Source organism: Bifidobacterium sp. UTCIF-38 (assembly GCF_006454495.1).
Lineage (GTDB): Bacteria > Actinomycetota > Actinomycetes > Actinomycetales > Bifidobacteriaceae > Bifidobacterium > Bifidobacterium callitrichos.
Genome location: NZ_JFAL01000023.1, coordinates 57,672 through 173,014, shown reverse-complemented (window position 1 = coordinate 173,014; position 115,343 = coordinate 57,672). Strand labels below are relative to the sequence as shown.

Sequence of the window (115,343 nt, the reverse complement as noted above, 5' to 3'; positions counted from 1 at the left end):
GCGACGTTGTCCGGGTGGCCTTCGATGACCGCGGCCATGTCGAAGATGGCCGGACGGTTGAGCTCGCCGGGCTGCGCGAACGCGGCCGCCGCCGCGATGCCGGCGACGATCGCCTCGGCGGACGAGCCCATGCCGCGCGCCTGCGGGATGTTGTTCGTCGCCTCGAGCGTGAAGCCGAGACGGCCGAGGCCGAGCGTGGCGCACGCACGGCGGAACGTGGAGACGACCAGATGCGTCTCGTCGCGCGGGAGCGTGTCCTCGCCCTCGCCGTGGATGGTCACGTGGGCGACGCCGTCGGACGGATCGTCGTTGAGGGTGAAGGTGAGCTCGTCGTGGTAGTCGAGCGCGAGGCCGACCGTGTCGAAGCCGGAGCCGAGGTTCGCGCTCGTCGCGGGAACGCGTACGTGGACGCTGTTGCAGATGGGGTTCATCGCGCGCCGTGCCTCAGTCCAGCACGCGCAGGATGGACGGCTGACCGGTGACGAAGTCGAGGGCCTGCACGGCCTTGACCGTCTCACGCAGCGTGACCTCGTCGGTCAGGTGCGTGACGAGGCGCAGCTGCTGGACCTCGCCGTCGTAGCCAGGAGCCTTGAGCGAGGGCTTCAGGTCCTGGTTGACGCCGTTGATCGACACGCCGTTCTTCGCGAACTCGGCGGCGATCGCCGCGAGCACGCCCGGCTTGTCGTGGATGAGGAATCGCACGGCGAACGCGGCCTTGGAGGCGTTGATCGGGGCCTTCTTCAGGTCCTTGTACAGCGGGATGGACGGGCCGGTGCAGCCCGCAGCGATGTGGCGGGCGACCGTCACGACGTCGCCGACGACGGCGGAGGCGGTCGGAGCGCCGCCGGCGCCGCGGCCGTAGAACATGAGGTCATCGGCGGCCTCGGCCTTGACGAAGATCGCATTGAAGGAGCCGTGCACGCTGGCGAGCGGATGGCTTTCGGAGATGAGCGCCGGGTAGACGCGGGCGGAGACACCGGCCTCGCCGTTCTCGACGACGGCGAGCAGCTTGATGACCTTGTGCTCGGCGGTGGCGGCGGCGATGTCGTCGGCGGTGATCGCGGTGATGCCCTCGACCGACACGTCGTCGATGGTGACGGGCGTGTGGAAGCCGAGCGTGGCCATGATCGCGGCCTTGTTCGCCGCGTCGTAGCCCTCGATGTCGCCGGTCGGGTCGGCCTCGGCGTAGCCCTTGGCCTGCGCGTCCTTCAGGACGTCGTCGAACTGGAGGCCCTTGACGGTCATCTCGTCGAGGATGTAGTTGGTGGTGCCGTTGACGATGCCGAGCATGCTCGTCACCTTGTCGCCGACGAGGGATTCGCGAAGCGGGCGCAGGAACGGGATCGCGCCGCCCACGGCCGCCTCGAAGTAGATGTCGACGCCCTTGGCCTCGGCCGCGGCATAGATCTCCGGACCGTACTTGGCCAGCAGGGCCTTGTTCGCAGTGACGACGGAGGCACCGGACTCGATCGCGGCGAGCACGAACGTGCGGGCCACGGTGGTGCCGCCGATCAGCTCGATGACGATGTCGGAGCTTGTGGCCACACCCATCGTGTCCGTGGTGACGATCGACTGGTCGATCCACGGGAACTTCTCGGTCTCCTTCGGATCGAGGCAGGCCACGCCCGTCAGCTCGATCGGGCGGCCGATGCGGGCGGCGAGCTCGTCCTTCTGCTCGACGATGAGACGGGCGGTCTGGGAGCCCACGGTGCCGGCGCCCAGCAGGCCGACGCGGATGGGGGTTGCGTTATCGAAAGCCACTGTACGAATCCTCCTGAAAAATCTGCAATTGGCCCCATGGAACATGGGACCAACACCAGTATCGCATTCACATCACGGCGATGTCGGATGACTCCATCCTACGGAATCTTTCCGACACGCCGATTGACAACTTCCTTAACGAATATAGCCGTCGGCCGCGTCCGAACAAGCGCGAAGCGGAATCGAGACGGCCGTAGCCGTGCGGGATTTCAGGCATACGTATGCATCGCGGATTTCGGGCAGATTAACGCATAGTCTCTTAACGAAATAGTTGCGACGTATGTTGCGCATAGCGTACGATGGTCGCTGAAGCGATGCTGCGGTAACTTAACGCGGCGCCGGACCAACGACGGTACGTGCGCGGCGAGCGATGACGCAGAAGGAAGTACCACATCGCTCGAAACCCTCAAGAGGGAGGTATAAGGAAAAATGAAGGCATACGTTCAGCGGCTCGGCCGCGCGCTTATGCTGCCCGTCGCGTGTCTGCCTGCGGCAGCGCTCTTCCTGGGCATCGGATACTGGATCGACCCAAGCGGATGGGGCGGCAACAACGTCGTCTCCGCGTACCTGTGCAAGACCGGCTCGGCGATCCTCGACAACCTCGGTCTGCTCTTCGCGGTCGGCGTGGCCGTCGGCATGGCCCGCGAGCGCGACGGCGCCTCGGCCCTCTCCGGTCTCGTCGGCTTCATGACCGTCACGACGATCATGGGATCGGCCTCGATGTTCCTCGGCTTCGACGGCGAGAACCCGCCGGCGGCCTTCGCCGCGGGCGCCATCGGCAACAAGAACGTGTTCTTCGGCATCATGGTCGGCTGCGTGGCCGGCTCGCTGTACAACAAGTTCCACAAGACCAAGCTGCCCGACTTCCTAGCGTTCTTCTCCGGCCGCCGCTGCGTGCCGATCCTGACCGCAGCCCTGATGTCGGTCATCTCGCTGCTGCTGCTGTTCATCTGGCCGCTCATCTACAACGGCCTGGTCGCCTTCGGTGAGGCCATCATGGGCATGGGCGCGGTCGGCGCCGGCATCTACGCGTTCTTCAACCGTCTGCTCATCCCGACCGGTCTGCATCACGCGCTCAACAACGTGTTCTGGTTCAACCTCGCGGGCATCGACGACATCACCAAGTTCTGGAGCGGCACCGGTGGCCTCGACGGCAAGACCGCCGCGGTTCTGGCGACCGGCGGCTTCCACCCGTGGGGTCAGTACGTCACCGGCATGTACCAGGCCGGCTTCTTCCCGATCATGATGTTCGGTCTGCCGGCCGGCGCGTTCGCGATCTACCGCAACGCCAAGCCGCAGAACAGGAAGGCCGTGGGCTCCCTGATGCTCGCCGGAGGTCTCGCCGCGTTCCTCACCGGCGTGACCGAGCCGCTCGAGTTCTCCTTCATGTTCGCCGCGTTCCCGCTGTACGTGGTGCACGCGCTGCTGACCGCCCTGTCGGTGTTCATCGCGGCGGCGTTCCAGTGGATCGCCGGCTTCAACTTCTCCGCCGGCTTCATCGACTGGTTCCTCTCGCTCAACGTGCCGAGGGCCCATATGCCGTTCATGCTGATCGTGCAGGGTCTCGTGTTCGCGGTCATCTACTACTTCGTGTTCGACTTCATGATCAAGAAGTTCAACCTGAAGACCCCGGGCCGTGGCGATGACGACGAGTCCATCTCCTCCGCCGCGTTCGACGATGCGCCGGGTGCCGGTGCCGCCGCTGCCGCCGTGAAGGGCGACAAGGACTCCGTGCTCGCCGCGAAGCTCTACGAGCTGCTCGGCGGCAAGGCCAACGTGGTCGACATCGAGAACTGCACCACCCGTCTGCGCATGGGCGTCAACGACACCTCCAAGGTGGACGTGGACGCGATCCGCAAGCTGGTGCCGGGCGTCAAGGTGCTCGACAAGAAGAACATCCAGGTCATCGTCGGCACGCAGGTGCAGGCCGTGTGCGATGCTATGACCGATATCCACCGGAAGGCGTGACGCCGCCGCGAGGCATCACGCACCCATATCAAGGAGGATCACCATGGGATTGTTCTCTGGACTGTTCCACAAGGACGAAGCCGAATCCAAGCCCGCCGAGTCGAAGACGCTCGCCATCGTCTCGCCGGCCGACGGCACCTACAAGCCGGTCGAGGAGGTGCCGGACGACACGTTCGCCGCGAAGATCCTCGGCGACGGCTTCGCCGTGGCGCCCACGTCGGGCACGATCGTCGCGCCGGTCTCCGGCACGGTGACGACCGTCGCCAACGCGAAGCACGCGGTCGGCATCACCACGCCGGGCGGCGTCGAGGTGCTCGTGCACATCGGCGTCGACACGGTCCAGCTCAACGGCGAGCCGTTCGACATGCTCGTCGCCGCAGGCCAGACCATCACCGCCGGCAAGCCGATCGAGCGCGTGGACCTCCAGGCCGTCAAGGACGCGGGCAAGCCCACCGACGTGATCGTCGTGTTCACCAACCCGGCCGCGATCGCCTCGCTCGACCTCGACGCCCCCGAAACCGTAGCCGCCGGCCAGCCCGTCGGCTCGATGACGGTGAAGTAGGGGCCGCCGCAAGGACGGAATCGCTCGGAGACGAGAGGTTTCCGGCCTGATATGACGAATCCGTCTCGCTGGGAGGCTTCCCGGCGAGACGGATTCGTCATATCGCGGCGTGGTTGGCTCGCTCAGACATCACTCGCTCACGTCGAGGGCGAGGAGGTCGTCGACGCTCTGGCGGCGCAGCATCAGATGCGCGCCGTCCTCGCATACGGCCACGACCGCGGGGATCAGCGCCTGATTGTAGTTGCTGGCCATCGTGCGGCCGTACGCGCCGGTGACGGGCACGGCGAGGATGTCGCCGCGATGCGTGTCGGCGGGCAGTCGCACCTCGTGCACGACGATGTCGCCGGACTCACAGTGCATGCCGACCACGCGGGCGAGCATCGTCTCGTCCGATCCGCGGCGGTTCGCGAGTCGGGCGGTGTAGTCGGCGCCGTACAGGGCCGGGCGGATGTTGTCGCTCATGCCGCCGTCGACGGAGACGTACACGCGCTCCGAGATCGGATTGCCGTCCCTGTCGGTCGGCTGCTTGCCGTCGTGCGCGCCCAGCGTGACGGGCTTGACCGTACCGACGCGGTACAGGGTGACGCCGGCTGGGGCGACGATCCAGCGGCCCGGCTCGAAGCTGATCGCGGGCGCGGGCATGCCGAGCGCACGGTTGACGGCCGCGACCGCATCGGCGAGACGCTTGAGCTCGACGCGCACGTCCATCGAATCCTCGCCGTCGGTGTACGCGACGGAGTAGCCACCGCCCAGATCGACCTCGGGCAGCGTGTAGGCGTCGGTCGCGTAGAAGGTCTTGCGCAGGAGCATCATGCGCTTGGCGGCCTGGATGAACGCGTCGGCGTCATGGATGTTCGAGCCGATGTGCGAGTGGATGCCGACCAGTTCGAGCGTGTCGTCATGGGCGAGGATGTCCTTGAGGACCGCGAGCGCGGGGCCGTCGGCCACGATGCTCATCGCGGCGGCGAGCGCCCGGTCCTTCTCGGAGACCTCCTCGTGGCTCAGGTCGTACGGGTACTTGACGTCGTAGCGCAGCTGGCGCTCGTGGCCGGCAGGGGACGTCTCCTCGGTCTCGGCGAGTCGCGCGTTGGTGGCGGCGGGAGTCACGTCGTCCAGATCGTCGAGCACGGCGAGCGCGGACGTGTCCGCACCGGCGGGCAGGAACGGGACGCCGAACTTCTGGTCCTCGTGCGCGGTGGAGATGTACTCGTGGCCGCCCGCGTGGATGCCGGAGGTGACGCGCAGCATCACCTTGGCGCGTTTGCCGAGTCGCTTGGCGATCGCGGCGATGCGTTCCGGCTCGTCGGGCGAGTCGATGACGATCTTCGCGAAGCCCTGCTCGATGGCGAGTTCGATCTCCTCGTCGGACTTGTTGTTGCCGTGCAGCACGAGACGGCGGCCGGGGGCGCCGGCGGCGAGGGCGATGCGCATCTCCCCCATCGAGCAGGTGTCGACGAGCATGCCGGCGGAGGTGACGATGCGCACGATCTCCTTGGAGAGGAACGCCTTGCCGGCGAAGCTCACATGCGTGGTGGACGTGGTGAACGCGTCGGCGGCGGCCTTGACGAAGGTCTTCGCGCGGTTCTCGACCTCGTCGGTGTCGATCAGGTAGAGCGGCGAGCCGAATTCGTCGAGCAGCGATTCGGCGGTGCGCCCGTGGAACAGGGCGGCGCCGGTCACGGGGTCGACGCTCGAGGCGGCCGGCCAGATGGGGGTGATGGGCATGATGCGATTCTCCTTACCCTTACATCTTCTCCGGCGCGGTGACGCCGAGCAGGTCGAGTCCGGAGGCGATCACGTCGCGCACGGCGTCGTTGAGCTTCAGGCGGGCGGCAGCGCGTGCCGGTTCCGGCGCCTTGGCGATGCGCAGGGCCTCACGGGTGGCCTCGTCGCCGCGCGATTCGAGGTCGGTCAGCTCCATCGGCACGACGCGTTCGACGTTGTACCACTTGTGGTATGCGGCGGCGAGGTCCTCGAGGTAGCGGGCGATGCGGTGCGGGGCGCGCTTGTCGCCGGCCTCCCTGATGACGGCCGGCCACTGGGCGAGCGCGGCGAGCACCTCGCCGTCGGCCTCGGTGTCGAGCAGGCCGAGATCGGCGCCCTCGAAGGTGACGCCCGCGGCCTCGGCGTTGCGGTCCACGTTGCAGGAGCGCGCATGCGCGTACTGCACGTAGTACACCGGGTTGTCGTTGGAGTGGGAGGCGAGCAGGTTCAGGTCGATGTCGACCGGCGAGTTGTAGTCGGTGCGAGCCAGCGAGTAGCGGGAGGCGTCCACGCCGATCGCCTCGACGAGGTCGTCGATGGTGACGACGTTGCCGGCGCGCTTGGACATGCGCACGGCCTTGCCGTCCTTCATCACGTTGACGAGCTGGCCGATGAGAATCTGCATGTTCTCGCCCGGCTTGTCGCCGAACGCCTCGCACATCGCCATCATGCGGCCGATGTAGCCGTGGTGGTCGGCGCCGAGCATGTAGATCGCGACGTCGGCCGGGTTCTCCGGACGGTGGCGCTTGTTCCAGTAGTACGCGATGTCGGCGGCGAAGTACGCGAACTCGCCGTTCGACTTGATGATCACGCGGTCCTTGTCGTCGCCGTGGTTCGTGGACGCGAACCAGGTGGCGCCGTCCTTCTCGTAGATGTCGCCGCGATCGCGCAGCACGGCGATGGCCTTGTCGACCTCGCCGTCCTGGTAGAGGCTGTTCTCGTGGAACCACACGTCGAAGTGGACGCGGAAGTCCTTCATCGACTTCCTGATCTCGTCGAACATCATCGGCACGGCGCGCTTGCGGAACTCCTCGCGCAGCGCGGAATCGGACTCGCCGATCGGCTCACCGTCGGCGTTGAGGCCCTGATCCTCGTGGTCGAGGGCGGTCAGGTCGACGCCGTCCTCCCTGGCCTCGGCCTCGACGCGGCGGGCGATCTCGTCGATGTACGCGCCCTTGTAGCCGTCGAACGGAGTCTCGGTCTGGTAGCCCTTGTCACCGAGGTCGTTGTCGTGCGCCCACGCGGCGACGAGGGACTTGGCGAAGCGGTTGATCTGCTCGCCGTGATCGTTGAAGTAGTATTCGCGCACGACCTTGGCGCCGTTGGCCTCGAGCACGCGGGCCATCGCGTCGCCGGTGGCGGCCCAGCGGGTGCCGCCGATGTGAATCGGGCCGGTCGGGTTGGCGGAGACGAACTCGAGGTTCAGGGTCTCGCCGCCGAGGTGGGTGTTACGGCCGAACGAGGAGACGGCCTCGCCGACCGTGGAATCGACCTTCGAGGCTTCGAGGATCTGGTCGACGACGGCCGCGGCGGATGCGGAGTCGAGGGTGATGTTGATGAAGCCGGGGCCGGCGACCTCGACCTTGGCGATGCCGTCGGCGGCGGTCAGTTCAGCGGCGAACAGCTCGGCGAAGTCGCGCGGCTTCATGCCGGCCTTCTTGGCCAGCTGCATCGCGGCGTTCGACGCCCAATCGCCGTGGGCGCGGTCCTTCGGACGCATCACGGCGAATTTGGCGACCGGGGGGATGAGATCTTCGGTGAGCTGTCCGGCCTTTCCGGCAACGACAAGCTCGTGGGCAATACGCGAAATGAGTTCGCTCAACGCTTCAGGATTCATTCTTACCATGGTACCGGGCGCGCTGACAGCCCCGGAGACACCCAAAATCCCCCGGAGCCACCATGGGGAACCGGAGACACCATGGGTGGCACCAGGGACCCCATGGAGACACCGGAGACACCCAGTTCCCCACAGTTCTCCCTAATTCTCCCCGAGTCCCCTTATGCGAACGTCACAAATTACCGAAATAACCCTTGATCTCGGGAATATGTGACGCTCCCTCTGGCTCAGCGTCACTTATTACCGGGTACTGGAGAAATCTCGGGAAAATGTGACGCTTTCACTGTCAGCGTCTGGTGTCAGCGTCACTGATTGCCGAGATCGGAGCGACGATGGCGGTTGAGGAGGTGGTATCCGAGATAGCACAGGGCGGTGAAGGGGATCATATAGTACAGCGTCGTGCGCTGGGTGTCGTCGAGGGCGACGAGGACCAGCGCGCCGATGCACATCGCGATCGCGAGCCACGGCAGCACCGGGAATCCGGGGGCGCGATAGCCCAGTTCGTCGGGCGTATGACCGGAGAGTCGCCATTCACGGCGGAAACGGATGTGGCACACGCACACCGAGAACCACACGACCAGAGTCGCCAGTCCAGAAACGGCGACCAATACCAGATAGACGGTCGATGCGGCGACGACCGACGACAGAAGCGCGAGCAATGATCCCGCCATCGAGAAGAGGACGGCCCACACGGGCACACCGTGGAAGTTGGTTCTGGCGAATCGGGCCGGGATCAGCCGCTCCTTGGCGAGCGACCACACCATGCGCGAGCACACGTACAGGCCGGAGTTCGCGGCGGAGAGCACCGCGGTCAGGACCACGAAGTTCATCACGTCGCCGGCGAACGGCATGCCGATCGACTGGAAGACGAGCACGAACGGACTGGTGTCGACGCCCGACTTGTGCCACGGGATCAGGGCGGCCATCACGGCGATCGAACCGATGAAGAAGATCGCGAGGCGCAATACGGTCGTATGGACGGCCTTCGGGATCGCCTTGGACGGATCGCGCGTCTCGCCGGCCGCGACGCCGACGACCTCGGTGCCGGAGAACGCGAACACGACCGTCAGCAGGGTGGAGAAGACCGGCGCGAAGCCGTTCGGGAACCAGCCGTCGGCCACGAAGTTGCCGAACAACGGCGCCGAATCGTAACCGGCGATCGGGATCGCGCCGAAGATCGCCAACAGGCCGATGACGATGAACGCGACGATCGCGAACACCTTGATCGACGCGAACCAGAACTCCGCCTCGCCGTAGAGTCGCACGGACAGGATGTTCAACACGAACACGACGGCGATAAACACGGCCGACCACACCCATGTGGGCGAACCGGGGAACCATCGCTGCATCAGAAGTCCCGCGGCGGTGAACTCGCTGGCGAGCGCGACCGCCCAGTTGAGCCAGTAGAGGACCGCGATCACGAACGCGGTGCCGGGGCCGATGAACCGCTTCGCGTACATGTGGAAGCTGCCGGCATACGGCATCGCGACGGACAGCTCGCCGAGCGAGACCATCACGCAGTAGACGAGCAGCGAGCCGACCGCGTAGGCGAGGATCGCGCCGAGCGGGCCGGCCTGGTGGATCGTGTAGCCGGAGGAGACGAACAGTCCTGTGCCGATGACGCCGCCCAGGGAGATCATCGTCAGGTGGCGAGACTCCATCCGTCGCTCGAGTCCGGTGGGGGCGGCGTCGCTCCCGTTTGCGTCCCTGCCTGTGCCGGCGTCGGTCATGGTGCTCCTTCCGTACGTCATCCGTGCGATGACGTACGTCATGATAGCAACGGGGCGACGCCGGCTCGAGTCAGTCCGGGATCAGTCCGGGATCAGTCCGGGAGATTCACAGGACGGCGATCGCGTCGATCTCGACGAGCGCGCCCTTGGGGATGTCGTTGCCGCCGATCGCGACGCGGGCCGGCTTGACGGAGCCGATGAACACCTCGGCGTAGCGGGCGTCGACCTCCTTGAAGTCCGCGACGTTCTTCAGGTAGATCGTGGCGCGGCAGACGTGCTCGATGCCGGTGCCGGCGGTGTCGAGGATGCACTTGATGTTCTTCAGGGCCTGCGCGGCCTGCTCGCCGGCGGTGTCTCCGGCCAGTTCGCCGGTGGCCGGGTCGATGCCGAGCTGGCCGGAGACGAACACGAATCCGTTGGCCTTGACCGCCTGGCTGTAGGCACCCAGTGCGGCCGGCGCCTCGGAGGTCGCGACCGCTTCCATCTTCTCGCTCATATGCGCTCCTTCATATCATTGGTCGACCATGGCGTCCTATCGTCCATGGCGGCGTACGCTCCCCGGGACTATCCACGGTCGGACCACACGAACCGTACGCTACCCGTCAGCGTAGCGTACGTTCGTTGCGGCGGATGGGTCGATGACCACGTTTTGCGTACGCCGATCATCGACCGCACCGCCATCCGGCGTACGTTCCCGGGGACTATCCGGCCGGAGACCACGGACACCGTACGCCCAGCCGTTGTAGGCGTACGCTCTCGGGGGCTATCCGGTCGATACCCCAAGAAAACGTATGCTGAGCCGCGGTCAGCGTACGTTTTTATGGGATCATCGGGATATTCCCCCGTTCCACGTATGCTGACCGCGGTTCAGCGTACGTTCCACGAGGTCAGGGCTTCCGTAGTCCCCGAAGACGTACTCCCCGATCATGGGCGGATGGGGAACGAAGGTCGTCAGAATGGAGGATGGGTGTTCAAACCGAAGAATGGACGTTAGTTGCTTGATACCAGGCCGGTAAGGTGCTTCAGGCCCTCATCGTCGACGCGGATCTCGTGGCGGGCCACGGTGTTGACGACCTTGCGGGCGTTGCCTCCAAGGATGCCGTCGGCGCCGAGGCTCAGGGTCGTATTGCCCTGACGGTAGTCGTCGCTCACTCCGGCGAACACCGGGATGTTGTCCCTGCGGGCGCGGGCGAGGACCCCAAGGGTGATGCGATCGCCGCGCATGACGACGAAGCTCGAGTCCTTGGGCCATTCGATCGTCGAACCTGGCACCGGGCTCACGCATTTGCCGACGGACCAGTCGGGGTGACGCTTGTGGATCAGGGAGATCGCACGGTCGGAGGTGGACATGAGCATCGTGCGATCGGCGAACTCCGACTCCTCGACTTGCGCCATCACGGCGTCGGTCAAGGCGGGCGCGTGACGGTCGTCGGTCTTCAGATCCAGGAGGAGACCGGTGTGGTCGTTGGCGTGCCGCGCGGCGCCAATGGCCTGCGCGAGGGTCGGAACATGGTAGTCCTCGCCGTGCTGGCGCATCGGCATATGCTGCAGTTCGCGCGTGGTCAGGTCCTTGACCCGCACATCGACATGGTCGGCGGACAGTCGCCCGGTCTTCCTGTCGTGGAAGACGACCGGCGTGCCGTCGGCGTCGAGTCGCACGTCGATCTCGGAGTAGTCGGCGCCGCGCGCGCCCGCGTTGGCGATGGCGCGCAACGAGTTCTCGGGCGCGGAGTCGTCGCCGCGGTGCACGATCGCGAGCGGGCGCACGAACCAGTCGAAGGACGACGGTGAGACGACGCTCCCATCGCGCTCGCGTCGGCGCAGGTTCGCCGCCAACGCGATGCCGGCGACGAGCGACAGGCAGATCAGCAGCACGATGAGCTGGATGAGGCAGTTGCGGCGAGTTCGGGAGCGATCATCCTTTTCGCGCGATGCCGCCGTGACGGCCGTTCCGTCAGACGAGAGAGCCGACGGGACAACCGACGGGCTCTTCACCACGGCGTCGTCTCCGGTACGGGTGTCCACCCCGTCTCCGCGCGTCACTCCATTCGTCATCACACACCTCCTGATGAACCCCGCCGAACGATGACGTCCATGATTCCCGGCTGGTAATCCGCTGGGACTCGTCCCCGCAGATTCACCACTCGTTCAGCTGTCGGTAGCTTTGCTGTAGCTCATTATGGGATGTGTCACTGGTGATCGCCACGGTTTTCAAGGCATGTTCATGGGGTAATCAGGGTATTTTCAGGGTCGGCCCGGAAACCCCCTACACCCCCTACTCAGGAGAATCATCCTCGTGGACGATGGCGGATGATGGCAGGACGATGACGGGACGACAAAGGCCCCGGACGGAGAACCAAACGGATCCGTCCGGGGCCTCGCGCCGGCGTCACATCCAGCGCCGCATCATGCGACGATCACACAGGTGAGGACGTCACGCGCCGAGCACCGCGTCGCGGCGAGCGGTGAATTCGTCGATCGCCGCATCGCCCTCGATGACGGTGAACGTGATGGTCTTGCGCTCGCTCGCCTGCGGGGCGAGGGTGTGCAGGTCGCCGCGCCGCTCGTGCCAGCCGCGGCCGAGCACGCTGGAGTTCGACGGTTCGAGGCCGACCACGTAATCGCCCGAACCCATCGACTTCCATTCCATGAAGTACGGGAAGTCGGCGGCGTCGAATTCGATCTTCAAGCCGAGGCCGAGTCTGCGGTTGACGACGCCGGCGAAGCTGCGGCCGTCCGCATCGGCGGCCAGATCGTGCAGATACACGCTTTCGGGCTTGTTCGCGACGGGCTCGCCGATCCGGCTCCACGGGGTGTCGTCGGCGGCGGTCGTCTCGTCGCGCGGCGTGGCCTTGCGGCTCGGGATGATGACCTCGGCGCCGTCGTCGAGCAGCGGCCAGCCGACGTTGCAGTGGTACATCCACATCAGCGGCTCCTCGCGGAAGCTCTCGTTGGTCACCTCATCCTCGACGGTGATCGTGGAGGTGCCGTACACGGAGGTGATCGTGCGGCGCAGGACCATGTTCTCGCCGAACAGCTCGGCCTCGCGCATCTCGCCGGAGACCTTGAGCACGTAGCGGCCGTCGGCGTCCCAGTAGGCGTCGGAGCTGACGTGTTCGGCGGGCGTGGTGCGAATGCGGCCGTGCATCGGGAAGCTGCCGGCCGGATACTTCGAGCCCGCCGGGGTGACGTAGGGGGCGCAGATGTTCTCGAAGCCGCAGGTGAAGAACAGGCCGCCCATGATCGAGCGCTGCGCCTCGAGACCGTTCGTGTCGAACTGGTTGCGGCCGTTGAGGCCCGGCTTGGACAGGAACGTCAGGTTCTCGCCGCGGTATTCGATCTGCGCGATGTCAAGCGCGCGATCGGCCATCGACATGAAGCGCAGCGGGCCGTTCTTCACCTCGATCGCCTTGAGGCCGTGGGAGCGGCCCTCCTGGTATTCGATCGGACGCGTGTAGGCCGCCTGCTGGATGCTGCCCATGTGGGCGAGCATGTCGGCGCGGGTCGGATTGTCGTGATGGATCAGCATGATTCGTACCTCCTTGTGATCAGCCTGATCGCCGTTTGTCTGCCGGTATGTGCCGGCATGTGCCGGACGCCATTGTACCTGATGCGAAACACGCGCGGTAAGCGCTTTCCGAAAGTTGGGGAACCTCACCGCAAACCACCCATCAGCTCCGCCTTGAGAACCCCTTGACAGGGAGCCGCCCGCTACGGGAGTCATAATACAAAAGAACCCCGGGACTCGCCCGGGGTTCTGATGGCTCCTGCGGCTGGGCTTGAACCAGCGACCGTCCGATTAACAGTCGGATGCTCTGCCAACTGAGCTACGCAGGAATATGTTTCCTGTGAACAAGATTGCTCTTGCGCACAAGTCACATAGCATATACGAACTTTCGCAGAATGCAAATCGCGTGTCGCGATCGCCGTGTCGCAACCGTCATCCACGCCATTCGACCACGTCATTCGACCAAACCATTCGACAAGGCGGTCAGGCAACCGCCTCACCCATCCGCACGCAGTCGCCTACCTGTCACCATCGTCATAGCCACCGTTGTAACCATCGTCATAGCCGCCCTCGTACGAACCGTCGCCCATATACTCGCGAGCGCTGACGCGATTCACGTTGCGCGATTCGTCCACGGCACGCTGGATGACGCGGCGCACATCGAACCCCCGGACGACGTTCTTGAGAACCAGCTGGCCGCCGGACGACTGGTCTCGCGTCTCCAGCGTGATCGTCGACAGGCCGAACAGACGCTGCAGCAGCGTGCGGGTAAGCGTCAGATCCACGACACGGAACAGCTTCGTCACATCGTAGGTCTCGCGAAGGATTCCCGACTTGACCGCGATCTCATCGTTGGTCAACGTGTACGTGGTGAAGGTGAATGGCGTACGACACCAGTTGCGTTTGCGCTGCGCCCAGATGATATCGCCATCGGCCATGCTGTTGGACATCGCAGGCTCCTTTCGTTGCGAACCGGTACACCTCCATCGTACCGGCCGCCATTGCCAGCATTCGCCATCGTATGCAGACATGCCACCCTCGACCTCTTCCGGAAACAGGGACGACGAAGCACCTCTCTGGCCCACTTGCCGCGCAGAGGGCGCAGCCGATACATCGAAAGAGCGAGTGCAACCCACGTCCACCGTGATGGGTTGATTTCGCTATATAATCAATATATAAACACCATACTTTCAACTACTAGCTGATGAGAGGAAACACCATGGCAACCACGCTGGTGAACGTCAGACTCGATGAGGCCACAAAGAAGGAGATGGCAGATCTGTGCGCTGAACTCGGGCTGTCCATGAGCACCGCATTCAACCTGTTCGCCAAGACCATGGTCCGAGAACGGCGCATCCCATTCGAGATCACCGCCGACCCGTTCTACTCGTCAGAGAACATGCGTCATCTAGAACGGGCCGCGGCACGCATGGATGCCGGTCTCGACGCATAGACGGAACAAACCGTCTCGTCTACCGCATCCGCGGTAGCGAAGAGCAACGATTGGAGATCATCGCCTGTCGCACCCACTACGGAGACAGGTGATTCGGAGAGTCATCGTGTCTGTATCGTGTCCGGACGGCGATACAGCGAAACATACGTCACTGCAGGCAGACGCAAGACAGACGCAAAAAGGGCTTCATATCAATGATATGAAGCCCCTACATGGTGGGCCCAAAGGGGATCGAACCCTCGACCTTCTGTTCCGGAGACAGACGCTCTATCCACTGAGCTACGGACCCATGCACCGCACGAAACATACGCCTCGCACAACGCAACTCCCCTACTGTACACCACTTGCGCGCCCGGCGCACCTCACTTCGGACCTTTCTGCGTTACATGGGGTACATTTCGCCCGTTGCGGACATCTATCTCGCTTACGAGGGGTATCTGTCTGAAGTAATAGGGCATGAAAACGGCTGAGCTTCGTGGCAACCAAGCCGTTTCGGGGCGTTTGTACTTGCACCAAGTGCCCCCTCATAAGCGAGATAGATGTCCGCAAACCACGAAAAGTACCCCTTGCAACGCAGAAAGCTCGCGGAAAAGCTCGACAAAGCCACTCGAACCGCCCGTTCGTCTCTGCCGTCAGGAACGTCTGACGCTACACTTGAGGTATGTCCGAGCCTGTGAACGATTTCGAGTACGAGCGCCGGTTCTTCTGCCGCGAGATGCCCGCCGAATATGACGACGGCGACACCCCCACGCTGATCCTGCAAAGCTATTACGTGCACGCCGACAACTACGCGCTGCGCGTCAGGCTCAAATCGCACGACATTCGCGTCGAGATGACCCCGGACCTCGACCCCATAGAGATACTCGACCGCTACCGCGACCACTTCTCGTCGGCCTACGTGACGGTCAAGGGCCCATCGGTGGGCGGAACCCGCTATGAGATGGAGCATGCGATCGACACCCGCATCGCCACGGAACTGGTGCAACGCGGCGGCGCACTCATCATCAAGAACCGCTATTCGGTGTGGATCGCGGAGGACGGCTGGAGCGTCGACGTGTTCGGAGGAACGAACGCGCCGCTGGTCGTAGCCGAGGCGGAACGCGCCACCCCGGTCACGAACCTGACGATCCCGAGGTTCTGCATCACCGAGATCACCGACCAGCCGCGATTCAACAACGACGGACTGGCCGGAAGGCCGTTCAGCCAGTGGCGGGACGAGTTCGAACGGGAGCTCGCCGCCAACGGACCGCATTTCCAGCCGTATTTCGGGACGAACCGGAGGATGGAGTAGGTACGGCCTCCTGACGAGAGATCTAGTACATGAGGGTGGCGAGGCGGCGGCGGGCGGCGCGAAGACGCGCATCGGCCGCATCGGGGATCGCGAAGTACTCGAGCAGACGCTTGCGCACCGGTTCGATGTCGGCCTTGTGGCCGGCGGCCACGAAGTCGAGCAGACGGTCGAAGGCGTCCTGGATCTGGCCGCCGATCATGTCCACGTCGGCCACGGCGAGCTGCGCCTCGACATCATCCGGAGAGGCGGCCGCGGCGGCACGCACCTCACGCACGTCCGCGTTGGCGGAGCGGGCCAGCAGCAGCGCCTTGGCGCGTTCGCGCGCGGCGACCACATCGCCCGGATCGGATTCCAGCACCTGCGCGTAGGCCGCGGCGGCACCCGCGTAGTCGCCGGCCTGGGCCAGCTGATACGCCTCCTGATGCTCCGGCGGCACGACGTTCGAGCCGGCGCCCGCAGCGGAACCATCGCCCGCAGCCGCCCCATCGGCGCCGTCGGCGGACGGATCGCCCGAATACGGCGCGGTGCCGGTCACGCCGGACTGCTGCGCCATCGCGACGATCTTGGGCAGCACCTGATCCTTGATCTGCGCGAGCTCGTCATCCGTGGCGACGCCCTGCAGCAGCGGCATCGGACGGCCGGCGATCAGCGCGAACAGCGCCGGAGCGCCCTGCACCTGCAGCGCCTGTGCGATCGAGGGATAGGAGGCGATGTCGATACGCGACATCTGCACCTGGCCCTTGAGCGCGTTGACCGCATCGGCGAGCGCGCGGGCCATCGGGAAGAGGCGATCGTCGGTCGGCACCCACAGGAACAGCAGGATCGGGAACGTGGCGGAGGTCTGCACCATCGCCTGGAACGTGTTCTCGGTGGTGTCGATGACATAGCCGCCGGCCGCGGGCGCACCGCCGGCCTGACCGGGCTCCGCCTTCACCTGATGCGCCAGAGCCTCCAGATCGACGGCCCCCGCCAGAGAAACCCCGGGATTGAACTTCGGCTGATCAGCCATACCACGCCTCCACTGTGACTTACGAAATCTCAATAACGCCGTCACTCATCTTAGTGACGCAGCGCAACTTCCGCACCGATATCGCCGACCACGAAACGCAGAAAAGCACGCTACAGCGCTTCGACCTTGACGGCGTAGCGTTCGGCTCCGACCGCGGTGATCTTGGCCGCGTCTCCGGAGCCGCCCGCCGGCGGGATGTACAGCGCGATCACGTTCACGTAGGTGACCTTCATCGTGCTGGTGGCCTTGCCGTTGCCGAACAGCGCCTTCTCGTTGTTGTTGGCGGGCAGCGATTCGCGTCCCTCTCCGGCCTGGCGCGTCCAGACCGAGTCGATGCGCGCGACGACGAGGTCGCCGCCGTCGGTGGAGCGCATGACCTTGAGCTGGTCCTTGGGCACGGTGAACGTCTGCTGCTGCGTGCCCTTGTTCGCCTCCATGCCCTGCTGGACGGTCTGGTCGAGCGTGCGCAGCTCCTGGCGCAGCAGATCGTCCTTGAACTTGGCGTTGTATTCGCTCTGCGCGTCCTTGTTGAGCAGGTCCGCGTACATCTCGACCGCCTTGGCCGGGGTGGCGACGAGCTTGGCGTCGTTCGCGGTGCCCATTTCGGTGCCGAGTTTGGGGACTTCGAACTTCGGCAGCTCGGCGCCCTGGAAGAGTCGGGCGAGTCCCCACAGCTTGTAGTTCTGGCGCGGGGAGTCCTGCGTGAAGACGAGCAGTCGCTTGGACTGCTGGTCTTCGGTGGTGGTGGTGATCGTGTACACGGTGCGCGGCCAGCCGTCGTCGGTCGGGATGACGGTCTGCGTCATGCCGCGCGGAATGGTGGCGAGCTTGTCGAGCGATCCGGTGGCCTTGGCGACGGCGAGCTGGCTGGTGCGGATCTCCAGCTCCGGTCCGGTGACGCGTGCGGCCAGTCCGTCGGCGCTCACCGCCTTGTCGGAGGCGGCGAGCGTGTCGAGGATCTTGGTGCGGATCCGCTCCTCCTGCTTGACGGTCAGGTCGGGCGCGTGGGTGGACGAGTCGGGCGAGGCGACCTTCGGCACCTGTCCCTCGCAGGCGGCGAGCGAGACCAGCAGTCCCGCAGAGAGCGCGATCGCAAGCGCCTTCGTGGCGGTGCGGCCGAAGCGTGTCATCATGTTCCTCGTGTTCCTCATCGGCGATCTCACTCCTTTCCCTTGCCGTCGTTGCCGTTATCGTTGCCGCCATTGCCGCTGTTGCCGTCGCCGGAGGCAGATTCCTCGCTGGCCTCCCGCGCGAGTCGGGCGAAGTACGCCTGCAATTCGTCCTGCGAGATGACGGACGTGGCGCTGTCGTCGACCGGCTCCGGCTGCGGCTCGGACGCCGTCGGCGCGGGCGTCGCGTTCGCACCGGCGTCGGCGACGAGGTTGCGCGACGACGGGTCGACGACCACCGGCTGCGTTCCGGTTCCGCTCTCCCCCTCGATCCGGATGACCGGAATCGACGACGAGGTGTCCGATCCGACCGCGTGGCGACGGCGCGGTCGTCCGCTGCTCTTCGGCGTGAAGCTCGGCTTGATCGCGTTGAGGCTTCCGGTGAACGCCTCGGCGATGGAGACCTCCTCCTCGCGTGCCGGAATGGGGTCGCTTTCGACGACGCGCTTGCGGCGCTTGTGCGGCGGCATCGCGAAGACCGATGCGGTCAGGATCGCGAGCACGACCAGCAGTCCGCCGAGGAAGTACATCGGCGTGGAGTAGTCGGGCAGGGTCTTGCGCGTCCACGTGAACGAGACGTCGGCCGAGTCGCCCCCTTCGCCGAGGTCGACGAGCGCCACGTCGGTGACGGCCGAGGAGGTCGCCTTGATTTCGGTCGAGCCGTCGCCGCACTGCACGGACCGCCACATGTCGGAGTCGGCGAAGGCGACGTCCGCATCGCCCGAATCGCCCGAATCGGACTGGGTGTCGGACTGGCCGCTGCCGGCGGAGGCGCGTTCGGTCGACAGCGTGGTCCAGTCGGCTAGGCCGGTCAGTCGGGTGTAGGGGTGTCCGGCGAGCCAGCCGGTGGCGTCCTTGGACGAGGCGATCGCGACGCACACGGTGCCGGAACCGCCACCGTCGGCCGTGATCGTCACGCGGTCGTCGACCAGTCCCAGCACGTCGGGATCGGTGACGATGTATCGCGTACCCGTCACCTTGGCATCGGCGGTGATCGTACGGCTGGGCTGCCAGACGGTGGCGTTGAGCAGTCCCAACGCGATCGCCGCGACGGCGAGCAGACCGAAAATCGGGGTGACGACGCCGCGCATGATCATGGCGTGGCGCTTCGCCCGAAGCGCCTCCTCCTGCGCGTTTTCGGGTGTTCTGTTGCGTTTGGTAAGTCTCATAATAGGGCCATTCTACAATCCTTTGCCGAGCGCGGGGAGGCCCAACGTGCAGGACGCGTGGAGGACCGGCTGCGCGCACGGGCGGAAAATCAGGGTTTTCGGCTAGGGTGATAGCCATGCGTAAAGCCATGATTCACCCCACTCTTCGTTCCGTGCTGGCGGCCGTGTGCTCGCTGGCCATGTGCGCGACGCTGGCGGCCTGCGGAGGTTCGTCGTCGTCCGACTCGTCCGCCAAGAAGTCGTCCTCCGACTCGTCCAAGTCGTCCTCGTCCGACTCGTCTTCGTCGTCCTCGACGAAGATGGACCAGATCGCGGGCATCACCGCCACCGGCGAGCTCGGCAAGAAGCCGTCGATCAAGTTCAAGACGCCGATGACCGTGCAGAACAACACGTACGCCGTGCTGCAGGAGGGCAACGGCGAGACGATCGAGAAGGGCGACCGCGTGTGTTATCAGGGTGTCGTGTTGAATGCTAAGGATGGCTCCGAGCTGTTGAGCACGTGGGAGAAGAACACCCCGGACTGCTCGATCTCCCTGACCGACAGCAATCTGGAGCAGATCCCGCAGTACACGAAGATCGTGGGACAGAAGCTCAATTCGACGATCGCGTTCGGCTCCAACGATTCGAACAGTGCCGGCACATCGTATATTTTTGCCTACACGCTGATCTCCAAGTCGAAGGACCTGACGAAGGCCGAGGGCACGCCGGTCGCGGACGTGCCGGCGAACCTGCCGAAGGTGACGCGCGCGAAGGACGGCAAGCCGTCGATCGACATGAACGGTCAGGGCTCGGTGAGCCAGATGGTCACGCAGACGCTCATCAAGGGCAACGGCCAGGAGCTGACCGATTCAAGCCACGCGGTGGTCAAGTACACCGGTTGGCTCACCAACGGCACGCAGTTCGACTCCTCGTGGGACAAGAACACGACGTTCGACGCCGACCTGTCCGAGTCCGGCCAGATCATCACCGGCTGGAAGGAGGGCCTCAATGGCCAGACGGTCGGCTCGCAGGTGCTCCTCATCATCCCGCCGGACAAGGGCTATGGCGATCAGGCGAGCGGTTCGATCCCGGCGAACTCGACGCTGGTGTTCGTCATCGACATCCTCGCCGCGTACTGATCCCGTAACCGAATCGAACCGCTCTCCGGCGGCTGCTGGCGGTGTTCCGCTCAGTAGCCGCCGGTGAACTGCTGGAGGTAGTTGCTGGCATGCGAGGCGACGATCGATCCGAGAACCGTACCGGTGATCGTCAATAGGATGAACAGCAGGATGCCGATCAGCACGCCCTGCAGCAGCACGCACAGGAATCGGACCCAGTGCGGATCGAGACCGCGATGCACCTCGCCGTTCCATACGAGCGAGGTCATCCATGCGATGCGTGTGGACGTCGCAAGCATCCAGATGAGCATCGCGAGCGGATCAAGCTGCACGAGCGCGAGCAGGAACGCGGCGATGTTCAGCACCGCCCAGGGGCCGAGGGCATGCGCCACACGGTCGTGGAAGGAGCCGAACGTCGTGGGATCACCTTCGATGCGCAGCATCAGCCACGCGACGGCGATCGAACCGTAGTCGTACAGGGCGAACACGATCCATAGCAGCATGAACACCGGCAGGGCCGCGCTTTGCGCCTCGTTTCCGATCGACGAGGAGATCGAGGACATCGGGATCGCATTGAGTATCGACGAGCCTCCGTGGGTCAGAACCAGCAGGCAGCTCCATGCCGAGATCAGCGCGACGGCGAGGATCACGACGATCGCATACCACGGCTGCCCCTTCCCCACATCGGTGGGCTTGGAGAAGAAGGTCTTCAGCCACGTGCCAAAGGTGCGTGCCTCGGCTTGGAATCGCGAAGACTGCGCCGCCGGAGCCGGACCTGAGCCCGGCTGCTGCTGGTAGTTCGACTGCTGGTAGCCGGGCTGCTGCGTGAAACCGGGCTGAGGCTGATAGGCGGTCTGGCCGTAGGGATTCTGCTGAGCGGGGCCGTACTGCGATCCATAATGCGGACCGGGCTGAGGCTGGGCATTCGACTGGACGAACGGCTGCGGACCGGGCTGCGAGCCGTACTGCTGCTCATACTGCTGTTCAGCGGTCTGCTGATAGGCCGGCTGCTGGAATCCGGACTGCTGATAGTCAGACTGGCCGTAGGGTTGCTGCTGAGCGGGGCCGAACTGGGGATTGGGCTGCTGATACGGCTCTCCCACCATCGGCTGAACCGACGCGGCCTGTGTCTTCGCCTCCGGCGGATTCTCCTCGGCGTCAGTCACCGGCTCATCGTGAGATTTCGTCGCATCGGATGCCGCAGACTCGTCGAACGTCCTGGTTTGCGCGGACTCCACCGGCTCGGTGATATGCGCCGGCTCGGGTGCGATGGCCTCCGCCTCGGATCCGGCGGATGCCTCAGGCTCGGCGGCATCCGTACCCGTTGCATCCTCCGCGGAGGCGACCGGCTTCGGCGTGGCCGAAGTTTCCGCGTCCATCGAATGGTTGACCAGTGCGGCCAGCTCGGACAGATCCGAGGACGGCTGCTCGAACAGGTCATTCGGACGTGCGATCGGCTGCGTGGCCATCGTGCCGATGCCGGCATCAGGCATATGCGGCAGCACCGTCGTCTTCTCCGCGGGCGAGGCCGGAGGCGGAACCGGCGCGGCGGGCTGCACGCTGAACTGATGACCGCATTGTCTGCAGAATCGCGCCGTCTGGGGATTCTGCGCTCCACACTGTGAACAGTATTTCATCTTGACTCCTTTACTTTCTGTGAACCGATTTGCTATGGCTCGACCACAACTGCACCGTCGTCGCATCTCCTTCGATCATTGCAGATCGACCGGGATGCAATCGTCCTTGGACATGCCCTGCGCCGCGCACCACGAGCTCGCCGAACCGGTGTCCGGGAAGCTCTCGCCCGACAGCAGCACGTACCATCCGGTCGTGCCGGTGTTGCGGTAGGTGGGCCAGTCGGAGGAATCGACGAGCAGCGTGTTCGGATACTTGGCCTTCATGGTCAGATATTGTTCGTAGATGTCCTGATAATGCCATGTCTTGCCTTCGGCATCGAGGCCGTCGCGCTTGCTGGATAGCTGCGTGGTGATCGTCGTCATGAAGCCGTTCGCCGCGTTGCGATCGTTGGCGATCTGCCATTGGATCGCCGTCTGCGCCGCACCGTTCGCATCGGCGTCGGGCACCGAGGCGGCCGCAAGAGCAGATCCGACGCCGGACGTGGAGTCGGATGCGGGCGTCGCGCCGGTCGCGACCTTCACATCGATGCCGCTCGTTGCCGACGTCAGGTGATCCGCCGAACGCCAGTAGCTGCCGAACGGATAGGACAGTTCGATGGTCCTGCCCGACCTGCCGCTCGTGATCGGTTCCTTCGTGAAGTCGAAGATCGCGTCGGCGACCGTCGCGCCGTCCTCGGTGAGGGTGACGCGCACGTCCTTGGACGAGAACGTGCCCGCGTCGCATCCCGACGTGAACCTCACGGAGGCGATCACACCGTCACCGATCGACTTGATGGAGTCCACCTTGCCCTCGGGCGCGCTCGTGCACGTCTTCGCCGCATTGGACTTGTCTCCTGCGTCGTCCGGCTTCGGGGCGCTCTGCGAGCTGGCCGCGCCGTTCGACGCGCCCGGTGCCGTCGCGTCCGCGTCGCGCGAGCCGACGAACCGGATGATGAGGAACGCGGCTATCGCAACCACGACCACCACTGCCGCCACGATCGCGGCGATCACGGGCGTGGACAGGGATCTTCCGGCGGTCCGCCCCACATCGGCGGCGACGGGGGTGACGTGCGGCGTGGTCACCGGCGTTGAAGTGGTCACCGAAGTGGGGACCGGCTGGGAATGCGTATTGTTCTCGACAGGAGCGCCGCACTGCTCGCAGAACCGGTTGCCCGGGGTGATGACGGCACCGCAGCTCAGGCAGAACACCCGGGACGGTTTCGTCGTCTGCGGGACCGTCGGCACCGGTTCGGACAGCAAATGGCCGCACTTATTGCAGAATCGATCACCGTCATCACATGCAGCACCGCAATTCGGACAGTTCATAGGGACCTTCTCTCTCCCAAAACCCGGTTGATACCATCGTATGCCCGGAAGGTTCGATTGTCACGCATGCGCTAGAGTGTGGCCTTATGCGAATCCTTGTTGCCGATTGCTCCGCGATCTACTCCGGGCGGCTCAACGCCTCCCTTCCTCCCGCCAAACGCGTCCTGCTCATCAAGGCGGACAACAGCCTGCTCATCTTCTCCGAACTGGGCTCGTACAAGCCGCTCAACTGGATGGCCGCCCCCTGCACGATCAGGGAGATCGAGCCTGACGAGAAGCCTGACGAGACCCCGGAGGGAACTCCGGAGGTGACTCCGGACGACAGTCCGATCGAGAAGATCCTGCGCGTGAGCGCCGCGAAGAGCTCCGACATCCTCGAAGTGACGCTGTACCACGTCTACTCCGACCAGTCCTTCGATCTCGGCCAGGATCCGGGTCTCGTCAAGGACGGCGTCGAGGACCATCTCCAGCAGTATCTCGCCGCGCAGATCGAACGCATCGGCGAAGGCGCGAAACTCGTGCGACGCGAATATCCGACCGCGATCGGGCCGGTCGACATCATGGCGGTCAACGCGGACGGCGAGCACGTGGCGATCGAAATCAAACGCCACGGCGGTATCGACGGCGTTGAGCAGCTCACCCGCTACTGCGAGCTGCTCAACCGCGACCCGCTGCTCACCCCGGTCCACGGCATCTTCGCCGCGCAGACCATCACCCCGCAGGCGCGCGTTCTGGCCGAGGACCGCGGCTTCCGCTGCCTGATCCTCGACTACGAGGACATGAAGGGCACCGAGGACGGGTCGCTGCGGCTGTTCTGACGTATGACAAAGCGCCTCGGCGCGTTCTTCCCTTTCGGTACGGAACGCGCCGAGGCGCTTGTCGTTGTTCGCGATGCGAGGCGATCAGTCAGCCGATCGCCACCGGGTCACTGCTCCTCCGTAGTGGAGTACTGCACGTCGCGGCCGCGCTCGACGGCCACGGTGAGCTTGTTCGAATCGAAGGAGATGAATCCGTCGGTCACTTCGAACATGTGGCGATCCTCGTCGGGTTCAACCACGGTGACCGTGCCCTGCTTGATGATCGTGAGCACCGGCTCATGATCCGGCAGGATGCCCATGCCGCCCTCGGCGGCCGGGATGGTCACGCTCCTCGCCTCGCCGTGCCACACGGGGTGGTCGGCCGCGACGATGTTGACCTGCATCGTGGTCTTGTCCGATCCAGCCATCACGCACCCAGTTCCTTCTGCATGTCGTGCCACTTCTTCTCGAGGTCGTCGATACCGCCGATGCCGGAGAACGCCTGCTCCGGGACGTCGTCGTACACGCCGTCGCAGATGCGGGTGAAGGCCTCGATGGTCTCGTCGGCCGGCACGTAGGAGCCCGGACGACCGGTGAACTTCTCGGCAACGTAGAAGTTCTGGCCGAGGAACTGCTCGATGCGGCGAGCGCGGTTGACGGTGGTCTTGTCCTCTTCGGACAGCTCGTCGATACCGATCAGGGCGATGATGTCCTGCAGCTCCTTGTTACGCTGCAGAATCGCCTTGACGCGGTTCGCGCACTCGTAGTGGGCCTGGCCGACGTAACGCGGATCGAGGATTCGCGAGGTCGAGCTCAGCGGGTCCACGGCCGGGTAGATGCCCTTGGACGCGATGTCACGGGAAAGCTCGGTCGTCGCGTCGAGGTGGGCGAAGGTCGTGGCCGGAGCCGGGTCGGTGTAATCATCGGCCGGCACGTAGATGGCCTGCAGCGAGGTGATGGAGTGGCCACGCGTCGAGGTGATGCGCTCCTGCAGAGCACCCATCTCATCGGCCAGGTTCGGCTGGTAGCCCACGGCGGAAGGCATACGGCCCAGCAGCGTGGACACCTCGGAACCGGCCTGCGTGAAGCGGAAGATGTTGTCGATGAACAGCAGCACGTCCTGGTTCTGCACGTCGCGGAAGTACTCGGCCATCGTCAGAGCGGTCAGCGGGACGCGCAGACGGGTGCCCGGCTGCTCATCCATCTGGCCGAAGACCAGGGCGGTCTTCTCGAGAACGCCGGCCTCGTCCATCTCGCCGATCAGATCGTTGCCCTCACGGGTGCGCTCGCCGACGCCGGCGAACACGGAGACGCCGCCGTGGTTCTGGGCCACGCGCTGGATCATCTCCTGGATGAGGACCGTCTTGCCGACGCCTGCACCACCGAACAGACCGATCTTGCCGCCCTGCACGTACGGGGTCAGCAGGTCGATGACCTTGATGCCGGTCTCGAACATCTGGGTCTTGGACTCCAGCTGATCGAATGCCGGCGGGTTGCGGTGGATAGGCCAGCGCTCGGTGACGGTGACCTGCTCTTCCGGCTTCTTGTTGAGGATGTTGCCGGAGACGTCGAAGACGTGGCCCAAGGTCACGTTGCCGACCGGCACGGAGATCGAGGCGCCGGTGTCGTACACGGCGGCGCCGCGCACGAGGCCGTCGGTCGGCTTCAGGGCGACGCAGCGCACGGTCGAGTCGCCGAGGTGCTGCTCCACCTCAAGGGTGATCTCGGTAGCCTTGGCTTCGCCTTCCTCCTTGGCGCCCGTGTTGACGATGGTCACGTGCAGGGCGTTGTAGATGTCAGGCATGTGGCCCGCCGGGAATTCAACGTCGATAACCGAACCCTGGACTCGGGTGACGCGTCCGTGGATCGGTTCGCCGTTGGTCTCGGAAGGCGCAGTGGTCTGCTTTACAGCCATAGTGCGTTCCTACTCTTCCTTTGTATTCAGAGCATCGGCGCTGCCGATGATCTCGGTAAGTTCCTGGGTGATCGATGCCTGACGCGAGGCGTTGAGCTTGCGGGTCAGGGAGTCAATCAGATTGCGTGCGTTGTCGGTCGCCGTGTGCATGGCGTTCTGACGGCTGGCGGTCTCCGAAGCGGCCGCGGTCAGCAGACACTCGTGGATACGCGACTGGATGTACTTCGGCAGAATCGCGTCGAGCACCTTCTCAAGGCTGGGCTCGAAGACGTACAGCGGAGCCATCTTGTCCTTGTTCGGCTCCTCGCCGACCTCGGGCGCGGTCGCGGGGGCCTCCACGATCTCGACCGGCAGCATGCGCAGCACGCGGACCTTCTGGACCACCATGTTGATGAACTCGGTGTAGACGATGTAGAGTTCCGAGACTCCGCCCTGATCCGCCGGCTTCATGTAGGCGTCCAGCAGCGTGTTGGAGATCGTCTCGGCGATTTCCACGCCGGGCTGGTCGGTGTCGCCCTCCCATGTGGCCACGACGTCACGGTTGCGGTACTTGTAGTACGTCGAACCGCGACGCCCGTACACGAACAGCTCCGGCTTTTTGCCGTCACCCTCGAGACGAGCCAGCAGCGACTCGGTCTCGCGGATGATCGAAGAGGTGTACGGGCCGGCCATGCCACGATCCGAGGTGAGGGCGAGAACAGCCACGCGCGGGTTCTTCTCGTCCTTCACCGCGATCGGATGCGTGATATGGGTATGCGCCACCAACGCTTGCACGGCATCGAAAATCGCATCGGTGTACGGCTTCGCGTTCAGGGCCACGTCACGGGCCTTGGCGATGTGCGAAGACGCGATCATCTCCTGGGCGTTGAAGATCTTCTCCAACGACTCCGTGGAGCGGATGCGTGATTTCAATGCGAGTTGCGAGCCCATGGCTTATTTCTCTCCCGCCACGATCTTTTCCTGATCGACCGGGGTGGCCTGAGCCGCGTTCGGCTTCTTCTCCACCAGCGGCTTGCCAGCGGAGGTGACGAAGGTGGCGCGGAACTCGTCGACGGCCTTGGCAAGAGCCTTTTCGGTGTCGGCGGTGAAGTCCTCGGTGTCACGGATGGTCTTCAGGATATCGGTGTTGTGGTCGAGGTAGTCGAGCAGACCCTGCTCGAACGGAAGCACATCGGACAGCTCGAGGTCATCGAGCTTGCCGTGGGTGCCGGTCCAGACGGACACGACCTCCTGCTCCATCGAGTACGGGTGGAACTGCGGCTGCTTCAACAGCTCGGTCAGGTGGGCGCCACGGGTCAGCTGGGCCTTGGACGCGGCGTCCAGATCGGACGCGAACATCGCGAAGGATTCCAGCGAACGGTACTGCGCCAGGGAGATCTTCAGCGTACCGGAGACCTTCTTCAGGGCCTTGGTCTGGGCCGCGCCACCGACTCGCGAGACGGAGATACCGACGTCCACGGCGGGACGCTGGTTGGCGTTGAACAGATCGGACTGAAGGAAGATCTGGCCGTCGGTGATGGAGATCACATTGGTCGGGATGTAGGCGGACACGTCGTTCGCCTTCGTCTCGACGATCGGCAGACCCGTCATCGAGCCGCCGCCGAGGTCGTCGGAGACCTTCGCGCAGCGTTCGAGCAGACGGGAGTGCAGGTAGAAGACATCACCCGGGTAGGCCTCGCGCCCCGGCGGGCGGCGCAGCAGCAGCGAGATCGAGCGGTACGCCTCGGCCTGCTTCGACAGGTCGTCGAAGACGATGAGGACGTGCTTGCCGTTGTACATCCAGTGCTGGCCGATGGCCGAGCCGGTGTACGGGGCGATGTACTTGAAGCCGGCGGAATCGGAGGCCGGGGAGGCGACGATGGTCGTGTACTCCATGGCGCCCGCGTCCTCGAGGCTCTGCTTGACCGAAGCGATGGTCGAGCCCTTCTGGCCGACGCCCACATAGATGCAGCGCACCTGCTTCTTCGGATCACCGGATTCCCAGTTGGCCTTCTGGTTGATGATCGTATCGATCGCGATGGCGGTCTTGCCCGTCTGGCGGTCGCCGATGATGAGCTGACGCTGGCCGCGGCCGATCGGCGTCATCGCGTCGATGGCCTTGAGGCCGGTGGACAGCGGCTCGTCGACCGGGTGACGGTGCATCACGTCCGGGGCCTGAGCCTCGAGGATGCGGCGTCCCTCGCTCTTGATCTCGCCGAGGCCGTCGATCGGCTTGCCCAGCGGATCGACGACACGGCCGAGATAGCCGTCGCCGACCGGCACGGAGAGCACTTCGCCCGTGCGGCGCACTTCCTGGCCTTCCTCGATTCCAGCGAAATCGCCGAGGATAACCACGCCGATCTCACGGGCGTCAAGGTTGAACGCCAGGCCGAGCGTGCCGTCTTCGAACGTCAGCAGCTCATTGGCCATGCAACCAGGCAATCCCGTCACGTGCGCAATGCCGTCACCGGCCGTGGCGACATATCCCACTTCCTGAGTGGGATTGTCGCTCGGCTTGTAGGACGACACGAAGTCGTCCAGGGCCTTGCGAATCGAGGCGGGATCGATGGTCAGTTCTGCCATGATCACTCCTTCATTACTTATCTATTATTCGGGTCAAGTCTTGAAAACTTGGGTGTCAGGCGGTGTCAGGACTCCGCCTTGACGGTGCGACGCAGGTTCTCGAGCTGCGCGACCACGGTGTTGTCCGTGACCTCGTCGCCGATCTGGATGCGCATGCCGCCCAGCACGGACGGGTCGACCACCGAGTTGATGTGGACCGCGCGTCCGGCCTTGGCGGAGTACACCTTGGTCAGTCGGGCGATCTGCTCCTTCGTCAGCGGGGAGGCGGTGGTCACGGTGACCATCGACTCGCCCATATGACGGGAGAACTTGTTGATCAGCCACTGGATGGTCTCCAGATAGCGGCGGCGACGCAGGTTGCAGGTGGCGTGCTCGGCGAGACGCTCCGTGACCTTGTTGAGATGCTTGTCGTCGAACAGCTCGTGGAACAGCTTCACACGGGCCTCGCTCGGCGCCTGATCGTCGTACAGCTTGGCGCGCACGACCGGTAGTCCCAGCAGGGCCGAATGCAGCTCGGCCAGCTCGACGGAGACCTTGAGGGTGGCGTCCGTGGCGTCCGCGTAGTACATCATCGCGTCGACGCCGAAGTCCTCGACGGCGTTGGCGATGTCCTTGGCGCGGCTCCACCGGCGCGAGACCAGATCGGTCATGATCTCCATCGTCAGCGGATGGGCCTTGCCGCCGACCAGCGTCTCAAGCACGGCGACCTTGTCGGCCACCGGGCGCGACGGGTCGGTGAGCGCGCGTTCAAGCTGGATGTTGTGGTCGAGTACGCTGGTCAGCGAGAACAGTTCGTTCCCGATGCGCCAGTTCTCCTCGCCCGCATCACGCAGCTTGGGTGCCAGCGAGTCACGTGAGACGCGATCAGCGATGCGCGATGCCTCTCCTCGCATTGGTCACCTCCCTTTCCTTGACGTCATTGACGACGTTATTGACGAAGTCACTTCTTGTCGCTGTCCAGATCGTCGATCATCTGGTCGATCATCGACGACTGCACGTCGGCGTTCTCGAGCTTGGAGCCGAGGATCTTGCCGGCGAGGGCCGCGGCAAGCGTGCCGACTTCGCCCTTGAGGCTGACCATCGCCTGACGGTGCTGCGATTCGATGGAGCGCTGCGCGTTGGCGGTGATCTGCGCCGCGTCGGATTCGGCGCGGGAACGTGCGTCGGCGATGATATGCGATGCCTCGGCGCGGGCGTCGTCGCGGATCTTGGCCGCCTCGACGCGAGCGGTGCTCAGCTGCGCCTCATACTTGGCCTTGGCTTCGTCGGCGTCCTTCTTGGCCTGCTCGGCCTTGGCGATGTTGCCTTCGATCCTGGCCGCACGTTCGTCGAAGATCGCGTTGAACTTCGGCATGAAGAACTTGTAGAAGAACACCGCAACGATGACGAGGATGATCAAAGACCATACGATGTCGTAGACCTGCGGAATGAACAGCTGGATTCCGTCTGCCGCGAGTGTCATCAAGCCCTCCTTTCAGTGATGGACATATCGGTTTTCGTCTGTGGGTCTGATCGCTTACTTGATGATCAGGGCGGCGACGAAGCCGATGAGGGCCAGCACCTCGACCAGAGCCAGGCCGATGAACATGATGGTCTGGATCTTGCCGGACATCTCAGGCTGACGGGCGGTGGACTCCATGGCCTTGCCGAAGAGGATGCCGAGGCCGATGCCAGGGCCCAGGGTGCCGAGGCCGTAACCGATGACGGACAGGCTGCCGGTGACCTCTGCGAGGGTGATGATATCCATTTCTGTATCCTTTCTAACGTTCGGTAGACGTTATAAATCTTGGGGGTCCTCCGGGTGGGGCGCCTGTCGGCGATGCCGCCGCGACGCTAGCGATCCGGAGGAATCAGCCGGGCGACCGGTCAGTCGGCCTCCGGGTAGCTCAGGTTGATGTACACGGTCGAGAGGATGGCGAACACGTAGGCCTGCAGGAAGGCGACGAACGCCTCGAAGCAGGTCATGGCCGCGCCGCCGAGGAACCACACGGCACCGACCGGGATGCCCTGCATCTTGTTGACCGCGTCGACCATCCAGTACTGCGCGAACGCGAGGCAGGTCGCGACCATGAGGTGGCCGGAGACCATGTTGGCGAACAGACGGATCGTCAGGGACGCCGGACGGATGATGAGCAGCTCGAGGATGTTGATCGGGGCGAGCAGGATGTAGACCGGCCACGGCACGCCCGGCGTGAACAGCTCGTGGCGCAGGTAGTGGCCGAGGCCCTGCTCGCGGATGGCCGCGATCCAGTACTGGATCAGCGTCCAGACGGCGAACACCAGAGGCATCACGACCGTGGCGGTGGCCGCCATGTTCATGCCCGGGATGATGCCGCACAGATTGAATACGAAGATCGTGAAGAACAGCGTCGCGATCATCGGCACGTATCGCTTGCCGCGGACCTCGCCCATCACGTCGTAGACGATCTTGTCTCGAACGAACTCGATGCCGTATTCGACGACGCCCTGCCAGCGGCCCGGAATCAGCTTGGCACGGCTTGCGGTCAGGCCAAGCACCACGAGGAGCACGACGGTGGCGACGATACGGATGAGGATGATGCGGTTGATCGCGAACGGAGTCCCTTGGAACAGGATCTCCGGGGGGAGAAAGTCGTTGACGCTCGGCAGTTCGGGCTCAGCTGCCGCCAGCAGCACGCTCGAAGCGAACTCTCCTACCATTCCACGCCTCCTGCTTCTTGAAATCAGCTGTCAGTCTATACCCGACGGTGCGGGGAATATGTCCGAGACGTTACCGTGCATGCGGTCGGTTCGCGGCTGCATGCAGGAGTTCAGGCGCCGGGCGGCGAACCGTCCTCTTCTCTGTTCCGTGCGGGTCATGGCACCGTATGCCGTTGGATATGCGTTCAGCCGAACGCATCCTCACGGCATTCGGCTCCGAATGACTGATGCAAATTATTTGCCTTCGTTCGGACAATTGCAAGCCGGTTCCGGGGTTTTCCCGAAGTTGTTCGGGTCTTTGCTGCAAAACCGCGGATTTCCGCCCGTTTCCCGGGCGTTTCGCGGCGATTTGTCTATCTTTCGAGCGCGATATACATGCAGATATATGTGCAGATCAGCCCCGATGGAGCCGGTCGCAATGCACATTTGCGCACACAAGCGAGCAATTGTGTCGCTTTTACTTGAACATGACGGTCCACGATACGGACACGACATGGTTCATTCCCCGACATGCACATGTCCGCAACACGGACGGACATCACGAATGGACATCGCGGAAAGGATCGTCACTCCCCGCGGATCACGCCGTATCCGTCATGAAGGAACGGGGCGAAATCGTCCTCACGCGGAGCGCCCGGCTCGTGGCGGATCGAGCGATCAGTGCCGAGCCGCTTCTCGGCCCGAAGCTCCGGCACCTCGGTCAGGTCGTACGGCGTGGTCTGATACACCCAGTTGAGCCAGTTGCGCCACAGCAGGTTGGCGTGCGCGCGCCACGCGAACAGCGGCTCCAAGCTCGGATCGTCATGCGGGAAGTAGTTGGTCGGGAACGGGACGTTGTCGAGCCCCTTGGCCATATCACGCTCGTACTCCTCCTTGAGCGTGTACTTGCCGTACTCCCAGTGCCCGAGCGCGAACACCTCGGAGAAGTCGCGCGTGGCGATGAGCCCCGGCCCCGATTGCGGCCCCCACGTGAGGATCTGCAGATCGGGGTTCGCCCGAACGTCATCCTCGTTCACGCCGGCGAGTCGCGAGTGTGGCTGCAGGTCGATCTCGTCGAAGCCGTTGGTCAGGAAGCAGTACTCGTCCTGCAGATACTGCGGGAAGACGCCGAAGATCTTGGTGGGGTAATCGACCTTGCGCACGCCGTATCGGTAGTTGAGTGCGCCCATCGCGCCCCAACACAGGTACATCGTCGAGAAGACGTGCGTCGACGCCCAGTCGAGGATCGCCTTGAACTCCTCCCAGTAGTCGACCTGATCGAACGGCAGATGCTCGACCGGCGCGCCGGTGACGACGAAGCCGTCGTAGTAGTTGTCGCGGAACGCGTCGAGGTTCTCGTAGAACTTGAGCAGGTGGTCGGCCGACACGTGCGTCGACTCGTGCGTCGAGGTCTTCATGAAGTCGACCTCGACCTGCAGCGGCGACTTCGAGATGAGACGCAGCAGCTGGGTCTCCGTCTCGATCTTCTTGGGCATGAGGTTCAGGATCACCAGTTTGAGCGGGCGGACGCGCTGACGCTCCGCTTCGGGCTTCTCGAGCGCGAAGATGCGCTCCGAGTCGAGGATGGCTCTGGCCGGAAGGCCACTGGGAATCTTGATAGGCATGTCTTCATTATGGTATGCGCGCGGATATGCGGCGCGGCGACCCTCATACTTCTTTCTTATGGCCGACTATCAGCACGTTCCTTTTCGAGGCGACTACAGCGCGACACGCCGGGGTTGACGTATTTCGATTCGACGGTAAATTAGATAGAGCTGTCGCAAAGACAAGCCGACGCGGGGTGGAGCAGCTCGGTAGCTCGCTGGGCTCATAACCCAGAGGTCCATGGTTCAAATCCATGCCCCGCTACCAACGAACAAATGGTCGAAAACCTTCATGGTTTTCGACCATTTTCGTTTTCTCCTTATGCCGGTTTTCTGGACTATAGGTTTTCAGGTGCCGGGTCGTGGGAGGTCACGCTTTATGTCTGCGGATGACGACGAGCATGAACGCCCCGACTCCGAGCGTGGAGACGACGATCAGGATGATGGCGCCGACGTTGACGCCGGTTTTGGCGAGGGTTTTGCCGGTGCCGTATTTCTGCGCGGAGATCTGCTTGAGGATGTCGACGTCGCTGCCGTCTCCGTTCTGCTTGTCGGCATCGGGCGCCGGGGCGTCGCCACCATCCTGCTCGTTCTTGTCGTCGGGTTCACCCGGCTCCGGTTCGGGATTGGGATTCGGGGCGGGGCCGGGCTCCTCGGGGTCGTCGACCTGCTCGCCGTCGGCGATGACGACGTGCGCGTGGCCGAGATCGTCGAATCGCGTGGCTGCGGCCTTCGCACGATCGTCACCATCGAAGCGCCACATGAACACGTACCAGCCAGGTTTGTCGGCCGTGATGGTCACCGGCTTGCCGTCCGGCCCCTCCTCGCCGTCGCCGATGCGGATACGCCCGTTGACGGCCGGATACTCCCACGAGCCGATCCGCTTGTGGTTCCGGTCCTCGTACGGCTCCTCGTTGCCGACCGGGCGATTGAGGTCGCTGAACAGGTCCTCGGCCTTGATCGTATCGAAGTTCGCGCCTCCGGACCACCACCAGAGGGTGACGGTCACGTTCGCTTTATCCCCATCGACGGTGGTGTGGTCGTCGGGGAATCCCGTCACGTCGAAGGTGTCGGCGATCGCCGAACCGACGCCGACCGGCTTGTGTTGGGCGGTCGGCGATGTGGCCTTCGGTTCGCTCTGCGTGGGACCAGGTTCAGGTTCCGGCTCAGGTTCAGGATTGGGCTCTGGCTCAGGTTCGGGCTCAGGATTGGGTTCGGGCTCAGGCTCAGGCGTCGGCTTGTCCGGATCGGGCTGCTCGGGCTCGGGCCGCTCGTCGCCGTCGCCATCATCGATGCCGCTCGCGCCGTCGTCCGTGGATCGCACGACGCCGACTTCGGCATCGGCACGCACGGCCTGTCCGGCGTGCGCGGTCCCCGCCGGCATCGCGATCATCGCGGCCGCGACCAGCAGCGCCGCCCCGGCTACGAGCGGACGGCGCCATCGGCCATCCGACGCAATGCGTGGCATATCGTTCCTCATGATTGTGTCCTTTCCCACGCACGCGAACCATCGCGCATCATCGCGCATGTTACGTGCGTGTTACATATCCGCCCCGCGCCTGTCGCGAAACGACGGATCGTCCGATGCCCTTCACCGGACGCATGCGACCACACTGTCAGCTCCGCACTCCTCTTGTCCCGTCATGCGGACGATGTGGACGGAAACCCTCTCCTTCGGCGTGTTGTGGATGACTGTCCAGCCCGGAACAGGCACATGACAACGTTGTGCTCGCTCACATGATCAGGCGCAAGTAGGGGGAACACCCCATCTTGAACGTCATCCGGACGTCATCCGGACGTCATCTTGGCGCCATCAACCACACCATCCTTACTATTTCGGCCATTTGGCCCCTACAATGGGGACGTATGGCATCATCCATCGCGATATGCGCAGAGGTAAGGAGAAGGACGCCATGTCACAGCAGACTGCGAATGAAAACGCTAACACCGCAGCAGCAGTAACCGATGAGACCGCGGCCGCGAGCGCAACGCCCGCCGCGGAGAAGACGAAGTCCGCGAAGGCCGAGAAGACCGCAAAAACCACTCGTGCACGCAAGCCTCGCGCGACCCGCACTACCCGTGCCAAGGCCGCGAAGACGACCGTGAAGACCGTCACGGAACCGGGTGAGGTGCCCGCGCCGTCACTGCCGATCGAGGAGCCAGGCCAGTTCGGCCGCATCAACGTCATGGACGTCACGCCGAACGAGGAACGCGGCATCTACCCGGCGCGCGTGGAACTTGGCGAGCCGTTCAAGGTCACCGCTCAGGTGTTCATCGAAGGCCGTACCAAGGTCGGCGCCACCGCGGTCGTCAGGAACGCGCGCGGCAAGGAGATGCTGCGCCGCCAGATGACCTGCATCAACCCGGGTCTCGACCGCTGGTCCGTCGAACTGACCTGCGGCGAGCGCACCGACGTCAAGCCGTGGGAGCCCGACTTCGCCGCCGTCAAGCGCCAGCTGGGCCTGTGGACCGTCACGGTCGAGGGCTGGGAGGACACGTACACCTCCTGGCTGCACGACGCCAAGATCAAGGTCGAGGTCAACGACGACGTGGAGAACGCGCTCGCCTCCGGCGCCCAGCTGCTGGACCGCTGGGCCGGCACCGCCGACGCGCACCTGCCGCAGCACCAGCGCAAGATGCTGCGCGACGCCGCCAAGGTGATGGAGGACAAGACCCTCACCCCCAAGGAGCGTCTCGCGGCCGCCACCTCCGATGAGGTGAAGGAGCTGCACCTGACCAACCCGCTGCGCGACGGCCTGTCCGAAAGCGCGCCGCAGACCTTCAAGGTCGAGCGTCCGAAGTCGAGCTTCGCCGCCTGGTACCAGTTCTTCCCGCGTTCCGAGGGCGCGTACATCGATCAGGAGACGCACAAGATCGTCCAGGGCACGCTGAAGACGTCCGTCTCCGGACTGGAGCGCGCGAAGGCCGAGGGCTTCGACATCGTCTACCTGCCGCCGATCTTCCCGATCGGCACGACCAACCGCAAGGGCAAGAACAACGCCCTGGTCGCCGGTCCGGACGATCCGGGTTCGGTGTTCGGCATCGGCTCGGCCGAGGGCGGCCATGACACCATCGACCCGAAGCTCGGCACGATGGACGACTTCAAGGCCCTCACCGCCAAGGCGCATGAGCTGGGTCTCGAGGTCGCGCTCGACTTCGCGCTGCAGTGCTCGCCCGATCACCCGTGGGTCAAGGAGCACCCGAACTGGTTCCGCACCAAGCCGGACGGATCGATCGCGTTCGCCGAGAACCCGCCGAAGAAGTATCAGGACATCTACCCGATCGACTTCAACGCGGACATGCCCGGCATCGAGAAGGAGGTCGAGCGCATCCTCACGCTGTGGATCGAGGCCGGTGTGACGGTCTTCCGCATCGACAACCCGCACACCAAGCCCGTGCGCTTCTGGCAGGACGTCATCGCCGCCGTGACCAAGCGTCACCCGGAAGTCATCTTCCTGGCCGAGGCGTTCACCCGCCCGGGCATGATGCGCGCGCTGAGCTACGTGGGCTTCACGCAGTCGCACTGCTACTTCCCGTGGCGCAACACCAAGGAGGAGCTCTCCGAGTACCTCGCCGAGACCAACAGCGACGACGGCTACTACCAGCACAACACGTTCTGGCCGACCACGCCGGACATCCTCACCGCCTACGTGCGCGACAACGGCATCGCCGGCCACGCGGTGCGAGCGGTGCTCGCCGCGATGGGCTCGCCGTCGTGGGGCATCTACAACGGCTTCGAGCTGATCGAGAACAAGCAGCGCCCCGGATTCGAGGAGCAGATCGACAACGAGAAGTACGAGATCAAGGTCCGCGACTGGTCGCTGGCCAAGAAGTTCGGCATCGCCAAGCTGCTGACCTCGCTCAACAAGATCCGCCGCGAGCATGTGGACGCGTTCGGCTACCACAACCTCACGGTGCTTGAGAGCTCCGATCCGAACGTGCTCGCCTTCGCGCGCCACACGCCCGCCGAGCTGACCGCATCGGGCAAGCCGGAGACGCTGATCGTGGTCGTCAATCTCGACTGCCACAACGCGCACCAGTCCACCATCCACCTCGATCTGCCGTCGCTCGGCATCGATCCGGACAAGGGCGCTCATGTGCGCGACGAGCTGACCGATCGCGAGTTCGACTGGAGCTGGGACAACTTCGTGTCGCTGGCACCGTGGGCCGATGTGGCGCACGTGCTGCACGTGGAGTACTGATTCCCGCTCGTAAGCGGTATTGTGGTTAGGACGATTCATCCGATATATCGATAGGAGAAAACCGATTATGGCTGAAACCTTCAACGTCGTGGTTGAGATCCCGCGCGGCTCGAAGAACAAGTACGAGGTCGATCAGGAGACCGGTCGCGTCTTCCTGGACCGTGAGCTGTTCACCGCCATGGGCTACCCGGACGACTACGGCTACATCGAGGGCACCCTCGGTGAGGACGGCGATCCGCTCGACGCGCTCGTGATGGTCAAGAACTCCGTGTTCCCGGGCTGCGTCATCGAGTGCCGCGCCGTGGCCCTGTACCACATGGAGGACGAGGAGGGCGGCGACGACAAGGTGCTGTGCGTGCCGGCCGACGTCCGTTACGACGACATCCAGGACGTCAAGGACGTCAACGAGTTCCACCTCAAGGAGATCAAGCACTTCTTCGAGCAGTACAAGGCCCTCGAGCCCGGCAAGGAAGTCAAGCCCGGCGACTACTGGACCGGTGCGGACGTCGCCGAGAAGGAGATCAAGGAGGCGCGCGAGCGCCTCGCGAACGCGGCGAAGTGATCTCGTTCAGGACAGTCCGGTGGACTGTCCGGCGGCGACGTGCGAGGACACGGCAGTGTCCGAGCCAATGATGAGTCGGCCGTAGGCCGTCCATGATTGCAGGACCGTCGCCGAGAAGGAGATCAAGGAGGCGCGCGAGCGCCTCGCGAACGCGGCGAAGTGATCTCGTCCGTCACGAACGCTGACTGAAGCGGCTTTCCGATTGATTTCGGAAGGCCGCTTTTCCATATGCAGCGGTACACTGGTCATCCGTAATTTCACTTAGGCGTAGGCGGCGTGTGGGAACGCTGGTCGAGGCCCATCCCGTGGGATTCACCGTGTCGTGACCGCGACTGTTGCGCGTCATCGGCCGGCATCGGGATGAACCCATTTGACGCACACCATGATTTCGATGATTGTTCAGTCGTTGCTTATTTCCGTTTCCGTCGCGATGGACGCATTCGCCATTTCCATCGGCAAGGGTCTGACCGTGCATAAGGCCCGATTCGTCGACGCGCTCAAATGCGGATTGTGGTTCGGCGGATTCCAGGCGCTGTTTCCGCTGCTCGGCTTCTTCGCCGCAGCGGCGTTCGCCTCCTATGTGACCGCGGTGGATCACTGGATCATCTTCGGCCTGCTGGCGTTCATCGGCGGCAACATGATCCGCGAGGCCTTCGAGGAGGATGAGGAGAACGCCAAGGAGACGCCGGAATTCGATTGGCGTCACATGCTGCCGCTCGCCGTGGCGTGCAGCATCGACGCGTTCGCGGTCGGTGTGAGCCTCGGCCTCATGCAGCTCAACGTGGCCTTCGCCGTCACATCGATGGGTGTCGTGACCGCCTTGTTCTCGATCGCGGGCATCTACATCGGCCGCGTCTTCGGATCACGCTGGCAGAAGCCGGCACAGATCGCCGGCGGCGTGGTGCTCATCATCATCGGCGTCAAGGTGCTGCTCGAACACCTCGGCCTGATCGCGTTCTGACGCGATACCCGCACGAGGCGCGTCGGATCCTATTAAGGAGATCGAGGCGCCGTTATACGAGTTGGAGGAAGAGAGCTGCGGCGAAGACGACGAGGCCGTAGAACATGACAGGCAGCAGGGCGACGCCGATCCACGGGGATCGGGTCTTCGGGTCGGGGTCGAGCTCGTCAAGCCACCATACGGAGGCGACGGCGAGGATCACGGCGAACAGCGCCATCGCCACAACCACGCCGATGAACACGGCGGGGCTGACCCCACCATTCGCCGAAACACCGACACCGGTGGAATCGCCCGCACCGGCCGTGGCGAACGCGGCCCGGCCCGCCACCGCCACATACGGCAGATAGAACCATCCTGCCAGCGAGATCGACGCGGCGCCGCCGGTCACACAGTGGGACAGCGCGCGGATCAGGTGCGAACGATTCTCGCGCGCCATCTGACGCGCGAACGAGACGATCGTCAGCAGCACCAGCAGGCCGGCCACGGCGGCCGCCCATCGCGCCATCGGATAGGTGCGCATTTTCAGCGGGTCACCGGCGAGCTCATCGGAGATACCGTAGATCGACATGAGTGGCGAGGAAACGGCGAGCACGGACAGGAGCCCCACGATCACGCCGATCGCGCGATCAACCAGCGTGGCGCGGAACGGCCAGTTCGCATGGAACCAGAACAGCACCAGCAGCATCGCGGCGATGAGCGCGGGGGCCACCCCCGAGGGCAGTGCGGCAACGCCCCTCGCCGCAGCATCGGCACCGGAGACCGACAGACCGGCCCATATACCGCCGAATACGGCGAACAGGAGGTACACGCCGACCTGTACGCCGAGCATCACCCCGCGTTTGGTCGACCATGTCGTCTTGCTGTCTTCGCTCATGATTCACTCCCCACGTTCCCACGTGTCGCCCGATCGCCCCACGGCAGACGCACGGGCGGACCTATTGACTCCCGTCAATCCTACCCACCATGCGGGATGGCACCTCGTGGATGCACGGCGGAGTGGCTTTCCGCGCCGGCGAAACGCACATCGCGGATGTTCGCATGACGTCCACGCATCACAAAGGTGAACATTATGTGTCCGCGATATGCGCGTACAATGAGCTGAAGAATTCGCATAGGGTTCCATGTACGGAAAGTTCCACTTCCGAACGGCCCGCATGGCATCCCGTCCGTTTTCGGCCAATCCCGAAACATGATTTCCATTCCAAGAAATCCGATAGAGAAGAGGGGCAAGACGTGACTGATCTGACGCTGATGACGTTCGCCAGCAATCCCGCTTCGGTGCTGCCCTCGCTCGCCCTGCTGTCACACCGCGTGCGCGTACTGCCGATGGATGCGGCCAGTCTGGTGAAAATGCCGGAGAACACAATCCTGTTCCTCGACGCGCGCGACGATCTCGCCACGGCCAAGACCCTGTGCAACCTCATCCACGCCTCCGGCCTGTCCACGCCGATCGTGCTGATCCTGACCGAGGGCGGCTTCACCGTCGTCAACTCGCAGTGGGGTATCGCCGATGTGGTGGTCTCCACGGCCTCCCCGGCCGAGGTGGAAGGCCGTCTGCGACTGGTGTCCGAGCGCGGCAACTCCCCGACCGCCGCGGCCTCCACCGGTTCCGGCGACAAGGGCGTGACCACGGAGGACGGTCAGATCCGCTCCGGCGACCTCATCGTGGATACGAACGGCTATACCGCCTCCCTGCATGGCCGTCCGATCGATCTGGCCTACAAGGAGTTCGAGCTGCTCAAGTATCTGGTCCAGCACCCCGGACGCGTGTTCACGCGCGCCCAGCTGCTGCAGGAGGTGTGGGGCTACGACTACTACGGCGGCACGCGTACCGTCGACGTGCACATCCGTCGTCTGCGCGCCAAGCTGGGCGGCGAGTACGAGCATCTCATCGGCACCGTGCGCAACGTCGGCTACCGTTTCGATCCGCCGGACGACGAGGCCGAAGAGTCGGCCGCCAAGAACGCCGCCAAGCACTCCCCTCTTAATGAGTGATGATGAGCGAACCCAATAAGTCCAAATAGTGAGACACTCGATTTGTGATGTTCACATTTTGGACAGCAAATCGAGCGAAATCTCACATTGTTTTCCGACTACTCTGGCCAGTACCGCCCTCCTCATGGCGAGAGAGTACGAGAGAGTACTGGCAAGAGAGCCGACACTACCGACATCGACGAAAGCGTATGCGATGGCACGTGAATCGAAGCGGGCACGAATCGCACGCATGCACGACGAATACGCGATCCTGTGCGAACGCTACCCCGCGCCGAAGTGTGCGCTCGACTTCGCCAATCCGCTGCAGCTCATCATCGCGACGGTGCTGAGCGCGCAGACCACCGACAAACGCGTCAATACGGTCACACCCGAACTTTTCGCGCGCTACCCCGAAGCCGCCGATCTTGCGGCGGCGAATCCCGAGGACGTGGAGTCGATCATCCGCCCCTTAGGCTTCTACCGTTCCAAGTCGAAGCATCTGCTGGGACTGGCCGCCGCGCTCGACGAGCGATTCGGCGGGCGCGTGCCCCGCACGATGGACGAACTCGTGACCCTGCCCGGGGTCGGGCGCAAAACCGCGAACGTCGTGCTCGGCAACGCGTTCGGCGTCCCCGGCTTCCCGGTCGACACGCATGTGATGCGCGTGACCGGCCGCCTGCGCTGGCGCTCCGACTGGCGCATCGCCAAATCGGATCCGGTGGCGGTCGAGAAGGAGATCTGCGCCTGCTTCCCGCCCGAGGACTGGACCGACCTGAGCCATCGCCTCATCTTCCACGGACGCGACGTGTGCCACGCGCGCAAGCCCGACTGCGACAACTGCCCGCTGCGCGAGACGTGTCCGTCGTTCGCTATCGTATAGGCATCACAACGCCTACACACCTCTGGACGCTAGACTGGGCGGCATGAGAGGGATGTACAACGCTAATCACGGGGACGATCGGCAGGTCGGACGGCCCGATGGGCCATCCGACGAGCAGCGCGAGCGACGCGGGTCACGCGCCCGGGGCGGCCGCAGCGGGCTGAAGCAGTGGATCGTGTTCCTCGCCGTCGCCACCGCGCTGTTCCTGCTGGTGTGGGCCGGCTGGTCGGTGACCACGCATCGCATCACCCTGCCGTATATGTCGAACGTGGTGCGCTCCGACTCCCCCGCAACGACCTCGGCGACCATAGGACTGACGCCCCAGAACGATGCCGCCGCACCGCAGACGCTCGACATCCGCACCGCGGAATCCCCCGAACTCGATCGCGCGCTGATCGGCAACGTCTATCAGACGCTCGTCGGACGGGCCGACGACAACACGCTCACCGCCGCGGTCGCATCGTCATGGAAGACGTCCGATGATGCCAAGACGCTCACGTTCACGCTGCGCGACGATCTCACCTTCTCCAACGGCGACAGGCTCGACTCGTCCGACGTCGTCACCTCGCTGCAACGGGCGATCGAGGGGAAGTGGCCGGGTACGGCCGAACGGTTCGCCGCGCTGGAATCGGTCACGAATCCGGACCGGCGCACCGTGCGGATCACGTTGAGTCACCCCGATGCGACGCTGCCGTACACGCTCTCCGGCAGGCTCGGCATCGTCTACGACGCCGATGCGACCGTCGACTACGCGACGCGCGCGCTCGGCTCCGGTCCGTTCACCGTCTCGCGATTCGCCAAGGGAGAGTCGATCACCCTGACCGCGCGCACGGACGGGACGTCCGCGTCGCGATCGATCGACGCGGACGGCGATCGCGGCAAGGACGACATCGGACGCGCCGCGCGAACCGGCACGATCCGACTGCGCTACTTCGCCGACGACGCGGCGCTCGTCGCGGCGGCGAAGAAGGGTTCGCTGGACATGGCCGTGCCGGCCGATCCCGCGAACGCGCGGACGATCGCCGCCGACTCGCAGGGCGGCGCGACATCGCTCACGGCCGTCGACGGAGTGAGCACGCGCAAGGTGACGCTCCTGTTCAATAATGACGCCGACTCCCCTCTATCCATGCCGCGCGTGAGACAGTCGCTGCGCATGATCGTCGACAGGCAGGCGATCCTGAACGGACGGACGGACGTCTCGAAGCCGCTCGGCGGACCGATCGGACCGTTAGAGCCGGGCTACGAGGATCTCACCTCGACGCTGACGCACGACGTGGCGCAGGCCCAGTCGCTGCTCGCCTACTTCGGTTCGCGGTATCTGGGCACGTTCACGCTGATCACGCCGGCGCGATACGAGTCGATCGCGCGCGCCATCGCCGATCAGATGACCGCCGCGGGTCTCGTCGTCGACGTGCAGGTGCTCGATCAGGCGCAGCTGGCCGAACGGGTCGCCTCGCGCGGGTTCACGATGATGATCACCGAACTGGACGGCGAGGACGGCACCGCATCGTTCGCCGACGCGGAATCGGCCTCGCACTATACGAACGCGACCGCACAGCAGCAGTATGAGGCCGCCGTCGGCGCGACCAGTCAGGACGCCTACGCGAACGGGCTCAAGACGTACGCGCGCACGATCAGCGAGGACGCGGCGAGCGATTGGCTGTACGCGCGCAAGGTCACGATCGCGGCGTCGACGAGGATCGAGGGATACACGGCCGCGATGGCCGACGATAGACTGCCGCTCGCGGATCTGGCGCGCAAGTGAAGCGTGTAAGGCGGGAACCCAGTATTGTCACCGATTCTGCATAGACTCGCCTGTATGACTGAAGCCAAATCCATCACCGCCAACCTGACCCCGCTGCCGGACCGCGTGGGCGTCGACGGTCTCGAAGACAAGTGGCGTGCCGTCTGGGACGAGCAGGGCACGTACAAGTTCAACAACACGCGCGACCGCAAGGCCGTGTACTCCATCGACACCCCGCCGCCCACCGTCTCCGGCCACCTGCACGTCGGCCACGTGTTCTCCTACACGCACACCGACGTCATCGCCCGATTCAAGCGCATGCAGGGCTACGACGTCTTCTACCCGATGGGCTGGGACGACAACGGCCTGCCGACCGAGCGCCGCGTGCAGAACTACTACGGCGTGCGCGTCGACACCTCCCTGAAGTACGATCCCGACTTCAAGCCGCCGTTCGAAGGCACCGACGGCAAGAAGATCGACGCGAAGGACCAGGTGCCCTGCTCGCGTCAGAACTTTATCGAACTGTGCGAGAAGCTCACCGCCGAGGACGAGAAGCTGTTCGAGGCGCTGTGGCGCAAGCTGGGCCTGTCGATCGACTGGTCGCAGACCTACCACACCATCGGCGAACACCCGCGCCGCGTGGCCCAGAAGGCGTTCCTGCGCAATCTCGCGCGCGGCGAGGCCTATCAGAAGGACGCCCCGGGTCTGTGGGACGTGACCTTCCAGACCGCCGTGGCCCAGGCCGAACTCGAAAGCCGCGAATACCCGGGCTTCTATCACAAGGTCGCCTTCCGCTTCGAGGACGGCACCCCGATCTACATCGAGACGACCCGCCCGGAGCTGCTGGCCGCCTGCGGCGCGCTGATCGCGCACCCGGACGACGATCGCTACAAGAAGTACTTCGGACAGTACGTCTACTCCCCGCTGTTCAAGGTGAAGGTGCCGATCCTCGCGCACCCGGCCGCCGAGATGGACAAGGGCGCCGGCATCGCGATGTGCTGCACCTTCGGCGACGTGACCGACGTCGAATGGTGGCGTGACCTGAGCCTGCCGACCCGTCCGATCATCCAGCGCAACGGCCGCATCATCGCGAGCGTGCCGGACTGGATCACCGACGAGGGCGGCAAGGCGATCTTCGAGGAGACCGAGGGCAAGACCACGTTCTCCGCCCGCAAGATCATCGTCGACCACCTGCGCGAGTCCGGCGACCTCGACGGCGAGCCGACTCCGACCAAGCGTATGACGAACTTCTACGAGAAGGGCGACAAGCCGCTCGAGATCGTCACCTCCCGCCAGTGGTACCTGAAGAACGGCGGCACGGACGAGAAGCTGAATGCCGAGCTCATCGAGCGCGGCCGCGAGCTCAAGTTCCACCCCGACTTCATGCGCGTGCGCTACGAGAACTGGGTCCATGGCTTGAACGGCGACTGGCTGATCTCCCGCCAGCGCTTCTTCGGCGTCCCGTTCCCGCTGTGGTACCCGGTTCGCGAGGACGGTTCCGCGGATTACGACCACCCGATCACCCCGTCCGAGGATCGCCTGCCGATCGACCCGACGACCGACGTGCCGGAGGGCTTCGACGAGTCGCAGCGTGACGTGCCCGGCGGCTTCACGGCCGAGAAGGACATCATGGACACGTGGGCGACCTCCTCGCTCACCCCGCAGATCGTGACCCGCTGGGAGGAGCCCGGCGAGGAGAACCAGGCCCTGTTCAAGGCCACGTTCCCGATGGATCTGCGTCCGCAGGGTCAGGACATCATCCGCACCTGGCTGTTCAGCTCCGTGGATCGCGCGCACCTCGAGAACAAGTGCCTGCCGTGGGAGCACACCACGCTCTCCGGCTGGATCCTCGACCCGGATCACAAGAAGATGTCGAAGTCCAAGGGCAACGTCGTCGTGCCGAACAAGCCGATCGAGCAGTTCGGCGCCGACGCGGTGCGCTACTGGGCCGCAGCCGCGCGTCTCGGCCTCGACGCCACGTACGACGAGGGCCAGATGAAGATCGGCCGACGCCTCGCGATCAAGCTGCTCAACGCGACGAAGTTCGCGCTGGCGATCGGCCGCGAGGACGAGAACCATCACGTCTCCTCTGCCGCGGACGTGGTGTGGAACCCGGCCGACGTGACCGAGCCGCTCGACCGCGCCGCGATGGCGAAGATGGCGCTGGTCGTGCGCGAGGCGACCGCCGCGCTCAACGCCTACGAGCACTCCAAGGCGCTTGAGGCGATCGAGAACTACTTCTGGCAGTTCTGCGACGACTACATCGAGCTGGTCAAGAACCGCGCCTACGGCACCGCCGACGCGACCGGCCACGTGCCGAGCGAGGCCGCGGTGAAGTCCGCGCGCACCGCGCTGGGCCTCGGCCTCGACGCGTTCACCCGCCTGCTCGCCCCGTACCTGCCGTACGCCACCGAGGAGGTGTGGAGCTGGATGCACGCCGGTTCGGTGCACCGCGCCGCATGGCCGACCCCGGACGTGTACGAGGCCGCCGCGTTCAAGGTCGCCCCGGAGCTGCTCACCCACGCCGGTGAGGCGCTGGCCGCGCTGCGTGGCATCAAGTCCAAGGCCAAGGTCTCGATGAAGACCCCGATCCTGTCCGTCACGCTGGGCGTGGCCGACGATGTGCGCGAGTCGCTCTCCGGCGCGCTCGACGACATCGCCGAGGCCGGTCGCGTGGTCGGCAAGATCAACTTCGCCGCCCTTGCCGCCGCCGCGAAGGCCGTGAAGACCACGGCTGCGGCAGCAGCAGACGCCGCCGCAGCCGCCAAGGCTGAGACCGAGGCCGCCGTCGACGTCATCGTCGAGGAGAGCGAGCTCGGCGAGCCGCCGGCCAAGAAGCCGCGCAACTAGCATTCGGCATTCGTTGGCTACGACCCTCGTGAGGGGTAGTCGGCAATCATCAGTGGGCCCTGAATCCGTATGAGTACGGATTCAGGGCCCACTTCGCGTTGTACGGCACCGCATGGCACCCGCACCCGCACCCGCACCCGCACGGCGCCTCCATGACGCGGTCCCGTCTCCCATCGCGCGGCGAAATTCCCATGGAGCGGTGAGGCGATTTTGCAGTTCGGCGGAATAACGCCGTTTTGCGACACCGCGTCATGGGCGAAACACCGCGCGATGAGGAATTCACCGCGCGATGGGAGGTGGGACCGCGTCATGGAGAGTGCACAAGGAGCACGAGGAACGCTGCGGAGAGAACTACCACGCGACGGAGGGACTGCCACGCGATTGCGCAAATCGGTGTAGCGACGACATACATCCCACGCTCACATCCCACAGAAGCACTGTGAGCGCGCACGGTAAAACCCGTGTAACAAAATGGGTAATCGTTTTCTGAAAATCGCGTTTTACGGCGTGTCGAACCACTCTCAGGTCGTATCGTTGGAGTCACCGACAACGTACGGGCCGCGGACAGTGAGGACGGCCGGTACGTCACATATCAGGGTTGTTACTCATCGAGGCAAGACCTGGGTCGGCGTAGGAATCACCGTGCGAGATCCGTTGATCGCCATGGTATCGACTTGCGCCGCCCCAGGTCTTTCTTCGTTGTGGCGGCAACCTCATCAACGACGATGGACGGAACACGACGAAAGGACAATGATGACGGCATCGGATATCACGGACGGCATCACCACCAACGGTGACATCAGCAGCACACGCGCCCGCAACGCGACCCTGGACGGCGCGCTCAGCGCGGTCGCGGAGCATGAACCGCACGCCTGGTCCACGCGCTGGCCGCTCAACAGCGCGTTCATCTTCACGTTCGGCGCTCTTGGTGGCATGCTCTTCGGCTTCGACACAGGCATCATCTCCGGTGCGTCCCCGCTCATCGAATCGGACTTCGGCCTGACGGTCTCGCAGACCGGCTTCATCACCTCGTCCGTGCTCATCGGCTCGTGCGCCGGCGCCCTGTCGATCGGCGCGCTGTCCGATCGATTCGGCCGCAAGAAGCTACTCATCGTCTCCGCGATCCTGTTCCTGCTCGGCTCCGGCCTGTGCGCCACCGCCACCGGATTCCTGATGATGGTCGCCGCGCGTATCATCCTCGGCCTCGCGGTCGGCGCCGCATCCGCCCTGACCCCGGCGTATCTCGCCGAGCTCGCCCCGAAGGAGCGCCGCGGATCGCTCTCCACGCTCTTCCAGCTGATGATCACGTTCGGCATTCTGCTCGCCTACGCCTCCAACCTCAGCTTCCTAGGCCACAACCTGCTGGGCGTGCGCGACTGGCGCTGGATGCTCGGCTCGGCGCTCGTGCCGGCCGCACTGCTGCTCATCGGCGGCCTCGTACTTCCCGAATCCCCGCGCTACCTCGTCAACAAGGGCGACATCCGCAACGCGTTCAAGGTGCTGACCCTTATCCGCAAGGACGTCGATCAGGCGCAGGTGCAGCTCGAGCTCGATGAGATCAGGGAGGTCGCCGCGCAGGACACCAAGGGCGGTGTGCGCGAACTGTTCCGCATCGCGCGCCCGGCGCTGCTCGCCGCCGTCGGCATCATGCTCTTCCAGCAGCTCGTCGGCATCAACTCGGTCATCTACTTCCTGCCGCAGGTGTTCATCAAGGGATTCGGCTTCCCCGAGGCCAACGCGATCTGGGTGTCCGTCGGCATCGGCGTGGTCAACTTCGTCTCCACGATCATCGCGACGCTCATCATGGACAGGTTCCCGCGCAAGAAGCTGCTGATCGTCGGCTCCATCGTGATGACCGTCTCGCTCGCCGTGCTCGCCGTCATGAACTTCGTGGGCGATGTGGCGGTGCTCGCCGTGCCGACCATGGTCCTCATCGCGTTCTACATCATCGGCTTCGCAGTCTCGTGGGGCCCGATCGCCTGGGTGCTGATCGGCGAGATCTTCCCGCTGTCCGTGCGCGGCATCGGCTCCTCGTTCGGCTCGGCCGCGAACTGGCTGGGCAACTTCATCGTCTCCCAGTTCTTCCTGATGCTGCTCGCCGCGTTCGGCAACAACGTGGGCGGTCCGTTCGCGATCTTCGGCGTGTTCTCGCTGCTGTCGATCCCGTTCGTACTGCACTTCGTACCCGAGACCAAGGGCAAGTCCCTCGAGGAGATCGAAGAGGACATGACCCGTCGCTGAAGCGGCAGCGTCAGATTCCTGGTTCGACGATAAGGAAGCGGGTGACGGTGGCGCTGGCGTCACCCACGCTGGCACCGGCGGACAGCAGCCTGTCGGCGCCCTGATCGAGGGCGGCGGCGATGAGTTCGCCGGCATCGGAGATCACGGTGGTGTCGTTGATGAGCTCGTCGGTGTCGACGACCAGCATCGGACCGGGATCCATACCGACCATGCCGAAGTACGGCGACAGCCGGTTCCTCGCCGTCTCGGCAATGGCCTTGTCTTCTTTGCCGCCCCCGGACTTGCCCGAGGTGGTGGCCGAATCGGCAGTGCCCTTGCTCTCGTCCTCACCCGACTTCTCCCCCGAGGCACCGCTCGCACCACCGGCGCCGGGAATGCCTCCGGCGAACTTCATCACATCGCTTGCATCGGTTGTAGTGGAGGTTTCGTCGACCACGGTGGTGGTCACATCGCCGGAGGACGCCTTGGCGGCCCTGCGCTCGGCATCGGCCAGCTTGCGCAGCCGCCTGACCTCGGCACGAGCCGCAAGCGACCCGTCCGATCCTACAGGTTCCAACGTTCCGAAGCCTGAATTCCCACCGGAAACGTCCGATCCCGTAGTATTGGACGTCCCGGAACCCGAGGCCGCGCCCACGCCGCTCAACTCGTCGGCGAATCGCAGCGTGATCTGACGGTAGGCGGCGGCCGCACCGGTGCGTTCGCGGGCGGATGCGAGTGCTGACATGGCGGCGTTCACCTTGGCGGTATCGCCTGCATGCGCGCCACTGGACGCGAACTCCTTGTCCGTCGCGGCAAGCGCCTCGTCGAGATGCGATGCCGCGCCGGCGGACGTGCCGCCGGTCAACGCGCTCAGATGCTTCGTGTACGCGTCGGTGTAGGCCATCGAATACGGGATCATCGCCTGCGAAAGCTGCGACTGGCCGGCCGAATACTCCTTCGCGCCTTCGGTCTCCTCCTCGCCGGCGCGACGTTTGAGCGTGTCGGCGAGGCCATCGACCCCCTGCGCGCGGACCATGCGGATCACCTGGTCGATCGCGTCGGCAGCTCCCGTGTGCTGGTGCGCGGAGGCGAGCGCGTCGGTGGCGTTCGCCTCGCCGAGCACGGCCTTGGCGAGCGGGGTGTCGCCGCTCAGTTCGCCGGCGGTGCCCATCAGGGCCGTCAGCTGCGTGGATGAACCGATCGAACCGGACAGGTGATTCGTGTACGAGCCGACGTAGGCGGCCATGTAGGCGTGGAACGCCTTGTCGTAATCGGCCTGTTTGCTGGCGATTTCGCTCGATGCGAGCGAGCGTTCGAGATCGCGCAGCTTGGTGAGCTGGTCGATGAGATGCTGGTATCTGCCGGAACCGGTATCGCCTGCGACGGTGGACACGGTGGACTTGGACTTCCCCGAGGCATCGGACTGTCCTGACTGACTGAATGTCGCCGAACCGTCGCCCATCGCCTGTGCCTCGGCGGCGAGCGCGGACGCGACGGATACGCCCGAGGACCCCGGCGCGGAGACGACGGCGATCTGCCCCATCGTGAACTTCTTCGCGTTCATGTAGCAGTCGACCTGCTCCCCCGCACGCACGACGGCGGCGACGAGCGTGTTCGAGCCTTGCGTGCCGACGATCGAGGAATCGGTGCTGACGGTCAGGTCGTCGGCCACGCGCGTCGGCACGGTGAAGACGATGAGGAATCGCCGGGAGTCGTCTGATCCTGCGTCGGTCAGGTCGTCAAGGAGGGTTTCGTGGATCTGGATGTGCACGCCGACGACGCCGGTCGCGCCGGTGATCGTCGCACGGTCGACGTTCGGCCCGTCGAGGGAATAGGTGACATCCACGTCGAGCGGGATCGCGCGCTTGCCGGCTTCGACCTGCGTGACGGCGATCGGCCGGCCGGAGCCGTCGGATGCCGAGGAATCCCCGGCATCGACGAGAAACAGGTCGCCGGGTTCGCCGTCGTCATCGATCACGGTGAAGACGCTGGCGCCGTCGATCGAGGGGATCACGGCACGTTGGGCGGCAGTATCGATGCCGATCGCCCCACCCAACGCCAGCGATGATACGACGGCGAGCGCACAGGTCGACGCGCACGCGCGAATAAGACCGGATATCGGCCTCCTCATCTGGCCTCGTCTCAGGCGAAGACGTCGAGGACACCCGGGTCGCCGCCGGCGTCGGCGATGCGCTGGTGACGCTTCTTCGCCTCGGTGACGACGAACTCGCGGTACATCTCGGCGATGTCCGGATCGAGTCCGGCGCCGACGGCGATGCGATGCAGTCGCTCGATCTGGTAGTCCTCACGCTTGTAGTCGGCTGGGGCGAAGCCGGCGCGGGCCTTGAGCACGCCCACCTGGGACGTGTACTTGAATCGCTCGGCGAGCAGGGAGACGATGGCCGTGTCGACGTTGTCGATGGACTGGCGCAACGCCTTGATCTTCGCCACGGTCAGGGCGGTTTCGGGGTCGTCGGCGACCTGCTCGGAGTCGATGACCGTCGCATGCTCGCCGGGATTGCGGGTGACGCTGGCGCTCAGCCAGTCGCCGCCTTCGTTGTCGTTGCCGCTGCCATTGCCGGCGTTGTTCGCGTTGCCGTTCGTCGTGGTGTCGCTCGTTTCACTCATAATCCCAACATTACCGCAACGGCGCGGACGCGGCTCTGCAGTTTTCCGCCTGCATGGTCCTTCTCACCTCGGGCCGATGGTGAGGGCGTCGTCGTGGGTGCGGCCGGTGTGGATGGCGTCGTTGATCGCGGCGATTTCGGCCGGATCGTAGTCGAGCGCACGGCCGTCGAGCTCGTTGACGGGGATGACCCAGCCGCCGTGCGTCATGTACAGGCGGTCAGCCTCGCGCAGTTCGGCGATCGGCAGCTTGCGGTATTCGATCCTGCTGCCCTCCTGGATCGCCCACGCGAACAGTTCGCGCTGTGACGTGCCGTTGAGGATGCCGATCGACGGGTCCGGGGTGACGAACAGATCGCCGTATCGCGCGACGATCGATGAGTTCGGGCACTCCATCGTGAAGCCGTCCTCGGTGAACAGGACCGCGTCGCCCACGCCGCGACGCGCGCACTCGCGGTGCACGGCGCAGTTGAACGCGTAGCTCAGTGTCTTCGCGCCGTTGAGCAGCCACGGCGCACGCGAGGTGATGTCGGACGGGTAGCCGCGCGTCATCGAGGCCATGGTGATCGGGTCGATCTCATGCAGCGACCCCTTGGCGTCGAGGAAGATGAACACCGTGGGCGTGCCGTCGGAGGCCTTGCCCACACCGGTGTCGGGATCGAGTCCGCGCGAGACGATGATGCGCAGCAGCGGACCGGGTTCGGGATCGTCGTACGCGGCGATGACCAGATCCACGGCGCGCGTGAACGCCGCGATGTTCGGCGCCGGCATGTCCATCAGCGCGGCGGAGTGCGCGAGACGGCGAAGATGATTCTCCAGCGAGATCGGGTAGCCCTTCCACACGGTGGTCGCTTCGAAGATGCCGTCGCCGCGCAGCACGCTCAGGTCGAACGCGTTGATGTTGAGCCCCTCCGGATCGGCCAGCGTGATGAGGTCCCTATCGGGGACGGCCGCGATGTCGGCGGCATCGCCACCACCGAACAGCACCTTGCCGTTGCCCATTGCCAACACGATGGAAGCCATGCGAACCATCCTCTCTCGTTTTCCGTATACGCACGTTGTGCGACCAAACCTAACCACGCGATGTTTCGAATCGCGCGCATCGCGTTGCACACCGGTAATCGGCGCGTCACAAACGGGAGCGAAGCGTAACGCATGACGGCGGTAGGGTGGCGGATACATAGATCCAGCAGGAGGGAAGCCATGAAGGATACAGGTCTCAATCTCGATCTCGACGCCGACTCGACGCCCGAGGCGGCGCGACTCGCCTTTCGCGGCGGTCTCGTGCGTCCGACGTGCGGCATCGCGAAGGGCTATGCCCAGGCGAATCTCATGATCCTGCCCAAGGAGCTCGCCTTCGATTTCCTACTGTTCGCCCAACGCAATCCGAAGCCATGCCCCCTGCTCGAGGTGATGGAGGCGGGCGTCACCGAACCGGCCACCTGCCCCGGCGCGGACATCCGCACCGACGTGCCGCTGTACCGCGTGTGGGATCACGGCGAACTGGTCGCCGAAACCCCCGACATCACCGACTACTGGCGCGACGATCTGGTCACGTTCGTCATCGGATGCAGTTTCACGTTCGAATTCCCGCTCATGGAGGCGGGCGTGCCGGTCCGGCACATCACGGCCGGCCGCAACGTGCCGATGTACGACACGTCGATCCCGTGCGCATCCGCTGGCCGGTTCCATTCGACGATGGTCGTCTCGATGCGCGGCATCCCCTCGCGACAGGTGTCCGACGCGGTGCGCATCTCCGGCTACTATCCGTCGGTGCACGGCGCGCCGGTATGCGTCGGCGATCCGGCGGCCATCGGCATCGACGACCTCGATCACCCCGATTACGGCGATGCGCCGATTCTCGAAAAGGGCGATATCCCGGTGTTCTGGGCGTGCGGCGTGACTCCGCAGGCGGCGGTGATGGCATCGCGGCCGGCGTTCGCGATCACGCACGCTCCGGGGCACATGCTGATCACGTCGAAGCGCGACCTCGACTACATGGTGTGAGATTGGATTCACGAGTCGGGTGCAATCGAGTCGGGTGCAATCGAGACGGCAAACGAGACGAAAGGCGTGGCGATCATGACGAGCATCGACATGAACAGCGATATGGGTGAGAGTTTCGGCCGCTGGAGGCTGGGCGATGACGAGGCGCTGCTGACGGTGGTGTCGAGCGCGAACATCGCGTGCGGATTCCATGCGGGAGATCCGAGCGTGATGCGACGCACGCTCGAGAACGCGGCGGCGAACGGCGTCGCGGTGGGCGCGCACGTCGCCTACCGCGATCTGGCCGGATTCGGTCGGCGTTATGTCGACGAGACGCCGGACGAGCTGACGGCCGACGTGATGTACCAGCTGGCGGCGTTGGAGGGCATGGCCCGCGCGGCGGGCACGCACGTGTCGTACGTCAAGCCGCACGGCGCGCTGTACAACCGCATCGTGGCCGACGAGGCGCAGGCCGGTGCCGTGGTGGAGGCGATTCGTGGGATCGATCCCGAACTGGGCATCCTGACGCTTCCCGGTTCGGCGGTCGGGCGTATCGCCGAAACCGCGGGATTGCGCGTGTTTCACGAGGCGTTCGCCGATCGCGCATACACGCCGGAGGGCACGCTGGTCTCGCGTCGGCTGCCTGGCGCGGTGATCAGCGATCCCGCGGTCGTGGCGGAACGCGTCTCGCGCATGGTGCTGGATGGCACGGTCGTCGCGATCGACGGGACCGTGGTGCCGATCGCGGCCGATTCGGTGTGCGTGCACGGCGATTCGCCGGCCGCGGTCGCGATGGCGCATGCGATCCGCGAGCGCCTGATCGCCGACGGCGTGACGGTGCGCGCGTTCACGGCGGCCTGACGATGAGCGCGACAAATGCCCGGTTTCTGCCGTGCGGGGAGGCGGCGGTGCTGGTCGAACTCGACGATCTCGACGCCACGTTGCGCCTGTATGCGGCGATCGAACGGGCGGCGACGGCGGTGGTCGGTACCGACGGTGAGGGTGACGGTCGCGCCGACTCCGTGTGGCGGTATGTGACCGGGCTGCTGCCGGCGGCGCGCACGGTGCTGGTCTCCTACGATCCGCTGGCCGATGCGATATTTCCCGATGCGATGCGCGCCGGTTTCCACGCTCGCCTGTGCGATGCCATCGCCCGCTTGGACGCCCCTGAACTGCACGCCGGTTCGACGCGTGTCGTCGAGATTCCGGTCGTATACGACGGCGAGGATCTGGGCGATGTGGCTCGGATGCTCGGCATCAGTGAATCCGAGGTCATCGCCCGGCATAGCGGACATCCGTGGACGGTGGCGTTCGGCGGATTCGCCCCCGGATTCGACTATCTGACCGGAGGCGACCCGATCTTCGATGTTTCACGTAAAACATCGCCCCGTCTGGCCGTGCCCGCGGGTGCCGTCGGACTAGCCGGCACGTTCTCCGGCGTGTATCCGCGCAGCAGTTCGGGCGGATGGCAGCTGATCGGCACGACCGATACGCCGATGTGGGATGAGCGGGCGACTCCCCCGGCCCTGCTCAAGCCGGCGGATACCGTGCGATTCACGCCGGTCCGCGCGCGAGTCAGGCTCGGCGACTCGTCGACGACCACATCACCCGCTTCGGACAGCCACCGCCATGACCGCATCGCACACACCACGTGCTCCGACGCGTCTTCGACGGTTCCCGTGGCCGCCGCCCTGGAGGTGCGCAATCCCGGCGTATTGAGCACCTTCCAGGACGAGGGACGCGATGCCGCGCGGATGGGCGTCACCGGTTCCGGAGCCGCGGACCGTCGCGCGTTCCGTCTGGCGAACGATCTGGTCGGCAATCCCGCCGGAACGCCCGCGATCGAGATCACGGGCGGCGACGCCTCGTTCGTCGCGCATGGCGATCTGACCGTCGCCGTGACCGGGGCTCCCGTCGACATCACCATTACCGGAACGGACGCCATCACCACGGCAGGCGCCTTCTGTGCAACGGGCCATCCGGCAACGTTCTCCGTCACCCGGCAGGAGGCGTTCCTGCTGCGCGACGGCGAAACCCTGACGATCGACACGCCACGCGCGGGATTGCGCGACTATCTGGCCGTGCGCGGAGGATTCGACGTCCCGGAGATCCTCGACTCCGCCTCGACCGACACGATGAGCCATCTCGGTCCGAACCCCTTACGCCCGGGGCAGCTGCTGGCAATACGAACCGTCAGCACACCTTCCACATCCAGTTACGTCCGACCGTTCACCGTCGGATTCCCCGAACCGTGGCCGGACGGCCTGCCTCGCGTCAACGGCCCGGCCACGACGCTCGCCGTCACGATGGGGCCGCGCGACGACTGGTTCACCCCCGACGCGATCGCCACGTTCCTCGATCAGGAGTGGACCGTGACCGCGCGGTCGAATCGCGTGGGGTTGCGCCTGGAAGGCGCGCGATCGCTGCAACGCAGGGATTGCCGGGAACTGGCCAGCGAGGCCACGCTTCCCGGCGCGATCGAGGTGCCGACCAGCGGGCAACCGGTGCTGTTCCTGCGCGATCAGCCGGTCACCGGAGGCTACCCGGTCATCGCCGTGCTGACGCGCGCCGCACTCGACCTCGCGGGGCAGCTGCCGCCCGGCGCCCGGATACGGTTCGCCGTGAAACACACGGCAGCCCGGAGGCACGCTAAAGAGAAGCACTCTGAAGAAAGGACCGCATGATATGCGTCTCAATCGAATCCTCATCGCCAACCGCGGCGAGATCGCGGTCCGCATCATCCACGCATGCCATGACACCGGACGCACGGCCATCGCCGTGTATGCCGATCCGGACGCCGACGCGCTGTTCGTGCACCTCGCCGACGAGGCGTACGCGCTGGGTGGCGAAACGTCGAAGGACACCTATCTCAATATCGGGGCGATTATCACGGCGGCACGCAAGGCACACGCCGACGCAGTCCACCCCGGATACGGGTTCCTGTCCGAGAACGCCGATTTCGCGCAGGCGGTGATCGATGCGGGAATGACGTGGATCGGGCCAAGCCCCGAAACCATCCGCATGCTCGGCAGCAAGGTGGAGGCGCGACGCATCGCGGCCGAAGTGGGGGCGCCGATGGCCCCCGGCACCACCGCGCCCGTCCATGATCCGAAGGAGGTGGTCGCCTTCGCCCGCGAGCACGGGCTGCCTCTTGCGATCAAGGCCGTGTACGGCGGCGGCGGGCGCGGGCTGAAGGTCGTCCACGAGCTGAAGGACGTCGAGGAGGCGTTCCTGTCGGCCACGCACGAGGCCGAGGTCGCGTTCGGCAACGGCGACTGCTTCATCGAACGGTTCCTCGCCCGCCCGCGTCACGTGGAGGTGCAGGTGCTGGGAGACCTAGGCGGACGGGTCGTGGCGGTGGGCACGCGCGACTGTTCGCTGCAGCGTCGCAATCAGAAGCTCATCGAGGAGGCACCGGCACCGTTCCTGCCGCCGGAGACGACGGCACGTCTCGAACGGGCCGCGGTCGCGATCTGCGAGCGCGCCGGGTATGCGAGCGCGGGGACCGTGGAGTTTCTGGTCGATCCGGATGGCACGATGTCGTTCATGGAGGTGAACACGCGCATCCAGGTCGAGCATCCGGTCACCGAGGTGACGACCGGCGTCGATCTGGTCGCCGCCCAGTTCGCGATCGCCGAGGGCGCATCGATCGGCGAGATGGTCGATGTGATCGCCGCGGACGGCGTCGTCCCGATTCCGGCGCACGGGCATGCGATCGAGTTCCGCATCAACGCGGAGGATCCGTCGCGCGGGTTCGTGCCGTTCCCGGGTGTCGTCGAATCGCTGCGTACGCCGAGCGGTCCGGGCGTTCGTTTCGATACGGGGATTGCGGCCGGTTCGATCGTGCCGGATCAGTTCGATTCGATGCTCGCGAAGCTCATCGTCTGGGCTCCGACGCGTCAGGAGTGTCTCGTGCGCGCCCGCCGCGCGCTGGCCGAGCTCGAGATCGATGGCGTGCCGACGGTCAAGGCGTTCGACGAGCGGGTGCTCGCCGACCCGGATTTCACGGCGATCGGCGACGACAACGCTGACGGCGGAGAACCGGGTACGTTCCGCGTGTACACGCGCTGGATCGAGGAGGTGCTGCTGCCGCATGTCGACCCCGCGACCTTGGCGAGCGGTTCGCCGAAGTCGCGCGGCGTCGCGCCGAGGAACGTGACGATGTGGATCGAACTCGACGGCAGACGCATGCGGCTCGGCGTGCCGGCCGGACTGGCCGGGCTTATCGACATGGCGGGAGCGTTGCCCGAGGCAGCCGGCGCCGACTTGATCGCAGGTCTTGCGGGACCGTCAGCGGCCACCGGCAACGCTCCCGACGCCGCCCGTCCCGCCGGCGCGATCGCCTCGACGATCACCGGCACGGTGGTGCGTTGGCTCGCCGACGACGGCGCGACCGTCGCCGAGGGCGATCCGGTGGTCGTGGTCGAGGCGATGAAGATGGAGACCGAGATCGCCGCACCCATCGCGGGAACCGTGCATCGCAAGGCCAAGCCGGGCGATGCGGTCCGGTTCGACGACGTGCTCGGCGAGGTCGTGCCGAACTGTTGAGAGAGGAGCAGTCATGGATGCCAATACGTCGTCGATCGCGAGCATCGCAAGCTGGAGGTTCTACCCGCGCATCGCACGCATCGCCAATCTCGCAAGCCGCGACGTGGGCCGCGGCTCCGAAACCCTGATGACGTTCTCGCGCGGCGATCTGTTCCGCGCGGCGCGCCAGCTGGTCACGGGCCGGCCGGCGCGCGCGCTGGTCGTCACCGGCTTCTACATTCCGCAGGCCGACCGGCCGGCTGCGGAGACCGACGGACCGTTGGGTGCGTTGGAGATGTGCATGGCGTTGCGCGCGATCGGCGGTGACGCGTGGCTGGTCACGGACGAATGCTGCGAACCGGTGATCCGCCCGAGCGCCGCCGCGATGCTGCCCGACGATCACGTGCTCATCGCACCGGTGCGCGAGCGGTTCGACGGTTGGATGAACGGGGTGATCGACCTGGCGAAGGCCGAGCGGATCGACACGCTGATCTACATCGAACGGGTCGGCCCGGCCCGCGATGGCCGTCCGCGCAACATGCGCGGCGTCGATATCAGCGAATGGACCGCCCCCTTAAGCCGGCTCACGCAGATGCAGCTGCACACGATCGGCGTGGGCGACGGCGGCAACGAGATCGGCATGGGGCGCGTCGCCGAATATGCGATCGAAGGCGTGGTGGATCACGGCGAGCGCATCGCCTGCCGGGTGCCGACCGACGAGCTGATCGTCTCCGGCACGTCGAACTGGGGTGCGCACGCGCTCGTCTGCGCGATGCGCGCGATGGGCCGTCCGGAGATCGAACCGTATCTCAAGGCCGACTGGCATCGCGCGACTCTGGAGACGATCGTCAGTCACGGCGGCCTCGACGGCGTGCACATGACCAACGTCGCCACCGTCGACGGTCTCGACCCGGAGCGCTACTACGCCGAGATCGCGGCGTTGAGCGCCCTGGCCGCGTAACGATCACCGCCGCATAACACACGCGAAAGGCGTCCGAAACGGCCTATAACCGCTTCGGACGCCTTCCTATATCAGGTATCAGGTGCGATGCTGCTGGCGCCGCGTCACGCCTTGGGCACAGAGCCCTCCTGCGCGTGATCGAAGACCGGCTTGTTGGACGCGTCGAACTTGTACACGCCGATGGAGGCGGTGGACGGGTCGTGCGCGTCGTTGAACGGGCCGATGCCGGCCTGGCCGGAGTACTGGATGTCCTTGCCGTCCTTCAGCAGGGCGAGGCACGCCTTGTACGAATCGCACTTCTCGCCGCCGGACACGCCGGAGACCGCGGGCAGGTTCTTCGCGACGGTCTCGCCGTCGGCCGAACCGCCCTTCTGGGCCGCGAGCGCCGCCAGTATGACCGCGTCGTACGTTTCGGCCGCGTACGTGAAGTCCTTGACCTTCGAGTCGATGCCCTTGACGCGCTCTTGGAACGCGTCGGTCGGGTGGGCGCCCGGGATGGTGCCGGTCGAGCCCTCGAGCATGCCGGCGTCGAAGTCGGCGGAGTGGTCGACGGTGTTGCCATCGGTCATGTACAGCTTGTGCGTGTCGATGCCGGCGGTCTTGAGCGCCTTGACGAGCGAGACGGTCTGGTCGAACGCGATGACGAGCACGGCGTCCGGGTTGGAGGCCTTGACGGCGGTGGCGATCGAGGAGAAGTTCGTCTCGGTCGGATCGAACGTATCCTTCTCGCCGTAGACGACGTTCACGCCGGCAGCCTCGACGGTCTTGACGACGACGTCACGCAGCGATGTGCCGTACTCGTCGTTGAACACCGCGATGGCGAGGTTCTTGATGCCGTCCTGCGCGATGATCTGGCCCAGCACCGCGCCCTGGACGGTGTCCGGCGGAATCGTGCGGAAGAACTTGTCGTCGAGACCGCTGAACGCGGTGGAGGTGGCGCCGTTGGAGATCATCGGCACGCCGGAGGTGACGACCTGCTTGTAGCTGTTCTTGACGACGGAGCTGGACGGCGGGCCGACCACGACGGACGGCTTCTTCGAGATCACCGACTGCGCCGCGGACGTGTTCTGGTCGGCGTGGTCGGCGTCGGACGTGTCGGCCGTGACCGAGGTCGCGTCCTTGCCGAGCACGCCGCCGGCCGCGTTGATGTCCTCGACGGCGAGCTTGAGCGATGCCACGTTCGACGGTCCGATGTAGGCCATCGAGCCGGTGGACGGGAACAGGCCGGCCGCCACGAACGCGCTCTGCTTGCCCGAGTCACCGGACGCGCCGGATGCGCCGGTCGACGACGAGCCGCAGCCCGCCAGCGCCATCGACGCCGCCGCGACCAGCGCCGCAACGGTCATCGCACGCGATCTCATCGATCGCATCGTCTTCCTCGTGTTCGTCATGTTCTTCCTCATACGTCATCACGTTCCTCTCTAAAGCCTTGCGGCAGGTGATGGGGATTCTCGCTTCACTTGGATTTCGCTTGAATCTTGGCGACGACATTACGAGCGGGGTGATTCGGTCACGTTGTTCGCACGTAACCGGCGGATGACGGACGATAAACGGCGGAAACACGGGGAAATCATCCGTAATCGCCCCGTAATGCGAAGCGCCCGTCCGTAACATGACGGGCGGGCGCGGCGCGATATCAGTCGACTCGGTCGACTCAGTTGCCGTTGACGGCGTTGCCGTTGGCCTGCTGGACGATCGCGGTGAGGAAGTCGCGGTTGGTGGCGGTCTTCTTCAGGCGCGGGACCAGCGTCTGGTAGGCCTGCTCGGGCTCCATGCCGCCGAGCAGTCGACGCAGACGGTAGATGATCGGCAGCTCCTGCGGGTTGGTGATGAGCTCCTCGCGGCGGGTGCCGGAGGCGTTCACGTCGATGGCCGGGAACAGGCGCTTGTCGGCGAGCTCGCGCGACAGGCGCAGCTCCATGTTGCCGGTGCCCTTGAACTCCTCGAAGATCACCTCGTCCATCTTCGAGCCGGTCTCCACCAGCGCGGACGAGATGATGGTCAGGGATCCGCCGTTCTCGATGTTGCGGGCCGCGCCGAAGAACTTCTTCGGCGGGTACAGGGCCTGCGCGTCGACGCCACCGGAGAGGATGCGGCCCGAGGCCGGCGCGGCAATGTTGTAGGCGCGGGCGAGTCGGGTCATCGAGTCGAGCAGCACGACCACGTCCTGACCGAGCTCGACCAGTCGCTTCGCGCGTTCGATCGCGAGCTCGGCGACGGTCGTGTGGTCGGAGGCGGGACGGTCGAAGGTCGAGGAGATGACCTCGCCCTGGACCGTGCGCTCCATGTCGGTGACCTCCTCGGGACGCTCGTCCACGAGCACGACCATCAGATGGACCTCCGGGTTGTTCGTGGTGATCGAGTTGGCGATGTTCTGCAGCGTGATCGTCTTGCCGGCCTTCGGCGGGGAGACGATCAGGCCACGCTGACCCTTGCCGATCGGGGAGACGATGTCCATGATGCGGCCGGTGAGCTTGTTCGGCGTGGTCTCCTGCTTGAGCCTCTCCTGCGGGTAGAGCGGGGTGAGCTTGCTGAACTGCGGACGGTTGGCCGCCTCCTCGACGCTCATGCCGTTGATCGAGTCGATCGACTGCAGCGGCACGAACTTCTGACGCTGGTTGCGGCGGTCGCCCTCACGCGGGGCGCGGATGGCGCCGTGCACGGCGTCGCCCTTGCGCAGACCGTACTTCTTGACCTGCCCCATGGAGACGTACACGTCGTTCGGACCGGGCAGGTAGCCGGAGGTGCGCACGAACGCGTAGGAATCGAGCACATCGATGATGCCGGCGACCGGCACGAGGTCGTTGTTCTGCTCCTCGTTGCCGCGACGATCAGCGTTGCGATCCGCGCGATCCTGACGCTCGGCACGTCCGCCGCGATCGTCGTTCCAGTCGCGTTCGACATGGTCAACGGCGCGTTCCGCGCGATCGCCACCACGATCGCGGCGATCCTCGCGCTCCTCGAAGTCGCGGCCGCGGTCACGGCCACGCACGCGGCGACCGCGGCGATCGCCGTGATCGTCACGATCGGCGTTACGGTCGTTGCCGCGATCGTTGCGAGCGCTGTGGTTGGCGCGATCGCCACGGTTGCGACGGGAGTCGTCCTCGTCGTCGCGCGGCGCGTTGTTCTGCGTGGGCAGCGTGGCGAGGATATCGTCGAGATCGCGCACAACCTCCTCGTTCTGCTCGCGCTCCTCGGTGGGGCGACGGCGACGGCGCACGTTCGCGACGATGATCTCGTCGCCGTTCTCGTCGATGACGTGACGACGGCCGCGCTCCTTGCGCTCCTCGCCGGACGGGGTCGGCTCGCTCAGATCGAGGGAGTCGAGCAGGCTGGCGGCGGCGTCCTGATCATTGACTCGCCTGTCGCGCCTGCCGGAGCGGGCGTCACGCTCGGCGCGATCCTGCTCCTCTTCACGTTCGCGCTCACGATCGGCGCGATCGAAACGGCTGGTGGGGCGATCGAAATCGAACCTGCGATTGCGCGGCGTACGCTCACGCGAGGATTCCTCGGATGCCGGAATCGGCTCGAATCCGGCGAGGCCCGCCACGACGGAGGCCGCGGCCTCGTCGACCTGTGCGGACGCCTGCTGCTCCGCCGGCTGAGCGGCGGAAGCGGTGCCCTGGAACGTGCGCTGCGCGGCAGCCGGCGCCTGCTGATCGGTGGATTCGGCGGCGGCAGTGCCGACGGGGTTGGCGGCCTCGGCGGTCTCGACCGGCGCGACCGGCGCGACCGGCTCAGCTGAGGAGGACATGTCGTTCGATGCGGCCTGCACCGGGGCATCGGACTGCGCGTTGATCGAGGCCTCGACCGTGGTTCCCGCCGACTTGGCGGCCCTCGTCCTGGCGGTCTTGCCGCCCTTCGGCGCACGGACGGTGACGCCCGCCGGCGCCTGACCGCCGGAACGGGCCGCCTGCAACGTAGCAAGCAGCTCCGGCTTGCGCATGGTGGACGTGCCACGCAGACCCATCTGCTTGGCGAGCTCCTTGAGCTCCGGCAGCTTCATATCCTCGAGATTCTGGCTATTGGCCACGATTCATACCTTTCCACAGCACCAACCGACGCATACGCGACACACCGGCACTAGCCTGAAGAGTGATTACGGCTTTCCCGCCGTCTGTGAACGCCCGCCGCACTCCTATGCTCGCGGACTGACCTCACCATACAACGTCTCCCAGACCAACGCAAACCGGCTCCTGCGATCATGGCGCGTACGGCTTCAGTCCACCCCAGATCTCACCACCACAAACTCCATCACAGCCCTCACAACTCCCCATCACAAACCCTATTGCCCCCATCACAGACCACAGATTCCACCCATAGACACCCCACAGACCGCATCACAAGACCCCACAGATTTAACTACAGACCTCACAGCCCCTCACAGACCACAGATTTCCCACAGATTCCACCACAGACCACATCTGCATCCCCATTTCGGTCTCCCAGCGTCACATATTCCCGAAACAAATCCATCCCCCGGGAATACGTGACGCTGAGTTGAGGGCAGCGTCACTTTTTCCCGAGCCCCGGAGAAATCTCGGGAATATGTGACGCCGAGTTGGGACCAGCGTCACATATTTCCGAGCGATGGAGAAATCTCGGGAAAAAGTGACGCTGACAAGACAAACGTTGACAGACACCGACAGACGCTGACAAGACAGACACCGACAGACAGACATCCAAAGACAGACATCCGCCGCGAAGACTCCACCGGACACCCCCAATGCGCGGACACCACACCGCATAAACCGGCACGTACGTAAAAAGGCTTCCTCGGTAGGAGGAAGCCTTTCGCCTTAGGACAAGAGCAGAACCATGTTACTTCTGTTCGTGATAGGCCTTGTCGGTGTTGACCGACCACACGTTCTTCTTGGACGTCTTGCCGCTCTTGATGTTGGAGACGGCCTCGATGGCGGTGGCCATGGAGTGATCCATGTTGTTGTAGCGGTGCTGGCCGTTACGGCCGACGCAGTAGAGGTTGCCGAACCCGTCGAGGTACTCGATGAGCTCGTCCATGTGCTCGTAGGTGTCGAAGTAGGCGGGGTAGGCCTTCTTGACGCGCTCGCGATGGGAGTCGATCACATCGGCGGGGCCGCTGATGACGCGCATGCGGGTGAGCTCGGAGATGGCGAACTTGGTGGCCTCCTCGTCGGACATGTTCCAGAAGGAGTCGCCCTCCTCGCAGAAGTACTCGAGACCGATCCACACGGTGTTGTCGACGTCCTTGACCAGGTACGGGCTCCAGTTGTTGAAGATCTGGAGACGACCGACCTTGTAGCCCGGATCCTGCACGTAGATCCAGCAGTCGGGCACGATCGGCGGGTTGCCGAGGGTGGGGATGTCGGTGGTGTTCTTCAGGCGCAGATGCTTGACCAGCAGTCCGACGGTGACGAAGTCGCGGTACGGCAGGCCTTCGGCGATGTGCACCATGTCGGCGGGGGCAGGCTTGCCCTGCACGGCCTGCTCGCCGGCGTCGATCGCGTCGACGAGGTCCTTGACGGGCATCGACGAGATGAACTGGTCGGCGTGGATCTCCTTGCGGTTGCCTTCGGAGTCCTCGGTCACGACGGAGGAGATGTGACCGGCGACCTGACGCACCTCGACGACCGTGGCGTCGGTGACGACCTTGACGCCGGCGGCCTCACAGTTGTGCTCGACGGTCTCCCACAGCTGGCCGGGACCATACTTCGGGTACCAGAACTCCTCGATGAGAGAGGTCTCGACCTCGGCGTTGGAGCGCTTCTTCGGCAGCAGCTTCTGGAACGCGTTCTTGAGCACGCCGAGGATCGACAGGCCCTTGACGCGCTGCGAACCCCAATCGGCGGAGATCTGCGAGGGGTGACGTCCCCACAGCTTCTCGGTGTAGCCCTCGAAGAACATGGAGTACAGCTTGCGGCCGAAACGGTTGATGTAGAAGTTCTCGAGGTTCGTCTCGGGCAGCTTGTGGATCATCGACTTCAGGTAGGAGAAGCCGGCGACCAGCGTGAGCTTCACGCCCATCGCCTTGAGCGTGTTGGGGCTCAGCGAGATCGGGTAGTCGAAGAAGTGGCGGTTCCAGTAGATGCGGGAAACGCGATGACGCTTGAGCATCACCTTGTCCTCGACCTCCGGATCGGGGCCGCCCGGCTCCATGTCGTGCTCACGACCGAGCTCCTTGTCGTCATAGGAGGGGGCACCCTGCAGCGGCAGGACGTCCTTCCACCAGTCCATGATGCGGTCGTCCTTCGAGAAGAAGCGATGTCCGCCGATGTCCATGCGGTTGCCGTTGTGCTTGACGGTGCGCGAGATACCGCCGAATTCGCGTGTTCCCTCAAGAACCGTGACGTCGTACTTGTCGGCGCCGCCGTCCTTGATAAGCTCCCATGCCGCGGTCAGGCCTGCGGGGCCTCCACCGATGATCACCACGGATTGTTTGTCGGTCACGTTCATCTCCTTATAACAAAATCACGCATATCCTACCGAAGGCCTCGGAAGCGCACGCCGACCCTGTGCGTTTCCTTACAGATACTTCAGGTCAGTGGATGTCGTCGGGGATGTCGATGTCGGTTTTCTGAACCTCTTCGACGTTGACGTCCTTGAACGTGACGATGCGCACGTTCTTGACGAATCGGCTCGGACGGTACACGTCCCACACCCATGCGTCGGTGAGCTGGACGTCGAAGTACACGTCCTGCCCGGCGGATCGCACGTTGAAGTCGACCTTGTTCGCCAGATAGAACCGGCGCTCGGTCTCCACTACGTACGTGAACAGTTTGATGACGTCGCGATATTCCTTGTACAGCGACAGCTCGGCGTCGGTTTCGTAATTGTCGAGATCCTCGGCGCTCATACCTTCCTGATTCCTTTTGTTCCTGTTATGCCCTGTTCGTCGCTATTTGTCGCTTTCGCGCTTGCGACCACGACCAAGGGTACGCCACCAGGCGTCCTTCGACGTCTTGCGTTCGCTCTGCCCGTATGGCCAGTTGCTTTCCTCGTCGGATGAATCGTACGCGTGGGACTCCCCCGTCGACGGCTCGGGCGTCACCTGCGCCAGTCCGAGTCGTTCGCGCGCCTCCTGCGGCGTCATGCGGTACGCGCTTTCGCGGGTGTGCGATTCGTGCTTGACCGCCTCGCCGTCCGATGCCATCGCGACGTCCGACCTGTCCGATCCAACTGCCCGGGAACGCTGCTGGATGGCGATCGAGTGCTCGCGCGCGCTCAGCGCCTCCTGCACGCCGGGATTGTCCTCGATCAGGTGCATGCCGAACGCCTCGAGCGACCGGATCGGATCGTATTCGTCGACCAGCGTGTCCATGACGATGAGATCCTGATACTTGCGTCCGACCGGATCCCACAGCGCATCACGCGACGTGCCGGACGGCACGAATCCGAGCGACTGGTAGACCGAGACGGAACGCGTGTTCTGCTCCGGCACGCTCACCCAGATGCGATGCATGCCGAGTCCTGCCGGCTCCGGCGCGAAACCGTAGGTCATGACGCGCGGCATCGCGTCACGCGAGTAGCCGCGGCCGCGGTAGTCCTTGCCGAGGATGATCTGGATGCGCGCCGAACGGGACCATCCGTCGATGTCGATCAGGAAGATCATGCCGATGACGTTGCCGGTGGCCGAGGCGTCGGTCTTGTGGTCCATATCATGGTCGGCGTCGGTCAGGATCGCCCAGGCGATGGTGCGACGTGCCTCGGGATCGCCCACGCCGGACTCGCTCGGGGCCTGACCCTGCGTCCACGCGACGGAGCGAGCCACCCACGCGTGGACGACGGCGCGTTCCGCGTTCTCGTCCTTGCCGGTGATTCTGGTGGCGCCGTAGTAGGCGTCGAGCTGGTCGAGCTTGGGCAGGTCTTCCATGGTGGCGGGGCGCAGATGCACCATCTCGCCGCGGATGGGCGGGATCACGATGCTTGCGGGCAGTTCGCGACGCTCCGGGGTCCACGTCGCAGCCGTGTTCGCTTCCATGTACTCAGTCATTTCCCTGTCGTCCCTCGCAAAATCAAACGTGCCGGATCGCCCTGACCCGGTCGATGATCGCCGATGATTGCCGACCGATCATTGCCGAAGTTATCTTACTCAGCTGTATGAACGCTGGGAGAACATGTAGGTTACATGTAACCGAATTTCCACACGGCCTTCGATCGGCCCTTCGATCGGCACAACATTATCGGCGCCAATCGGCACCGATCTTCCTCTCGAAACGACGAATCCCGTCGTCCCCCCAAGAAAACAGGGGGAACGACGGGATTCATGCAGCCGATCGGATGAGCCGGCCTCAGCCCAGCAATTATGGACTTGCCTTCAGCAAGACCCAACCTGCCTTCACGGATGCCGTCGCATCCGTTCAGGCTGAAGCCAGCCGGAAGCCCACAGGGCTTCCTTGATGGCCTCAGCCCTTGATCTTGCCCATGACGATCTTGGTGACGGCCTTGGCGTCGGCCTGACCGCGCGTGGCCTTCATCACGGCGCCGATGATCACGCCCATCGGCTTCATGTTGCCGCTCTTGAGCTTCTCGACGACGTCCGGGTTGGTCTCGAACGCGGCGTCGACCGCGGCCTCGATCGCACCGGAGTCCTCGACGATCTTGTAGCCGTGCTTCTTGACGACCTCATCCGGGGTGCCCTCACCGGCGAGCACGCCGGCGACGGTCTGCTTGGCGAGCTTGTCGTTGAGCTTGCCGTCGGCGATGAGCTTCTCGACCTCGGCCACGTCGGCCGGGGTGACGGGCAGCTCCTCCAGCGAGACGCCCTTGGCGTTGGCCTCGCGCGACAGCTCGCCGAGCCACCACTTGCGCGCGCCGGCCGCCGAGGCGCCGGCCTTGACGGTGTCCTCGATCAGGTCGAGGGCGTCGGCGTTGAGGATATCGCGCAGCTGCAGGTCGGTCAGGTTCCACTCGGCCTTGAGACGGTTGCGGCGCTCGCGCGGCATCTCCGGCATCTGGGCCTTCATCTCGTCGATGTGCTCCCTGGTGATGTGGAGCATGACGAGATCCGGATCCGGGAAGTAGCGGTAGTCGTCCGCGTCGGACTTGAGACGGCCGCCGGCGGTGGTCTGCGTGGCCTCATCCCAGTGACGGGTCTCCTGCAGGATCTCCTTGCCCTCGTCGAGGCGGGCGGCCTGACGGCGGATCTCGTACTGGATCGTCTTCTCGATGCCACGGAACGAGTTCACGTTCTTGGTTTCGGAACGCGTGCCGTACGGGGCGTCGGCGGACGGGCGCAGCGAGACGTTGACGTCGGCGCGCATGTTGCCCTGCTCCATGCGGGCATGGGAGATGCCCAGCGCACGCACGATGTCGCGGATCGCGCGCATGTAGGCGCCCGCGATCTCCGGAGCGCGGTCGCCCGCGCCCTCGATCGGCTTGGTGACGATCTCGATCAGCGGCACGCCGGCGCGGTTGTAGTCGACCAGCGAGTGGTCGGCGCCCTCGATGCGGCCGTCGGCGCCGCCGACGTGGGTGTTCTTGCCGGCGTCGTCCTCGATGTGGGCACGCTCGATCGGCACGCGGAAGACGGTGCCGTCCTCCAGCTCGACGTCGAGGTAGCCGTTGCCGTTGGTCGGCTTGTCGTACTGGGAGATCTGGTAGTCGCGCGGCATGTCCGGGTAGAAGTAGTTCTTACGCGCGAACTGGCTCCACTCGTTGATCTCGCAGTGCAGGGCGAGGCCCAGCTTGATCGCGTAGTCGACGGCCGTCTTGTTGACCACCGGCAGGGAGCCCGGCAGGCCGAGGCTCACCGGGGTCAGCTGCGTGTTCGGCTCGCCGCCGAAGTGGACTTCGGCCGGGCAGAACAGCTTGGTCTTCGTGCACAGCTCGACGTGCGTCTCGAGGCCGAACACCACATCGTACTTCTTGGTGGCATCGGCGTACTTCATCAGTTTTTCAGCCATGATGTTTTTCTTTCGATCCTTCCGATGCTTGGTCTCACTTGGCGAGGCCGTCGAGCCACGGGGCCTTCAGGTCCTTCCAGATCGGTCCGTTCCAGTCCTCCTCGAGGGCGGCCTCGAGCGCGGCGGCGGGCTTGTACATGACCTCGTCGCGCTGCTGCGGGGCGATGAACTGGAAGCCGACCGGCAGACCGTCGTCGGACAGGCCGGCGGGGATCGACATGGCCGGGACGCCGGCGAGGTTCGCCGGGATCGTCGCGATGTCGTTCATGTACATGGCCAGCGGGTCGTCCATCTTCTCGCCGAACTTGAACGCGGTGGACGGGCTGGTCGGGGAGACCAGGACGTCGACCTGCTCGAAGGCCTTCTTGAAGTCATCGATGATGAGCGTGCGGACCTTCTGCGCGGAGCCGTACCAGGCGTCGTAGTAGCCGGCGGACAGGGCGTAGGTGCCGAGGATGATGCGGCGCTTGACCTCGTCGCCGAAGCCGGCCTCACGGGTGTAGGCCATCATGTTGGCGGCGGTCTGCGGCACGTCTGCCGGCGGCATCACGCGCAGGCCGTAGCGCATGCCGTCGTAGCGGGCCAGGTTGGAGCTGACCTCGGACGGCATGATGATGTAGTAGGCGCCCAGCGCGTACTCGAAGTGCGGGCAGGAGACCTCGACGACCTCGGCGCCCATGTCCTGGAGCTTCTTGACGGCCTCGTTGAAGCGGGCCTCGACGCCGGGCTGGAAGCCCTCGCCGCCGAGTTCCTTGACCAGGCCGACCTTCAGACCCTTCAAGTCGCGCTTGAGGCCCTCGCGCGCGGCGGCGGCCATCGGACGCGGACCCTCCGGGATGGAGGTGGAGTCACGGCGATCGTTGCCGCCGATGATCTCCTGCAGCAGGGCGGAGTCGAGCACGGTACGGGAGACCGGACCGATCTGGTCGAGCGAGGAGGCCATGGCGATCGCGCCGAAGCGGGAGACGCCGCCGTAGGTCGGCTTGACGCCGACGGTGCCGGTCAGAGCGCCCGGCTGACGGATCGAGCCACCGGTATCGGTACCGAGGGCCAGCGGGGCCTCGAACGCGGCGACCGCGGAGGCCGAACCGCCGCCGGAACCGCCGGGGACGCGCTCGGTATCCCACGGGTTGTGGGTGGTCTGGTAGGCGGAGTGCTCGGTGGAGGAGCCCTGCGCGAACTCATCGAGGTTGGTCTTGCCGAGGATCGGCATGCCGGCAGCCTTGAGCTTCTCGATGACGGTGGCGTCGTACGGGGGGATCCAGCCTTCGAGGATCTTGGAGGCGGCGGTGGTCTCGATGCCCTTGGTGACGATCATGTCCTTGATCGCGATCGGGACACCGGCCAGCTCGGGCAGATCCGCCTTCTCTTCCGGCGTCTTGGCGTCGAAGGCGTCGGCCTGCTCGCGGGCGACGTCGGCGGAGACCTTGAGGAACGCCTTGATGCTCGGCTCGGCGGCCTCGATCACCTCGAGGTGCGCGTCGACCAGCTCGCGGCTGGAGACCTCGCCCTTCTTGACGGCCGCGGCCATCTCGGCGGCGGTCAGCTTGACCAGTTCGTTGGTTGCTTGTGCCATCTTCGCTCTCACTCCTCGCTTCCCAGGATTCGCGGCGCGACGAACATGCCGGCCTCGGTCTTCGGGCCGCCGGCGAGCGCCTCGGCCTGCGTGAGCGGGGTGACCGGCTCGTCGGGGCGAAGGTAGGCCTCGAGCGGCACCGGGTTGGCGGTCGGCGGCACGTCGTCGGAGGCGACCTCCTGGACCTTGTTGATGGAGTCGGCGATGACGTTCAGCTCGCCCTGCAGGCGGGTGATCTCCTCATCGGTGAGCGCGATTCGGGCCAGATCGCCCAAATGCACGATTTCTTCGCGTGTGAATGTAGGCATGCGCCTAACTATACGAGCGGTTTGTGACACGCGCGGGACATGTCTGTTATCCGCGCCCTACTCGTCCTTCTACTCCTCCAAGGCGGCCGGGTCATACCAGATGACGTGCAGGCGGAACGTGCCGTCGTCGGATTGCCATGCACGGAATCCCAGTTCGTTCCAGCTCATCGGCATCGCGGCCTCCTCGGTGGAGGGCTGCGATTGCCCGACGAGGGCCCGCTGCGTCTCGTCCGGCATGCCGAGCTCCTCGGCCATGCATTGGAATCCTTCCGATTGCAGCGGGTACCTGGCCTCGTTCGCGGGGACGGTGAGGTAGATGTCCCTCGGGGGATGCTCGTTCTCGCCTGCCGCGCCTTCGGGCACGATCTGGAACTGGGCCTTCGTGCCGTCTGCGTTGTCCGGATCGTTGCAGTCGGCGATCATGTCGGTCATGTTCTTGAGCGTGTATCGCCGGTCGCTCTGCGCGGGCAGCTGGTAGGGACCGACTTCGGCGTCGGCGTTGCCGCGATGCCGCGCCCACACCACCGTCGCACACACGATGACCAGCAGCACCACTATCCCCGCGATCGCCCACCGGCGACGACCATCCTGACGGTTCCGACGCATGCGGTCATGTCCGCCGGAGCCTCCGTGCGCACTGCCACCGCCACCGGACATTCCCCCGCCGGGCATACCGTACGAACCACCATGCGAACCACCATGCGATGTCTGCGATGCTCCATTGCCGCTCATGATCCTCACCCACTTCGCTCCCGTGACCCCGCTCCATTGCGGCGTCCGCAGCGCCTGCAACGTCTGCACAACGCCTGATTCCAGTCTACCTGCCTCCTCCCCACCCCGTCCAGCCCCCCCCACCACCATCCTGCGGCCCTGCCCTGCACCCCCAGCGAGAGGTACCAGCATGCCGGTGACGGAAACCTCTCGTCATCCTTCCCCAAGCGAGAGGTCGGCGACCATCGGTAACGAGCATCTCTCGCCAAGGGCTCCTCCTGCGAAAGACCGACGGCTACCGACGACGGGGATCTCTCACTGGAACCTCCTCAGCGAGAGATCCCCGTCACACACTGACGAAATCATCCCACCTATCACCCGCTTGGCGAGACGTTCATGCTAACGGCCGGCATACAGGTATCGACACCAGTGCAGATAGCGAGACATCTACTCCAGCCAACGACGGGAACCTCTCACTGACGCGTCTCAACGAGAGTTCCGCATCACCGGCCAGCATAAACGGCTCGCCAATCGCGTCCGCAGCGAGAGACACCCGTCACGAGGTGACGGCAATGACCCGCTAGCGCACATGACCGGTATCGCACAGTCGCTTCCTACGACTTATCCACAGCATCCCGCCTCGAATTCACCGGCGGAAATCCCGGCCTCGGGAGGTTTCGCCCACCGAGACCGTTCGAATACTTCCGCAGCAGGCTCCGTCCCTTATGGTCGGGCTATGAGACAACACCACGAAGTCACGGCGCTGATTCAGACGGCGCAATCCGAACGCCGATGCGCGTTCGGGACCACACACGCACAGCGTCAGGCGCTGTCCCGCCGCGCGCATGCGAACGAACTCCATCAGGCGATGCCCAACATGTACGCCGACGCCGCATACTGGCAATCGCTCAGTCCTCCCGAGCGAACGCTGCACATGGCCCGCACTTTGTCGAAAAAGCATCCCGGCTGGGTCTTCGGCGGCCTCACCGCCGCGGCCGCACACGGCTTCGACCATCGATGGAGGCTGCACGACGGCAGGGTCACCGTGACCACCACCACTCGCAGCACCGACACCACTGCCGGCAAACGTATCCAACGACTACGCATTCCTCCGGATCAGCGTATCGTCACCGCCAGCGGTATTCCGGTTACGGATCAGGCTCGCACGGTGGTGGACTGCGGTCTTACCCTGCAGTTCCGCGATGCGCTCGCCATTGTCGATTCCGCGATGGCCGGAGGCCTGTCCATAGCGGACATGCTGGTCGCATGCTCCCGTATACAACAGGATTCCGCGCCGGTGCTCCGCCTGCTGCACTACGCGGATCCCGCCAGCGAGAACGGAGGCGAGTCGCTGGCGCGCGGCACGATCATCGAACAGCGATTCATGGTTCCGCAGGTTCAGGCGACATTTGTCGATCCCACGACAGGGCAGACGTATCGGGTCGATTTCGTCTGGCGATTGACCGATGGGCGTGTCATCGTCGGCGAGCTGGACGGCACGGAGAAGTACGTGAATCCGGAGATGACCAATCGCAGAAGCATCCAGGGCGTGGTGCTCGCGGAACGGGAGCGCGAAGCCGCGCTGCGTCGGGCCGGAGTCACGACGATATTCCGATTTACATTCGATGATGCGATCCGGCGGGAACCACTCATCGGCAAGCTGCTCGCCGCCGGGGTACCGCGGAATCAGCTCTAGTCGGATCAGCCGGCTGGGGCCGCATTCCGCGTACCCGCGCCCTCCTCCGTCCGCTCCAAGCCCGCATGTCTATGAGAGACCGTCGCCGTCGTATGACAACGATCTCTCACAAACGGCGACGAATCACCACCATAGTGAGAGGTCTCAGAGCAACAGTGACACGAAACTCTCGCGGAGAGTCATCTCAGCGAGAGAAACTCGTCAAAAAGCAACAATGCCGTCTCGCTGACGCCTCACTGACGAGAGATCGCCGCCATGTCATGATGCGGACCTCTCACTGAGCGGCTTTCAGCGAGAGGTTTTCGTCAGGAAGCGGCGAGGACCGATCGCCCTACGGGACGTGGAAGCCTCACAAGGGGTGAGCCGACCGCGGACCGATCGCCCGCCGCGGCCGGGGCTCAGCGGATGGCGGCGTGCTGGGCGATCCAGGCGTGCATGGTCACGGCGGCGGCGGCTCCGGCGTTGATGGAGCGGACCGAGCCGAACTGGGAGATGTAGACCACGTCGTCGGCGAGGTCGAGGGCGGTCTGCGTCAGCCCCGGCCCTTCGGCGCCGAACAGCAGCAGGCAGCGCTTGGGGAATGCGTAGGTCTCCATCGGCACGGCGCCGGGGATGATGTCCATCGCGATGACGCGCGCCGCCTCGAGCTCCCGGATGCGCGCGGCGGAGGCCGCCCGCGAACGCTCGTAGGCGATCTCGCCGGCGATGCGGTTGCGCCAGCATTCGACCAGTTCCGCGATCGACGGGTGATGCTCGACGTGGCTGTACAGCTCGGTCATCAGCGCGCCGTTGCGATTCCACTTGTGCGGGCCGACGATGTGGACGCGTCGCGCCTGGAACGCGTTGGCGGTGCGCACCATCGACCCGATGTTGAAGTCGTGCGTCCAGTTCTCGCAGGCGATCTCGAAGTCGTGACGGCCGCGCGCGTCGAGGTCGGCCTTGATCGCGGCGACGCGCCAGTAACGGTAGCGGTCGAGTACGTTGCGTCGATCGCCCTCGTCGAGCAGTGCGGAATCGTACCGATACGGATCGAACACAGGCGACGCCGGATCGTCGGGACGTGGCTCGCCGGGGTGGGTTTCGGACCACGGCCCCACGCCGACCTCGCGGAAGACGGGCTCGCCGGAGCGTTCGGCCTCGATGTCGATGGGATTACGGGGATGCATGCGACCTGTCAGGCCTTGAGTTCGGACTCGTGGAAGACCTGGATGAACGGCACCTCGTGGCGCGAGTCGTCGACCGGGTTGATGACGGTGATCTCGTGCTCGTCCGCGCCCTCGCCGACCTCGCCGACGAGCGAGGCGACGGCCACGACCGAGGCGCCCTCATGCTCGACGATCGAGAAGTCGAGGCTCAGTTCGTTGCCGTTGCGCAGCGTCACCAGCGAGCTGGTCTGCACGTACGACTTCTCGGAGAGCCACGCGTCGAGCAGCACCACGCGCTTGCCCTTGATCGACGGGCCCTTGATCGAGGGGAAGACGAAGTCCATGACGAATCCATCGAGATCCTCGCCGCGGGAGGCAGCGGCCTGGATCACGGAGCTGACGAGCGGCACGGAGGCCGCGGTCAGGGCACCGACCGCGTCGAAGTCGTCCACGGAGTATCCGGCGTCCTCGAGCGTGTCGAGCAGGACGTGGCCCATCACCGCGGCGCCGTGATGGTCGAGCGTGACACCGTACAGTTCGGAGAACGGGCGGCCGACCACGCGCTCCTTCAACAGGGAGCGGAGCTGATCGCGCGGGTCGAGGGCCGCGAAGTCGATGGCGTCGCCGCGCAGATCGGCGGGACCAGTGGAACGGAAACCGGAATCAGTCATAGGGCCAACAATACGGCCCGGTCTCGTCACTTGTCCGCGGCATTCGCGGCATCAGCATCCGCCGAGCCACCCGTCTCGTCCGGGTCGCCGCTGACCTCCGGGGCGGTCAGCTCGGTGATGTTGCTCTTGTCCGGGTCGAGCAGCGGCACCTCGGCGATGACCTTGGTCGCGTCGATCTTCTGCAGTTTGCGCGCGGTGGGCAGCACACGACGCTCGAGACTCGAGGCGAAGGTGTTGTACGCGGCGACGGTGCGGGTGATCTGCGCGCCGAGCTTGGTGGCGTGCTCGCCCAGCTTGGCGAATCGCTCGTAGAGTTCGCGCGACAGGTCGAACAGCAGTTTCGCGTCCTCGGTAAGGTTCTGCTGCTGCCACGCGTAGGCGACGGATTTGAGCACCGCCCACAGGGTGACCGGCGAGGTGAGCGCCACCTTCTTCGAGAAGGCGTCGTCAAGCAGCGTGGGATCGGCCACGAGCGCGGCCTGCAGCAGCGCCTCGTTCGGGATGAACGCGATGACGAAGTCGGGCGTCGTGTCGAACGCCTTCCAGTAGGCCTTGGCGCCAAGCACGTTCACATGCTCGCGCAGGGCCTTGGCGTGCTCCCTGAGCAGTTCGCTGCGACGCGCGAGCTCCTCGGGGCCGGCGGAGTCGGGGATCTCGCAGGCGCGCTGATAGGCGGAATACGGCGCCTTGGCGTCGATCGGAATGGTCTTGCCGCCCGGCAGGTGGACGACCATGTCCGGACGCTGGTCGCGATCGCCGTCGCCCTTGACCGCGACCTGCGTGTCGAAGTCGACATGCTCGAGCAGTCCGGCCGATTCGACGATGTTCTTGAGCTGGGCCTCGCCCCACGCGCCGCGCACCTTGTTGTTGCTCAATGCGGCGGACAGGGCGCTGGTCTCACGGTCGAGCCGCGTCTGCTGCTCGCCAAGGCCCTTGAGCTGCTCGCCGAGCGCGCCCATCTCGCGCTTGCGCCCCTCCTCGATCTGCGCGACCTTGGCCTGCAGTGCGTCGAGGTTCTTCTGCACCGGGGCGAGCGCCTCGATGACGCGGTTCTGCTCCTTCAATCGCTGCGCCTGCTCGGCCTGACGGCGTTCGGCGGCCTGCGCCTCGATCCTGCGCTGCTCGGCCGCGGCCTTGGCCTCCGCCTGACGCCGCTGTTCGGCGGCCTCCAGCGCGGCCTGACGGCGTTCCTCGGCTTCGGCCTCGGCGCGCTCGCGATCGTGCTGGATGCGGATCTGCTCGGCCTGCTGCGCCTGCGCCAGCTGCGATTTGACGAACGAGAGCTGCTGGATGGCGCCCTCGTGCTGTGCACGCGCCTCGGCGTATGCGGCGTTGAGTCGCGCGATCTCCATATGCGCGGATTCAACGTTGGACTTCGCGTCCTCCAGTTCGGCGACGCGCACGCCGCGTGCGCTCTCCTGCCCCTTCGACCTGCCCAGCACGAAGCCGATGCCCGCGCCCAGCGCGAAGCCGATCAGCAGCACGACCGCGGCCATGATCCATACAACAGCGTTATCAGTCATGATCCCAAGTAAACCACGGGCGTGCGAAGCCGGCCTTCTCAGGATTTGACGAGGCGGGCGATGGCGGCGGAGGCCTCGTCGATCTTCTCGTCGGCGACCGCGCCGCCGTCCTGCGTGGCCTGATACACGCAGTGCTTGAGGTGGTCGTCGAGCAGCAGCAGCGCCACCGATTTCAGGGCCGAGTTCGACGCCGCGATCTGCGTGAGCACGTCGATGCAGTATTTATCGTCCTGCACCATCTGCTCGATCGCGCGCACCTGACCCTCGATGCGGCGCAGTCGCGCCAGCACCTTCGCCTTGTCGTCACCATACCCGTGCATGGCAGTCCTCCTTGCCGCCCCTCCAGGCCCGCCGGTTCTTCCGGGCGATTCTCCGTCAGGGAAACTCCCTTCATTATACCCTATAGGGGTATAGGGTATACACTGTCATCAGGGCTACAATGAGACCGGTACACGGCAAGGAGACGAGAGGCGCATGGAACTCAACATATTCACCATCGGGGCGTCGCTGATCGGCGCGGTCCTGCTCACATGGCTCATCCTGAGGTTCTTCTTCGGCACGCGCAAGGCCGCGCAGGGCGAGATGGGCGACGGCGAGCAGCGCGCCACCATCACCGTCAAGGGCGGCTACTCGCCCGACGTGGTGACGATGCGAGCCGGCGTGCCGATCGTGCTGAACTTCGATCGCAAGGAGACCGGCGAATGCACGTCGCACGTCGTCTTCGGCGATCTCGGACTCGACGCGATGCTGCCGGGCAACACCGCCACCGAGGTCCGTCTTCCCGCACTCAAGGCGGGCGACTACCCGTTCGCCTGCGGCATGAACATGGTGCACGGCCTGCTGCGCGTCGAAGGAGAGGGCGAGGGCGAAGCCGCCGATGCGACACACGTCACGGCGCATGCGCAGGACACCGCAACCCAGACCACGACCCAGACCGAATCCACCTCAGGCGCCGACTTCGCCGCCGCGCAGGCGCGCGAGGCCGAGGAGCGTCGAGCCGAGATCAGGAACCTCACCAGGCTCGTCGCACTCGGCACGGTGCTCACCCTGCCGGTATTCGCCGGGATGATGCTGCACATGATCGACCACATGCTCGTGCCGGACTGGCTCATCAACCCGTGGCTGCAGGCCGTGCTCATCACGCCGGTCATGTTCTACTGCGGCGCGCCGATCCATCGCGTCGGATTCCCCGCATTGCAGCATCGCTCCCCCGACATGAACTCCCTCGTCTCGCTCGGCACGAGCGCCGCGTACCTGTACAGCCTGCTCGTGTGCATCGCGCCGTGGCTGCTGCCGGAGGGATCGCGCGAACCGTATTTCGAATCGGTCGGCGTGGTGATCACGCTCGTGCTCGTCGGGCGTCTTCTGGAGACGAAGGCGCGCGAAGGCACCGGCAAGGCCGTGCAGGCGCTGATCGGACTGCGCCCGCGCACCGCGCACCGACTGCCGGCCTCGGCCGGTGACGCAACTGCCGTCGCATCCGACTGGCTCGATCCGCACGCCTACACGGACGTCGACATCGACGAGGTCAGGCCCGACGACCTCATCGTCGTCAGGGCCGGCGAGCGCATCCCGACCGACGGCGTGGTCGTCGCGGGCGAGGCGCAGGTCGACGAGTCGATGATCACCGGCGAATCGCAGCCCGTAGGCAAGTCGGAGGGCGAGGCCCTGACCGGCGCGACGATCACCCTCAAGGGCAACCTCCTCATGCGCGCCACGCAGGTCGGCGGCGACACCGTGCTCTCGCAGATCGTCGCGATGGTAGCCCGCGCGCAGGCGACGAAGGCGCCGGTGCAGCGCATGGCCGACTCCATCGCCCGCGTGTTCGTGCCGGCGGTGTTCATCATCGCGGTGTGGACGTTCGCGATCTGGTTCGCGATCGGCCCGGATCCGGCGCTTGCGCATGCACTCGTCACGGCGGTGAGCGTGCTCATCATCGCCTGCCCGTGCGCGCTGGGACTGGCGACGCCGCTGTCGGTGACGGCCGCCACCGGCGTCGGCGCGACGAACGGCGTGCTCGTCACCAGCGCGAAGGCGTTGGAGAACGCGCGCCGGATCGGCACGGTCGTTTTCGACAAGACCGGCACGATCACGCGCGGCATGGCCGACGCCGATTCGACCGACTGGAGCAGGCCCAGCTACGAGCGCGATCCGATCAAGCCGGGATCGAAGGAGGCGGTGGCCGCATTGCGCGCCGCCGGCATCCGCACGGTCATGCTCTCGGGTGACAAGGCCGACGTGGCCGCGCACATCGCACGCGAGGTCGGCATCGACACGGTGATCGCCCAAGTGAAGCCCGACGGCAAGGCGTACTGGATCGAGAAGCTGCAGCAGGAGCCGCACGACGGACTCGTCGCGATGGTCGGCGACGGCATCAACGACGCGCCCGCGCTCGCGCAGGCCGATCTGGGCCTCGCGATCGGCACCGGCACCGACGTGGCGATGCAGTCGGCCGACGTGACGCTGATGAGCGGCGACCTGCGCGGCGTGATCAGGACGATCGACCTCTCGCAGGCGACGATGCGCAACATCAGGCAGAACCTCGGCTGGGCGTTCGGCTACAACGTGATCGGCATCCCGATCGCGGCCGGCGTGCTGTACCCGTTCACCGGATGGCTGCTGAGCCCGATGATCGCGGGACTGGCGATGGCGCTGAGCTCGGTGTGTCTCGTGCTCAACGCGAATCGCCTGAATCTCGCGCATCCGAGCGCGGAGACGGTGACCGGACGCCGGGCGGCGGACGCCGCCGAGTCCGCCAAGCCGTCGGACGACGGCCCGCATGTGATCATCGACGAACGGACCACGCTCACCACGGACAATACTTCCCACAACACCAATCACAAGGAGAACACCATGGAAATGAACCACATGCACATGCATCACGCAGCCCCCACCGACGGCGAGACCGCCACCGACCCGGTGTGCGGCATGACCGTCGCGGTGAACGCCGACGCGATCACGCGTGAGCACGACGGCAGGACCTACTACTTCTGCGGCGAGCACTGCGCCAAGAACTTCGACAAGGCCCCGCAGCTCTTCCTCGAGCAGTGAACCAAAGCAGACAGACGCAAGTCGCAGTATGGACGGCTCTCCTCGTGTGAGGGGAGCCGTCGTTGCATACTGGCGGGTGTGACGGTTCATGGGCGTGTGCAGTTCACCGCACCATCCACGATCAGGGAGCGAGAGTCAAGTCGAATGGAGACGGCCGACTGACTCGTGCGCGGACCGACCGCAGCAGGGTGATGCCGGACGGCATTTTCCGAGCAGATGGCAGGGCAGATGGCAGAAGTGCCGCACCGCAGGAGGAGCTGCGGTACGGCACCCGGTGGAGATATCGCGTACGGCCGAGGAAGAAGGGAAGCAGCCGACGCGATACGGATTGGTTACTTCATGCCGGTCATCGCGATGCCTTCGACGAAGCGCTTCTGCACGAAGAAGAACACGATGAGCAGCGGCAGGGCGGAGATCAGCGCGCCGGCCATGACCACGCCGTACGGCGTCACGGAGGATCCGTGGCCGGTGAGCATCGCGAGGCCCGCGGTGATGGTGCGGGTCTCCGGCTTGGAGGTCATGATCAACGGCCAGAGCAGATCGTTCCAGTTGCCCATGAAGTTGAACATGCCCACGGTCAGGATCGCCGGCATGGCGTTCGGCAGGATGATCTGCGTGAAGATGCGGAACTCGCCCGCGCCGTCGATGCGCGCCGCGTTGTCGAGATCCTTCGGGATGGAGATGAAGAACTGGCGCAGCAGGAAGATGCCGCCGACATCGGCCATACGCGGGATGATGATGCCGAGGTAGCTGTTGACCAGACCCAGAGAGCCGAGGAGCTTGTAGACCGGGATGAGCAGGGCCATGCCCGGGATCATCATCGTGGCGATGAGCACGGCGAGGAGGATGCCGCGGCCCTTGAAGTCCACGCGGGACAGGCCGTAGGCGGCAAGCGAGTCGAAGAAGACGGAGATGATCGTCACGGCGCCGGCGAACACGACGGTGTTGAGCAGCTCGCGGCCGATCGGCAGACGCTGGAACAGGCTGGTGTAGTTCTCGAGGGTCCACGCGCTCGGGATGACCTTCGGCGGCCACGTCTGGGTGACGGCGTTCGGGGTGAACGAGACGAGCACGACGATGATCAGCGGGAAGATCATGAGGAACGTCACCAGGATCAGGGCGATGTAGCTCAGGGTCAGGCTGATGTTGCGCTTGGTGCGCGCCTTCCTGCGCAGCTTCTCGTTCTCGGCGTTGATGCGCGCGTTCTCGGCCTCCTGCGCGGCGGAGAGCCTTACGGAGGTTGCGGTTGCGGTGCTCATGCGATCTCCTCCTTCTCATGCTTGTTGTTGGTGTACAGCTGGATGAGACCCACGATGAGGGTCATGATGAGCAGCACGTACGACAGTGCGGATGCGTAGCCGAGCTTGCCGTTGCCGAACGCCTCGGTGTAGATGCGGTAGACGATGGTCTCGGTGGAGCGTGCCGGACCGCCGGAGGTGAGGATGAAGACCTGATCGAAGACCTGGAAGGAGCCGATGAGGCCGAAGATGACGACGTAGTTGAAGGTCGGGCGGAGGGCCGGCAGGGTGATGTAGCGGAACTTCTGCCATGCGCTCGCGCCGTCGAGGGATGCGGCCTCGTACAGTTCGGCGGAGATGCCCTGCAGACCGGCGAGGAAGATGACCATGAAGTAGCCGAAGTTCTTCCACACGGTGATGAAGACGATGGTGGCCATCGACGTCTCGCGGGTGCCGAGCAGATCGATGTGCTCGGGGCCGCCGAGCAGCGAGATCCAGTACGGGACGAGGCCGAGGGACGGCGAGAGGATGAACTGCCAGGCGATGGCGGCGACGGTCAGCGAGATGACGAACGGCAGGAACATGCAGGTGCGGAAGAATCCGACGAACTTCAGGTCCTTGCGGTTGAGCAGCAGTGCGAACGCGAGCGCGACGATGACGACGATCGGCGCGTACAGCACGGCGTATACGAGGGTGTTCCTGACGTCGGTCCAGAAATCGCGGCTCTGGAACAGCGTGATGTAGTTCTGGAAGCCGATGAACTTGGCGGGACGGCGGGCGTTGGAATTGATGCGGCCGTTGGTCAGGGACGTGATGAACGTCTGGATGGCCGGGTAGAAGACGAAGATCGCGAGAACGATGAGCGCCGGCGCGGTGAACAGGATGCCGGTGCGCAGGTTGCGCATCTGGATGGCCTTCCTGTTCTCCCTGGCGACCTGATGCGCTTCGCTTCGCGGCGAAGTTGCTGTGGTCATTTTGCTCCTCCAAAAGAACACGTGGATTTGTACGATGGGAATGTTCCGCCTCCCCTCCCCGTCTCATCGCCATGGGCGGGAGGGGAGGCGGAACGTGGGACTGCTCTTCGCAGATGATCGGCCCGAGACGTTCGGCCCGGCGGGCGATTCGCGAGAATCCGCCGATCGCGGGTCAATCGTCCGGATCAGTCCGATCAGTTGTCGGCGTACTCGTCGAGGTAGCCCTGGATGGAGGTCTCGGCCTGATCGAGCAGACCCTGGATGTCATCGTCGGTGCGGACGGTGTTCTGGGTCAGGGTGTCGAGCGAGGCGGAGATGTCGCCGAAGCCGCCCTTGAGGCCGGCGATGCCGATGTAGGAGTTGTCGGTGTACTGCGAGATCTTCGCGATCAGCGGGCGCTCGGACAGCTCATCCTCGGTGACGGTGCTGTTGTTCGGCGGGTAGGCGAAGCCGAGGGACCACTTCACCTGGTTGTCGTGGTTGTTGTAGAACTTGAAGAACTCGTAGATGCCGGGCAGCTTCTCGGAGTCGCCGACCTGCGAGGTGACCCACCAGTACAGGCCGGTGGAACCGGTGTTGGAGCCGGTCTTGCCGTCGGAGTACTTGTACGTGCCGTCGCCGTCCGGAACGGCGAAGGTGTCGTGGTTGATGCCCTTGTCGGTGGCGGCCTGATCCTCCCACGGGCCGACGATCACCATCGCGGACTGGCCGGATTCGAAGGACTCGCGGGCGGCGGTGTCGTCCAGACCGGACAGGGCGTAGCCGCCCTTGTAGAAGGCGCGCATCTTCTCGAGGAAGGCCTTGTTCTCCTTGGAGTTGATGGAGACCTTGCCGTCGGTGGTGTACAGGCCGGAGCCGTTGCCCTTCATGAACGCGGCCCAGCCGGAATCGGCCATCGCGAGGCCGTACTGGGAGCCGTCGGACTTGGTGAGCTTCTTGGCGACCTCGAGCATCTGGTCCCACGTGGTCGGGATGTCGGCGTCGGTCAGGCCCGCGGCCTTCCACATGTCGGTGTTGTACCACACGGAGGTCGGCGCGTAGCCCATCGGGACGGCGCACTTCTCCTCGGATCCGTCGATGTTGAAGGTGACCTGCTTGACGACGTTCTCGAGGTAGTCGTCGGTGCCGTTGTCCTTGTCGTCGTAGAAGTCGGTGACGCACTGGAAGGTGCCGTCGATGGACCAGCCCTGGCCGTTGTCGGCGCCGGTGGTCACGAAGTCGGGGCCATCGCCGGTGGTGACCTTGGTGACCATCGTCTCGCCGATGGTGCTCCACGGCTGCAGTTGGGCGTCGATCTCGTACTTGTCCTGGGACTTGTTGAAGTCGTCGACGATGGATTCCAGCGTCTTGCCGTCGGCCTCGGAGAAGCCATGCCACATGGTGATCTTCACCTTGCCGTCGGCAGTCTTCTGCACATCGCCGCCGTTGCTGCTGGAACCGCAGCCGGCCAGCGCCATGCCGGCCGCCAGCACGGCCGCCGTGGCCGCGATGAGGTTCTTCTTGATCTTCATTGGATTTCCTCCTTGGTTCTCTTGGTTTCCCGAGAATCTTGTGTTGCGCGTGGGGCCGGGCCCTGACGAATCCCTGATGATTCCCCGCCTTACCGGGTGGAGCAAATGGGTGCAGACCGTATGAACATCTCTGTTTTGGGTCTGCCATCGTCGAGCCGCAGCGCTCATTTACAACGTTGGAATTTATTATAGCGCCATTTCTATCGTTGTACAAATGGATGACACACCGACAACAATGGCGGATTGTGGACTATATTAGCGAGCCTACGCGGCCGCCACTTGGATCTCCTCGACCCGGGTTCCGGCGCGCGGACCGCCATCGGGCGGCAGCACATCGGTCGTGACGGGAGTCCAGAGGTTGTCCGGTTCGGGGACGCCGAAGTCGGGGGTGCCGTCCTCGTTCCAGCGCACCACGCCGACGCGGGCGTGACGGTTCGGATCGAAGAGCGGATCGCCCTTGATGTCGGTGTAGTTGCGGGCATGGTAGATCATCAGGTCCTCGCAGTCGTCCTCGGACTTGGTGAACGAATTGTGACCGGGACCGTACTGGCCGTTCTCGGCGCAGGTCCTGAACACCGGCACCGGGCTCTTGGTCCAGCTCGCCGGATCCATGAGGTCCGAGCCGCGACGCGCGCTCAGCAGGCCCACGGCATACGGCACACCGGTACCGGACGCGGAGTACGTCAGGTAGATCATGTCCTCATGGAACAGGAACGCCGGCCCCTCGTTGACGAGGAAGTCGATGCACTCCCAGTCGTATTCGGGCTTGGAGAGCATCACCGGATCGGCGGCCAGCGTCCAGGGGTTGGCCATCGGGGCGATGTACAGGTTGGAGTTGCCTGGGATGTCGTAGTCCTTCTGCGCCCAGACGAGGTACTGCACGCCGTCGATCACCTCGGTGGTGGCGTCGAGCGAGAACGAGTCCATCGGGGTGACGATTTGGCCCTTCTCCACCCAGTTGTCGGAGGTCGGGTCGTCGTCGGTGTTCTCCAGCACGAACATGCGATGCGTGGGCATGCCGTTCGGCTCGAACTCATGCTCCGCACCGGCGAAGTAGATGTACCACGCGCCGTTCACGCGATGCAGTTCGGGGGCCCAGATGTACTTGCTGCACGCACCGGACTCGTGCTTGCGCCAGACCACGGTCTCCGGGGCCCGCTGCAGGCCGTTGATCGTCGAGGCGTGACGGATGGCGATGCAGTTGTATTCGGGATCGGAGCCGGTGAAATAGTATTCGCCGTCAACCTTGACCACCCACGGATCCGCACGCTGGAGCACGATCGGATTGTTGTAAACAGTCATTGTTTCTTCCTTCCGCAATCCAAGTGGCTCAGTGTTTACATCGATGAATATACCAGATGTACAACGATGTAACAACTCGGCGTTTCTAACGATGTAAAGCCATATCGAAACAGGCGCAGAACACCGGAAGTCCTGCGCCTGAAGGAACGGGCAGACGACGCGGGCGGCGCTAGATCCTGCGCGTGGAGTTGCGCACCACCAGCGAGGATGACACCTTGCGGAACACGGGCGCGGTCGAGTCGCCGTCCAGCGGCGGCAGACCGTCGATGCGGTTCTTGAGCACGCGCACCGACAGGCGCGCCACGGCCTCGAGATTCGGCGCGATGGAGGTCAGCGACGGCGACAGATACTGGGAATCGTCCGAATTGTCGAAGCCGATCACCGAGATGTCCTCGGGGATGCGCAGATCATGCATCTGGATCGAATGCATGACGCCGGAGGCGAGCATGTCGTTGAGCGCCACCACGCCGTCCGGCCGCACGCCGGAGTCGAGCAGCGCGTTCATCGCGTTGACGCCGTCGACGCGATGCCACATCTTCATCGGCACCACCAGCGAGGGATCGAACGGCACGCCCGCCTCCTCCAGCGCCTCACGATAGCCGCGGAATCGCAGGGCGGCCGAGCCGACCTCCTCTCCCTCGTGCACGCCGACCACGGCCACACGCTTGCATCCGCTCTGCAACAGATACGAGGTGGCGTGCTTGGCGCCCTCCACGTTCTCGGTGGCGATGTGATCGACCGTATCGGTGAAGATGCGCTCGCCGATCAGCACCAGAGGATAATCCACGTCGACCTCGGCGGCATCATCCGGCCCCAGCTCCAGCGGAGAGTAGATCAGCCCGTCCACCATCGCCGTCTGCGCACCGTGCAGCGCATCCAGCTCGCCCTCACGCGAATACAGCGTCGGCTCGACGATCACGCGCAATCCGACCTTCTTCGCCTCGGTGATGACCAGCGACGACAGCTGCGCGAAGTACGGCAGCTGCAGGTCGGGAATCGCAAGCGCGATGATGCCGGAACGGCCGCGACGCAGATTGCGTGCGGACACGTTCATGACATAGCCGAGTTCGTCAATGGCCCGGTGCACCTTCTGACGCGTCGCATCAGAGACGAATTGATAGTCGTTGACCACATTCGACACGGTCTTGATGGACACACCGGCGGCCTTGGCGACCTCGCGCATGGTGACGACGTGATCGCCGCCCTTTGCGGATGTTTTCTTGACCATGGATAATCCCTATATTCTGTTCTCGTTGATGACGGAATGCTCGTCACGCACATGCACTGCCGATGCCCGGCGGATCGGAAGCCGAAAAACGGGCCTCACGCCGCATGGCGGCCTTACCGCACGGCGATTTCCATCGTTATATCAGCATAAACCGGGCTCAGTTCCTCGTCTCGCTGCATGTCGAGGATCGGCATGCCCTCGCTTGACCAATGGACGCGACGCACCTGCGCATCCCGCCCGCCGTAACGGCCGTGCTCATACTCCGCATTGTGGAACACGTAGATGAGATTGCCGTCCTCGTCATGCGACCACATGCCATGCCCGGTGCCCAACTGCCATTCACCGTTGTAGAGGCCGGATTTCTGCAGCGGATAGTCGAGCTTCGTCCATGAGGCCGGATCGGTCAGATCGGCGCGCACGCCCGCCGGAGCCGTCACCAGTCCGGTGGTGTAGTCGATGCCCACGGCCGAACCGGAGTAGATCAGGAAGATCCGCCCCTCATGCACGAACGCGTTCGGCCCCTCGGCGATCATGTTGTCCCACGCGAACTCCGGCACGACGATCTGCGTCGGCTCACCGGTCAGACGAGCCGGACGGGACGGATCAAACGGGGCGATCCACACGCTGCCCACCTGCTGCCAGGCGTAGTACCAGCGGCCGGAGTCGACGATCACGGTCATGTCGAGCGAAATGCGCTCCACCGGATTGAGGATCCGCTCGCCCGGCCCGAGAATCGGCTCGGGCACACTCCAGTTGCCCGGCTCACGCGGATCAAGATCGCGTCCGTCCGCATCCCGCTTGAGCTGCATGATATGGCATCGGCCGGTCCACATGTCCGGTTTGCCGGCGCGATCGTTCGCACTGCCGTCGGGATTGGTCGCCTCGCCGTCGAAGCACGGCATGAACAGGATGGACAGCCTTCCGCCGATCACATGCAGTTCCGGCGCCCAGAAGCAGCCGGTCATCGCACGACCTTCCGAATTGAGGTCCCCGCACCGCAGCAGATCGACCTCACGCTCCCGGCCGCCGTTCGCATCCGCCAGATCGGCGATGGTCGACGCCGCCCGCAACGGCATGTGCGTGGCACCATCGTTCGGGTCGACGCAGTTGCCATCGGTGTCGTCGGTGGCGATGAACAGGAACATCGGCTCGCCGTTGAAGCTCCACGCGAACACCGACGGATCGGCACGTTCGACGGCGAACGGCACCGGATAGACGCTCTGGCGGACGACGCCGCGGATGCTGCGGCGCTCGCCGGCGTGGAGCCGCCCGGCCTCGGCGTCGTCGACGAGCGCCTCGAGCTGCGCGGCATCCCAGTCGACGGCGCGCATGGCGGTGGAGCCGTCGGAGTAGTGCAGCTTCGCGGTGACGCGGCGCAACGATCCGATCAGATCGCGCGCCTCGCCGTCACGCAGAGCGGACGAGACGGTCATCCGAGGCACGCTGACGCCGGTGTTGTAGACCCGTCCGAACCGGGCGATGAGCGCGGCGGCCTCCTTCTCGCTGATGCCGATCTCGTTGCCGGGGACGACGTCGGCGATGCCGTAGTGCGCGGCGGCACGGGCATCGCCGCCATCAGCGCGACCGGCGGAGGTCACCTCGTTGAGGGCCCGGCCCGCCGGCACATCCGCCGGCACATCCGCCGACGCCTCTGACGCCTCGACCGGCAGCGGATCCCCGCCCGCCGCGGCGATGATGTCGGGGCAGGTGGCGCGCATCGGCATGCCGTCGTCGTCACGCCAGCGGATGACATAGCGCTTGGCCGCCGCATCATATGCGACGGACGGGCGATGCACGCCAGACTCGGTGTCGAGACGCACCAGGCCGCGCTGGTCGTAGGACGTCAGATCGCGGCTGGTCGCCAGTAGGAACGAGGAGCGCTCGGAGCCGTCCGGCGCGCCCCCGCGGGCGGTGCGTGTCGCGGCGACGGCGAATCGGCCGGAGGACGTGCGGAAGAGATAGGGGTCCTTGAGGCTTTTGAGCTCGATGTCCACGCCCGGCATCACCGCACCGTGGGCGACGGCGCCGCTGGGCTTGAGCCGCCTTGCCGCTCCGTCTTGGTCGGATCGGCAATCCCGGTCGTCACGGGCAATGCCTTCGTACGGATCAGCCTTGAATCGCGCGGCTGCGGTGCATGCGCGGCGCGAACGCTCGTCTGCGGCGGCGATCGGCACGCCCGCGGCGAAGAAGATGCCGTAGTTCTCGTTGAGCGGCGTCCACGAGCCGTCGAGATGCGAGCGCAGCGCCAGATGCATGCTGAACGCGATGTCCTCGTTATTCGCCTCTTCTCGCGCCGTGGGGATGCGCGTGTAGCACAGCAGGGAGTAGGAATCGGACATTCCTTGTCCTTTCGATTCGACAAGTCGTTTACATCGATGTATATTATAGACGGATTTACATCGATGTACAAATGCGGCGTTGCCCGATAACTCACACCGGCATCGCCATGCGCCGATCATCCGGCACATCCGGCATGCGTTCAAAGGAGGAACCATGACAATCCCAGGTGCACTGCGCAAGGCAATCACCACCACACTGGCCGCCGCCATGCTCATTGGCACGCTGGCCGGATGCTCGACCTCCGGCACGGCATCCTCGTCCGATGCGGCGTCCGCGTCGTCCAGCTCGGCCAAGGCCGACAGCCAGACCAGCGCCACCTCGATCAAGCGCGGCGAATCGCACGACCCCGACATCGTCAAGGCCAACGGCAAGTACTACATCTTCGGCTCGCACCTCGCGTGGCTCAAAAGCGACGACCTGATCAACTGGACGTCGTTCAAGAACAACCTGAGCACCGACTACGAGACGATCTTCAAGGACATCTGGACCAACTGGTCGAAGCAGTCATCCAACCCGGACGTCAAGGGCAACATGTGGGCGCCCGAGGTGTACTGGAACAAGACCATGAACAAGTGGTGCATGTACATGTCGATCAACGGCGCCAACTACCGTTCGGCGATCGTGCTGCTCACCGCCGACGACATCGAGGGCGACTGGACGTACGTCGGACCGGTGACCTACTCCGGATTCGAGAAGGTGAACGCCGGCAAGACCGACGTGTGGAAGGTCCTCGGCGAGGGAGCGGATCTGACGCGATACACCTCGCAGACCGACACCGGCATCAACGCGATCGACCCGTACATCTCTGAGGACGACAACGGCGATCTGTGGATGAGCTTCGGCTCGTGGTTCGGCGGCATCTGGATGTTCAAGCTCGATCCCGCCACCGGACTGCGCGACTACACCACCACCTACCAGACCGTGGCCAATCAGTCCGACGCCTACTACGGCATCAAGATCGCCGGCGGCTTCGGCAACTCCGGCGAGGGCAACGCCATCATCCACGCCAACGACCACTGGTATCTGTTCCTCTCCTACGGCGGTCTGGCGCAGACCGGAGGCTACCAGATGCGCGTGTTCCGCTCCGACAAGCTCACCGGACCGTACGTCGACGAGAAGGGCAACACCGCCATCAGCACGCGAGCCATCGGCAACAACTGGCAGAGCGAGAACGGCGTGCGTCTGATGAGCTCGATCCAGTGGAGCGGCAACGACAACGCGAACATCGAGGTCGCGCAGGGCGGCAACTCGCTGCTCACCGACGATGACGGCACCATGTACGTCGTATACCACAGCCGCTTCTCCGGCACCGGCGAGAAGCACGAGGTGCGCGTACACGAGCTGCTCGGTACCGACGACGGCTGGCTCGTCGCCGCACCGTACGAGTACACCGGCACCAAGGCGGCCGACACCAAGTACACGGCCGACGACGTGGCCGGCGACTACGAGTTCGTGATCCACGCGCAGAACACCGTGTTCAAGGGGCCGAAGAAGGTCACCGACAAGACCAGCACCGACTATCGCGGCGTCAACAAGCCAGTCGACATCACGCTCGCGGCCGACGGCACGGTCACCGGAGACAAGACCGGCACGTGGAAGCTGGACAAGTCCGACGGCACGGGAGACATGACCATCACGCTCGACGGCGTCGAATACCACGGCGCATTCGACAAGCTGCCGCGAGACAAGGACCGCAAGGACGTGATGACCTTCTCCGTCATCGGCGACAACCTGTGCGCTTGGGGTTCGCAGAAGTAAGCAGTAGGCAGGACTGAACGAAAGCGAGGAATCCCCATGGAGGAACAGCACATCGCCATGTCGGCAGCCCCATCGGCCGCCCCATCGGCCGTCACGTCAGGCAGCCCGTCGAGCAACGCGACGCCCGCACTCATCCATGATCCGGCCATCATCGAGGACCACGGCACGTACTACATCGTCGGCACGCATCGCCAGTTCGCGCGCAGCACCGATCTCGTGCACTGGGAGCCCTTCGAGAACAACCTGAGCCGCGACCCGTACGCCCTGCTCGGCGATATCTGGAAGGACTGGCCGGAGCAGCCCGAGAATCCCGATCTGACCAGCAACACGTGGGCTCCGGACGTGATCTGGAACGGGACCATGCGCAAATGGTGCATGTACCTGTCGGTCAACGGGCACGAGTTCCGGTCGGTCATCGTGCTGCTGACGGCCGATCGGCTCGACGGCGACTGGACGTACGTCGGCCCGGTCGTCTACTCCGGCTTCTCCCCCGACACCGTGGATCGCACCGATGTGCCGCGCGTGCTGGGCGAGGCGGCCGCCCACGGCGATCTGAGCCGATACATGTCGCTGAAGGACACGCGGATCAACGCGATCGACGCCGCGCCGATCCGCTGCACGCACGGCGAACTGTGGATGAGCTTCGGCTCATGGTTCGGCGGCATCTGGATGTTCAAGCTCGACCCCGCCACCGGATTGCGCGACTATCGCGTCCGTTATCCGCTCGTGCACGACGCCTCCGACCCGTACTACGGCGTCAAGGTGGCCGGCGGCTACTGGAATTCGGGTGAAGGCTCGTATTTCGTCAGGCATGACGGCTGGTGGTACCTGTTCATGTCGTACGGTTGGCTCGGCCGGACCGGAGGCTATCAGGTGCGGCTGTTCCGCTCACGGAACCTCATCGGCCCGTACGTCGATCAGAACGGCAATCCGGCGATCTCCAACGGCGAGATCCCCGACAATCACGAGAAGGACACGGGCATCCGCCTCACCTCCTCGGTCGAATGGGGATTCTCCCCTGCGCACGAGCACGACATCGAGGCGTCGCAGGGGCACAATTCGGTGCTCACGCGCAGCAGCGACGGCAGACTGTTTCTCGTCTATCACACGCGCTTCGTCGGGCGTGACGACGGCGAATACGAGTCACACATCCGCGAGCTGCTGCCCACCGCGGACGGCTGGCTGACCGCCGCGCCGTTCCTCTATCAGGGCGATGCCGCCGTCGCGCCGCAGGTGCACGCCGACTGCGCTCCCGCCCTCACATCCCACCCGTCGGCGCTCGCCGGACGATATGAGCTGGTGCGTCACGACCCGCACACCTTCTTCAACGACACCCGCACCGATGACGGCGCGTATTTCGGCGTCAATCGCCCGGAGTCCATCACGCTGGAGGCGGACGGCAGGGTGACCAGCGGCGAGGCGATCGACTTCTTCGACACCCCGGATGCGAACCTGCCGCGGTCCACCGACGGTCCGGTCACCCGCGGATCATGGCGACTGATCGGCGAGACCCCGGCCGGCGTACGCTGCTGCGCCAGCGACATGGTCATCACCATCGACGGCGTGACCTATATGGGCGTATTCGCCGTACTGCCCGACGAACGCGACCAGACGCCCACGCTGACGTTCTCCGCCATCGGAGGCAACCAGTCGATCTGGGGCGCGAGGACGGCGTAGCCGGGCGATACAGCAGCAATGCGAAGGGCTCCGGTCCCACTTTTACGGGGATCGGAGCCCTTCGCGTTGCTGCGATGAGATCAGGATCTTCGCACTGGCGATCAGCCGAAGAACATGGTGAACAGCCAGCAGCCGATGATCGCGCCGACGATCGGGGCAACGACCGGGATCCACGCCTCACCCCAACGCGAGGAGCCCTTGGACGGAATCGGCAGGATGGCGTGCAGCACTCGCGGCATGAGGTCGCGGGCCGGGTTCAGGCCAGGGCCGGTCGGGCCGCCCATGGAGGTCACAAGACCCCACACGATGAAGCCGACGACGATCGCGGCCGCGGCCGGATCCTTCTCGCCCCACGGGTCCAGCAGGCAGCACAGCGCGCCGAAGACGAGCACGAGCGTGCCGAACATCTCGTTGAGGAAGTAGTTGACCTTCTTGTCATCCGCATCGCTGGTGCAGAAGGTGGCGAAGATGGCGTCCGCATCCTCGGTCTCCTTGTAGTGCGGGTAGTAGGTCAGGTAGACGATGAACTGGCCGAGAGCGGCGCCCAGCAGCTGGGCGACGATGTACGGCATCACGTCGCTCCACGGGAACAGGCCGTTGACGGCCTGCGCGATGGTCATAGCCGGGTTGATGTGCGCGCCGGAGATCGCACCGAACATGAGCACCGGGAACATCACACCGAAGCCGTAGCCCATGGCGATGTTGAGCCAACCGGCGTGATGGCCCTTGGTGTTCTTGAGCTCGACGTTGGCCACGGAGCCGTTGCCGAAGATCATCAGAATGGCGGTGCCGAAGAACTCGGCGGCCAATTTGGTCATGAGGGAGTATTCCACTGCTCTTCTTTTCCTCTTGTGTCGTGATTGCGGTACAGCGCATTGGTAAGACGACAATGCGACGGAGACGCAACATGCGTCAGGCAAACGCCCTAAGTGTACGCCGAGGGCTGAACCGGGCTCAATCCACCACACAATGAAAAAGGCACCGATCTGAAGTCGGTGCCTTAGTTGTGCCCCCGCAGGGATTCGAACCCTGGACACGCTGATTAAGAGTCAGCTGCTCTAACCAACTGAGCTACAGGGGCATTGGTTAGACATTGAAGTGTTCCTTGCAACAGGTGATTAATATACACGACTTTGGTCTTGACGCAACTCGCCCACTCCCCCGCGTGTCGCGCCACCCGGACCCCGTTCGATCCTGCAGGATCGAACGTCTCACGCACTCCCGCAGCTCGCAGAACGTTGGGCATAAACGAAAAAGGCACCGACCTGAAGTCGGTGCCTTGATTGTGCCCCCGCAGGGATTCGAACCCTGGACACGCTGATTAAGAGTCAGCTGCTCTAACCAACTGAGCTACAGGGGCATTGGTTAGATGTTGAAGTGTTCCTTGCAACAGGTGATTAATATACACGCATTTCATCTGAGCGCAACCTTCGGCGTGTCGCGCTCCCGCCGCGGGTCCGCGACCGCCTGATTCACGGACCAACGGCGCATCTCAACACAACGCAGGATACTGGCGAGAGAATCCCGTCACGGTGTAACGACATTCTCTCGCCGAGAAATCGCCCCCACGCATATACGAGAACCCCGCTGCCTCGTGCGCATTAACGCGCGCGAATGCAGCGGGGTTCTCAGTGCTTAAGCTCAGACCTGCAGTCTGATGGGGTCCGGCGATGCCTCATCGCGACAGGGCGCGTGAGAGCGACTCGCCGGAATCAATCACTCGGCGACGACCTTGACGAAGAACTTCGCGGAGATCTCCGGGTGGAGCTGGACCTCAGCCGGGAACTCACCGGTGGTCTTGATGGACTCGACGGTGATGGACTTCGGATCGACCGGAGCCTTGTCGAGCAGGGCCATCGCGATGGCTTCCTTGGAGATGGAGCCGAACAGCTTGCCGGACTCGGACACCTTGGCGGCGATCTCGACGGCGGAGCCCTCGATGGCGGCCTTGGCGGCGACGGCGTCCTCGCGGGTGGCGACGGCCTTGGCCAGACGAGCGCGCTTCATGGCGACGATCTGGGCCTCGGCACCCTTGTTCCACGCGAAGGCGAGGCCCTGCGGGACGAGGAAGTTGCGGGCGTAACCGGCCTTGACCTCGACGACGTCACCGGAGTGACCGAGGTTGGCAACGGTCTGAGTGAGAATAACCTTGGTATCAGCCATGTTCTTCAGCTCCTAACTCAGCGACCGGACGTGGCGTACGGCAGCAGGGCCATCTCGCGGGCGTTCTTGATCGCCTTCGCGAGCTCACGCTGCTCCTGCACGGTCACACCAGTGATACGACGGGAACGGATCTTGCCGCGATCGGAAATGAACTTGCGCAGCAGCGCGACGTCCTTGTAATCGATCTCGGTGACCTTGGCGGCCTTCAGCGGGTTCGGCTTCTTCTTGAACGGCTTGACCGGCGGTTGCGGCCTCTTGCGTGACATGATGTTCTCCTTATTTACGATGTGATGCTTGGAAGTTTCGGACGCATGGCGCCCTGTGCGTTAAGAATCATTGGCCAGCGCGAATGCGACTGGCTGGATATCGGACCGGACCGGGAACCGGGATCAGAACTCGGGATCGTCGTCGGAGCCGCCACCGAAATCGGAGGAGCCGCCGAACGTCGAGAAGCTCGAGCCGGAGCCGGCGTCGCTGCTCCACGGATCGGCCGCGGGAGCCTGGCTCTGCGCCGGAGCGGACGGGGCCTGCGCAGCGGTCTGCTGACCGCCGCCGAAGGAGCCGCCACCCTGGTAGCCGTTGCCGCCGGAGTAGCTGGCACCGCCGGAATAGCCGCCGTTGCCGCCGTTGCCGTATCCGCCGTTGTTACCGGCGAATCCGCCATTGCCGCCCTGACGACCCACGAAGCCGCCCTGACCGGACGACTGGCGGGTCACCTGAGCGGTGGCGTACCGCAGGGAGGGGCCGATCTCGTCGATCGTCATCTCCACGACGGTGCGGTTGGAGCCGTCCTGCGCCTGATAGGAGCGCTGCTGCAAACGACCCTGCGCGATCACGCGCATGCCCTTGGACAGGGACTGCGCGCAGTGATCGGCGAGGTCACGCCACGCGGAGCAGCGCATGAACAGCGCCTGACCGTCCTCGAACTGGCCGGACTGGCGGTTGTACGTGCGCGGCGTCGACGCGATGGTGAAGCTCGCCACGGTCGCGCCGGAACCGATGGTTCGCAGCTCGGGATCCGCGGTGAGATTGCCGATGATGGTGATCGTGGTTTCGCCTGCCATGACGCTACCTTCTTATCCATATCCAGCGCGAACGCTGGGCTAACGCTTTACGCTTTACTTGGCGTCCTTACGAAGGATCTTCGTACGGATCACGGACTCGTTGAGGTTGAGGACACGGTCGAGCTCATCGCTGACAGCGGGCTCGGCGGTGTAGGTCACCACGACGTAGTTGCCTTCGGTCTTACCGGCGATCTCGTAGGCGAGCTTGCGACGGCCCCAGTAATCGGGCTCATCGACAACGGCGCCCTCCTTGGTGACGAGCTCGAGATACTGCTCGGTCAGCTTCTTCAGACCGCGCTCATCCAGCTCAGGATCGGCGATGAACATCAGTTCGTACTTGTGCGCAGACATCACCCACCTCCTTCGGACTATTCGGCCACGGACTTTCCGCGGCAGGAGTGTGCTTACGCGTTACTGTTCCGCGGCCGCGAGGGCCACAAAACACAACTTCACCAAGATAACGCATCGGTGCGACATGAACACACGCGCAACGCCCGCGGGCTTTTCCCAAGGCCCCTAGTACACTGGTGAGAAGCTGTTTCGAGGGCCCGGCGCCATCGCGCCGACCCGATGGCCCGATATAGGCACACTGACATTACGTACGCGGAAAAAACACGAAGGACGGAAACGAAACATGTCGTCGCTGCTTGAAGGCACTCCGGACAAACGTATGGCGCTGGTCACCGGCCGCGCATACCCCGAGCTGGCTGATCAGGTCGCCGCGTGCCTCGGCACGAAGGTGCTTGAGACCACGGCCTATGACTTCGCCAATGGCGAGATGTACGTGCGCTTCACCGAACCGGTGCGCGGCGCGGACATTTTCGTGCTGCAATGCCACTCCGGACTGATCAACAAGTGGATCATGGAGCAGCTCATCATGATCGACGCCCTCAAGCGTGCCTCCGCCCGCACGATCACCGTGGTCGCGCCGTTCATGGGCTACTCGCGCCAGGACAAGAAGCATCAGGGACGTGAACCCATCACCGCGCGTCTCATCTACGATCTGTTCCGCACCGCCGGCGCCGACCGCATCATGACGGTCGATCTGCACGCCGCCCAGGAGCAGGGCTTCTTCGACGCGCCCGTCGACCATCTGACCGCCACCCCCGTGCTCATCGACTACGTGCGCAACCACATGCCGCTGGAGAACACCACCGTCGTCTCCCCCGACGCCGGCCGTATCAAGGTGTCCGAGCGCTGGGCCGCGAAGCTCGGCGGCGTTCCGCTCGCGTTCATCCACAAGACGCGCGACATCACGCGCCCGAACCATGCGGTCGCCCACGGCATCATCGGCGACGTGCTCGATCGCGACTGCGTGGTCGTCGACGACATGATCGACACCGCCGGCACGATCTGCGAGGCCGTGCGCGCGCTGCGCGAGGCCGGCGCCCGCTCCGTCACGCTGGTGGCGACGCACGGCCTGCTCTCCGGCCCGGCCGTCGAGCGTCTGTCCAAGTGCGGCGCGAAGGAGATCGTGCTGATGGACACCGTGCCGATCCCCGAGGAGAAGCGACTGCCGAATATGACCGTGCTGTCCGTCGCGCCGCTGCTGGCCGCGGGCATCCGCTCCGTGTTCGAGGAGGGTTCCGTCCAGACGCTGCTGGAGGGCCTGCCGGACGACATGCGTCCGCGTAGCATCTACGCGTGAGGGGTGATCGGTTGATCACCACGTTCGATTTCACGACGGTTCCCGAACGCCACGGCCATGACGCATTGGCCGTCGACGCCATAGGGCAGAAGAACGGCATGGCGCCGGGAGCGCCGATGCCCGGATTCGACGCGATTCCGATGTGGGTCGCGGATATGAACTTCGCGACCGCGCCATCTATCACCCGTGCGATCGCACGTCGCCTCGAGCACCCGCTGTTCGGCTATTTCGAGCCGACCGACCGGTACTTCGATGCGATCATCGACTGGCAGGCCCGGCGCAACGACGTGAAGGGGCTCAGGCCCGAACACATCGGGTACGAGAACGGCGTGCTCGGCGGATTGGTGTCGGCGCTGCGCGCGTTCGCCGCGCCGGGCGAGTCGATCCTCGTGCACTCCCCCACGTACATCGGCTTCACGCATGCGATCGAGGGCACCGGATACCGCATCGAGCACAGCCCGTTGAAACGCGACGCCGACGGCGTGTGGCGCATGGACTACGAGGACATGGATCGCAGGCTCAAGGCCGGCAACATCCACGTCGCCGTGTTCTGCTCGCCGCACAATCCGACCGGCCGCGTGTGGGAGCGCGAGGAGATCGAGCGGGCGATGGAGGTGTATCGCGCGAACGAATGCGTGGTCATCTCCGACGAGATCTGGTCGGATCTGATCCTTGACACGCATCACCACATCCCGACGCAGTCGGTGAGCGAGGATGCGCGCAATCGCACGATCGCGCTCTACGCGCCAAGCAAGACGTTCAATCTGGCCGGACTGATCGGCAGTTATCACATCGTCTACGACAGATACCTGCGCGATCGGCTGGAATCGTCCGGCGCACGCACGGGATACAACCATATGAACGTGCTGTCGATGCACGCGCTCATCGGCGCGTACTCGGAGGACGGCGAGGCGTGGCTCGACGAGCTGCTCAAGGTGCTGTCGCACAACCTGCGCACCGGATTCGAGTATTTCGACGCGATCAAGGGCGTGGAGCTCGCACGGCCGCAGGGCACGTACATGCTGTTCCTCGATTGCTCCGGATGGTGCCGAACGCACGGACTGACGATGGACGAGCTGCTCAGACAGGGCTGGGACGTCGGCGTCGCCTGGCAGGACGGCCGCCCGTTCGGTGGATCGCACACGGTCAGGATGAACTTCGCGCTGCCGCTCACGCGCGTCGAGGAGGCGCTCAAGCGACTGGACGAACACGTCTTCGTGAGCTGAATCGCACCCCCATCGCACTTCTCATACAACTCTCAGGAAACGCGCATGAAGCGTTGAAGAAGATGCGGTTATATAGGAATTGCAGTCGAACAGACCGCAACAACTGAACTTCCTTCTTCTCCTTTCTTCTCCTCTCTCGAAAGCCCGGCCCCGATCGGCCGGGCTTTCAGCGTTGTACGCTCTGCAAGCTGGCGGTCACCTGCTGCTCGACGCGGTCGTAGGCGTTGGAAAGGATCATGTTGCCGGGAACGGTGGTCAGCAGGAACGCCAGCACCGCACCGATCACGGCCACGATCACCCCCTTGATGATCTTCACGACAATCCTGAAGATCACGTACGCGACGGCCGCGCCGACGGCGACGCTCAGCAGCGTGCGCACCTCCTGCGGCAGCGTGCCGTACCACACCACGAACCGGTCCACGGCGGACAGGTCGAGATTCGACAGATCGACGTTCCTCAGGTCGACGGCGGAGATGGCGGAGACGGCGGAGGCCAAAACGGTCAGATGCATGATTCGTTTCCCCTTTCACGGATAATCATTCACGGATGTCTACAGATGTTCACGGATGGTATCTCATCGGACGGCAATTCACACGAATGTGAAGGCCGAAATCAAGCGACAGGGCTATCATATGCGCAAGGTTGGTACGCGCTAGGACGACGGCCTTGGCAATGGCGAAATCGCAGTCCTCGCGCGTGGACGCACGCGGATGGCTCGCAGATCTCACGGATCTCACAGATCTCACGGATAAGGAGGACTGATCATGACGTTCACTCAGGAGCAGATCGCCTATCTCGAATCGTTGCCGGCCGTCGCGCGCGCCAGTGCGACGCGGATCAGGTACGCCGACGACTTCCGCCGCGCATGCCTCGAACGCTACCGTCACGGCGAAAGCCCGACGGCGCTGTTCCGCGAGGCCGGGCTCGACCCGAAACTGGTCGGATACAAGCGCATCGAACGCTGCTTCGCACGGTGGAAGCGGCAGGAGCTGGAGCTGTCGGGCGGGATCGACGGCGGTGATGCGATGACCGGCGATCAGGCGGCGAGCGCGACATCCCGCGGAATGACCCCCCCCCCGCTTCAGTTCTCGTTCGGCAGGACCCTTTCGCAAAGGACGATTTCGACGCTGATCACGGCGACGGCGCTCCTGACACGAGCGTTTCGGCGGCGGACATCCGGATCGCCGGCGAACCGGACGAGAAACCGGGCGAGTCGGACGAACCGGATGAATCGGACGAGGAACCGAACGAAATAGACGAACCGATCGCCGAACCCGTTGACGAACCCGTTCGCGAATCGGCTGATGAATCAGCCGACGGACAGCCTGCCGACGGACAGCCTGCCGATCCGCGAGACGAGATCATCGCCCGCCAGAAACGGCTCATCGAGGAACTCGAACGTGAGATACGAGAACTGACCCGCGAACGCGATCGCAATCACAGCAAGACGGGCGACTGATACGAGCCCGCATCGGCGCCCCGCGCAACGCCGTTTCACTTCATGGCTTGAATTGTCGTGTCACGACGTGTATCTTGGCAATGTTGCCCCTCTAGCTCAACGGTTAGAGCAGCGTCCTTTTAAGTCGTGGGTTGTGGGTTCGAATCCCACGGGGGGCACCACGAAACCCTTGGAATCATTACGGTTCCAAGGGTTTTTCACTACCTATTACTTGCCTTCCGAGACAACATTAGACAACATGAGCGCGGATGCTCGACGCTTCTCCAGTGCCGACGCCACCTCGTCCAGCCGGTCGGGCCACAACGCGGCGTACTCGTTGAGCGTCGTACGCACGTCGTCATGTCATGGCCGGCAGCACCCCCGTGCGGGCATGCTCCGATGCTCGAGATGCGGACGGAAGTGCCCGGGACTATGAACGTGGCGGCATTCCTGCGCCGCTGACGCCACCAGGATTCCGGCTGCTGGCGGGTCGAGCCGCCATTTGCGCACGCCCCCATGGTCCGTTGTCGGCAGTCTCGCGAGGGACTCAGTGCAGCCAAGGCCGATTCCGTCCCTGAGTCCCGCAAATCCGTGGGACTCAGCGCGATTCCCCACGTTTTTCACGCTGAGTCCCACGACAACCCCGCCCGCACCGTCACCGGACCGGAAACGCCCCGTCAACACCGCCATGAAACGGCGGAATTCCAACGATTCCCATTCCACGACCGACAGTCGGTCGTAGAACGGGCGTTCAGGCCGTGGGACTCAGCGACGAAATCGCCCATAACCGCATTGAATCCCCCGGATTCATGGGACTCAGCGCGATTTCCCGCGATTCTCGCGCTGAGTCCCGCGAGACGGGCGGACAAAACGAGCAGGGAACGCAACAAACACGACGAGAAACAGCTCTACCGGGCTTGGTAGCTCAGGGAACTCCGGGGCCGAATTGAAGCACTGGGTGTTCCAGACGTCCCGCTCGCACATTCCCGAGATCGTCGAACTCTCACGCAAGATCAGACGCCGCTCCGACAACCTCAGGACGATCGAGCCGGGCCACTCGAACGGAAGACTCGAGGCGCTCAACAATCGGATCAAGGTCGCCATCCGCATGACCTATGGCTTCCGCCGCGTGAACAACCTCATCGCCCTGATCACGCTCCGATGAAGCGACCTCGGCATTCGGGGCGTCACGCCTTAGCCTGAACCGTTCATACGCGTCATAACCACGGTCTATATCCTGCGTGCGCGAAATCACGCATTCCACGCGGTACGCCCTTGACGAAAGCCCCTCGCCCGCGGCTACGATAAGAACCATGAGTGAAGAACCCACATGGATCAATCCGTTGCGCGATCCGCGCGACCTGCGATTGCCCCGCATCGCCGGACCGTGCAGTCTGGTCATCTTCGGCGTCACGGGCGATCTGGCGCAGAAGAAGCTGCTGCCGGCCGTGTACGATCTCGCGAACCGCGGTCTGCTGCCGCCGAGTTTCGGCCTGACCGGTTTCGCGCGACGCGACTGGACGCAGGAGCATTTCATCGAATTCGTCAAGACCGCGGTCAAGGCCCGTTGCCGCACTCCGTTCAAGGAGTCGACCTGGAAGAACCTCGCCGCCGGCATCCGCTTCGTGCAGGGCACGTTCGACGACCCGGAGGCGTTCGAGCGACTGAGCGCCACCGTGCAGGAGCTCGACCGCGACCGCGGCACGCGCGGCAATCACGCGTTCTACATGTCCGTGCCGCCGCGCGCGTTCCCGATCGTCGCCAAGCAGCTGGCGGCCTCCGGATTGTCACGCTCGAGTGAGGGCGCGTGGCGACGCGTCATCATCGAGAAGCCGTTCGGCCATGACCTCGCCAGCGCCAAGGAGCTCGATCGCGTCGTTTCCGAGGTGTTTGATCCGAGCTCGGTGTTCCGCATCGACCACTACCTCGGCAAGGAGACCGTGCAGAACCTGCTCGCGTTGCGCTTCGCCAACTCGATGTACGAGCCGATCTGGAACGCGAACTACGTCGATCACGTGCAGATCACGATGGCCGAGGACATCGGCATCGGCGGCCGCGCCGGCTACTACGACGGCATCGGCGCCGCGCGCGACGTCATCCAGAACCACCTGCTCCAGCTCATGGCCCTGACCGCCATGGAGGAGCCGGTGAGCTTCACCGCCAAGGACCTGACGGCGGAGAAGACCAAGGTGCTCTCCGCCGTGCGTCTGCCCAAGGACCTTTCGCTGCACACCGCCCGCGGCCAGTACGCGAAGGGCTGGCAAGGCTCGCACGAGGTCGTCGGCTATCTGGAGGAGAAGGGCATCGACCCGAAGTCGACCACGGAGACGTACGCCGCCATCGAATTGGACATCGACACGCGCCGCTGGGCCGGCGTGCCGTTCTACCTGCGCTGCGGCAAGCGCCTCGGCAAGCGTGTCACCGAGATCGCCGTCGTGTTCAAGCGCGCGCCGCACCTGCCGTTCGAGCAGACCGCCGTGCGCGAGCTCGGCAAGAACGCGATCGTCATCCGCGTCCAGCCGGACGAGGGCGTGACCATGCGATTCGGCGCGAAGGTCCCCGGCGGCTCCACGATGGAGGTCCGCGACGTCAACATGGACTTCAGCTACGGCCGCTCCTTCACCGAGAACTCCCCCGAGGCCTACGAGCGACTGATCCTCGACGTGCTGCTCGGCGATCCGCCGCTGTTCCCGACCACCGAAGAGGTGAACCTCAGCTGGGAGATCCTCGATCCGATTGAAGACTTCTGGTCCACGCTCGGTCAGCCGCAGCCCTACCGTGCAGGCACGTGGGGTCCGGCCGAGGCCGACGAGATGCTGGCGCGCGAGGGCCGCCACTGGAGGATGCCATGATCATCGATATGCCGAACACGCGTACGCGCGAAATCGCCCACAAGATCGAACAGCTGCACGAGGAGCGCGGCGAGTCGGCGACCGGCCGCGTGCTGACGCTGCTCATCGCCACCGACGACTCCGATCTGGAGCACGCGCTCGCCATTGCGAACGCGGCCAGCCGCGAGCACCCGTGCCGCGTGATCGCGATCGTGCCGGACAAGACGGCCAACAGCACCAACGGTGCCAACGGCAACGGCGATGACGATGTCAAGGCGATGGAGAAGACCGACAATCCGGCGGTCGACCTGACCGACGGCCCCGCGGGATCGAACCTCAACGCGCAGGTGCGCTTCGGCGCGGACGCCGGCGCGGGTGAGATCATCATCCTGCGTCCCCGCAACGGGCTCATCAATCACCCGGACACGCTCGTCATCCCGCTGCTCGTGCCGGACGTGCCGGTCGTGGCGTGGTGGCCGACCACCGCCCCGTCGAACCCGTCGAAGGACCTCATGGGTGCGATGGCCCGCAGCCGTCTCACCGACGCGATGCACTCCAACAACCCGGAGGCGACGATCGAACGCCTGCGCCGCAACTGGACACCCGAGGACGTCGACCTGTCGTGGACGCGACTGACCGTCTGGCGCGCGATGCTCGCCTCGATGCTCGACCAGCCGCCGCACCTGCCGATCACCGCCGTGAAGGTGAGCGGCCCGAAGGAGTTCCTGCCCATGGATCTCCTGTGCGCATGGCTGCGACTCAAGCTCGGAGTGCCGGTCGACGTGGAATACGTGGATGACGCCGAAGCCGTCACTGGCGTGTACCTGACGCGCGCCGACGGCGTGGTGTCGCTGGAACGCCCGTACGAGGATCAGGCGCTGATCTCGATGCCCGGTCAGACGCCGCAGCCGATCTCCGTGCCGGTGCGCACGATCGAGGACTGCCTGACCGAGGAGCTGCGTCGCATCGACCCGGATGAGATCTACGCCGAGGTCATCAACGAAGGATGGGACCTGATTCGTCACTGAATCGATTGTCATCGAACGGAATCGCAAAGGAGTTGATCCATGGCTAACCGCACACTCATCGTCTACCCGAACAAGGATCTGATGATCCAGGCCGGCGCGCAGCGACTCACGTTGACGCTGCTGGATCTGCTCGCCGAGCGACTGCCCGACGGCAGCCGGCGCAATCGCGTCGACGTCGCGCTCTCCGGTGGTTCGGCCGCCCAGCCGCTCGGGCTGGTGCTTGCCGATCCGCTGGCGGCGTCCATCGACTGGTCGCGCGTCCACTTCTGGTGGAGCGACGAACGGTTCGTGCCGGCCGATTCCGCCGATCGCAACGCGCTTGAGGCCCGACGACTGCTGCTCGACCAGCTGGTCGCCGACGGCAGGCTGCCGGAATCGAACATCCACGAAATAGCGCCGGACGTGCGCCCGGCGGACGAGATCGCGAAGGTCACGGCCGACGCGGCCTCCACCGACGAGTTCGTGCGATCGGCCGCGGACGCCGAGAACAACGCGTTGCTCGACGCGGCGGCCCATGCGTATGAGGACGAGCTGACGCGCGAACTCGGACCGGAACCGGTCATCGATCTGATGATCCTCGGCATGGGGCCGGACGGCCATTACGCCTCGCTGTTCCCGGCGTCGTCCGGTCACCACGAGGTCGAGGTGCGCGATCGCATCGCCGTGGGCGTGAGCCACTCGCCGAAGATGCCGCCGCTGCGCGTCTCGCTGTCCGCGCCGCTGATCGCGCGATCGCATCGTACGTGGTTCTTCGCGGCCGGTGCCGGCAAGGCCGAATCGCTCGCGCACGTGTTCGCGGGCGCGGACAAGGGCGGCGATCCGGAGTACCCGTCGTCGTTCGCCGGCGGCGTGGACGAGTTCATCTGGTTCTCCACCGAGGAGACCGTCGTCAAGCTGTGACGGGCCGATGTGGCTAACGGGGCTCAGGGATAGTCCATCGGTCGATGACATAGGCACCAGCCCTGTGTCCCCGGCTTCCCCGAGGACACAGGGCACAGCCCAAAGCCCAAACCACAGACCACTAGGTTTTCCGAGGACTATCCGCTCGAACTAGACAAAGATCCCCGAGGATACCCCTCCCAACCACGGACCACTAGGTTTTCCGAGGACACAGCCCCAAGACCCAATCCACAACACCCAACCCAATCCACGGACAATAACCTCCCGAGGACATAAGCCCAGCCCCAAGGGGAGCTTCTCTCCTCCTCAGCGTCACTTATTCCCGAAATAACCCGACACCCCGGGAATAAGTGACGCTGCCTCCAACTCAGCGTCACTTATTCCCGCGAAGTGGATTATTTTCGGGAATATGTGACGCTACCTTAAACTCAACGTCACTTATTCCCGCGGAGCGGATTGTTCTCGGGAATATGTGACGCTGAGTTTGACAGCGGGGACAAACACCGGGCGCAGCAAACTCGCAGCAACTAACAGGGACACGAGAGAATCCAAGATATAGAAAACGGTTCCGTGAATGGCCGATCTCACCGATCGCCGTTCATGGAACCGTTTTCGTTGTTCGGATGATCGCCACACAGCAACAAACGGGAGCATGGGGAGAATCCGTGATGGCCGATCTCACCGAACTTGCAAGGGTTGGCGACAGAATTCAACTCTTTTCGTTGCACTTCATGCGTTGCTGCCTGCCACTCAACGCTTCAAACCATGAGAATTGCGTTGCATGGCAGAAATCAGCAGAAATCAGTGCCGCTCAACGCAAATTTCACTGTTTTTTACGTTGAACGGCACAGAAGACAATGATCCCAGAAATTGACGTATCGTCAAAATGGCTATTTTCCAACGATCCCAGATATGGAGATCGCTGACTTGATAAGACGATGGGAGAGCCGACTGCCGTTCAACGAGAAAATCGTCGAAAATTGCATTACGCGGCAGAGGTCTGTGCCGCTCAACGTGATTTTCGACGATTATTGCGTTGAGTGGCAGGAGTTCGTGAATATGGTGCATCGGCCGCTACGCAGCGACCACAACGCAGACTATCCACACGCTCACACGGCCCACTTTCATTTAAATACACACAGCACTAGTCCCTATGCAGTGACCACAACGAGTGCCGCAGATTCACGAGCGCTCCTCCGGCGAGCCCCCCTCCCAGTGCCGGGGTGGCGGTATAGCCGCCACCCACCGAGAACCGGTCGGACGGTCCATAGGACTGTCCTCAAGCCGAAAACCGAAAAATCGAGGCGACTCCTCGATCCCCGGCTGAACCGATTCGATCGGCAATTACCGACTTGTCTTACGGCGAGACCCACTGCTGGCTCGGCGATGAACCGCCTCACACCCGAAGAGGCCGGGAAGCCCACCGGGCTTCCCTAAGCCTGAAATCGAAGGAGTCTCACTCCTCGATCTCAGGCTTGCCTTCTTCGATCCGTAATTATGGACTCGCCTTCGGCGAGACCCACTGCTGGGTTGGCAGCATAGCCGCCAACCACCGAACCGGTCGGACAGTCCACCGGACTGTCCTCAAGCCGGGAATCGAGGCTACTCCTCGATTTCCGGCTTGTCCGGTTCGGCCCACAGCGTGTGGAACACGCCCGGCTTATCGACGCGGCCGTAGGTGTGGGCACCGAAGAGGTCGCGCTGGGACTGAGTCAGGGCGGTGGGCAGGCGCTTGGAGCGCAGGCCGTCGTAGTAGGCCAGGGAGCTGGAGAACACCGGGGTCGGAATACCGGCCTCGATCGCCTTGACGATCACGCGGCGCCACGCATCCTGCGATTCGCCGATGATCTTCTCGAAGTACGGGTCAAACAGCAGCGAGGCCGGCGGGTTGTCGCCCTTGAACGCCTCGGTGATGCGATCGAGCAGGAACTGCGCGCGGATGATGCAGCCGCCGCGCCAGATGCGAGCCACCTCGGACAGGTTGATGTCCCAGCCGTAGGTCTTCGCACCGTCCTGGATCTCGTTGAGGCCCTGGGCGTAGGCGACGACCTTGGAGGCGAACAGCGCCTTGCGCACATCCTCGATGAACGCGGCCTTGTCCTCGCCGTCCAGATCGATGGTCTTGTTCGGACCGGCCAGACCCTCCTGCTGGGCGGCCTCGCGCAGCTCGCCATGGGAGGACAGGGCGCGGGCGAACACGGCCTCGCCGATCGCGGCGACCGGAGAGCCGAACTCGAGACCGGTCTGCACGGTCCACGTGCCGGTGCCCTTCATGCCGGCGTGGTCAACGACCACGTCCACGAACGGCTTGCCGGTGGCGGCATCCTTGTGATGCAGCACCTCGGCGGTGATCTCGATCAGGTAGGAGTCGAGATCGCCCTTGTTCCACTCGTCGAACACGTCGGCGATCTCCTCGGCGTCCATGCCGAGGCCACGGCGCAGGATGTCGTACGCCTCGCCGATGACCTGCATGTCGGCGTACTCGATGCCGTTGTGCACCATCTTGACGAAGTGGCCGGCGCCGTCGGTGCCGATGTGCGTCACGCACGGCTCACCGTTGACCTTCGCCGCGATCGACTCGAGGATCGGGCCCAGGGTCTTCCAGGATTCCACGGTGCCGCCGGGCATCAGGGACGGGCCGTTGAGCGCGCCCTCCTCACCGCCGGACACGCCGCAGCCGACGAAGTGGAAGCCCTTCGCGCGCACGGCCTTCTCACGCTTGATCGTGTCCTTGAAGAAGGAGTTGCCGCCGTCGACGATGATGTCGCCCGGCTCGAAGACCTCCTCGAGCTGCTCGATCACCGCGTCGGTCGGGGCGCCGGCCTTGACCATGATGATCGCGGTGCGCGGGCGCTTCAGGGATGCGGCGAACTCCTCCAGCGTCTTCGCCGGCACGAACGCGCCCTCGGAGCCGTGCTCCTCCATCAGCTTCTCGGTGCGCGAGTAGTGACGGTTGAACAGGGCCACCGTATTGCCGTGGTGCGCCAGATTGCGCGCCAGATTCGAGCCCATCGCGGCCAATCCGATCACACCGATGTTTGCCGTAGCTTCGGCCATTGCATTGCCTTTCAGTCGACTGACAACAATACTTACGGGGACATGTCCGCGCGAACGTGGCGTGCGGAGATCCCCCACAGTCCCGAGTCTATCGCCGCGTGCGGCCTAAGGCGAGGGGCGTCTTACCCGCGGCGGAATCCGTTTGCGGCGGATCTGCCGTCGGATACGTCGGCCACGGACGACCACGGGACCACGGATGAGCACGGGAACGCGGACAAGCATCGGAAGCGAATCGTCACGTCGAGCGGTTGAAGTGGTTGAATAGAAGGCACATGAATCGGACGTCACATGTCAGACATCAGATCAGACATCAGACAACTGTCATCAGGCAAAGGAGTAATCGATGATCAACGAGCACTACAAGGCGATGCTGGGCGGCAAATCCGTCATCCGCACCTTAAGCGAATACGCGACGGCACGAGGCAAGGAGATCGGCTACGAGAACGTGTTCGACTACTCCCTGGGCAATCCGAGCGTGCCCGCGCCGGCCGATTTCTCGCGCACGATGGTCGACCTGTACGAGCACGGTGATCCGGTCGCGATCCACGGCTACTCGCCGTCGCTGGGCATTCCGAGCGTGAAGGACGCGATCGCCGAATCACTCAATCGCCGGTTCGACATGGATTACACCGGCAATCACATCTTCCCGACCACGGGCGCGGCGGGCGCCCTCGCGCACGCGATGCGCGCCGTGACCAAGCCGGGCGACGAGGTCATCACGTTCGCGCCGTACTTCCCCGAATACCAGCCGTACGTGGAGGGCACGGGCGCGCATCTGACCGTGATCCCGGCCGACACCGAGAACTTCCAGATCAACTTCGAGGCATTCGAGGCGGCGCTCAACCCGGGTGTGCAGGCTGTGCTCATCAACACGCCGAACAACCCATCCGGCGCCGTGTACTCGGCCGCGACGCTCGACAAGCTTGCGGGCCTTCTGCGCGCGAAGCAGGAGGAGTACGGCCACGACATCTTCCTGATCAGCGACGAACCGTACCGCGAGATCGTGTTCGACGGCGCCACGCAGCCGTACCCGGCGAAGTGCTACGACAACACGCTCACCTGCTACTCGTGGTCGAAGTCGCTGTCCCTGCCGGGCGAGCGCATCGGCTACGTGGCGGTCAACCCGCGCGCCACGGACGCGGAGCTGCTCGTGCCGATGATGGGCCAGATCTCGCGCGGCACCGGCCACAACTGCCCGCCGAGCTCGATCCAGCTGGGCGTCGCGAAGGTGCTCGACGAGACCTCCGATCTCGGCGTGTACGAGACGAACATGAACCTGCTGTACGACGCGCTGACCTCGATCGGCTTCGACGTGGTGCGCCCGGGCGGCACGTTCTACATCTTCCCGAAGGCGCTCGAGGAGGATGCGACCGCGTTCTGCATGAAGGCGAAGGAGTACGATCTGATCCTCGTGCCGTCGGAGAGCTTCGGCGTGCCGGGATACTTCCGCATGGCGTACTGCATCGACACGGAGAAGGTCAAGCGCTCGATCCCGGCGCTCGAACGCTTCGCGCGCGAGCAGTACGGGCTCTGATCACATGTGGTCGGCCGGTGGGGCCGGGAGAAACGATGCACGACACACTCAAGGCCGTTCGGCCAAGCCTACGGTCGTGCATCGTTTCTCCCGGCCCCACCTCCGTTGTGTGAAATCCACAGCTACATACGGCCGGCCTTGGAGGGGTCGAGGGTCATGGTCTGGAATCGCGCGGACATGAAATCGTTGTCGAAGTTGCGCGCGAACCAGGCCGTGACCGGGGAGTCCTGCGGCAGGCCGGCCATGCGCCCGTACCAGCAGTCGAGCGCCATCAGGGTAAAGACGATGTCGACGACCATGAGGACGGTGCATACGGTGGTCAGCGAATAGCGGACCTTCCAAGGGATGCGATTGATCAGGCGCAGGAGGCGCGGCAGGATCCAGCGCACCCAGGCCACGCCGATCAGTCCCCAGAAGAACATGTATTTACCGGAGGTGCGTCCGTCGATCGACAGCCACTGGCCGGTGTAGTCCCACGCGGTGATGCCGAACGCGACCTCCATGAACCAGCTGGTCGCGTATTCGAATGCGCCGCCGATCACCGCGGACGCGCAGAAGATGAGGAACGGATTCGATTTCCACAATCGGTTGAGCGCGACGGTGACGAGCACGGCGCCGCAGCCGTAGATCGGCGAGAACGGGCCCCACAGCAGGCCCGCGCGATCCTGCAGCTCGCCGTGGTACATCGCCATGTGGTAGACGGTTTCGATGGCGAGGCCGAACACGCAGGCGACGGTGAACAGCCAGAAGATGTTGAAGAAGTCGAGGGAGATGTAGCCCTTGCCGGACGGGTCGCGGCCGAGCGTGCCGGCTCTGACGGCCTGCTCGTAGGCATCGCGATCCTCCATGCGCTTCAGGGCGCGCTGGAGTCGTCGCTCCTCGATCAGGGACGGATCGGCCGCGATCGAGACGGCCACGAGGATGATCATCCGGATGCCGGACGGCAGGATATTGGGGCCGAGTCCCTCGAGCGCAAGCGAGAGCATGCCCTCGGCGAGTGTGATCGGCATGAGCACGTACGCCCATCGCGCGGCGTAGCGGCGGCGGTTTCTGATGAGGAGCACGCCGAAGACGATCATCGCGGCCGCCGAGACGATGAGGACCACGGCGTCGAGCGCGTTCAGGTCGGCGGTCAGGCTCATCGCGTTGAACGCGAGCTCGCCGCGCATGATCGCCTTGACCGCGTTGATCGAGGCGAATACGACGATCGGCAGCGTGGCCAGGCCGTCGAGCAGCACGAGCACGCCGTATATGCGGATGATGAGCGGCAGTCGCTTCGCGTCGAGGTCGACGGTCTCGTCGACCTCATCCGCGGCCAGATCGGCGATCGCGGCCGAGGACAGGCCGGTCCGACTCGGATTCTCGGGTCGATGCTCAGTGGACATCGGGTTCTCCATTCCTGCGGGATCTGTTGCGTCCACTCTACTCATCGGTGATTCCACAGCGCTGCCGCTCAGCCGAGCACATCGGCTTCGGCGTTCAGGAAACGTTCAAGGAACGTTCGGAAAGGTCGTCGGAAGGTTTCAGAGCCCGTGCACGGTCACCCAAGGCCCTATCCGGGAACGGGCAGTGTACTGATACCAGCAACGAACGAGGTCCGTCGCACCGCAAGCGTCGCGGCGGACAGGATTCGACGGGACAGTCGACGAGCGATCGCCATGCCAGCCGTAGCAGGTCAGACGAGACCACCGTCACGGCTCGGCACCACGGGGCCGGACGACACCGCGGATCCCCGACGAAAGGCAACAACCATGAGCGATAACAGGCATGCGGCGGCAAGATCGTCGACTCCGACGGCAATACGGTGACGATCACGGCGGGCGGCAAGACCGTGGTCAAGGGCACCGGATCGGTGACGGTCACGGTGAGCGGCGACTATTCGACGACGCTGCCCGATACGGCGACCGGTGACGACACGACGCTCTCCGCCGATCTCATCGACCGTTCAGACTACGACACGCAGTTCGGCACCTCGACCTCGTGGACCATGAGCTGAACGGTCAACCCGATCGCACCCCAATCGCCCCCGATCGCAATCAGACCAGATCAGACCACAGCCAGACCACAGCCAGACCACACGGCTTCACTTCCATTCCCACTCAACGCCAAGCATTCCACGAAAGGACAAACCATGAGCAACATCACCGATCCCCGCAAGGACTCCCACCTCAGCCAGAAGTCCCGTCAGGAGCCAGGACAATCCACCGACCAGCAGACCACGGTACTGCCGTCGAACGCAGCCCCAAAGGCCGACGAAACGGCGGCGACCGTGCCGCTCGTTGCGTCGAACCAGAACAGGCAAGCCTCCGCCGCCAATGGCATCGCCGCCAACACCCCGTCGGGAACGCCCGGCGCACTTCCTTCGCAGTATGCCGCCCAGCCCCAAGGGGCACCCAAGGGGACACCGAGTGCGGCCGGCAACGCTCCTCTTGCCGGCAACAACGGTGAGCCCGTCTCCAACGGTACCGTCTATGGCACCGTCCACGACAATGTCGCACAGCAGAACGGGCAAACGTATCAGCAGCCGTATCGCGACAATCCGTTCGCCGGCGGAAGCGGCGCCGGAATCGGAGGCAATGGAAACGGGACGTTAGGCACGCCGGGTGCGGGCGCCGCGGGCGCTGGCGCGATCGTCTCGAAGATCAGCGGCAAGGCGATCGCGATCGTCGCCGGCGTCACGCTGGTGTGCGGGCTGCTCGGCGGCGTGGCCGGCGGGTTCACGGTGAACGCGTTGTCGGGCGATTCCGGTTCCACAGCAGGCCAGTCGAGCCAGATGGGCGGCATGGGCGGCGGCATGGGTCACGGCCAGATGCCCGGTGGCAATTCCTCCGGCGGTTCCTCCGATTCCGACTCGTCGACGAATGGCAACAGCAACAGCCAGAACGGCCAGATGGGTCAGCCGCCGAGCAGCGGCCAGGGCGGCAACAGTGGCAATAGCGGCGACGGCGGCGACGGCAACAGCACCGGTGGCAGCGACAGCAATACCAGCGGTTCCAACTCCAGCGGTTCCTCCAGCTCCAACTCCTCGGACACCGGCCTGACCACTGGCTCCTCCTCCGGTGACGGCATTACCGCCTGACACCCTTGACAATCCCAACGACCCCCGTCGAATACGATTTCGACGGGGATCGTCGTGTTTCAACCCTAGATTCCATCCATTCACCCAACCTCTTCACGACTCCCTCACCCCTCCCAACCTCTTCACGACTCTCCCACCTTCCCCACGACTCCTCACCTCCCCACGACTCCCCAACCTCTATCACCGCCTCTCCCAACCTCCCCACGGCTCTTCAACCTCCCCCAAAGACCCCAACCACCGCTTCCCCAACCTCTCCCCGCCGCTTCTCCCAGCCTCCCTCACGGCTCTCCAACCTCTCCACGGCTCTTCAACGGATCCACCGTGGCTTTCCCAACTCTCTTCTCACAGCCCCTATCCCCCCTTCCCCAATGTTGGCGTCACAAATTCCCGGAATCTCCCCTACGCCCGGTAAAAAGTGACGCTGGTGATTGGTCAGCGTCACTTTTTACCGAGATCCCCCCTGTGCTCGGGAATATATGACGCTCACTAATTACCAGCGTCACTTTTTCCCGAGACGTGGGGTAATCTCGGGAAAAAGTGACGCCAGCAGATTGCGCCAGTGTCAGGAACCACCAGCTGTATCAGTATCAAGAGTCAACCAGTCGTATCAGTACAAGAGCCAACGAACCGCGCCAGTACACAGGAATCACCAGCCGTACCAGTATCAGGAACCAACCAGACCGTACCAGTACACAGGAATCGCCATGTATCGGTACAAGAGTCAACGGACCATACCAGTACATGGGGGAGCCAACCGGACTGCGCCGGCAGCGTCTGGTCCATACGGATGGTTGCAGATGGTTGCGGATGGTTGCGGATGGTTGCGGATGGTTGATGGGCGCCTCGGGGTATGGGCGCCCAGCGTCAGCGGACATCGAATACCAAAATTAGACACTTTACCCATCGACACGGCAATCCGGCGCCATTGCCCCCGTTGTTCCGAACACATGGTCTATGGTGTGTTGCGATACTTGGGTCATTGGACGTCAAAAAGTTGACAACATGTCAACTTTGTCCAATCACAACGACCACGACGACACCATGGAGCGGAGAACCGGCACGAAGCTCCTCACGGCCGGACGGCAACGTCCGATGGCTCCGAACGGGAACGACCACAACGGCCACACGGACGAGAGAAGGAAACATAAGGTCATGGGCAACGTTTTCGCGATACTGAAACGCGACCTCATCCGCATCCTCAGGGTACCGGCGGCATGGGTGATCGTCACCGGACTGATCTTCATCCCACCGCTCTACGCATGGTTCAACATCATCGGATTCTGGAGCCCGTACACCAACACGCAGGGCATTCAGGTGGTCATCGCGAACAACGACAAGGGCACCGAGAACGCGCTCGTCGGCAAGACGAACCTCGGCAAGCAGATCGTCACGCAGCTCAAGGCGAACCATCAGCTCGGATGGACGTTCACCGACGAATCGGAGGCACTGAACCGCGTGCAGTCCGGCGAGGCGTACGCGGCGATCGTCATCCCGGCGAGCTTCAGCGACGACATGATCGGCGCGATCACCGGCGGCGACCAGCCGCAGCTCGAATACTACGTCAACGAGAAGGCGAGCGCGATCGCCCCGAAGATCACCGACATCGGCGCGAGCACGGTCGACAATCAGGTCAACGGCACGTTCGTCTCCACGGTGAGCCAGGCGCTCTCCGACGCGGTGAACAAGGCCACGGACGCGGCCGGCGGCACGGCGGACGCCATGCGTTCGGACGTGCTCGACGATCTCGACGACGCGCGGCGGGATGTCGCAAACACGCGCAAGATCATCGGCTCGCTCAAAACCACGCTGGGCAAGACTCCGGCCAAGACGAAGGACGCGCGCGAGGCGCTCACCCGCACGCAGACGCTGCTTGGCAAGGCGAGTACCGGACTGGGCGATCTGTCGACCCGCATCAACGGCGCGCAGTCGCGGATCACCACGTTCACCATGAACGCGAACACCGTGCTCGATAGCGGTTCGTCGCTGCTGTCGCAGACCTCGCAGCAGGCGAGCGCGGGCGTCAACCACGTGACGGCCGGTCTGACGGTCGCCAACGGCGCGGCGGGCGATGCGATCACGATGCTGCAGACCGTCAACGACGCCAACACGCAGGCGATCGCGAAGCTCAAGGCCATCGCGGCTGAGCTGCCGAACGGCGGCGGCGCGGCGCTCACCCAGGCGATCGCGAAGCTGGAGACCGAGAACCGGCACACCACGCAGACGCTGGCCGACATCAAACAGCTCAACACCGACACCGGTGCGACCATCGCCTCGGTGTCGGGGCTCGCCACGAGCTTCGACACGGCCACACAGTCGTCGCTCGCCGCGAACTCGGCGGCGCGTAAGGCGATCACCTCGGGCGCGCTGCCGAAGCTCAACGGCGGTCTCAACACGCTGGCGGGCACTGCCGGCACGATCGCCGGAGGCCTGGGCGGTCAGAACGCGCTGATCTCGCAGACGAACGTCGTGTTGAATCAGCTCGACAAGGCGGCCGCGAGCACGATCAGCTCGCTGGATCACACCGATCAGGCGCTCAAGCAGATGGAGACCAAGCTCGAGACGACCTCCACCGATCTGAAGGCCCTCGACACGTCCAGCATGCTGTCCGACCTGTTCGGAGGCAGCGGCAAGGACGGTTCCGGCAAGCTCGACACGGATCGCATCGCCAAGTTCATGCTCTCCCCCACCGTGATCGACACGAAGATCCTCTACCCGATCAACGCATACGGCTCGGGCATGGCGCCGCTGTTCACGAACATGGCGCTGTGGGTGGGCGCGTTCGCGCTCGCCGTGATCATGAAGCTCGAGACCGACGACGAGGGCATCGAGCATATGACGATCACACAGGGATATATGGCCCGTTTCCTGCTGTTCGGCCTGTTCGCCGCGGCGCAGGGCGCGGTCACGACGCTGGGCGATCTCATCATCGGCGTGCAGAGCGTGAACCCGTTCGCGTTCGTCGCGACCGGCGTGATCACCTCGCTCGTGTACGCGTCGATCGTGTTCGCGTTCTCGACGACGTTCCTGCATGTGGGCAAGGGCATCTGCGTGGCGTTGATCATCCTGCAGATCCCGGGCGCGTCGGGCCTGTATCCGATCGAGATGATGCCCGACTTCTTCCGCAATCTGTACCCGTTCTTCCCGTTCACGTATTCGATCGACGCGTTCCGTGAGACGATCGGCGGCTTCTACGACGGCTACTGGTTCTCGAAGATCGGGCGACTGCTGCTGTTCGCGATCGTCGCGTTCGTGCTGGGGCTGGTCGTGCGACCGTTGATGGCGAACGTGAATCGCCTGTTCGCGCGTCAGATCGACGAGAGCGACATGATCATCGGCGAGCCGGTGCACATGCCCGGCACCGAATACCGGGTGACCGCGGCGGTGCGCGTGCTCGCCAACCACGAGGGGTATCGCGAGCGCATCGAGCGCAAGGCGGCGGCGTTCGCCGCGCAGTATCCGCGATTGAAGCGCGGCGCACTGATCGCGGGTCTGGTGGTGCCGGCGATCCTCGTCGTCACGTTCTCGCTGACGCCGAACACGAAGCTCGAGGCGATGCTCGCCTGGCTGATCTGGGTGCTGTTGATCATCGCGTTCCTGATCACGATCGAGTACGTGCGCGATAGCCTGCGCCGCCAGACCGAACTGGGCAATCTGGACGACGAGGCGATCCGCTCGTACATCCACGGCATCGAACGGGGACGCGAGCAGGCGCGGGAGAGACGGGCGCAGGCTCGCAAGGCAAAGGCGATGGCCCGCGCGAAGACGAAGGCAGCGCCAACCGCGAAGACGGAGCAGCAGACCGCGCCCGCCGAAAGCCCCGAGGACACAGCAGATGCGGAGGACACCGCACACACCACCGAGGAAAGGAACGAGCGATGAGGACCATGTGGCGTCTGTTCACCGGCGATGTGCGCAGAATCACGAGCAACATCGTCTCGATCATCATCGTGATAGGACTCACGGTGATTCCCGGCCTGTTCACCTGGTTCAACGTCGCGGCGAGCTGGGATCCGTTCAGCAACCTCAAGAACCTGAAGTTCGCGGTCGCGAGCGTCGATGAGGGCTATGAGTCGGATCTGATCCCGGTCAGGATCACGATCGGCGACACGGTCGTCAACACGCTGCGCGCCAATTCGCAGCTCGACTGGACGTTCACGACGAAATCGGACGCGATCGAGGGGACGAAATCGGGCAAATACTATGCGGCGATCGTCATTCCGAAGGACTTCAGCAGCAAGATGATGACGTTCTTCTCCTCGGATGCGCAAAGCGTGAAGATCAGCTACTACGAGAACGAGAAGAAGAACGCGCTCGCCCCGAACCTCACCACGGAGGGCGCGAGCGAGGTGTCGACGCAGATCAACGAGATGTTCGCCAAAACGCTGACGAGCACCGCGCTGTCGGTAGCGTCGTCGCTGGCGGACGACCTGTCGAAGCCGGAGTCGAAGACCGCGCTGGCCCGGTTCAGCGCGAATATCAGCGAGTTCTCGACGACGC

The 115,343-nt window shown here is 64.5% G+C and carries 93 protein-coding genes and 6 tRNA genes (2 of these 99 cut by a window edge); 39 read left to right on the top strand and 60 right to left on the bottom strand.

The window, feature by feature from the left end:
* Positions 1-431, bottom strand: the beginning of a protein-coding gene (locus BW11_RS08510) for a homoserine kinase (RefSeq protein ID WP_140445197.1). 673 nt of this gene lie to the left of the window's left edge; 431 of the gene's 1,104 nt are visible here — the first part of the coding sequence; the start codon lies at positions 429-431; its stop codon lies off the left edge, out of view.
* 13 nt (positions 432-444) lie between these two features.
* Entirely contained in the window at positions 445-1,761 is a 1,317-nt protein-coding gene (locus BW11_RS08505; protein WP_043165815.1) for a homoserine dehydrogenase, read from the bottom strand.
* Between the two features lie 429 nt (positions 1,762-2,190).
* On the opposite strand from BW11_RS08505, the gene nagE reads away from it, so the two are divergent.
* Together nagE and BW11_RS08495 are read left to right on the top strand one after the other, a co-directional pair.
* Entirely contained in the window at positions 2,191-3,729 is a 1,539-nt protein-coding gene (nagE, locus tag BW11_RS08500) for an N-acetylglucosamine-specific PTS transporter subunit IIBC (RefSeq protein WP_140445198.1), read from the top strand.
* Positions 3,730-3,772: 43 nt separating this feature from the next.
* Positions 3,773-4,291 carry a PTS glucose transporter subunit IIA gene (locus BW11_RS08495; protein ID WP_052119133.1) on the top strand — a complete coding sequence of 173 codons (519 nt, stop codon included), beginning with the start codon at positions 3,773-3,775 and terminating at the stop codon, positions 4,289-4,291.
* A gap of 129 nt (positions 4,292-4,420) precedes the next feature.
* On the opposite strand, the gene BW11_RS08490 is transcribed toward BW11_RS08495, so the two are convergent.
* The 8 genes from BW11_RS08490 to BW11_RS08455 form a co-directional block, all read right to left on the bottom strand.
* Positions 4,421-6,016, bottom strand: coding sequence for a diaminopimelate decarboxylase (locus BW11_RS08490; RefSeq protein ID WP_140445199.1), 1,596 nt, complete (start codon positions 6,014-6,016; stop codon positions 4,421-4,423).
* A 19-nt stretch (positions 6,017-6,035) separates the two neighbouring features.
* Positions 6,036-7,892, bottom strand: coding sequence for an arginine--tRNA ligase (gene argS / locus BW11_RS08485; protein WP_140445200.1), 1,857 nt, complete (start codon positions 7,890-7,892; stop codon positions 6,036-6,038).
* A 305-nt stretch (positions 7,893-8,197) separates the two neighbouring features.
* On the bottom strand, positions 8,198-9,622 hold the full coding sequence (locus BW11_RS08480) for an amino acid permease (RefSeq protein ID WP_043165819.1): 1,425 nt from the start codon (positions 9,620-9,622) through the stop codon (positions 8,198-8,200).
* Positions 9,623-9,728: 106 nt separating this feature from the next.
* The gene (locus BW11_RS08475) at positions 9,729-10,118 is read right to left on the bottom strand and encodes a Rid family detoxifying hydrolase (RefSeq protein ID WP_140445201.1); all 390 of its coding nucleotides are present in this window, start codon (positions 10,116-10,118) and stop codon (positions 9,729-9,731) included.
* Positions 10,119-10,612: 494 nt separating this feature from the next.
* Positions 10,613-11,677: a glycerophosphodiester phosphodiesterase family protein gene (locus BW11_RS08470; protein ID WP_140445202.1), complete on the bottom strand. Its 1,065-nt coding sequence runs from the start codon at positions 11,675-11,677 to the stop codon at positions 10,613-10,615.
* Positions 11,678-12,056: 379 nt separating this feature from the next.
* On the bottom strand, positions 12,057-13,151 hold the full coding sequence (locus tag BW11_RS08465; RefSeq protein WP_140445203.1) for an aldose 1-epimerase family protein: 1,095 nt from the start codon (positions 13,149-13,151) through the stop codon (positions 12,057-12,059).
* Positions 13,152-13,383: 232 nt separating this feature from the next.
* Positions 13,384-13,459, bottom strand: a tRNA-Asn gene (locus BW11_RS08460).
* A gap of 189 nt (positions 13,460-13,648) precedes the next feature.
* The gene (locus tag BW11_RS08455) at positions 13,649-14,080 is read right to left on the bottom strand and encodes a PH domain-containing protein (protein ID WP_140445204.1); all 432 of its coding nucleotides are present in this window, start codon (positions 14,078-14,080) and stop codon (positions 13,649-13,651) included.
* Between the two features lie 269 nt (positions 14,081-14,349).
* On the opposite strand from BW11_RS08455, the gene BW11_RS08450 reads away from it, so the two are divergent.
* Positions 14,350-14,583 (top strand): type II toxin-antitoxin system RelB/DinJ family antitoxin, encoded by a 234-nt coding sequence (locus BW11_RS08450; protein WP_140445205.1) that lies wholly within the window; start codon positions 14,350-14,352, stop codon positions 14,581-14,583.
* A complete protein-coding gene (locus BW11_RS11880) occupies positions 14,580-14,675 on the top strand; it encodes a type II toxin-antitoxin system YoeB family toxin (protein WP_258184607.1) in 96 nt (31 codons plus the stop codon). The genes BW11_RS08450 and BW11_RS11880 overlap by 4 nt, the downstream gene beginning before the upstream one ends.
* Before the next feature lie 121 nt (positions 14,676-14,796).
* Here the strand turns inward: BW11_RS11880 and BW11_RS08440 are convergent.
* A tRNA-Arg gene (locus BW11_RS08440) sits at positions 14,797-14,872 on the bottom strand.
* A 372-nt stretch (positions 14,873-15,244) separates the two neighbouring features.
* Between BW11_RS08440 and BW11_RS08435 the strand changes: the two genes are divergently transcribed.
* Entirely contained in the window at positions 15,245-15,874 is a 630-nt protein-coding gene (locus BW11_RS08435) for a hypothetical protein (protein WP_043165879.1), read from the top strand.
* Between the two features lie 22 nt (positions 15,875-15,896).
* Here the strand turns inward: BW11_RS08435 and BW11_RS08430 are convergent, their stop codons facing one another.
* The 3 genes from BW11_RS08430 to BW11_RS08420 form a co-directional block, all read right to left on the bottom strand.
* On the bottom strand, positions 15,897-16,883 hold the full coding sequence (locus BW11_RS08430; protein WP_140445206.1) for a tetratricopeptide repeat protein: 987 nt from the start codon (positions 16,881-16,883) through the stop codon (positions 15,897-15,899).
* 110 nt (positions 16,884-16,993) lie between these two features.
* Positions 16,994-18,016, bottom strand: a complete 1,023-nt coding sequence (locus BW11_RS08425) for a hypothetical protein (protein ID WP_043165961.1) — start codon at positions 18,014-18,016, stop codon at positions 16,994-16,996.
* Between the two features lie 26 nt (positions 18,017-18,042).
* Entirely contained in the window at positions 18,043-19,221 is a 1,179-nt protein-coding gene (locus tag BW11_RS08420; RefSeq protein WP_258184593.1) for a hypothetical protein, read from the bottom strand.
* A gap of 116 nt (positions 19,222-19,337) precedes the next feature.
* On the opposite strand from BW11_RS08420, the gene BW11_RS08415 reads away from it, so the two are divergent.
* Entirely contained in the window at positions 19,338-20,339 is a 1,002-nt protein-coding gene (locus BW11_RS08415) for an FKBP-type peptidyl-prolyl cis-trans isomerase (RefSeq protein ID WP_140445207.1), read from the top strand.
* A 50-nt stretch (positions 20,340-20,389) separates the two neighbouring features.
* Here the strand turns inward: BW11_RS08415 and BW11_RS08410 are convergent, their stop codons facing one another.
* Both BW11_RS08410 and BW11_RS08405 read right to left on the bottom strand, forming a co-directional pair.
* A complete protein-coding gene (locus BW11_RS08410) occupies positions 20,390-21,955 on the bottom strand; it encodes a zinc ribbon domain-containing protein (RefSeq protein ID WP_181162541.1) in 1,566 nt (521 codons plus the stop codon).
* 75 nt (positions 21,956-22,030) lie between these two features.
* Positions 22,031-23,260, bottom strand: coding sequence for a zinc ribbon domain-containing protein (locus tag BW11_RS08405; RefSeq protein ID WP_140445209.1), 1,230 nt, complete (start codon positions 23,258-23,260; stop codon positions 22,031-22,033).
* 86 nt (positions 23,261-23,346) lie between these two features.
* Here BW11_RS08405 and nucS point away from each other — a divergent pair, with 86 nt between their 5' ends.
* Entirely contained in the window at positions 23,347-24,078 is a 732-nt protein-coding gene (gene nucS, locus BW11_RS08400) for an endonuclease NucS (protein WP_140445210.1), read from the top strand.
* Positions 24,079-24,185: 107 nt separating this feature from the next.
* Here nucS and BW11_RS08395 read toward each other — a convergent pair whose 3' ends face one another.
* From BW11_RS08395 to metA, 9 genes are all read right to left on the bottom strand, one after another.
* Positions 24,186-24,485, bottom strand: coding sequence for a F0F1 ATP synthase subunit epsilon (locus tag BW11_RS08395; RefSeq protein ID WP_043165894.1), 300 nt, complete (start codon positions 24,483-24,485; stop codon positions 24,186-24,188).
* The gene (atpD, locus tag BW11_RS08390) at positions 24,485-25,972 is read right to left on the bottom strand and encodes a F0F1 ATP synthase subunit beta (protein ID WP_140445211.1); all 1,488 of its coding nucleotides are present in this window, start codon (positions 25,970-25,972) and stop codon (positions 24,485-24,487) included. Before atpD ends, BW11_RS08395 begins: the two co-directional genes overlap by 1 nt.
* Positions 25,973-25,981: 9 nt before the next feature.
* Positions 25,982-26,902 (bottom strand): F0F1 ATP synthase subunit gamma, encoded by a 921-nt coding sequence (locus BW11_RS08385; RefSeq protein ID WP_140445212.1) that lies wholly within the window; start codon positions 26,900-26,902, stop codon positions 25,982-25,984.
* 3 nt (positions 26,903-26,905) lie between these two features.
* Positions 26,906-28,534, bottom strand: a complete 1,629-nt coding sequence (gene atpA, locus BW11_RS08380; protein ID WP_140445213.1) for a F0F1 ATP synthase subunit alpha — start codon at positions 28,532-28,534, stop codon at positions 26,906-26,908.
* A gap of 65 nt (positions 28,535-28,599) precedes the next feature.
* Positions 28,600-29,427, bottom strand: coding sequence for a F0F1 ATP synthase subunit delta (locus tag BW11_RS08375; RefSeq protein ID WP_043165901.1), 828 nt, complete (start codon positions 29,425-29,427; stop codon positions 28,600-28,602).
* 47 nt (positions 29,428-29,474) lie between these two features.
* Positions 29,475-29,996, bottom strand: a complete 522-nt coding sequence (locus tag BW11_RS08370) for a F0F1 ATP synthase subunit B (RefSeq protein ID WP_107043793.1) — start codon at positions 29,994-29,996, stop codon at positions 29,475-29,477.
* A 54-nt stretch (positions 29,997-30,050) separates the two neighbouring features.
* Positions 30,051-30,281 (bottom strand): ATP synthase F0 subunit C, encoded by a 231-nt coding sequence (gene atpE / locus BW11_RS08365; RefSeq protein ID WP_043165904.1) that lies wholly within the window; start codon positions 30,279-30,281, stop codon positions 30,051-30,053.
* A gap of 119 nt (positions 30,282-30,400) precedes the next feature.
* The gene (atpB, locus tag BW11_RS08360) at positions 30,401-31,213 is read right to left on the bottom strand and encodes a F0F1 ATP synthase subunit A (protein ID WP_043165906.1); all 813 of its coding nucleotides are present in this window, start codon (positions 31,211-31,213) and stop codon (positions 30,401-30,403) included.
* 566 nt (positions 31,214-31,779) lie between these two features.
* Positions 31,780-32,817 (bottom strand): homoserine O-succinyltransferase, encoded by a 1,038-nt coding sequence (gene metA, locus BW11_RS08355; RefSeq protein WP_043165908.1) that lies wholly within the window; start codon positions 32,815-32,817, stop codon positions 31,780-31,782.
* A 170-nt stretch (positions 32,818-32,987) separates the two neighbouring features.
* Here metA and BW11_RS08350 point away from each other — a divergent pair.
* Positions 32,988-33,064, top strand: a tRNA-Met gene (locus BW11_RS08350).
* Between the two features lie 102 nt (positions 33,065-33,166).
* Here BW11_RS08350 and BW11_RS11590 read toward each other — a convergent pair.
* Positions 33,167-34,276: a hypothetical protein gene (locus tag BW11_RS11590; protein ID WP_181162542.1), complete on the bottom strand. Its 1,110-nt coding sequence runs from the start codon at positions 34,274-34,276 to the stop codon at positions 33,167-33,169.
* A gap of 433 nt (positions 34,277-34,709) precedes the next feature.
* Between BW11_RS11590 and BW11_RS08340 the strand changes: the two genes are divergently transcribed.
* From BW11_RS08340 to BW11_RS08330, 3 genes are all read left to right on the top strand, one after another.
* Positions 34,710-36,998, top strand: a complete 2,289-nt coding sequence (locus BW11_RS08340) for an alpha-1,4-glucan--maltose-1-phosphate maltosyltransferase (protein WP_140445214.1) — start codon at positions 34,710-34,712, stop codon at positions 36,996-36,998.
* A 67-nt stretch (positions 36,999-37,065) separates the two neighbouring features.
* Positions 37,066-37,560 carry an inorganic diphosphatase gene (locus BW11_RS08335; RefSeq protein WP_043165914.1) on the top strand — a complete coding sequence of 165 codons (495 nt, stop codon included), beginning with the start codon at positions 37,066-37,068 and terminating at the stop codon, positions 37,558-37,560.
* A 382-nt stretch (positions 37,561-37,942) separates the two neighbouring features.
* Positions 37,943-38,521 carry a manganese efflux pump MntP family protein gene (locus BW11_RS08330; protein WP_107043832.1) on the top strand — a complete coding sequence of 193 codons (579 nt, stop codon included), beginning with the start codon at positions 37,943-37,945 and terminating at the stop codon, positions 38,519-38,521.
* A 52-nt stretch (positions 38,522-38,573) separates the two neighbouring features.
* Here the strand turns inward: BW11_RS08330 and BW11_RS08325 are convergent, their stop codons facing one another.
* Positions 38,574-39,395 carry a hypothetical protein gene (locus tag BW11_RS08325; protein ID WP_140445215.1) on the bottom strand — a complete coding sequence of 274 codons (822 nt, stop codon included), beginning with the start codon at positions 39,393-39,395 and terminating at the stop codon, positions 38,574-38,576.
* 377 nt (positions 39,396-39,772) lie between these two features.
* On the opposite strand from BW11_RS08325, the gene BW11_RS08320 reads away from it, so the two are divergent.
* The 5 genes from BW11_RS08320 to BW11_RS08300 all read left to right on the top strand — a co-directional run bounded on the left by BW11_RS08320 (position 39,773) and on the right by BW11_RS08300 (position 48,210).
* On the top strand, positions 39,773-40,516 hold the full coding sequence (locus tag BW11_RS08320) for a response regulator transcription factor (RefSeq protein ID WP_181162550.1): 744 nt from the start codon (positions 39,773-39,775) through the stop codon (positions 40,514-40,516).
* A gap of 193 nt (positions 40,517-40,709) precedes the next feature.
* Complete coding sequence (gene nth, locus BW11_RS08315; protein ID WP_181162543.1) at positions 40,710-41,375, top strand: endonuclease III; 666 nt, start codon at positions 40,710-40,712, stop codon at positions 41,373-41,375.
* Between the two features lie 43 nt (positions 41,376-41,418).
* Complete coding sequence (locus tag BW11_RS08310; protein WP_140445217.1) at positions 41,419-43,140, top strand: ABC transporter substrate-binding protein; 1,722 nt, start codon at positions 41,419-41,421, stop codon at positions 43,138-43,140.
* A 54-nt stretch (positions 43,141-43,194) separates the two neighbouring features.
* On the top strand, positions 43,195-45,969 hold the full coding sequence (gene valS / locus BW11_RS08305) for a valine--tRNA ligase (protein ID WP_140445218.1): 2,775 nt from the start codon (positions 43,195-43,197) through the stop codon (positions 45,967-45,969).
* Between the two features lie 753 nt (positions 45,970-46,722).
* A complete protein-coding gene (locus BW11_RS08300; RefSeq protein WP_308810428.1) occupies positions 46,723-48,210 on the top strand; it encodes a sugar porter family MFS transporter in 1,488 nt (495 codons plus the stop codon).
* 10 nt (positions 48,211-48,220) lie between these two features.
* Here BW11_RS08300 and BW11_RS08295 read toward each other — a convergent pair whose 3' ends face one another.
* The 3 genes from BW11_RS08295 to BW11_RS08285 form a co-directional block, all read right to left on the bottom strand.
* Complete coding sequence (locus BW11_RS08295) at positions 48,221-50,320, bottom strand: hypothetical protein (RefSeq protein ID WP_140445219.1); 2,100 nt, start codon at positions 50,318-50,320, stop codon at positions 48,221-48,223.
* Positions 50,321-50,331: 11 nt separating this feature from the next.
* The gene (locus tag BW11_RS08290) at positions 50,332-50,817 is read right to left on the bottom strand and encodes a chorismate mutase (protein WP_258184594.1); all 486 of its coding nucleotides are present in this window, start codon (positions 50,815-50,817) and stop codon (positions 50,332-50,334) included.
* A gap of 63 nt (positions 50,818-50,880) precedes the next feature.
* Positions 50,881-51,837 carry an aminodeoxychorismate lyase gene (locus BW11_RS08285; RefSeq protein ID WP_140445220.1) on the bottom strand — a complete coding sequence of 319 codons (957 nt, stop codon included), beginning with the start codon at positions 51,835-51,837 and terminating at the stop codon, positions 50,881-50,883.
* A gap of 180 nt (positions 51,838-52,017) precedes the next feature.
* Between BW11_RS08285 and BW11_RS08280 the strand changes: the two genes are divergently transcribed.
* The 5 genes from BW11_RS08280 (at position 52,018) to BW11_RS08260 (ending at position 58,288) form a co-directional block, all read left to right on the top strand.
* Positions 52,018-52,821, top strand: coding sequence for a putative hydro-lyase (locus tag BW11_RS08280; protein WP_140445221.1), 804 nt, complete (start codon positions 52,018-52,020; stop codon positions 52,819-52,821).
* A 75-nt stretch (positions 52,822-52,896) separates the two neighbouring features.
* On the top strand, positions 52,897-53,661 hold the full coding sequence (locus tag BW11_RS08275; RefSeq protein ID WP_140445222.1) for a LamB/YcsF family protein: 765 nt from the start codon (positions 52,897-52,899) through the stop codon (positions 53,659-53,661).
* 2 nt (positions 53,662-53,663) lie between these two features.
* Positions 53,664-55,484 carry an urea amidolyase family protein gene (locus BW11_RS08270; RefSeq protein WP_140445223.1) on the top strand — a complete coding sequence of 607 codons (1,821 nt, stop codon included), beginning with the start codon at positions 53,664-53,666 and terminating at the stop codon, positions 55,482-55,484.
* A 1-nt stretch (position 55,485) separates the two neighbouring features.
* Positions 55,486-57,348, top strand: a complete 1,863-nt coding sequence (locus BW11_RS08265) for a biotin carboxylase N-terminal domain-containing protein (RefSeq protein ID WP_140445224.1) — start codon at positions 55,486-55,488, stop codon at positions 57,346-57,348.
* Positions 57,349-57,382: 34 nt separating this feature from the next.
* Positions 57,383-58,288: a DUF4392 domain-containing protein gene (locus BW11_RS08260; protein ID WP_375137653.1), complete on the top strand. Its 906-nt coding sequence runs from the start codon at positions 57,383-57,385 to the stop codon at positions 58,286-58,288.
* A 104-nt stretch (positions 58,289-58,392) separates the two neighbouring features.
* Here the strand turns inward: BW11_RS08260 and BW11_RS08255 are convergent, their stop codons facing one another.
* The 9 genes from BW11_RS08255 to BW11_RS08215 form a co-directional block, all read right to left on the bottom strand.
* Complete coding sequence (locus BW11_RS08255) at positions 58,393-59,679, bottom strand: ABC transporter substrate-binding protein (RefSeq protein ID WP_258231288.1); 1,287 nt, start codon at positions 59,677-59,679, stop codon at positions 58,393-58,395.
* 263 nt (positions 59,680-59,942) lie between these two features.
* On the bottom strand, positions 59,943-62,321 hold the full coding sequence (gene rho, locus BW11_RS08250) for a transcription termination factor Rho (protein WP_258184595.1): 2,379 nt from the start codon (positions 62,319-62,321) through the stop codon (positions 59,943-59,945).
* Between the two features lie 788 nt (positions 62,322-63,109).
* Complete coding sequence (locus BW11_RS08245; protein ID WP_140445227.1) at positions 63,110-64,714, bottom strand: NAD(P)/FAD-dependent oxidoreductase; 1,605 nt, start codon at positions 64,712-64,714, stop codon at positions 63,110-63,112.
* A gap of 91 nt (positions 64,715-64,805) precedes the next feature.
* Entirely contained in the window at positions 64,806-65,120 is a 315-nt protein-coding gene (locus BW11_RS08240; protein ID WP_043167202.1) for a DUF2469 domain-containing protein, read from the bottom strand.
* A gap of 42 nt (positions 65,121-65,162) precedes the next feature.
* Positions 65,163-66,257, bottom strand: a complete 1,095-nt coding sequence (locus BW11_RS08235; protein WP_140445228.1) for a GNAT family N-acetyltransferase — start codon at positions 66,255-66,257, stop codon at positions 65,163-65,165.
* A 412-nt stretch (positions 66,258-66,669) separates the two neighbouring features.
* Positions 66,670-68,169 carry an Asp-tRNA(Asn)/Glu-tRNA(Gln) amidotransferase subunit GatB gene (gene gatB, locus BW11_RS08230; protein ID WP_140445229.1) on the bottom strand — a complete coding sequence of 500 codons (1,500 nt, stop codon included), beginning with the start codon at positions 68,167-68,169 and terminating at the stop codon, positions 66,670-66,672.
* A 34-nt stretch (positions 68,170-68,203) separates the two neighbouring features.
* The gene (gene gatA / locus BW11_RS08225) at positions 68,204-69,745 is read right to left on the bottom strand and encodes an Asp-tRNA(Asn)/Glu-tRNA(Gln) amidotransferase subunit GatA (protein WP_043167207.1); all 1,542 of its coding nucleotides are present in this window, start codon (positions 69,743-69,745) and stop codon (positions 68,204-68,206) included.
* Between the two features lie 8 nt (positions 69,746-69,753).
* Positions 69,754-70,053 carry an Asp-tRNA(Asn)/Glu-tRNA(Gln) amidotransferase subunit GatC gene (gatC, locus tag BW11_RS08220; protein WP_043167208.1) on the bottom strand — a complete coding sequence of 100 codons (300 nt, stop codon included), beginning with the start codon at positions 70,051-70,053 and terminating at the stop codon, positions 69,754-69,756.
* Positions 70,054-70,122: 69 nt separating this feature from the next.
* Positions 70,123-70,785 carry a hypothetical protein gene (locus tag BW11_RS08215; RefSeq protein ID WP_140445230.1) on the bottom strand — a complete coding sequence of 221 codons (663 nt, stop codon included), beginning with the start codon at positions 70,783-70,785 and terminating at the stop codon, positions 70,123-70,125.
* A 715-nt stretch (positions 70,786-71,500) separates the two neighbouring features.
* Between BW11_RS08215 and BW11_RS08210 the strand changes: the two genes are divergently transcribed.
* Positions 71,501-72,460 (top strand): hypothetical protein, encoded by a 960-nt coding sequence (locus BW11_RS08210; protein WP_140445287.1) that lies wholly within the window; start codon positions 71,501-71,503, stop codon positions 72,458-72,460.
* Positions 72,461-72,858: 398 nt separating this feature from the next.
* Here the strand turns inward: BW11_RS08210 and BW11_RS08205 are convergent, their stop codons facing one another.
* From BW11_RS08205 to BW11_RS08190, 4 genes are read right to left on the bottom strand one after another with little or no spacing between them, the layout of a single operon-like run.
* Entirely contained in the window at positions 72,859-73,626 is a 768-nt protein-coding gene (locus BW11_RS08205) for a TrmH family RNA methyltransferase (protein ID WP_140445231.1), read from the bottom strand.
* Positions 73,627-73,634: 8 nt separating this feature from the next.
* The gene (locus BW11_RS08200) at positions 73,635-74,276 is read right to left on the bottom strand and encodes an orotate phosphoribosyltransferase (protein WP_043167213.1); all 642 of its coding nucleotides are present in this window, start codon (positions 74,274-74,276) and stop codon (positions 73,635-73,637) included.
* Between the two features lie 26 nt (positions 74,277-74,302).
* On the bottom strand, positions 74,303-75,799 hold the full coding sequence (rmuC, locus tag BW11_RS08195; protein ID WP_140445232.1) for a DNA recombination protein RmuC: 1,497 nt from the start codon (positions 75,797-75,799) through the stop codon (positions 74,303-74,305).
* 38 nt (positions 75,800-75,837) lie between these two features.
* Complete coding sequence (locus BW11_RS08190) at positions 75,838-76,119, bottom strand: metal-sensitive transcriptional regulator (protein ID WP_107043811.1); 282 nt, start codon at positions 76,117-76,119, stop codon at positions 75,838-75,840.
* 154 nt (positions 76,120-76,273) lie between these two features.
* On the opposite strand from BW11_RS08190, the gene BW11_RS08185 reads away from it, so the two are divergent.
* On the top strand, positions 76,274-78,850 hold the full coding sequence (locus BW11_RS08185) for an HAD-IC family P-type ATPase (RefSeq protein ID WP_140445233.1): 2,577 nt from the start codon (positions 76,274-76,276) through the stop codon (positions 78,848-78,850).
* Positions 78,851-79,182: 332 nt separating this feature from the next.
* Here BW11_RS08185 and BW11_RS08180 read toward each other — a convergent pair whose 3' ends face one another.
* The 6 genes from BW11_RS08180 to BW11_RS08155 form a co-directional block, all read right to left on the bottom strand.
* Entirely contained in the window at positions 79,183-80,109 is a 927-nt protein-coding gene (locus BW11_RS08180) for a carbohydrate ABC transporter permease (RefSeq protein ID WP_140445234.1), read from the bottom strand.
* Positions 80,106-81,062 (bottom strand): carbohydrate ABC transporter permease, encoded by a 957-nt coding sequence (locus BW11_RS08175; RefSeq protein WP_140445235.1) that lies wholly within the window; start codon positions 81,060-81,062, stop codon positions 80,106-80,108. The genes BW11_RS08180 and BW11_RS08175 overlap by 4 nt, the downstream gene beginning before the upstream one ends.
* Positions 81,063-81,256: 194 nt before the next feature.
* Complete coding sequence (locus BW11_RS08170) at positions 81,257-82,573, bottom strand: ABC transporter substrate-binding protein (RefSeq protein WP_140445236.1); 1,317 nt, start codon at positions 82,571-82,573, stop codon at positions 81,257-81,259.
* Positions 82,574-82,837: 264 nt separating this feature from the next.
* The gene (locus BW11_RS08165) at positions 82,838-83,875 is read right to left on the bottom strand and encodes a family 43 glycosylhydrolase (RefSeq protein WP_140445237.1); all 1,038 of its coding nucleotides are present in this window, start codon (positions 83,873-83,875) and stop codon (positions 82,838-82,840) included.
* Between the two features lie 169 nt (positions 83,876-84,044).
* Positions 84,045-85,103, bottom strand: a complete 1,059-nt coding sequence (locus BW11_RS08160) for a LacI family DNA-binding transcriptional regulator (protein ID WP_140445238.1) — start codon at positions 85,101-85,103, stop codon at positions 84,045-84,047.
* 113 nt (positions 85,104-85,216) lie between these two features.
* Entirely contained in the window at positions 85,217-87,442 is a 2,226-nt protein-coding gene (locus tag BW11_RS08155) for a family 43 glycosylhydrolase (protein ID WP_140445239.1), read from the bottom strand.
* 154 nt (positions 87,443-87,596) lie between these two features.
* Between BW11_RS08155 and BW11_RS08150 the strand changes: the two genes are divergently transcribed.
* Both BW11_RS08150 and BW11_RS08145 read left to right on the top strand, forming a co-directional pair.
* Entirely contained in the window at positions 87,597-89,201 is a 1,605-nt protein-coding gene (locus BW11_RS08150; protein ID WP_140445240.1) for a glycoside hydrolase family 43 protein, read from the top strand.
* A gap of 36 nt (positions 89,202-89,237) precedes the next feature.
* A complete protein-coding gene (locus tag BW11_RS08145; RefSeq protein WP_258184596.1) occupies positions 89,238-90,878 on the top strand; it encodes a glycoside hydrolase family 43 protein in 1,641 nt (546 codons plus the stop codon).
* A gap of 101 nt (positions 90,879-90,979) precedes the next feature.
* Here BW11_RS08145 and BW11_RS08140 read toward each other — a convergent pair whose 3' ends face one another.
* From BW11_RS08140 to rpsF, 7 genes are all read right to left on the bottom strand, one after another.
* A complete protein-coding gene (locus tag BW11_RS08140; RefSeq protein ID WP_043167238.1) occupies positions 90,980-91,711 on the bottom strand; it encodes an MIP/aquaporin family protein in 732 nt (243 codons plus the stop codon).
* A gap of 174 nt (positions 91,712-91,885) precedes the next feature.
* Positions 91,886-91,959: transfer RNA gene (locus BW11_RS08135), tRNA-Lys, on the bottom strand.
* A 205-nt stretch (positions 91,960-92,164) separates the two neighbouring features.
* Positions 92,165-92,238: transfer RNA gene (locus tag BW11_RS08130), tRNA-Lys, on the bottom strand.
* A 356-nt stretch (positions 92,239-92,594) separates the two neighbouring features.
* Positions 92,595-93,041 carry a 50S ribosomal protein L9 gene (rplI, locus tag BW11_RS08125; RefSeq protein WP_140445241.1) on the bottom strand — a complete coding sequence of 149 codons (447 nt, stop codon included), beginning with the start codon at positions 93,039-93,041 and terminating at the stop codon, positions 92,595-92,597.
* A 17-nt stretch (positions 93,042-93,058) separates the two neighbouring features.
* Complete coding sequence (gene rpsR, locus BW11_RS08120) at positions 93,059-93,307, bottom strand: 30S ribosomal protein S18 (RefSeq protein WP_093961239.1); 249 nt, start codon at positions 93,305-93,307, stop codon at positions 93,059-93,061.
* A 123-nt stretch (positions 93,308-93,430) separates the two neighbouring features.
* Positions 93,431-94,105 carry a single-stranded DNA-binding protein gene (locus BW11_RS08115; protein ID WP_107043823.1) on the bottom strand — a complete coding sequence of 225 codons (675 nt, stop codon included), beginning with the start codon at positions 94,103-94,105 and terminating at the stop codon, positions 93,431-93,433.
* Positions 94,106-94,159: 54 nt separating this feature from the next.
* Positions 94,160-94,456 (bottom strand): 30S ribosomal protein S6, encoded by a 297-nt coding sequence (gene rpsF / locus BW11_RS08110; RefSeq protein ID WP_043167353.1) that lies wholly within the window; start codon positions 94,454-94,456, stop codon positions 94,160-94,162.
* Between the two features lie 283 nt (positions 94,457-94,739).
* On the opposite strand from rpsF, the gene BW11_RS08105 reads away from it, so the two are divergent.
* Positions 94,740-95,753, top strand: coding sequence for a ribose-phosphate diphosphokinase (locus tag BW11_RS08105; RefSeq protein ID WP_140445242.1), 1,014 nt, complete (start codon positions 94,740-94,742; stop codon positions 95,751-95,753).
* On the top strand, positions 95,750-96,979 hold the full coding sequence (locus BW11_RS08100; RefSeq protein ID WP_258231287.1) for a MalY/PatB family protein: 1,230 nt from the start codon (positions 95,750-95,752) through the stop codon (positions 96,977-96,979). The genes BW11_RS08105 and BW11_RS08100 overlap by 4 nt, the downstream gene beginning before the upstream one ends.
* Before the next feature lie 166 nt (positions 96,980-97,145).
* On the opposite strand, the gene BW11_RS08095 is transcribed toward BW11_RS08100, so the two are convergent.
* Positions 97,146-97,490 carry a hypothetical protein gene (locus tag BW11_RS08095; protein ID WP_140445243.1) on the bottom strand — a complete coding sequence of 115 codons (345 nt, stop codon included), beginning with the start codon at positions 97,488-97,490 and terminating at the stop codon, positions 97,146-97,148.
* A gap of 253 nt (positions 97,491-97,743) precedes the next feature.
* On the opposite strand from BW11_RS08095, the gene BW11_RS08090 reads away from it, so the two are divergent.
* Complete coding sequence (locus tag BW11_RS08090; protein WP_140476356.1) at positions 97,744-98,235, top strand: hypothetical protein; 492 nt, start codon at positions 97,744-97,746, stop codon at positions 98,233-98,235.
* Positions 98,236-98,288: 53 nt separating this feature from the next.
* On the opposite strand, the gene BW11_RS11875 is transcribed toward BW11_RS08090, so the two are convergent.
* On the bottom strand, positions 98,289-98,420 hold the full coding sequence (locus tag BW11_RS11875) for a hypothetical protein (RefSeq protein ID WP_258184598.1): 132 nt from the start codon (positions 98,418-98,420) through the stop codon (positions 98,289-98,291).
* A gap of 103 nt (positions 98,421-98,523) precedes the next feature.
* On the opposite strand from BW11_RS11875, the gene BW11_RS08085 reads away from it, so the two are divergent.
* The 6 genes from BW11_RS08085 to BW11_RS11585 all read left to right on the top strand — a co-directional run bounded on the left by BW11_RS08085 (position 98,524) and on the right by BW11_RS11585 (position 104,018).
* Positions 98,524-98,599, top strand: a tRNA-Lys gene (locus tag BW11_RS08085).
* Between the two features lie 764 nt (positions 98,600-99,363).
* Positions 99,364-99,582: a transposase gene (locus BW11_RS08080; protein WP_140445245.1), complete on the top strand. Its 219-nt coding sequence runs from the start codon at positions 99,364-99,366 to the stop codon at positions 99,580-99,582.
* Between the two features lie 148 nt (positions 99,583-99,730).
* Positions 99,731-101,269 carry a glucose-6-phosphate dehydrogenase gene (gene zwf / locus BW11_RS08075; protein ID WP_107043829.1) on the top strand — a complete coding sequence of 513 codons (1,539 nt, stop codon included), beginning with the start codon at positions 99,731-99,733 and terminating at the stop codon, positions 101,267-101,269.
* A complete protein-coding gene (locus tag BW11_RS08070) occupies positions 101,266-102,276 on the top strand; it encodes a glucose-6-phosphate dehydrogenase assembly protein OpcA (RefSeq protein WP_043167361.1) in 1,011 nt (336 codons plus the stop codon). The genes zwf and BW11_RS08070 overlap by 4 nt, the downstream gene beginning before the upstream one ends.
* Positions 102,277-102,315: 39 nt before the next feature.
* Complete coding sequence (gene pgl / locus BW11_RS08065) at positions 102,316-103,176, top strand: 6-phosphogluconolactonase (protein ID WP_140445246.1); 861 nt, start codon at positions 102,316-102,318, stop codon at positions 103,174-103,176.
* 668 nt (positions 103,177-103,844) lie between these two features.
* Positions 103,845-104,018, top strand: coding sequence for a hypothetical protein (locus tag BW11_RS11585; RefSeq protein ID WP_181162546.1), 174 nt, complete (start codon positions 103,845-103,847; stop codon positions 104,016-104,018).
* A gap of 760 nt (positions 104,019-104,778) precedes the next feature.
* Here BW11_RS11585 and gndA read toward each other — a convergent pair.
* Complete coding sequence (gene gndA, locus BW11_RS08060) at positions 104,779-106,233, bottom strand: NADP-dependent phosphogluconate dehydrogenase (protein WP_140445247.1); 1,455 nt, start codon at positions 106,231-106,233, stop codon at positions 104,779-104,781.
* A gap of 343 nt (positions 106,234-106,576) precedes the next feature.
* Between gndA and BW11_RS08055 the strand changes: the two genes are divergently transcribed.
* Positions 106,577-107,767 (top strand): pyridoxal phosphate-dependent aminotransferase, encoded by a 1,191-nt coding sequence (locus tag BW11_RS08055; RefSeq protein WP_140445248.1) that lies wholly within the window; start codon positions 106,577-106,579, stop codon positions 107,765-107,767.
* 122 nt (positions 107,768-107,889) lie between these two features.
* Here BW11_RS08055 and BW11_RS08050 read toward each other — a convergent pair whose 3' ends face one another.
* Positions 107,890-109,152, bottom strand: coding sequence for a putative ABC transporter permease (locus tag BW11_RS08050; protein ID WP_140445249.1), 1,263 nt, complete (start codon positions 109,150-109,152; stop codon positions 107,890-107,892).
* Positions 109,153-109,571: 419 nt separating this feature from the next.
* On the opposite strand from BW11_RS08050, the gene BW11_RS08045 reads away from it, so the two are divergent.
* The 4 genes from BW11_RS08045 to BW11_RS08030 form a co-directional block, all read left to right on the top strand.
* Complete coding sequence (locus tag BW11_RS08045; protein ID WP_140445250.1) at positions 109,572-109,763, top strand: hypothetical protein; 192 nt, start codon at positions 109,572-109,574, stop codon at positions 109,761-109,763.
* Positions 109,764-109,898: 135 nt separating this feature from the next.
* Positions 109,899-110,846: a hypothetical protein gene (locus tag BW11_RS08040; RefSeq protein WP_140445251.1), complete on the top strand. Its 948-nt coding sequence runs from the start codon at positions 109,899-109,901 to the stop codon at positions 110,844-110,846.
* Between the two features lie 1,152 nt (positions 110,847-111,998).
* Entirely contained in the window at positions 111,999-114,725 is a 2,727-nt protein-coding gene (locus BW11_RS08035) for a YhgE/Pip domain-containing protein (protein ID WP_140445252.1), read from the top strand.
* Positions 114,722-115,343 carry the 5' portion of a YhgE/Pip domain-containing protein gene (locus tag BW11_RS08030; RefSeq protein WP_140445253.1) on the top strand. It continues 1,583 nt past the right edge of the window, so only the first 622 of its 2,205 coding nucleotides appear in the window; it begins with the start codon at positions 114,722-114,724; its stop codon lies off the right edge, out of view. Before BW11_RS08035 ends, BW11_RS08030 begins: the two co-directional genes overlap by 4 nt.

What these genes read in the sequence shown, in the direction of transcription:
- nagE (WP_140445198.1), top strand. Translation starts at nt 2,191, where the DNA reads ATGAAGGCATACGTTCAGCGGCTCGGCCGCGCGCTTATGCTGCCCGTC.
- BW11_RS08495 (WP_052119133.1), top strand. Translation starts at nt 3,773, where the DNA reads ATGGGATTGTTCTCTGGACTGTTCCACAAGGACGAAGCCGAATCCAAG.
- BW11_RS08490 (WP_140445199.1), bottom strand. Translation starts at nt 6,016, where the DNA reads ATGCCCATCACCCCCATCTGGCCGGCCGCCTCGAGCGTCGACCCCGTG.
- argS (WP_140445200.1), bottom strand. Translation starts at nt 7,892, where the DNA reads ATGAATCCTGAAGCGTTGAGCGAACTCATTTCGCGTATTGCCCACGAG.
- BW11_RS08480 (WP_043165819.1), bottom strand. Translation starts at nt 9,622, where the DNA reads ATGACCGACGCCGGCACAGGCAGGGACGCAAACGGGAGCGACGCCGCC.
- BW11_RS08475 (WP_140445201.1), bottom strand. Translation starts at nt 10,118, where the DNA reads ATGAGCGAGAAGATGGAAGCGGTCGCGACCTCCGAGGCGCCGGCCGCA.
- BW11_RS08470 (WP_140445202.1), bottom strand. Translation starts at nt 11,677, where the DNA reads ATGACGAATGGAGTGACGCGCGGAGACGGGGTGGACACCCGTACCGGA.
- BW11_RS08465 (WP_140445203.1), bottom strand. Translation starts at nt 13,151, where the DNA reads ATGCTGATCCATCACGACAATCCGACCCGCGCCGACATGCTCGCCCAC.
- BW11_RS08455 (WP_140445204.1), bottom strand. Translation starts at nt 14,080, where the DNA reads ATGTCCAACAGCATGGCCGATGGCGATATCATCTGGGCGCAGCGCAAA.
- BW11_RS08450 (WP_140445205.1), top strand. Translation starts at nt 14,350, where the DNA reads ATGGCAACCACGCTGGTGAACGTCAGACTCGATGAGGCCACAAAGAAG.
- BW11_RS08435 (WP_043165879.1), top strand. Translation starts at nt 15,245, where the DNA reads ATGTCCGAGCCTGTGAACGATTTCGAGTACGAGCGCCGGTTCTTCTGC.
- BW11_RS08430 (WP_140445206.1), bottom strand. Translation starts at nt 16,883, where the DNA reads ATGGCTGATCAGCCGAAGTTCAATCCCGGGGTTTCTCTGGCGGGGGCC.
- BW11_RS08425 (WP_043165961.1), bottom strand. Translation starts at nt 18,016, where the DNA reads ATGATGACACGCTTCGGCCGCACCGCCACGAAGGCGCTTGCGATCGCG.
- BW11_RS08420 (WP_258184593.1), bottom strand. Translation starts at nt 19,221, where the DNA reads ATGAGACTTACCAAACGCAACAGAACACCCGAAAACGCGCAGGAGGAG.
- BW11_RS08415 (WP_140445207.1), top strand. Translation starts at nt 19,338, where the DNA reads ATGCGTAAAGCCATGATTCACCCCACTCTTCGTTCCGTGCTGGCGGCC.
- BW11_RS08410 (WP_181162541.1), bottom strand. Translation starts at nt 21,955, where the DNA reads ATGAAATACTGTTCACAGTGTGGAGCGCAGAATCCCCAGACGGCGCGA.
- BW11_RS08405 (WP_140445209.1), bottom strand. Translation starts at nt 23,260, where the DNA reads ATGAACTGTCCGAATTGCGGTGCTGCATGTGATGACGGTGATCGATTC.
- nucS (WP_140445210.1), top strand. Translation starts at nt 23,347, where the DNA reads ATGCGAATCCTTGTTGCCGATTGCTCCGCGATCTACTCCGGGCGGCTC.
- BW11_RS08395 (WP_043165894.1), bottom strand. Translation starts at nt 24,485, where the DNA reads ATGGCTGGATCGGACAAGACCACGATGCAGGTCAACATCGTCGCGGCC.
- atpD (WP_140445211.1), bottom strand. Translation starts at nt 25,972, where the DNA reads ATGGCTGTAAAGCAGACCACTGCGCCTTCCGAGACCAACGGCGAACCG.
- BW11_RS08385 (WP_140445212.1), bottom strand. Translation starts at nt 26,902, where the DNA reads ATGGGCTCGCAACTCGCATTGAAATCACGCATCCGCTCCACGGAGTCG.
- atpA (WP_140445213.1), bottom strand. Translation starts at nt 28,534, where the DNA reads ATGGCAGAACTGACCATCGATCCCGCCTCGATTCGCAAGGCCCTGGAC.
- BW11_RS08375 (WP_043165901.1), bottom strand. Translation starts at nt 29,427, where the DNA reads ATGCGAGGAGAGGCATCGCGCATCGCTGATCGCGTCTCACGTGACTCG.
- BW11_RS08370 (WP_107043793.1), bottom strand. Translation starts at nt 29,996, where the DNA reads ATGACACTCGCGGCAGACGGAATCCAGCTGTTCATTCCGCAGGTCTAC.
- atpE (WP_043165904.1), bottom strand. Translation starts at nt 30,281, where the DNA reads ATGGATATCATCACCCTCGCAGAGGTCACCGGCAGCCTGTCCGTCATC.
- atpB (WP_043165906.1), bottom strand. Translation starts at nt 31,213, where the DNA reads ATGGTAGGAGAGTTCGCTTCGAGCGTGCTGCTGGCGGCAGCTGAGCCC.
- metA (WP_043165908.1), bottom strand. Translation starts at nt 32,817, where the DNA reads ATGCCTATCAAGATTCCCAGTGGCCTTCCGGCCAGAGCCATCCTCGAC.
- BW11_RS11590 (WP_181162542.1), bottom strand. Translation starts at nt 34,276, where the DNA reads ATGAGGAACGATATGCCACGCATTGCGTCGGATGGCCGATGGCGCCGT.
- BW11_RS08340 (WP_140445214.1), top strand. Translation starts at nt 34,710, where the DNA reads ATGTCACAGCAGACTGCGAATGAAAACGCTAACACCGCAGCAGCAGTA.
- BW11_RS08335 (WP_043165914.1), top strand. Translation starts at nt 37,066, where the DNA reads ATGGCTGAAACCTTCAACGTCGTGGTTGAGATCCCGCGCGGCTCGAAG.
- BW11_RS08330 (WP_107043832.1), top strand. Translation starts at nt 37,943, where the DNA reads ATGATTTCGATGATTGTTCAGTCGTTGCTTATTTCCGTTTCCGTCGCG.
- BW11_RS08325 (WP_140445215.1), bottom strand. Translation starts at nt 39,395, where the DNA reads ATGAGCGAAGACAGCAAGACGACATGGTCGACCAAACGCGGGGTGATG.
- BW11_RS08320 (WP_181162550.1), top strand. Translation starts at nt 39,773, where the DNA reads ATGACGTTCGCCAGCAATCCCGCTTCGGTGCTGCCCTCGCTCGCCCTG.
- nth (WP_181162543.1), top strand. Translation starts at nt 40,710, where the DNA reads ATGGCACGTGAATCGAAGCGGGCACGAATCGCACGCATGCACGACGAA.
- BW11_RS08310 (WP_140445217.1), top strand. Translation starts at nt 41,419, where the DNA reads ATGAGAGGGATGTACAACGCTAATCACGGGGACGATCGGCAGGTCGGA.
- valS (WP_140445218.1), top strand. Translation starts at nt 43,195, where the DNA reads ATGACTGAAGCCAAATCCATCACCGCCAACCTGACCCCGCTGCCGGAC.
- BW11_RS08300 (WP_308810428.1), top strand. Translation starts at nt 46,723, where the DNA reads ATGACGGCATCGGATATCACGGACGGCATCACCACCAACGGTGACATC.
- BW11_RS08295 (WP_140445219.1), bottom strand. Translation starts at nt 50,320, where the DNA reads ATGAGGAGGCCGATATCCGGTCTTATTCGCGCGTGCGCGTCGACCTGT.
- BW11_RS08290 (WP_258184594.1), bottom strand. Translation starts at nt 50,817, where the DNA reads ATGAGTGAAACGAGCGACACCACGACGAACGGCAACGCGAACAACGCC.
- BW11_RS08285 (WP_140445220.1), bottom strand. Translation starts at nt 51,837, where the DNA reads ATGGCTTCCATCGTGTTGGCAATGGGCAACGGCAAGGTGCTGTTCGGT.
- BW11_RS08280 (WP_140445221.1), top strand. Translation starts at nt 52,018, where the DNA reads ATGAAGGATACAGGTCTCAATCTCGATCTCGACGCCGACTCGACGCCC.
- BW11_RS08275 (WP_140445222.1), top strand. Translation starts at nt 52,897, where the DNA reads ATGACGAGCATCGACATGAACAGCGATATGGGTGAGAGTTTCGGCCGC.
- BW11_RS08270 (WP_140445223.1), top strand. Translation starts at nt 53,664, where the DNA reads ATGAGCGCGACAAATGCCCGGTTTCTGCCGTGCGGGGAGGCGGCGGTG.
- BW11_RS08265 (WP_140445224.1), top strand. Translation starts at nt 55,486, where the DNA reads ATGCGTCTCAATCGAATCCTCATCGCCAACCGCGGCGAGATCGCGGTC.
- BW11_RS08255 (WP_258231288.1), bottom strand. Translation starts at nt 59,679, where the DNA reads ATGACGAACACGAGGAAGACGATGCGATCGATGAGATCGCGTGCGATG.
- BW11_RS08240 (WP_043167202.1), bottom strand. Translation starts at nt 65,120, where the DNA reads ATGAGCGCCGAGGATCTCGACAATTACGAAACCGACGCCGAGCTGTCG.
- BW11_RS08235 (WP_140445228.1), bottom strand. Translation starts at nt 66,257, where the DNA reads ATGACTGAGTACATGGAAGCGAACACGGCTGCGACGTGGACCCCGGAG.
- gatB (WP_140445229.1), bottom strand. Translation starts at nt 68,169, where the DNA reads ATGGCTGAAAAACTGATGAAGTACGCCGATGCCACCAAGAAGTACGAT.
- gatA (WP_043167207.1), bottom strand. Translation starts at nt 69,745, where the DNA reads ATGGCACAAGCAACCAACGAACTGGTCAAGCTGACCGCCGCCGAGATG.
- gatC (WP_043167208.1), bottom strand. Translation starts at nt 70,053, where the DNA reads ATGCCTACATTCACACGCGAAGAAATCGTGCATTTGGGCGATCTGGCC.
- BW11_RS08215 (WP_140445230.1), bottom strand. Translation starts at nt 70,785, where the DNA reads ATGAGCGGCAATGGAGCATCGCAGACATCGCATGGTGGTTCGCATGGT.
- BW11_RS08210 (WP_140445287.1), top strand. Translation starts at nt 71,501, where the DNA reads ATGAGACAACACCACGAAGTCACGGCGCTGATTCAGACGGCGCAATCC.
- BW11_RS08205 (WP_140445231.1), bottom strand. Translation starts at nt 73,626, where the DNA reads ATGCATCCCCGTAATCCCATCGACATCGAGGCCGAACGCTCCGGCGAG.
- BW11_RS08200 (WP_043167213.1), bottom strand. Translation starts at nt 74,276, where the DNA reads ATGACTGATTCCGGTTTCCGTTCCACTGGTCCCGCCGATCTGCGCGGC.
- rmuC (WP_140445232.1), bottom strand. Translation starts at nt 75,799, where the DNA reads ATGACTGATAACGCTGTTGTATGGATCATGGCCGCGGTCGTGCTGCTG.
- BW11_RS08190 (WP_107043811.1), bottom strand. Translation starts at nt 76,119, where the DNA reads ATGCACGGGTATGGTGACGACAAGGCGAAGGTGCTGGCGCGACTGCGC.
- BW11_RS08185 (WP_140445233.1), top strand. Translation starts at nt 76,274, where the DNA reads ATGGAACTCAACATATTCACCATCGGGGCGTCGCTGATCGGCGCGGTC.
- BW11_RS08180 (WP_140445234.1), bottom strand. Translation starts at nt 80,109, where the DNA reads ATGAGCACCGCAACCGCAACCTCCGTAAGGCTCTCCGCCGCGCAGGAG.
- BW11_RS08175 (WP_140445235.1), bottom strand. Translation starts at nt 81,062, where the DNA reads ATGACCACAGCAACTTCGCCGCGAAGCGAAGCGCATCAGGTCGCCAGG.
- BW11_RS08170 (WP_140445236.1), bottom strand. Translation starts at nt 82,573, where the DNA reads ATGAAGATCAAGAAGAACCTCATCGCGGCCACGGCGGCCGTGCTGGCG.
- BW11_RS08165 (WP_140445237.1), bottom strand. Translation starts at nt 83,875, where the DNA reads ATGACTGTTTACAACAATCCGATCGTGCTCCAGCGTGCGGATCCGTGG.
- BW11_RS08160 (WP_140445238.1), bottom strand. Translation starts at nt 85,103, where the DNA reads ATGGTCAAGAAAACATCCGCAAAGGGCGGCGATCACGTCGTCACCATG.
- BW11_RS08155 (WP_140445239.1), bottom strand. Translation starts at nt 87,442, where the DNA reads ATGTCCGATTCCTACTCCCTGCTGTGCTACACGCGCATCCCCACGGCG.
- BW11_RS08150 (WP_140445240.1), top strand. Translation starts at nt 87,597, where the DNA reads ATGACAATCCCAGGTGCACTGCGCAAGGCAATCACCACCACACTGGCC.
- BW11_RS08145 (WP_258184596.1), top strand. Translation starts at nt 89,238, where the DNA reads ATGGAGGAACAGCACATCGCCATGTCGGCAGCCCCATCGGCCGCCCCA.
- rplI (WP_140445241.1), bottom strand. Translation starts at nt 93,041, where the DNA reads ATGGCTGATACCAAGGTTATTCTCACTCAGACCGTTGCCAACCTCGGT.
- rpsR (WP_093961239.1), bottom strand. Translation starts at nt 93,307, where the DNA reads ATGTCACGCAAGAGGCCGCAACCGCCGGTCAAGCCGTTCAAGAAGAAG.
- BW11_RS08115 (WP_107043823.1), bottom strand. Translation starts at nt 94,105, where the DNA reads ATGGCAGGCGAAACCACGATCACCATCATCGGCAATCTCACCGCGGAT.
- rpsF (WP_043167353.1), bottom strand. Translation starts at nt 94,456, where the DNA reads ATGTCTGCGCACAAGTACGAACTGATGTTCATCGCCGATCCTGAGCTG.
- BW11_RS08105 (WP_140445242.1), top strand. Translation starts at nt 94,740, where the DNA reads ATGTCGTCGCTGCTTGAAGGCACTCCGGACAAACGTATGGCGCTGGTC.
- BW11_RS08095 (WP_140445243.1), bottom strand. Translation starts at nt 97,490, where the DNA reads ATGCATCTGACCGTTTTGGCCTCCGCCGTCTCCGCCATCTCCGCCGTC.
- BW11_RS08090 (WP_140476356.1), top strand. Translation starts at nt 97,744, where the DNA reads ATGACGTTCACTCAGGAGCAGATCGCCTATCTCGAATCGTTGCCGGCC.
- zwf (WP_107043829.1), top strand. Translation starts at nt 99,731, where the DNA reads ATGAGTGAAGAACCCACATGGATCAATCCGTTGCGCGATCCGCGCGAC.
- BW11_RS08070 (WP_043167361.1), top strand. Translation starts at nt 101,266, where the DNA reads ATGATCATCGATATGCCGAACACGCGTACGCGCGAAATCGCCCACAAG.
- pgl (WP_140445246.1), top strand. Translation starts at nt 102,316, where the DNA reads ATGGCTAACCGCACACTCATCGTCTACCCGAACAAGGATCTGATGATC.
- BW11_RS11585 (WP_181162546.1), top strand. Translation starts at nt 103,845, where the DNA reads ATGGCCGATCTCACCGAACTTGCAAGGGTTGGCGACAGAATTCAACTC.
- gndA (WP_140445247.1), bottom strand. Translation starts at nt 106,233, where the DNA reads ATGGCCGAAGCTACGGCAAACATCGGTGTGATCGGATTGGCCGCGATG.
- BW11_RS08055 (WP_140445248.1), top strand. Translation starts at nt 106,577, where the DNA reads ATGATCAACGAGCACTACAAGGCGATGCTGGGCGGCAAATCCGTCATC.
- BW11_RS08050 (WP_140445249.1), bottom strand. Translation starts at nt 109,152, where the DNA reads ATGTCCACTGAGCATCGACCCGAGAATCCGAGTCGGACCGGCCTGTCC.
- BW11_RS08040 (WP_140445251.1), top strand. Translation starts at nt 109,899, where the DNA reads ATGAGCAACATCACCGATCCCCGCAAGGACTCCCACCTCAGCCAGAAG.
- BW11_RS08035 (WP_140445252.1), top strand. Translation starts at nt 111,999, where the DNA reads ATGGGCAACGTTTTCGCGATACTGAAACGCGACCTCATCCGCATCCTC.